At 71.3% G+C, this 115,343-nt stretch carries 86 protein-coding genes (2 of these 86 cut by a window edge); 34 read left to right on the top strand and 52 right to left on the bottom strand.

Features of this window, described 5'->3' with window-relative positions; translation table 11 throughout:
- From speB to fadI, 10 genes are all read right to left on the bottom strand, one after another.
- Nucleotides 1-590: the 5' portion of an agmatinase gene (gene speB, locus WMF31_RS36345; protein ID WP_436606341.1), read on the bottom strand. The gene continues 394 nt to the left of window position 1, outside the view; the window shows 590 of its 984 coding nt (coding positions 1-590); its start codon is at nt 588-590; its stop codon lies beyond the left edge, outside the window.
- Nucleotides 591-598: 8 nt separating this feature from the next.
- Nucleotides 599-1,378: a lysophospholipid acyltransferase family protein gene (locus tag WMF31_RS36340; RefSeq protein WP_129344189.1), complete on the bottom strand. Its 780-nt coding sequence runs from the start codon at nt 1,376-1,378 to the stop codon at nt 599-601.
- Nucleotides 1,379-1,390: 12 nt separating this feature from the next.
- The gene (locus tag WMF31_RS36335) at nt 1,391-1,951 is read right to left on the bottom strand and encodes a GNAT family N-acetyltransferase (RefSeq protein ID WP_129344191.1); all 561 of its coding nucleotides are present in this window, start codon (nt 1,949-1,951) and stop codon (nt 1,391-1,393) included.
- A gap of 161 nt (nt 1,952-2,112) precedes the next feature.
- Nucleotides 2,113-3,093 (bottom strand): SDR family oxidoreductase, encoded by a 981-nt coding sequence (locus tag WMF31_RS36330; RefSeq protein ID WP_436606340.1) that lies wholly within the window; start codon nt 3,091-3,093, stop codon nt 2,113-2,115.
- 252 nt (nt 3,094-3,345) lie between these two features.
- Nucleotides 3,346-4,797 carry a cytochrome P450 gene (locus tag WMF31_RS36325; protein ID WP_436606339.1) on the bottom strand — a complete coding sequence of 484 codons (1,452 nt, stop codon included), beginning with the start codon at nt 4,795-4,797 and terminating at the stop codon, nt 3,346-3,348.
- A 72-nt stretch (nt 4,798-4,869) separates the two neighbouring features.
- Entirely contained in the window at nt 4,870-5,934 is a 1,065-nt protein-coding gene (locus WMF31_RS36320) for a terpene synthase family protein (protein WP_436606338.1), read from the bottom strand.
- Nucleotides 5,935-5,987: 53 nt separating this feature from the next.
- Nucleotides 5,988-7,019, bottom strand: a complete 1,032-nt coding sequence (locus WMF31_RS36315) for a hypothetical protein (protein WP_436606337.1) — start codon at nt 7,017-7,019, stop codon at nt 5,988-5,990.
- 522 nt (nt 7,020-7,541) lie between these two features.
- Nucleotides 7,542-8,507: an STAS domain-containing protein gene (locus WMF31_RS36310; RefSeq protein WP_436606336.1), complete on the bottom strand. Its 966-nt coding sequence runs from the start codon at nt 8,505-8,507 to the stop codon at nt 7,542-7,544.
- Between the two features lie 1,110 nt (nt 8,508-9,617).
- A complete protein-coding gene (fadJ, locus tag WMF31_RS36305; RefSeq protein WP_436606335.1) occupies nt 9,618-11,861 on the bottom strand; it encodes a fatty acid oxidation complex subunit alpha FadJ in 2,244 nt (747 codons plus the stop codon).
- Nucleotides 11,858-13,168, bottom strand: coding sequence for an acetyl-CoA C-acyltransferase FadI (fadI, locus tag WMF31_RS36300; RefSeq protein ID WP_436606334.1), 1,311 nt, complete (start codon nt 13,166-13,168; stop codon nt 11,858-11,860). The genes fadJ and fadI overlap by 4 nt, the downstream gene beginning before the upstream one ends.
- Before the next feature lie 172 nt (nt 13,169-13,340).
- On the opposite strand from fadI, the gene WMF31_RS36295 reads away from it, so the two are divergent.
- Both WMF31_RS36295 and WMF31_RS36290 read left to right on the top strand, forming a co-directional pair.
- On the top strand, nt 13,341-13,580 hold the full coding sequence (locus WMF31_RS36295) for a hypothetical protein (RefSeq protein WP_436606333.1): 240 nt from the start codon (nt 13,341-13,343) through the stop codon (nt 13,578-13,580).
- 51 nt (nt 13,581-13,631) lie between these two features.
- A complete protein-coding gene (locus WMF31_RS36290; RefSeq protein WP_436606332.1) occupies nt 13,632-13,838 on the top strand; it encodes a hypothetical protein in 207 nt (68 codons plus the stop codon).
- A gap of 51 nt (nt 13,839-13,889) precedes the next feature.
- Here WMF31_RS36290 and WMF31_RS36285 read toward each other — a convergent pair whose 3' ends face one another.
- The 4 genes from WMF31_RS36285 to WMF31_RS36270 form a co-directional block, all read right to left on the bottom strand.
- A complete protein-coding gene (locus tag WMF31_RS36285; protein WP_436606331.1) occupies nt 13,890-15,848 on the bottom strand; it encodes a CBS domain-containing protein in 1,959 nt (652 codons plus the stop codon).
- Nucleotides 15,849-15,922: 74 nt separating this feature from the next.
- Nucleotides 15,923-16,816 carry a hypothetical protein gene (locus tag WMF31_RS36280; protein ID WP_436606330.1) on the bottom strand — a complete coding sequence of 298 codons (894 nt, stop codon included), beginning with the start codon at nt 16,814-16,816 and terminating at the stop codon, nt 15,923-15,925.
- A gap of 157 nt (nt 16,817-16,973) precedes the next feature.
- Entirely contained in the window at nt 16,974-17,828 is an 855-nt protein-coding gene (locus tag WMF31_RS36275; RefSeq protein ID WP_436606329.1) for a hypothetical protein, read from the bottom strand.
- Between the two features lie 75 nt (nt 17,829-17,903).
- Nucleotides 17,904-19,664, bottom strand: a complete 1,761-nt coding sequence (locus WMF31_RS36270) for a hypothetical protein (RefSeq protein ID WP_436606328.1) — start codon at nt 19,662-19,664, stop codon at nt 17,904-17,906.
- An 81-nt stretch (nt 19,665-19,745) separates the two neighbouring features.
- Here WMF31_RS36270 and WMF31_RS36265 point away from each other — a divergent pair, with 81 nt between their 5' ends.
- The gene (locus tag WMF31_RS36265; RefSeq protein WP_436606327.1) at nt 19,746-21,095 is read left to right on the top strand and encodes a hypothetical protein; all 1,350 of its coding nucleotides are present in this window, start codon (nt 19,746-19,748) and stop codon (nt 21,093-21,095) included.
- A gap of 88 nt (nt 21,096-21,183) precedes the next feature.
- On the opposite strand, the gene WMF31_RS36260 is transcribed toward WMF31_RS36265, so the two are convergent.
- From WMF31_RS36260 to WMF31_RS36235, 6 genes are all read right to left on the bottom strand, one after another.
- Nucleotides 21,184-21,849, bottom strand: a complete 666-nt coding sequence (locus WMF31_RS36260; RefSeq protein ID WP_436606326.1) for a hypothetical protein — start codon at nt 21,847-21,849, stop codon at nt 21,184-21,186.
- A 301-nt stretch (nt 21,850-22,150) separates the two neighbouring features.
- On the bottom strand, nt 22,151-23,827 hold the full coding sequence (locus tag WMF31_RS36255) for an SBBP repeat-containing protein (protein WP_436606325.1): 1,677 nt from the start codon (nt 23,825-23,827) through the stop codon (nt 22,151-22,153).
- Nucleotides 23,827-24,855: a tetratricopeptide repeat protein gene (locus WMF31_RS36250; protein ID WP_436606324.1), complete on the bottom strand. Its 1,029-nt coding sequence runs from the start codon at nt 24,853-24,855 to the stop codon at nt 23,827-23,829. Before WMF31_RS36250 ends, WMF31_RS36255 begins: the two co-directional genes overlap by 1 nt.
- Before the next feature lie 8 nt (nt 24,856-24,863).
- Nucleotides 24,864-26,831, bottom strand: a complete 1,968-nt coding sequence (locus tag WMF31_RS36245; RefSeq protein WP_436606323.1) for a protein kinase domain-containing protein — start codon at nt 26,829-26,831, stop codon at nt 24,864-24,866.
- 281 nt (nt 26,832-27,112) lie between these two features.
- Entirely contained in the window at nt 27,113-28,468 is a 1,356-nt protein-coding gene (locus WMF31_RS36240; RefSeq protein WP_436606322.1) for a cyclic nucleotide-binding domain-containing protein, read from the bottom strand.
- A 138-nt stretch (nt 28,469-28,606) separates the two neighbouring features.
- Nucleotides 28,607-29,347, bottom strand: coding sequence for a dienelactone hydrolase family protein (locus tag WMF31_RS36235; RefSeq protein WP_436606638.1), 741 nt, complete (start codon nt 29,345-29,347; stop codon nt 28,607-28,609).
- 146 nt (nt 29,348-29,493) lie between these two features.
- On the opposite strand from WMF31_RS36235, the gene WMF31_RS36230 reads away from it, so the two are divergent.
- Nucleotides 29,494-30,276: a hypothetical protein gene (locus tag WMF31_RS36230; RefSeq protein ID WP_436606321.1), complete on the top strand. Its 783-nt coding sequence runs from the start codon at nt 29,494-29,496 to the stop codon at nt 30,274-30,276.
- Between the two features lie 94 nt (nt 30,277-30,370).
- Here WMF31_RS36230 and WMF31_RS36225 read toward each other — a convergent pair whose 3' ends face one another.
- From WMF31_RS36225 to WMF31_RS36215, 3 genes are all read right to left on the bottom strand, one after another.
- Nucleotides 30,371-31,186 carry a hypothetical protein gene (locus WMF31_RS36225; RefSeq protein ID WP_436606320.1) on the bottom strand — a complete coding sequence of 272 codons (816 nt, stop codon included), beginning with the start codon at nt 31,184-31,186 and terminating at the stop codon, nt 30,371-30,373.
- Nucleotides 31,187-31,500: 314 nt separating this feature from the next.
- Nucleotides 31,501-32,685, bottom strand: coding sequence for a PLP-dependent aminotransferase family protein (locus WMF31_RS36220; protein ID WP_436606319.1), 1,185 nt, complete (start codon nt 32,683-32,685; stop codon nt 31,501-31,503).
- Between the two features lie 432 nt (nt 32,686-33,117).
- On the bottom strand, nt 33,118-33,585 hold the full coding sequence (locus tag WMF31_RS36215) for a cellulose binding domain-containing protein (RefSeq protein ID WP_436606318.1): 468 nt from the start codon (nt 33,583-33,585) through the stop codon (nt 33,118-33,120).
- 7 nt (nt 33,586-33,592) lie between these two features.
- Between WMF31_RS36215 and WMF31_RS36210 the strand changes: the two genes are divergently transcribed.
- Both WMF31_RS36210 and WMF31_RS36205 read left to right on the top strand, forming a co-directional pair.
- On the top strand, nt 33,593-34,558 hold the full coding sequence (locus tag WMF31_RS36210) for a hypothetical protein (protein WP_436606317.1): 966 nt from the start codon (nt 33,593-33,595) through the stop codon (nt 34,556-34,558).
- A gap of 329 nt (nt 34,559-34,887) precedes the next feature.
- On the top strand, nt 34,888-35,538 hold the full coding sequence (locus WMF31_RS36205; RefSeq protein ID WP_436606316.1) for an ABC transporter permease subunit: 651 nt from the start codon (nt 34,888-34,890) through the stop codon (nt 35,536-35,538).
- On the opposite strand, the gene WMF31_RS36200 is transcribed toward WMF31_RS36205, so the two are convergent.
- Nucleotides 35,474-35,938, bottom strand: coding sequence for an SRPBCC family protein (locus WMF31_RS36200; protein WP_436606315.1), 465 nt, complete (start codon nt 35,936-35,938; stop codon nt 35,474-35,476). The two genes, WMF31_RS36205 and WMF31_RS36200, sit on opposite strands and share 65 nt — an antisense overlap.
- Before the next feature lie 379 nt (nt 35,939-36,317).
- On the opposite strand from WMF31_RS36200, the gene WMF31_RS36195 reads away from it, so the two are divergent.
- Together WMF31_RS36195 and WMF31_RS36190 are read left to right on the top strand one after the other, a co-directional pair.
- A complete protein-coding gene (locus tag WMF31_RS36195; RefSeq protein WP_436606314.1) occupies nt 36,318-37,949 on the top strand; it encodes an FAD-dependent monooxygenase in 1,632 nt (543 codons plus the stop codon).
- A gap of 14 nt (nt 37,950-37,963) precedes the next feature.
- Complete coding sequence (locus tag WMF31_RS36190) at nt 37,964-38,599, top strand: TetR/AcrR family transcriptional regulator (RefSeq protein ID WP_436606313.1); 636 nt, start codon at nt 37,964-37,966, stop codon at nt 38,597-38,599.
- Nucleotides 38,600-38,660: 61 nt separating this feature from the next.
- Here WMF31_RS36190 and WMF31_RS36185 read toward each other — a convergent pair whose 3' ends face one another.
- From WMF31_RS36185 to WMF31_RS36160, 6 genes are all read right to left on the bottom strand, one after another.
- Entirely contained in the window at nt 38,661-39,524 is an 864-nt protein-coding gene (locus WMF31_RS36185) for an Hsp33 family molecular chaperone HslO (RefSeq protein ID WP_436606312.1), read from the bottom strand.
- 178 nt (nt 39,525-39,702) lie between these two features.
- Complete coding sequence (locus WMF31_RS36180; RefSeq protein ID WP_436606311.1) at nt 39,703-43,974, bottom strand: hypothetical protein; 4,272 nt, start codon at nt 43,972-43,974, stop codon at nt 39,703-39,705.
- 14 nt (nt 43,975-43,988) lie between these two features.
- Nucleotides 43,989-45,809 (bottom strand): OmpA family protein, encoded by a 1,821-nt coding sequence (locus WMF31_RS36175; protein WP_436606310.1) that lies wholly within the window; start codon nt 45,807-45,809, stop codon nt 43,989-43,991.
- A 257-nt stretch (nt 45,810-46,066) separates the two neighbouring features.
- Nucleotides 46,067-47,413, bottom strand: coding sequence for an acetylglutamate kinase (locus tag WMF31_RS36170; protein ID WP_436606309.1), 1,347 nt, complete (start codon nt 47,411-47,413; stop codon nt 46,067-46,069).
- Complete coding sequence (locus WMF31_RS36165) at nt 47,413-48,411, bottom strand: N-acetylornithine carbamoyltransferase (RefSeq protein WP_436606308.1); 999 nt, start codon at nt 48,409-48,411, stop codon at nt 47,413-47,415. The genes WMF31_RS36170 and WMF31_RS36165 overlap by 1 nt, the downstream gene beginning before the upstream one ends.
- Before the next feature lie 209 nt (nt 48,412-48,620).
- Nucleotides 48,621-48,965 carry a peptidyl-tRNA hydrolase gene (locus WMF31_RS36160; protein ID WP_436606307.1) on the bottom strand — a complete coding sequence of 115 codons (345 nt, stop codon included), beginning with the start codon at nt 48,963-48,965 and terminating at the stop codon, nt 48,621-48,623.
- Nucleotides 48,966-49,449: 484 nt separating this feature from the next.
- Here WMF31_RS36160 and WMF31_RS36155 point away from each other — a divergent pair, with 484 nt between their 5' ends.
- Nucleotides 49,450-50,268 (top strand): phosphotransferase, encoded by an 819-nt coding sequence (locus WMF31_RS36155; RefSeq protein ID WP_436606306.1) that lies wholly within the window; start codon nt 49,450-49,452, stop codon nt 50,266-50,268.
- Here WMF31_RS36155 and WMF31_RS36150 read toward each other — a convergent pair.
- The 3 genes from WMF31_RS36150 to WMF31_RS36140 all read right to left on the bottom strand — a co-directional run bounded on the left by WMF31_RS36150 (nt 50,220) and on the right by WMF31_RS36140 (nt 56,704).
- Nucleotides 50,220-51,740: a winged helix DNA-binding domain-containing protein gene (locus WMF31_RS36150; protein WP_436606637.1), complete on the bottom strand. Its 1,521-nt coding sequence runs from the start codon at nt 51,738-51,740 to the stop codon at nt 50,220-50,222. The two genes, WMF31_RS36155 and WMF31_RS36150, sit on opposite strands and share 49 nt — an antisense overlap.
- A 136-nt stretch (nt 51,741-51,876) precedes the next feature.
- Nucleotides 51,877-52,743 carry a hypothetical protein gene (locus WMF31_RS36145; protein WP_436606305.1) on the bottom strand — a complete coding sequence of 289 codons (867 nt, stop codon included), beginning with the start codon at nt 52,741-52,743 and terminating at the stop codon, nt 51,877-51,879.
- A gap of 178 nt (nt 52,744-52,921) precedes the next feature.
- Entirely contained in the window at nt 52,922-56,704 is a 3,783-nt protein-coding gene (locus WMF31_RS36140; RefSeq protein WP_436606304.1) for a UvrD-helicase domain-containing protein, read from the bottom strand.
- A gap of 372 nt (nt 56,705-57,076) precedes the next feature.
- Here WMF31_RS36140 and WMF31_RS36135 point away from each other — a divergent pair, with 372 nt between their 5' ends.
- The 3 genes from WMF31_RS36135 to WMF31_RS36125 are packed head-to-tail and all read left to right on the top strand — an operon-like array spanning nt 57,077 to nt 59,452.
- A complete protein-coding gene (locus WMF31_RS36135; RefSeq protein WP_436606303.1) occupies nt 57,077-57,802 on the top strand; it encodes a ferrochelatase in 726 nt (241 codons plus the stop codon).
- Nucleotides 57,799-58,707, top strand: coding sequence for a prenyltransferase (locus WMF31_RS36130; protein WP_436606302.1), 909 nt, complete (start codon nt 57,799-57,801; stop codon nt 58,705-58,707). Before WMF31_RS36135 ends, WMF31_RS36130 begins: the two co-directional genes overlap by 4 nt.
- A gap of 13 nt (nt 58,708-58,720) precedes the next feature.
- The gene (locus WMF31_RS36125) at nt 58,721-59,452 is read left to right on the top strand and encodes a lycopene cyclase domain-containing protein (RefSeq protein WP_436606301.1); all 732 of its coding nucleotides are present in this window, start codon (nt 58,721-58,723) and stop codon (nt 59,450-59,452) included.
- A gap of 65 nt (nt 59,453-59,517) precedes the next feature.
- Here WMF31_RS36125 and WMF31_RS36120 read toward each other — a convergent pair whose 3' ends face one another.
- Complete coding sequence (locus tag WMF31_RS36120; RefSeq protein WP_436606300.1) at nt 59,518-61,023, bottom strand: hypothetical protein; 1,506 nt, start codon at nt 61,021-61,023, stop codon at nt 59,518-59,520.
- A gap of 689 nt (nt 61,024-61,712) precedes the next feature.
- On the opposite strand from WMF31_RS36120, the gene WMF31_RS36115 reads away from it, so the two are divergent.
- Nucleotides 61,713-63,014 (top strand): cation:proton antiporter, encoded by a 1,302-nt coding sequence (locus WMF31_RS36115; RefSeq protein ID WP_436606299.1) that lies wholly within the window; start codon nt 61,713-61,715, stop codon nt 63,012-63,014.
- Nucleotides 63,015-63,111: 97 nt separating this feature from the next.
- Nucleotides 63,112-63,768 (top strand): ferritin-like domain-containing protein, encoded by a 657-nt coding sequence (locus tag WMF31_RS36110; RefSeq protein WP_436606298.1) that lies wholly within the window; start codon nt 63,112-63,114, stop codon nt 63,766-63,768.
- A 57-nt stretch (nt 63,769-63,825) separates the two neighbouring features.
- Here the strand turns inward: WMF31_RS36110 and WMF31_RS36105 are convergent, their stop codons facing one another.
- The 3 genes from WMF31_RS36105 to WMF31_RS36095 form a co-directional block, all read right to left on the bottom strand.
- A complete protein-coding gene (locus WMF31_RS36105) occupies nt 63,826-64,419 on the bottom strand; it encodes a Uma2 family endonuclease (protein ID WP_436606297.1) in 594 nt (197 codons plus the stop codon).
- 121 nt (nt 64,420-64,540) lie between these two features.
- Nucleotides 64,541-65,554, bottom strand: a complete 1,014-nt coding sequence (locus WMF31_RS36100) for a hypothetical protein (RefSeq protein WP_436606296.1) — start codon at nt 65,552-65,554, stop codon at nt 64,541-64,543.
- A gap of 14 nt (nt 65,555-65,568) precedes the next feature.
- Nucleotides 65,569-65,760: a hypothetical protein gene (locus WMF31_RS36095; protein WP_436606295.1), complete on the bottom strand. Its 192-nt coding sequence runs from the start codon at nt 65,758-65,760 to the stop codon at nt 65,569-65,571.
- Between the two features lie 367 nt (nt 65,761-66,127).
- On the opposite strand from WMF31_RS36095, the gene WMF31_RS36090 reads away from it, so the two are divergent.
- On the top strand, nt 66,128-66,979 hold the full coding sequence (locus tag WMF31_RS36090; RefSeq protein ID WP_436606294.1) for a ketopantoate reductase family protein: 852 nt from the start codon (nt 66,128-66,130) through the stop codon (nt 66,977-66,979).
- 56 nt (nt 66,980-67,035) lie between these two features.
- Here the strand turns inward: WMF31_RS36090 and WMF31_RS36085 are convergent, their stop codons facing one another.
- Together WMF31_RS36085 and WMF31_RS36080 are read right to left on the bottom strand one after the other, a co-directional pair.
- Complete coding sequence (locus tag WMF31_RS36085) at nt 67,036-67,188, bottom strand: hypothetical protein (RefSeq protein ID WP_436606293.1); 153 nt, start codon at nt 67,186-67,188, stop codon at nt 67,036-67,038.
- Between the two features lie 96 nt (nt 67,189-67,284).
- Nucleotides 67,285-67,545, bottom strand: coding sequence for a hypothetical protein (locus tag WMF31_RS36080; protein WP_436606292.1), 261 nt, complete (start codon nt 67,543-67,545; stop codon nt 67,285-67,287).
- Between the two features lie 724 nt (nt 67,546-68,269).
- Between WMF31_RS36080 and WMF31_RS36075 the strand changes: the two genes are divergently transcribed.
- From WMF31_RS36075 to WMF31_RS36055, 5 genes are all read left to right on the top strand, one after another.
- The gene (locus tag WMF31_RS36075) at nt 68,270-70,051 is read left to right on the top strand and encodes an ABC-three component system protein (RefSeq protein ID WP_436606291.1); all 1,782 of its coding nucleotides are present in this window, start codon (nt 68,270-68,272) and stop codon (nt 70,049-70,051) included.
- Nucleotides 70,048-70,827 (top strand): hypothetical protein, encoded by a 780-nt coding sequence (locus WMF31_RS36070; protein WP_436606290.1) that lies wholly within the window; start codon nt 70,048-70,050, stop codon nt 70,825-70,827. The genes WMF31_RS36075 and WMF31_RS36070 overlap by 4 nt, the downstream gene beginning before the upstream one ends.
- Nucleotides 70,827-73,778 carry an AAA family ATPase gene (locus WMF31_RS36065; protein WP_436606289.1) on the top strand — a complete coding sequence of 984 codons (2,952 nt, stop codon included), beginning with the start codon at nt 70,827-70,829 and terminating at the stop codon, nt 73,776-73,778. Before WMF31_RS36070 ends, WMF31_RS36065 begins: the two co-directional genes overlap by 1 nt.
- A 92-nt stretch (nt 73,779-73,870) precedes the next feature.
- Nucleotides 73,871-75,004 (top strand): metallophosphoesterase family protein, encoded by a 1,134-nt coding sequence (locus WMF31_RS36060; RefSeq protein WP_436606288.1) that lies wholly within the window; start codon nt 73,871-73,873, stop codon nt 75,002-75,004.
- Entirely contained in the window at nt 75,001-78,762 is a 3,762-nt protein-coding gene (locus WMF31_RS36055; RefSeq protein WP_436606287.1) for an AAA family ATPase, read from the top strand. The genes WMF31_RS36060 and WMF31_RS36055 overlap by 4 nt, the downstream gene beginning before the upstream one ends.
- Before the next feature lie 172 nt (nt 78,763-78,934).
- Here WMF31_RS36055 and WMF31_RS36050 read toward each other — a convergent pair whose 3' ends face one another.
- Nucleotides 78,935-79,861, bottom strand: coding sequence for a hypothetical protein (locus tag WMF31_RS36050; protein ID WP_436606286.1), 927 nt, complete (start codon nt 79,859-79,861; stop codon nt 78,935-78,937).
- Nucleotides 79,862-80,171: 310 nt separating this feature from the next.
- Between WMF31_RS36050 and xseA the strand changes: the two genes are divergently transcribed.
- The 5 genes from xseA (at nt 80,172) to WMF31_RS36025 (ending at nt 86,007) form a co-directional block, all read left to right on the top strand.
- Nucleotides 80,172-81,815: an exodeoxyribonuclease VII large subunit gene (xseA, locus tag WMF31_RS36045; protein ID WP_436606285.1), complete on the top strand. Its 1,644-nt coding sequence runs from the start codon at nt 80,172-80,174 to the stop codon at nt 81,813-81,815.
- Nucleotides 81,816-81,819: 4 nt separating this feature from the next.
- Nucleotides 81,820-82,131 carry an exodeoxyribonuclease VII small subunit gene (gene xseB / locus WMF31_RS36040; RefSeq protein ID WP_436606284.1) on the top strand — a complete coding sequence of 104 codons (312 nt, stop codon included), beginning with the start codon at nt 81,820-81,822 and terminating at the stop codon, nt 82,129-82,131.
- A 1,066-nt stretch (nt 82,132-83,197) separates the two neighbouring features.
- Complete coding sequence (locus tag WMF31_RS36035; protein ID WP_436606283.1) at nt 83,198-84,022, top strand: SGNH/GDSL hydrolase family protein; 825 nt, start codon at nt 83,198-83,200, stop codon at nt 84,020-84,022.
- 156 nt (nt 84,023-84,178) lie between these two features.
- Nucleotides 84,179-85,336 carry an alpha/beta hydrolase family protein gene (locus WMF31_RS36030; RefSeq protein WP_436606282.1) on the top strand — a complete coding sequence of 386 codons (1,158 nt, stop codon included), beginning with the start codon at nt 84,179-84,181 and terminating at the stop codon, nt 85,334-85,336.
- Between the two features lie 98 nt (nt 85,337-85,434).
- Entirely contained in the window at nt 85,435-86,007 is a 573-nt protein-coding gene (locus tag WMF31_RS36025; RefSeq protein ID WP_436606281.1) for a hypothetical protein, read from the top strand.
- 145 nt (nt 86,008-86,152) lie between these two features.
- Here the strand turns inward: WMF31_RS36025 and WMF31_RS36020 are convergent, their stop codons facing one another.
- Nucleotides 86,153-87,601 carry a cytochrome P450 gene (locus WMF31_RS36020; RefSeq protein ID WP_436606280.1) on the bottom strand — a complete coding sequence of 483 codons (1,449 nt, stop codon included), beginning with the start codon at nt 87,599-87,601 and terminating at the stop codon, nt 86,153-86,155.
- A 360-nt stretch (nt 87,602-87,961) separates the two neighbouring features.
- Here WMF31_RS36020 and WMF31_RS36015 point away from each other — a divergent pair, with 360 nt between their 5' ends.
- On the top strand, nt 87,962-88,462 hold the full coding sequence (locus WMF31_RS36015) for a hypothetical protein (protein ID WP_129344283.1): 501 nt from the start codon (nt 87,962-87,964) through the stop codon (nt 88,460-88,462).
- 10 nt (nt 88,463-88,472) lie between these two features.
- Here WMF31_RS36015 and WMF31_RS36010 read toward each other — a convergent pair whose 3' ends face one another.
- The gene (locus WMF31_RS36010; RefSeq protein ID WP_436606279.1) at nt 88,473-89,954 is read right to left on the bottom strand and encodes a protein adenylyltransferase SelO; all 1,482 of its coding nucleotides are present in this window, start codon (nt 89,952-89,954) and stop codon (nt 88,473-88,475) included.
- 304 nt (nt 89,955-90,258) lie between these two features.
- Here WMF31_RS36010 and WMF31_RS36005 point away from each other — a divergent pair, with 304 nt between their 5' ends.
- Nucleotides 90,259-91,194 (top strand): YkgJ family cysteine cluster protein, encoded by a 936-nt coding sequence (locus tag WMF31_RS36005; protein ID WP_129344287.1) that lies wholly within the window; start codon nt 90,259-90,261, stop codon nt 91,192-91,194.
- A gap of 3 nt (nt 91,195-91,197) precedes the next feature.
- On the opposite strand, the gene WMF31_RS36000 is transcribed toward WMF31_RS36005, so the two are convergent.
- A complete protein-coding gene (locus WMF31_RS36000) occupies nt 91,198-92,703 on the bottom strand; it encodes a DUF1552 domain-containing protein (RefSeq protein ID WP_129344289.1) in 1,506 nt (501 codons plus the stop codon).
- A 4-nt stretch (nt 92,704-92,707) separates the two neighbouring features.
- Nucleotides 92,708-94,444 (bottom strand): DUF1592 domain-containing protein, encoded by a 1,737-nt coding sequence (locus WMF31_RS35995; RefSeq protein WP_436606278.1) that lies wholly within the window; start codon nt 94,442-94,444, stop codon nt 92,708-92,710.
- A 938-nt stretch (nt 94,445-95,382) separates the two neighbouring features.
- Between WMF31_RS35995 and WMF31_RS35990 the strand changes: the two genes are divergently transcribed.
- On the top strand, nt 95,383-96,912 hold the full coding sequence (locus WMF31_RS35990) for a DUF1592 domain-containing protein (protein ID WP_436606277.1): 1,530 nt from the start codon (nt 95,383-95,385) through the stop codon (nt 96,910-96,912).
- Nucleotides 96,913-96,917: 5 nt separating this feature from the next.
- A complete protein-coding gene (locus WMF31_RS35985) occupies nt 96,918-98,297 on the top strand; it encodes a DUF1552 domain-containing protein (protein ID WP_436606276.1) in 1,380 nt (459 codons plus the stop codon).
- Between the two features lie 491 nt (nt 98,298-98,788).
- Here the strand turns inward: WMF31_RS35985 and WMF31_RS35980 are convergent, their stop codons facing one another.
- Both WMF31_RS35980 and WMF31_RS35975 read right to left on the bottom strand, forming a co-directional pair.
- On the bottom strand, nt 98,789-99,889 hold the full coding sequence (locus tag WMF31_RS35980) for a hypothetical protein (protein WP_436606275.1): 1,101 nt from the start codon (nt 99,887-99,889) through the stop codon (nt 98,789-98,791).
- A 19-nt stretch (nt 99,890-99,908) separates the two neighbouring features.
- The gene (locus tag WMF31_RS35975; RefSeq protein WP_436606274.1) at nt 99,909-101,033 is read right to left on the bottom strand and encodes a glucuronyl esterase domain-containing protein; all 1,125 of its coding nucleotides are present in this window, start codon (nt 101,031-101,033) and stop codon (nt 99,909-99,911) included.
- A gap of 835 nt (nt 101,034-101,868) precedes the next feature.
- Here WMF31_RS35975 and WMF31_RS35970 point away from each other — a divergent pair.
- Nucleotides 101,869-102,045 carry a hypothetical protein gene (locus WMF31_RS35970; RefSeq protein WP_436606273.1) on the top strand — a complete coding sequence of 59 codons (177 nt, stop codon included), beginning with the start codon at nt 101,869-101,871 and terminating at the stop codon, nt 102,043-102,045.
- Between the two features lie 14 nt (nt 102,046-102,059).
- Here WMF31_RS35970 and WMF31_RS35965 read toward each other — a convergent pair whose 3' ends face one another.
- Nucleotides 102,060-103,625, bottom strand: a complete 1,566-nt coding sequence (locus WMF31_RS35965; protein ID WP_436606272.1) for a hypothetical protein — start codon at nt 103,623-103,625, stop codon at nt 102,060-102,062.
- A 265-nt stretch (nt 103,626-103,890) separates the two neighbouring features.
- Between WMF31_RS35965 and WMF31_RS35960 the strand changes: the two genes are divergently transcribed.
- From WMF31_RS35960 to WMF31_RS35950, 3 genes are all read left to right on the top strand, one after another.
- A complete protein-coding gene (locus WMF31_RS35960; protein ID WP_436606271.1) occupies nt 103,891-104,880 on the top strand; it encodes a VOC family protein in 990 nt (329 codons plus the stop codon).
- Nucleotides 104,881-105,172: 292 nt separating this feature from the next.
- Nucleotides 105,173-105,439, top strand: a complete 267-nt coding sequence (locus WMF31_RS35955) for a hypothetical protein (protein WP_436606270.1) — start codon at nt 105,173-105,175, stop codon at nt 105,437-105,439.
- Nucleotides 105,436-106,002 carry a hypothetical protein gene (locus tag WMF31_RS35950; protein WP_436606269.1) on the top strand — a complete coding sequence of 189 codons (567 nt, stop codon included), beginning with the start codon at nt 105,436-105,438 and terminating at the stop codon, nt 106,000-106,002. Before WMF31_RS35955 ends, WMF31_RS35950 begins: the two co-directional genes overlap by 4 nt.
- 65 nt (nt 106,003-106,067) lie before the next feature.
- Here WMF31_RS35950 and WMF31_RS35945 read toward each other — a convergent pair whose 3' ends face one another.
- The 5 genes from WMF31_RS35945 to leuC all read right to left on the bottom strand — a co-directional run bounded on the left by WMF31_RS35945 (nt 106,068) and on the right by leuC (nt 114,853).
- The gene (locus tag WMF31_RS35945) at nt 106,068-108,335 is read right to left on the bottom strand and encodes a Kelch repeat-containing protein (RefSeq protein WP_436606268.1); all 2,268 of its coding nucleotides are present in this window, start codon (nt 108,333-108,335) and stop codon (nt 106,068-106,070) included.
- Complete coding sequence (locus WMF31_RS35940) at nt 108,335-110,674, bottom strand: Kelch repeat-containing protein (protein ID WP_436606267.1); 2,340 nt, start codon at nt 110,672-110,674, stop codon at nt 108,335-108,337. Before WMF31_RS35940 ends, WMF31_RS35945 begins: the two co-directional genes overlap by 1 nt.
- A 76-nt stretch (nt 110,675-110,750) precedes the next feature.
- Nucleotides 110,751-112,619, bottom strand: coding sequence for a D-arabinono-1,4-lactone oxidase (locus WMF31_RS35935; protein ID WP_436606266.1), 1,869 nt, complete (start codon nt 112,617-112,619; stop codon nt 110,751-110,753).
- 186 nt (nt 112,620-112,805) lie between these two features.
- Complete coding sequence (leuD, locus tag WMF31_RS35930) at nt 112,806-113,417, bottom strand: 3-isopropylmalate dehydratase small subunit (protein WP_436606265.1); 612 nt, start codon at nt 113,415-113,417, stop codon at nt 112,806-112,808.
- Nucleotides 113,418-113,443: 26 nt separating this feature from the next.
- Complete coding sequence (gene leuC / locus WMF31_RS35925) at nt 113,444-114,853, bottom strand: 3-isopropylmalate dehydratase large subunit (protein WP_436606264.1); 1,410 nt, start codon at nt 114,851-114,853, stop codon at nt 113,444-113,446.
- Between the two features lie 204 nt (nt 114,854-115,057).
- Between leuC and WMF31_RS35920 the strand changes: the two genes are divergently transcribed.
- Nucleotides 115,058-115,343: the 5' end (the start) of a LysR family transcriptional regulator gene (locus WMF31_RS35920; protein ID WP_436606263.1), read on the top strand. Its footprint extends 626 nt past the window's final position; 286 of the gene's 912 nt are visible here — the first part of the coding sequence; the start codon lies at nt 115,058-115,060; its stop codon lies beyond the right edge, outside the window.

Below are 115,343 nucleotides of genomic sequence, written 5' to 3'. Positions count from 1 at the left end.
GGGTGGCCCCACGTCGCGCGGATGCCGATCTGGTGCAGCGCGTCCCGCGCGATGAGCCCCTCCTCGACGGCGTTGCGGAACGGCGTGCCGTGGTGGAACGGCTCGCCCCACACGTCCGAGGTGCTGGTGTCGAGGTGGGCGTCCACGTGGACGACGGCGACGGGGCCGTGGCGCCGCGCGAGCGCGCGGAGCACGGGGAGCGCGATCGCGTGGTCGCCGCCGACGACGAACGGGACCGCCCCGGCCGACAGCACCTCGTCGACCGCGGCCTGGATCAGCTCGCGCACGGAGTCGGCGTGAAAGGGAGGAAAGGCCACGTTGCCGCCGTCGAGCACGCGGAGCGCGCGGAACACATCGAGGTCGTGGCCGGGGTGATAGGACTGCACGAGCGCGCTCACGCGGCGCAGCTCGTAGGGCGCGAACCGGGCGCCCGGGCGGTACGTGACGCTGCCGTCCCACGGCACGCCGAGGAGCACGGCGTCGGCGCCGGCGTAGGCCGAGGCGCCGGCCCCGTCGAAGTCGGCGGTCGGGAGGCGGAAGAAGGGAGTCTGCCCGTGCCGCAGGTAGGCGGCTGCGCGTTGCTGGGACATGCGATCTCCTAGAGGCTCAAGAGGTCCACGATCACGGCGCGGGCGCGCTCCGCGAGCTCGGCCGCGCCGCCGTGGTCGCCGAGGGGCGGGCCGAGGGTGATGGAGGCGCCCGACGCGCGGCGGCTGGAGAAGCGAAGGAAGTGGGGAAGGAAGGTGTCGTCGCCGGCCCAGCAGAGCTCCTGGGCGTCGTAGGTGATGGCCGCGGGCACGATGGGGACGCCCGCGATCCGGGCGACGCCGAAGATGCCTTTCCGGAACGGGAGGACCCGCTCTCCGCGCGTGGTGGAGCCCTCCGGGAAATTCAGCACCGGGACGCCGTGGCGCAGGGCGCGGAGCGCGCACCGGAGCACGCGCGCCCCGCTCTCCGGGCGCTGCCTGTCGACGAGCAGCACGCCGAGCTCGCGCGCGCGCCCGCCGAGCACAGGCCAGCCGCCGATCTCCTGCTTCGCGATGGCGGTGCAGGGGGTGAGCGAGGCGATGAGGATCGGGTCGATGTAACTCACGTGGTTCGCCACGACCACGAACGGCGGCGCGGGCAGCGAGCCGGTCACGCGGACGCGCAACGTGTGCAGCGCGCAGAGATCCCGCGCGGTCCGGTGCAGGAGGCGCGCCCTCTCGCGGTGGCGCAGGGCGGGCAGCTCGGGCAGGAAGCTCGTCCGGATCAGGGTGTCGAGCGCGAGGCCCATCACGCCCGAGACCCGGCTGGCGACGAAGCGCGCCTCGGTCCATGGCGCATCGCCCGCCGCGCCGAGGCGGCGGCCGTCGTCCAGCGGAGCGGTGGTCGTCATGGTCGGTCCGCCTCAGGCCACCGCGGCCATGCCGCCGCCGTCCGAAGGCCGCGTCGCCGCCGCGTCGGCCGGACGGTCGACGAGCCCCACCCGCTCGAAGCGGGCCCGGAGCGAGAGGAACGCGTCGCGATCGATGCGCGAGATGATGCGCGGGTGCCCGGTGCCGTAGAAATCGGGGCGGACCTCGATCTCCTTCGCGCCGAGCATGGCGTGGAGCGCCCGGGCGGCGTGGTTGTCCTCCTCGACGGTGAACCAGCACGACTCCGCCCATCCGAGGATCGACCCGACGAACGCCCGGAGCAGCGTGTGCGTCGCCCGGGACCCCTGATACGCCGGCAGGACGGCGAGCGTCGTGCAGTAGACCTCCTTGCCGCGCGCGAAGGAGAGCAGGTATCCCGCCGGCTTGCCCGCGGCCTCGACGAGGAAGCAGGAGTCCTTGAAGAAGTCGCAGCAGAGACGGATGTAATACCGTCCGAGCTCCCCTTCTCCGGCGTTCCCGAAGAGCGCCGCCTCCATTTCCATCAGAGTCGAAAAGTCGTCGCTCCGGAGCGTGCGCGCCACATAACGGCTCATCGATGCGCCTCCTTGCCGTGATTGATCTGTTTCCGGCGCGGAGCATGCCGGTGATGGGTGGAGAACAGGTCACAGAATCCCCGAGGTTGGGAGACAACCTGGGGGCGGCGGCGCGTCAGGACGGCGGGTGTCCTGCGTACGGGAGGCGCCTGGCTATCGGGTCATCGTGGCCAGAGGCGCGCCGCGGCCGCGGCGGGGACGCCGAGCGCGAACCGGGCGGCTGCCCGCGCCCGGTCGAGGAGCGCCGTGAGCTCGGAGGTCGTTTGCCACCCGCCTGTCACGCCGGTCCAGATCTTCATGGGGACGAAGAGGTTTCCGTCGGTGTGCGGCGCGGCGCGGTCGAGGAAGCCTGTCGCCATGACGTACGCCGCGATCCACCGCTCCGTGAGGCCCGGCGCGACGGCGAGCGCCGCGGCGGCGACGCGGCCTGCGGCGCCGACGTACACCTCGCGCCTGGGGCGCTCGGCCAGGGAGATCATCGCCGCCGCGACGCGCCCGGGGGAGAGCACCGGCCGGAGCGGCTGGACCGCGCGGCCTGTGAAATTGCCGGCGTGCTGGTAGATCGGGGTATCGATGGCCGACGGCAGGATGTTGCAGACGTGGATATCCGGCGTGCTGGAGAGCTCCTGTCGCAGGCAGAAAGCGAGCCCCATGATCCCGAATTTGGAGATCACGTAGGCGCTCATCGTCGGCGCGCCGAGCTTGCCGAGGGCAGAGACGTTGTTGATGAGCACACCGGAGCCCTGCGTGCGGAAATAGGGCAGGACGGCCCGCGCCCCGTGCACATAGCCGAACAGGTTGGCCTCGATGACCTGGCGGTACGCGTCGTAGGGCGCCTCGTCCGCGCGCGCGTAGAGGAACACCGCGGCGTTGTTCACCCAGACGTCGATCCTTCCGAACGCCGCGATCGCGGCGCGGGCGAGGCCCCGGACGGCGCACTCGTCCCGCACGTCGGTGGGGACGGCGAGCGCCTGGGCGCCGACGCTGGCGCACTCCGCGGCGACCTCCTCGAGCGCCCGCTCGTTCCGCGCGGCCAGCACCACCCGGGCGCCCCGCCGCGCGAACGCGATCGCCGCTGCCCTGCCGATCCCCGAGGACGCCCCGGTGATGACGACCACCGCATCGCGAACACATCTCCGCATGACTGGCCCCCTCCCGCGCGGTCTGCCCCTCGCCAGGAGGAGAGCAACCCGCGCGCCACGCTGGCCCGGGTCGCGTCCAGGGAATCCGAGGCTGCCCCGCTCTTTCGTCCTCCATCTCGCGTCTTCCATCCCTGGAGCGCGTGGCCAGATCCACCCGCTCCTCCAGGGGACGCCTGGCCTCTCTCCCCGAGGCGTGTCCTCGGTGAGCACGCCGTGACCCGTGGAGCTCTCGGGACGGGCTGAGGAGATGGATCAGACTCCCGGCCGCGCCCCCTCTCGGCCCGGGCCGCGCCGCTTCACCCGGAACGACATCTCTTTCTTCATACGCAGCGTCATCGACAGGGAAGGCACGGCAGGGCGGTCCGGCTGGGCGGCGGCGAGCGTGTAGCGCTGGACGAGGCGCGCCAGGACGAGCTGCCCTTCCACCAGCGCGAAATCTCTGCCGATGCACTGGCGCTGGCCGGTCCCGAACGGAATCCAGGCCAGCTTGTGACGCGACGCCGTGCGCTCCGGCGTGAAGCGCCCCGGATCGAAGCGCTCGGGATCTTCCCAGAACTCCGGATGACGATGGATGGCGTACGTCGCGGCGAGGACGAAGGTGCCCGCCGGGATATGAAACCCGTCGATCTCGTCATCGACGAGGGCGACCCGCGCCAGCCACCAGATCGGCGGGTACATGCGCAACGCCTCCTGGAATACCATGCGGGTATAGTGCAGCTGGTAGAGGTGGGAGGCGTTCGGCCGGCTCCCGCCGATCACGGCGTCGACCTCGGCGCGTAGCTCCGCGAGCGCGGCGGGCTCGCGCAACAGGAGCTGCAGGCTCCACGAGAGAGCGAGCGCGCTCGACTCGTAACCAGCCAAGAGCAAGGTCAAGGCCTCGTCGCGGAGCTGGCCAGCGGTCATCCGCTGGCCGGTCTCGGGATCGACCGTGCCGATCAGGCTCGCGAGCAGGCTCTTGCTCGCTCCGGCGGGCTGGGGGTGTCGCTGGCCGCGCTCGATGATCTTGAACAGCACCGCATCCATGTCGCGGAGCGCGCGCTGGTAGCGACGCCCCCCGGGGACAGGAACCCAGGCAGGCAGCCCCTGCGCGATGATGCCGCGGAAGACGTGGCCGAACGCGAACGTCCCGCTGGCGGCGATGACCTCGACCTCCTCGCGGCAGATGTCGCCTCCGAACAGCGCCCTCACGATCATCTTCATCACGACCGGGCTGAAGGCGCGCATCGCGCTGAGCGGCGATCCCGCCTCCGCGGCGGCGTCCCAGACCGCGAGCTCTTCATCGATGGCATCGACCATGAGGGAGACGAGCTCGTCGATCTGCTCCCGGTGAAAGTGCCGCTGCATCATGCGGCGCTGGCGTAGCCAGTAGTCCCCTTCGCTCACGCCGAGGCCGTTGCCCAGCAGGGTCCTGACCGAGTCCCACAGGGCGCCGCCTTTCCCGTACTTGGCGCTGGAGTCCCGGAAGACATGCTGGACATGCCTCGGGTGATTCACGACGGTCACGCTCACGGGACCGAGCCGCATCCTGTACACATCCCCGTATCGCGCGCGGGCCCTCAGAAAGAGCTCGGCTTGCTGGCTGAGCAGCGCCGGGAGCGACCCGAGCAGCGGGAGCCCGCCCCCCACGAGGGGCGGCGTGCGCGGGAGACCGGGCGCTTGGCTGGCCGAAGATGACGCGGAATCGAGCACGGTGTTCAACTCCACCTTCCCCTCCTCCTCTTCACTTGCCCTCTCCCTCGCCGGGGTCCTGACGGCGGCGGAGGGCGGACGTGCGTGTCACATCGAGAAATATCTCTCGTCGTAGTACCGGCGGGTGATCATGCACCAATCGAAGACGCCGCGGATGAGCGAGTACCCCGTGCGGACGTACCGCGTGATCGCCTCCGCCTTCCCCTCGTAACCGTCGATGAGCGCGGGCAGATCCCTCTCCATCTGGACCATCGACTTCACCATGTCATCGGCGAGCTTGCCCGCCAGATCGCAGGCGCTCTGCAGCCCGATGCCGTGCTCGCGCCGAAGGAGCCCGATCAGGTTGGCCTCGCCGCTCCTCATGTCCTTGTAGAGGCCGAGGAGCTCGTTGTGGATCACGATGACGAGGGCCACGAGATCGGTGATGCACTTGATGTATTGCTCCTCCAGCACCTCCTGCATGCTCAGCCCGTGCTCGCGCTCCAGGAAGATCGCCGCGAGCGGCATGAAGTAGCTGCTGCCGGTGTTGTCCCGCCTCCGCATCAGGTGGGTCGTGGGCGACAGGACGGCGCTCTGGTCCTTCAGCGTCTGGGCTTTCAGCGCCCCGAGGTGGAACCGCAGCGCCGCGGTGAACGCCTTGAAGACCGGCGGCGAGGCGAACGCCTCGAGCTCCTCGAACCACCGGCGCCATGCCCTCACGATGTGATCGTCCTGCGCCGTCGGCGGGTCTCCGCTGGCGATCTGCCCGACCCTCCTGATGTAGGCGAGCTTCTTCGATGGGTCGGCGTTCACGTCGTCGACGACGTCGTCGATCGCGAAGAACAAGGCCAGCGATATCGCCCCATACAGGACGAGCTCCCTGGGGTGGTCCGGATAGATCAGCGCAGAGCAGTCGTCCAGCTTCATGCGCATCAGGACGTCATGGCCGCGCGTCCCTGGCTCGACGAGCCTCGCGCTCACGACCCAGTCGATGTACGGAGACCGTATCTGCTCCAGATGCTCGCTGACCCTGTGCTCCACCGGCAGCAGGAGGTCCGGGATCCTGACCCTCTCGAACCCCGGAAAGTCGAGATCGATGCCCCTCAGGCGCTCGCCGAAGCCCTCGACCCTCCCCGACCTCTGGATCGCCCCGAAGCCCACTCGCTCGTTCATCTCGCTCTCCCCTTCACGACGCTCCGTCGAGCCCGCCGGCCGCGTGACCCTGTTCACTGGTCGTCCAGCGCTCTCAGCGCAAAGGCGGTGACCAGCGCCTCCGAGCCGACGTAGACGTCGGAGCGGCCCAGCTTGTACATGGGTGAGGCCGGCCATGAGCCGTCGGCGTTTTGTGCCGCTCGCAGCGCCTCTCGCTCGGACGTGTCGTCGATGCGCAGGCGGTTGGCCGCGATGACCCTGTACGCGAGCTCCAGGGGGACATCGCTGCTCCCGATGCGCGCCCTCAGCACGTCCTCGATGAGGTGCGCATACCTCTGCCTGAACGTCTCGAACTCCAGCAACCTCGACGCCCAGTAGAGGAGCCCGTCCGGCGTCAGGTAGTAGTAGTAGGCGCTCGGACGCGCGGCGTTCTCCGGGCTCAGAGAGCCGATCAGGTACTCCTCCGTGGGCCGCGCCTCGCCCTCCCTCCCCAAGAGGTAGGCCAGGTACAGCGCGTTGGCGCAGGGGACCGGGTCGATCCTGTAGCGCCCCTCCCGCTCGCCCCTCGGGGGCAAGTAGACGTGAATGACCCCGGTGTCGTTCACGTTCTGCAGCACCTTCGAGGCTGCCGAGTGCGCGACGTCCATGGGAACGACGCCGAGCTTGATCAGGACCGACAGCGCGAGCCCCGTGACGTCCACGTCGCGCGGGAGCAGGCTCGTGTCCATGAAGTACGAGAAGACGCCGTGCTCGTGGTACTCGCCGAGGTACTCCGTGATCCGGCTCTTTATCCTCGAGCTCAGCCTGCTGGCCATCAAGAGGTCCAAGATGATCGCGGAGCTGAAGGCCTCCTCCGGCATCTCGGTGCGCGACATGAAATCCGGTGTCCGGCTCAGCGTGGCCTGGTAGCAGCGGTCGATGTCGAAGGCGCGACGGAGGTATCGATAGCCCCTGTCGATGGGGCTTTCGTCGCGTAGGTTCGGCGCGCGCAGCCGCCCCAGTATTCCAGTCTCGCCCTCGCGAAGGCTGAATACGTCATGCTGTGCCGGGGGCTTGCCAGTGTTTGACTGTCCGTTGACGTCATCGACTACGCCATCTCTGAGCATAGAGCATCCTCGCCTGGCGGGCTCTGAAGGTTGCGGATTCGATGCGGTTCGCCCTGGACGATCGTGGGTCCACGGATCAATGTCAATACACATGCAACGACTCGCCCGGGAGTCGACGATGGTGTCACTGTTGTTCACTCTCATGGGAATGCGCGCTCAGGCTCAATTGAGGTCCAGGACGTCATGATGTTCTGAACTCAATGGTGTCCTGGTCTGGACGATCGATGCGCTCCTGGAGCACCGAACACGTTGAAAGTTCTCAGGAATCGCCTGATGAGAGAGGATCGCAAGGGCGTGAGGAGCGCGGGGGAGAGGGGAACAGACCTCTCTCCCCTGCGCCCCTTGCGGTCTCTCTCCCGCGCTTTTCCCGCGACCGTACGCTCTCGGCTCGCTCCGCGACGGCTCTGGCGGGGGGTACAAGCTGTTGAATCTGGACGAGTTTCAGCCTGCTCTGCGTCCTGGGCGCGCGTCGCCCTCCCGGCGCGGCACGCGGAGCTGAACTGGCGTGGCGCGGCGGCGGCGTCAGCGCCGGGCGGCGGCCTCGGGCCGCGACGCCATGACCCGGGTCATGTCGAACTCCGTCTGGATCAGGCGCAGGCAGGTCTGCAGGCCGTGCCTGAGGTTGCGGAGCGTGAGCATGGGGCCGAGATCCACGCGCAGCGCGGTGAGCGTCTGCGCCACGGCAGGCTGGACCCCGGTCAACATGCACCGGGCGCCGAGCAGCTCCACGGCGCTCACCAGCTTGAGGAGCTGGTCTGCCGTCGAGGAGTCCACGATCTCGACGCCCGTCACGTCGACGATGACGAAGCGACACTGCTTCCGCGCGATCTCGTCGAGCAGCTGCTCCGTCATCTCGCCGCTGCGCCGGGAATCGAGGATGCCGATGATGGGCAGGACGAGGACCTCATCCCAGATCTCGAGGATCGGCGTCGAGAGCTGCTGCACGGTGAGCCGTAGGCGCTCGAGCGTGTCGTTTCTCTCCTTCTCACGGGCGAGCTGCTGCTCTAATTCCTTCTCCCACCGCTTGCGATCGCTGACATCACGGAACACGCCCACGGCGCCGAAGAACGTGCCGTCGTCGGAGATGACCGGGCGCGCGCTCGCGACCAGCCAGCCGCCCGTCGGGTTGTTGCCGTGCCGGAAGAACATCTCCTGCGCGACGACGACCTCGCCCTGGAGGGCGCGCGCGACAGGCAGCTCGTGCGGCGGAAACGGCGTCTGCTCATCGGCGCGATAGAGCCCGTATCGCTGGCTCCACTCGTCAGGTGAGGCGTCGGCGATCGTGAGCTTGAGGAGCGCCTCGGCCGCCGGGTTGGAATAGATGATCTTCCCGTGCCGATCGCTGACCACCACGCCGTCGACGATGTTGTCCAGGATCGTCTGCTGCGCCCGCATCCGGCTCTCCAGCGCCTTGAGCGTACCGCCACGCCCCGCCGGCGAGGCGCGCCCGCCCCCGCCAGCGCTGCGGCGGCCTGTCTTCGCCTTCACGCTGACGTGCTCCTGCTTCTTGCCCTGATCCGACGGGAGGGAAGGTTTTGTGGAGCGAGTTTTTCCTTCGTTTCGACGGGCCGGTTTCATCTCAACTTCTCCTGCTGGCTGCGGCACGAAGCATCGGGCGATTGCCCGGGGCGGCGCTGTCTACCGGGGTGATGCAATCCAGATGCATGACGACCAAGAGCGCTGTCCTCCCTGGCCATGTCCGCAGTTCTCGTGACTTTGTATTTCAGGGCCTTCCAATGCTACGCCCGTGCTGCCTATCGGTGAATGGGTGAATGACGTTAAACCAGCGACGGAAAATGAGCAATGGTTCATCTTACAAAGTTCATGTGTGGAACTCGGCTCCGCCGGCGGCTTCATGACCACATCTCGATCTCGGTGGGAACCTCGTTCGAGGTGTCGTGACGGGCGTCGCCGGGAGGCGCAGCCCGTCGAGCGAGGCGCGGTGGTGCGGGGTCCTCACCCCGCGTGTGAGCCTTGGCGCCGAGCTCGCGCGTCACGGCGAACATGGTTACGAGGCCCGGCGACCCGTCGATGCGTCACCTGTCGGACCCCGGGGTCGCTGCGCCGACACCGGCGTCCTGCGCCGCCCCGCTGGCCGCACTCTGCACGAACGGCGAGGCGCTCGACTCCCGGTCGAGGTGAAGTGCCGGTTGGCGGCGACGCGCGAGCTTGTCGCCCTCTCCCCACGTGAAGGAGCCCGCCGGCTCGCCGCCTGACGTGCGGTCGTGAGCCTCACGGCGTTCAACGAGCATGTTGCGGCAGATCACGGGCTCGATCCCGACGGCGTTGAACGGCGCGCCGCTCGGCGGAGGCCTGGTGTTCGCCGTGGGGTTGAGCACGCACCGCTTCGCCTCCACGTCGCCGAGGGACAGGCGGAGCGCACCGGCCGCGACGGTCTGCGCGGGGCGAGGCGCGAGGGGGGAGCGCCGTCCACCGTCGAAGCGGGCAGCGGCGAGGCCACCTCTGCGCCGAGTCTCCGTGTCCTGTCCAGCGACGGAGGGGATTCAGCCCGGAGCAGGGGCCCGCTTCAGCGCGGTCCCCGTCGAGCGACGGACCTGAGCGACTGCCTCCCGGCGTCGCCGCCGGGGCCAGGGCCCGTCAGGCGTGGAACGGCTTGCCCGTCCTCGCCGCCTCGACCAGCGCCGGCGCGGGCGTCCAGCGCTTGCCGAAGCGCCGCTCGTACACCTCGATGCGCCGGAGCACGTCCGCCGCGCCGAGCGTGTCGACGTAGCGGAACGGCCCGCCCCGGAACGGCGGGAACCCGAGCCCGAAGATCGCGCCGATGTCGCCGTCGCGCGGGCTCCGCAGGATGCCCTCGCCCAGGCAGTGGAGCGCCTCGTTCACGAGCTGGAGCGAGCACCGCATCTGGATCTCCTCCACCGGCACCGGCGGCTTGTCCTTCGCGCTCGGCACCGGCAGCCCGAGCACCGCGTAGACGCTCTCGTCGGCGTGCTTGCCCTTGCCCTTCTTCTTCGCCGCCGCGCCGTACAGGTACATGCCCCGCTCGTTCTTGCGGCCCTTGCGGCCGTCCGCGACCAGCTTGGCCATCGTGGGCGGCGGGGCCATGCGGTCGCCGAACGCCTCGAGCATGATCGGGCCCACGTGCGCGGCCACGTCGATGCCCACCTCGTCGAGCAGGGCGAGCGGGCCGACAGGCCAGCCCCACGCGACGAGCGCCCGGTCGATCTGCTCGACGGCCACCCCCTCGGCGAGCAGCCAGCTCGCCTCGTTCATGTACGGCCCGAGGACGCGGCTCGTGTAGAAGCCCACGCCGTCGTTCACGACGATCACCGTCTTGCCCTGCCGCTTGCCGACCGCCACCGCGGTCGCGACCACCTCGGGCGACGTCTTCTCCGTCCGGATGACCTCGAGCAGCGGCATCTTGTGCACCGGGCTGAAGTAGTGCATCCCGACGACGTTCTCCGGCCGCCGCGACGCGGCCGCGATCCGGGCGATCGGGATCGAGGACGTGTTCGACGCGAAGATCACGCCCTGCTTGCCGTTCGCCTCGACGTCGCGCACGACCTCGTGCTTCACCGCGAGGTCCTCGAACACGGCCTCGATCACGAGGTCGGCGCCCTTCAGGCCGGAGCCGTCGGTGGTCGCCGTGAGCAGCGCGAGCTTCTGATCGCGCTCGATCGGGGTGAGCTGCTTCTTCTTCACCCGCTCTCCCAGGATGTCGGCCACGTACCGGAGCCCGCGGCCGAGGGACGCGTCGTCGCGGTCCCGGAGGCGCACCGGGATGCCCGCGTTCAGGCTGACGTAGGCGATGCCGGCGCCCATCAGGCCGGCGCCGATCATCGCGATCTTCTCGACCTTCCTCGGCTGCACGGCGGGGTCGTCCACGCCGGTGTCCTTCTTCATCGCGGTCGTCGCGAAGAAGATCTCCATCAGCCGGTGCGCCGTGCTCGAGACGACCAGCTCGCCGAAGGCGCGCGCCTCGACCTCCCTCGACGCCTCGAAGCCCTTCTCGGCGTAGGTCCTCAGCACGTCGAGGATCCGCTCGGGCGCCGGGTAGTGCCCGCCGGTCTTCTCCCGGGTCTGCTTCGCCGCCTGCTTGAACAGGAGGGCCCGGCCGACCGGGGTCCGCTCGAGCGCCGCGCTGGCGAGCGCGGAGGTGTCGAGCCGCGGCGCCTTCTTCTTGCCGCCCGCGGCGCGGCCGGGCCCGAGGGGCGGGCCGGCGTCGACGAGCGCGAGCGAGCGCGCGAGCGCGGCGGCCGTCTCGACGAGGATGGGGGCGGGCACCACGTCGTCGGCGACGCCGAGCTTCCGCGCCTTCGAGGGGCGCATGTTCTTGCCGGTGAGGCCGTGATCGAGCGCCGCCTTGAGCCCGGCGCGCTCGGCCAGCCGCTGCAGGCCGTTCAGGCCCGGGAGCAGGCCGAGCTGCACCTCGGGCAGGCCGAGCACCGTCTTCCTGTCGTCGCTGAGCACCCGGCCGTGGCAGGCGAGCGCCACCTCGAACCCGCCGCCGAGCGCGGCGCCGTGGATCGCGGCCACGATCGGCTTGGGCGAGCCCACGATCCGCTGCACGGCCGCGTGGCCGGCCCGGCACATCGCCTCGGCCTGGGCCGCGGTCGTGACGCTCTTCAGCATGTCGATGTCGGCGCCCGCGATCCACGTGTCGGCCTTGCCGGACACGAGGATGGCCGCCTTGATGGCCGGATTCGCCGCGATCTCGTCCAGGATCCGCGCGATGTCGCCGGCGAACGAGGGCTTGAGCGTGTTCACCGCCTCGCCCGGGACGTCGTACGTCACGACGGCCACGCCGTCGGGGCGCACCGAGAGGGAGAGCGGGCCCGCCTGCGCGGGGGCCTGGGTCACGGGATCGAGCGTCGTCGTCATGCTGCCTCCAGGACCACGGCGGCGCCGAGCCCGCCCGCCGCGCACACGGTGAGGAGCGCGTGCTTTCCGCCGCGCTTCTTGAGCTCGCGGAGCGTGGAGAGCACCATGCGCCCTCCCGTGGCCGCGAAGGGGTGGCCGAGCGCGATCGAGCCGCCGTTCACGTTGAGCCGGTCGGGGTCGATCTCGCCGACCGCGGTGGACCGGCCGAGCTTCTCCCTGGCGAACGCCGGCGAGGCGAGCGCCTTCAGGTTGGACGCGACCTGGGCGGCGAAGGCCTCGTGCATGTCGACGAGATCCATGTCGCGCAGCGAGAGGCCGGCGCGCTCGAGCGCCCGCGGCGCGGCGAGCACCGGGGCCATGAGGAGCTGCCAGCCCGGGTCGACCGCCGCGTAGGACCACGATTTCACGTACCCGAGCGGCTGGTGGCCGAGCGCCTTGGCCCTGGACTCGCGCATCAAAAGGAGCGCGCTCGCGCCGTCGGTGAGCGGCGACGCGTTGCCCGCGGTGATGGTGCCGTGGCGCCGGTCGAAGACCGGCGGCAGCCTGGCGTAGGCCTCCAGGGTCGAGTCGTCGCGGACCACGTTGTCGCGCTCGACCGGCGCGTCGTAGGGCGGGGGGATCACGTGCATGACCTCGGCCGCGTACGTGCCGTCGCGCCAGGCGCGCGCGGCGTTCGTGTGCGACCGGTGGGCGATCGCGTCCTGCTCCTCGCGCGAGATGCCGTTCTCCTTCGCCATCTTCTCGGCCGCCTCGCCCATCTGCTCGCCCGTGGTCGGCTCGCGGGAGAAGCCGGGGACCGGCGGCACGACGTCCTTCAGCGAGAGGCGCGAGAGGATCCCCAGCCGCGCGCCGAGCGTCTTCGCCTTCTGGAGGTCGGTCAGCGCGGCGGCGAGCTTCCGGGAAACGCCGAGCGGGACGTCGCTCATGCTGTCGGCGCCGCCGACGAGGGCGACGTCGTGCTGGCCAGCGAGCATCGCCTCGGCGGCGCTCGTCATGGCCTGGAGCGACGTCGCGCAGGCGCGCGAGACGCTGAAGGCGTCGATGTCCTTGGGCAGGCCGGCGCGCAGCACGACCTCGCGCGCGATGTTGAGCCAGTCGAGCGTCGGCACCACCTGGCCGTAGACGACCAGCGTGATGTCGCGCGGGCGCACCTCGCTCCTTTGGATGAGCTCCTTGACCACCGTGGTGGCGAGATCGACCGTGCGCAGCGCCCTCTGCGCGGTCCCCGCCTTGGTGAACGGCGTGCGCAGCCCGGCGACGACCGCCACCCGGTCCTTGTTGCCCTTCCCATGCTTGCCTGAAGCCATGTCGACTCCTCCGCCGCCGGAGCCCCGCGCGGGCCCGCCCCGCGCGCTCCGCGCAGCCCCCCCGGATCCGGCACGCCAGAGCACGCCGGCTGGGTGGGGCTCTCTTAGGTGGGCTGACGCGACGTGTCAACCGTGCTCGGGCCGGGGTGCGCGCCGGTGGAGGGCGCCCTCCATGAAGCAGGGGAGGAAGAAGCTGGACCACGCGACCGCTGTCGCGAATTTGGCCCATAGCGATCACCTCGATAACGTGACCGGTCATGCGGAGACCAATTCAATTCATCGCATTGCTGTGCGGCGCCTCGGCGCTCATGGGGTGCGCGACGTGGGCTACGAGCTCTGCACCGGCAGGGCCGGGCTATGTGTATGTGACCGGGCACAAGAACAACATGCCTGCCATCTGGATGTGCCCTGATCAGCCGGGGAAGGCGGAGTGCACCCAGGTCGAGATCACGGAGGAGAGCGAATGAAACGTACTTGGATTCTCGGGCTCGTGCTCGCGAGCCTCGGCGCCGTGGGCTGCCAGGGGAGCTACACGAGCATCCGGCAGATCGACGGGACGCGGTACCATATCACGCGTTCGAAGCAGGGCTTCTTCAACACGTATGGCACCGTGCTCGACTGTCAGGCCCGCGGCGACGAGATGACCTGCACCGAGATCAGCGATCTGTGAGCGCCGCGCGGGGCCGTCGCCCCGCGCCCCTCGCCAGCGGCCGTCGGCCGCTCACCCCTCGCGCAGGAACGCCTCGAGCAGGCTCGCGGAGACGTCGATGAGGTCGTGCTCCGTCACGATGCCGACGAGCCGGCCGCCCGCGACCACCGGCAGGCAGCCGACGCGCTGCTCGCGCATGATCCGCATCGCCTCGAGCGTGGGCGTCTCCGGCGTGACCGTCACGGGATCGGGCCGCATGATGGACGCGACCGCGGGCGGCGCGCCCGCGGGCGCGGCCCCGCCCGGCGCCGCCGCGGTGCCGCGCGCGAGCAGCCGGAGCAGCGCGCGGTGCGAGACGACGCCGACCAGGCGGCCCTGCTCGTCCTCGACCGGCACGTGGCGCACGTGGCGCCAGTCCATGACGCTCGCGGCGAGGTCGACGATGTCGGTGGGCCGCACCGTGAACAGATCGGTCGACATGAACTGCCCCACCGTCCGGTAGCTGTCGCGCAGGCTCTCCCGGTCGGGCTCCAGCGCGGCGGGCTCCCACGTGTGCACCGGGCGCCCGGCCCCGGCGCCCCGGGCCTCTTCCCGCTGGCGCGCGAGCATCGCGGCGCACAGCGCGCGGTGGTGCATCTCCGGGGTGCCCTGCCCGGCCATGGCCGAGAGCGAGCCGAGCGCCCACTGGGCGCCGGTCTGCCCGCGGCGCACCCGCTCCTCCACCACGCCGAGGTAGCGATCGATGTCCGCGGCGTCGATGCCCGCGGCCGACAGGCCCTCGCGAGCGGCCGGGAGGAGGCGCGAGAGGATGAGCTCCGCGGCGGGGTAGCTCCGCCCGCCGAGCCACGTGAGCTGCGCCTTGAGCCCGTGGCGCGCCGCCGCGAAGAAGTTCGCCTTGGCGTCCTCGAACGGCATCTCGAGGTCGATGCGCGGGTGCTCGCCCGAGAGGCCCGCGACCAGGCCGAAGAAGAAGGCGGCGTTGGCGACCTCGTCGAGGATCGTGGGCCCCGCCGGCAGCGCGCGGCTCTCGATGCGCAGGTGCGCGACCCCGCCGGCCACGCCGTAGCAGGGGCGGTTCCAGCGGTAGACGGTGCCGTTGTGGACGCGCAGGGCCTTGAGGTCCGGCACCTCGCCGCGCGCGAGCACGGCGGCGGGGGGCTCGCCGGTCTCGGCGGTGATGAGCACGCGGAACCGCGCGATGTCCTCGCGGAACAGGTCGAGCGCGCCGCCCTGCACCCAGCCGTCGCCGAAGTGCACGCGGGGCCTGTGCTGCCGCGCCTCGCGGGCGGCCGGGCGGGTGTCCACCGAGCTCTCGAACAGGGCGATCCGCGTCTCGTGCCAGAGCTTGTTCCCGAGCAGGAGCGGCGAGTTGACCGCGGCGGCGAGGACGGGCGCCGTCACCGCCTGCGCGAGGTTGTAGAGCGGCGCGAACTCCCGAGGGCCGACCTGGAGGTGGACCTGGAAGCTCGTGTTGCACGACTCGAGCAGGATGTTGCCGTGCGTCATCTCGAGCTCGTCGATCCCGTGGATGGACACGCGGAAATCGCCCTGGCGGAGCGCGAGGAGCGCGCGGTTGAGCGCGTGGTAGCGGGGCTTCGGCGTGAGGTTCTCCAGGCCGAGATCGCCGGCGCGCAGGGTGGGGAGGATGCCCGTGAGCAGCACCTCGGCGCCGAGGGCGCGCGCCGCCTCGGCGGCCCGGCCGACCACCTCGAAGAGCTCGGCCTCCAGCCGCCTGAGGCAGTCGCCGCCGAACGGCAGCGGGCAGAGGTTCGCCTCCAGGTTGAAGCGCGCGAGCTCGGTCGTGAGCCGCCCGTCGGCGGCCCGCTCGAGCACCTCCAGGGCGAGCGGCGCGGGCCGGAGCGCGCGGTCGACCAGGAACATCTCCTGCTCCGCGCCGATCCGGCGCACGCCCGACTCGATGCGGTCTTCCTGGAGGAGGCGCTCGAGCGCCGCCACATCGTCGAGCAGCGCTCGCATGAAGGCCTGATGCTGCTCCTCGTTCACCTGCTCGGAGACGTGCTGCTCGCCCATCGCTCCCCTCCGGACCTCCCCGCCCGCGTCGGTCCCGGTCCACCAGAGCCTACGATGCGCGGCGGCGCAGATCCTCAGAACCTGTGGCCGATCGCGAGCCTGAGCGTCGTGACCTTGTCGTCCGCGAGGCCGAACCCGAGCGGCGCGTCGAGCGCCACGAGCAGCCCCGCCCGCCCGTGGAAGGCGGATTTGGCCGGCTCGTAGCTGACGAACGGCTCCAGCGCGAGCTGCGCCATGTCGTCGCGCGTGAGCGTCAGCGCCGCCTGGAGGCGGAGCCCGCCGCCGAGCGCGCCCTTGCCGCGCAGCTCGAGCTCGCTGCCCTGCTCCACGAGCAGCTCGGCCCCGCCCCCGGCCGTGGGGAGGGCGAGCGTCACCGCGGTGTCGGCGCGGTAGAACAGCCGCGCGCCGACCTTCGCCTCGACGCCGCCGCGGACCCTCAGCGGAAAGTGCTCGGGGATGAGCCGGTGGAGGTCGAAGAAGGCGCGCGCCGGGGTCGTCGCCTGCAGCGCGGCGCGCGCGTTCTCGTCGGGATCGTCGAGGACCGGGATCGAGAACGCGCCCCCGAAGAACACGGCGAAGCGGCGGTAGAACGTGCGGGCGTAGTGGGCGCCGAGCGTGGGGTTGCCGAAGAGGAAGCTGCTCGCGCTGCTGCTCTCGTCGACGCCGAGCCGCTCCGACCGGTACGAGGCCGAGAGGCTACCGTAGGCGAGCGGGAGCTCGGCGTCGAGGTAGAGCCGGTCGCGCCACCGGAGCTGGCCGACGAGGGCGAAGCTCAGGCCGAAGGTGCTCACCTCGGAGGTGACGTCGTCCTCGGTCCAGTCCGCCGACTTGCTCAGCACGTCGAGCTCGAGCCCGACGCGGTGGCCCTGGGTGCGGATCCATCGGTTCTTGTCCGCCAGCGCGGGAGAAGGCGCCGCGAGCCAGAGGCCAAGGAGTACGGCGGCGGAGAGCAGCGGTTTCGCGTTCAACAGGCCCAGGATTGCTACCTAACATGGTCAGGCGCGGCTTTGGTCCGCGAATGAAGGCCAGAGGCGGCGTCACGGCCAGTTGTCGGCCGCGACTCGGGGCGATGTCACGGCGCGCCGCCAGGCTGTGATGCCTGCGGAAAGCTCACACGATGGGCGCCTAGGACCGGCGCGAGGCAGCCCGCGCTGCGGGGGCGGACGCCGCCTGCCTCTCGGCCCCGGAGTCCGGCGCCGCCTCGTCGTCCTCGTCGTCGCCCTCTTCCGTGTCGTCGTCTTCGTCGTCGTCCTCGTCGCCTTCGTCGTCGCCCTCGTCCTCGTCGACGAAGAGCAGGGGCGGAGCGTCCTCCCCGCCGCGCTCCGCGAAGATCGCGTCGGCGATCGCCACGAGATCCTGCAGGCGCTCCGCGTCGACCGGGCCGTAGGCCACGAGCGCCATGACGCGGTCCCGCACGAAGAGCCACGCGTCGGGGAAGTCGCGCAGCGCGTCGCGGACCGGCCTCGAGAGCCACCGGCCGATGGCCTTCGCGTTCGGCCCGTCGACCAGGAACTGCGCCGTGAAGTCCGGGTCCTTCTTGAACTGCACGCCGTTGTTCGGGACGGGCTGGCCGTCGAGGATCGGCAGCGGGCACACCGTGACCTCGGGCCCGGCCTCGGGCAGCTTCACGAGGACGACCTGGTACTCGCTGCCGTTCTTCGCGTCCGGCCCGACGATCGCGACGTAGGCGAGCTTCGGGACGAGCTCGTAACGGGCGATGACCTCGCCGCCGCCGGTCTCCGCGAGCATCTGCCGGAGGCTGGACGGCAGCCCGCGCACCGGACGCGGGCCGGTGTCCTCGGCGGTGGCCTTCCGGCTGCCGCGGCGCCCCTCGGACGGGCGCGGGGCCGTCCCGGGGAGCATCAGCGCGCGCCAGCGCGCGATCTCTCTGTCCCGCCGCGCCTCGTGCCGCGTGCGCAGGCCAGTCAGGAACCAGACGACGAGCACCGCGAGGGGACCTGCGTACCAGAGCCAGAGCATGGGGCGGCGATGCTAGCAAAACTCGCGGCGGTGGGGGCGCGCGGCGGCCCCTTCGCGCGCCTCGAGCGGGGCGGGCTACTGCGCCTTGCCCGGCGCGGGCTGCGGAGGCGCCGCCGCGGGCGATGGCGGCGCGCCCGGCGCGGCCGCCGCGCGCCCCTCTGCCGCCGCGTCCTTGCGCTCGAAGATGCACCAGTAGCCGCCCTTGCTGTGCCGGACCTTCCCGGCGACGTGGTAGACGCCGCGGAAGCGCCGGTCCCTGCGGAGCTTCTCCTGGGACGGGAACGGCAGCTTGTCGCACGAGTCGGCGCTGCCGATGAACACGAAATAGCGCGGGGATTTGTCGAACACGCGCTTGACGTAGCCGGGCCCCGTCTTGCGCGTGTAGCCGCCCGGGAGCTTCGAGATGACCGGGTCGACGAGCCCGAGCAGATCGAGCACCGGGTAGTCGGTCGCGTACCCGATGTACCCGATGTCGCCGACCCCGATCTCGCCGGGCTGGCCGTGCGCCAGGAACCACGCGGCCGTGCCGCCGGCGGCGCTGTCCCAGAACCGCTTGTCGTCGTGGAGGATGTGGCGCTGCGCGCGATCGATCCGCTGCGCCCGGAAGGCGCCCATCGCCGCGAGGCAGCCCACGGCGAGCAGCCCGGCGCCCGCGGCGAGGGCGATCGCGCCCCGCGCGCGCACCTCCGCGGCGCGGGCCGCCAGCGTGGTGAGCAGCGGCTCGAGCAGCGCCCGCGCGCCGAGGCCCGCGAGGAGGAAGCAGAACGGCTCGAACGGGCTCATGAACCGGTAGAACGGCATCCAGTCGCCGCCCACGAGCAGCACGTAGCCGGTCACCGCGAGCGCGAGCGCCGCGACGCACAGCGCGTCGCGGTGCCGCCAGACGATCGCGACGCACAGGCCGAAGAGCGCGAGCAGCAGCGCCGGCCACGTGTGCTCCGCGTACTCCAGGAGATAGCGCTTCCCGCCGGCGAGCTGATCCGACAGGCTCCCGGTCTTGGCGCTCAGCGTGTTCGGCAGCCACGTGCCGTAGTAGCTGCGCCGCCACAGCATGTGGCACGCGATGGGCGCGGCGAAGACCACGCCGCGGAGCAGGTTCTGCCGCCCGAAGAAGCGCAGGCCGAGGAACAGCATCGGGATGCCGATGAACATCGGCGCCTCGGGGCGGGTCAGGCCGGCGAGCCCGAAGGCGAGGCCCGAGTAGGGGAAGCCGGTCCCCCGGTCGCGCTCCCGGAACATCATCTCTGTCCCGGCGAGGACGAGCAGGATGAAGAGCGGCGTCTCCAGGCCGAAGACGGCGTAGCCGCTCTGCACGATGGAGCTCGCGAACAGCCACGTGGCGACGCACGGGATCACGCCGAGCGGGCGCAGCCGGTTCGACAGGACGTAGAGCGCGCCGAGCGAGCCGCAGGCGGCGAGCCCGCCGAGGACCTTGGCCACGGCGTCGGGGTCGAGGCCGAGCTTGATGCCGCCCGCGAGCAGCACGGTCCAGAGGAAGTTCGTGTACCCCTCGATGCGCTCGCCGGCGTTGTAAACGAGCCCCATGCCGCGGGCGAAATTGCGCGCATAGCGGTAGGAGATGTACGCGTCGTCGATCGTGAACGACCGCACCCGCGCCATGTTCACGATGAGGAGGATGGCCGGCAGCACGAGGCCGAACGCGAGGTGCAGCGGGCGGGAGAGCGGCGCGCCGCGCAGCCAGTCGCGCAGGCTCCGGGCTGGAGGCGCCGCTTCCTCGGCGGCGCCCGCCGCCTCCTCGCCCTCGTCGAAGGCCTCCTCTCCCGGAGGAGCGACCCCGGCGCGCCCGCGCTCTTCGTTCAGTTCCAGGGAAGCCATGTGATGCGTATCCCTAGCATGGGATAGACGATGTCGGGGTCGTTTCTTGGTCGGCGCGCGCGCGCCAGCTATCCTTGAAACATGCGTGCAGCCATTGTCGCTCTTGCCGCCTCCTCCGCGCTCACCCTCGCGTCGCCCGCCCAGGCGGCAGAGGGCGTGCGGTGCGGCTTCTATGGCGTCGATCCGGGGGCGCCCGTCGACGCAGGGGAGGTGATCCTCGACGCCCAGCACGCCGAAGCGCTCGCGCGCTCGGGCGCCGGCGCGGCGCGCGTCGAGTTCCGGCTCGACGGCGCCGAGGCGTGGGACGAAGAGAAGCGCGCCGAGTACGATGCCATCGTCGACGCCGTGATCGCCGCGGGCCTCGAGCCGGTCGGGCTGCTCTCCCACCGCGCCGCGCGAGGAGGGCAGTCCCGCTGGAACGACGATCCGGACGGGGACGGCGACAATGCCTATGTCGAGGAGTTCGTCGGCGCGGCGGAGGTCCTCATGTCGCGGTTCGCCGGGCGCGTGCACCGCTGGGAGATCTGGAGTCAGCCGAACTGCTTCGAGGACCCGGACCACGCGCTCGACCCCATGAACGCGGGCTGCACGTACATCCTGCCGCGCGTGCTCGCGCAGATCCTCGGCCAGATCCGCGCCCGCAACGAGGGGCTCTTCAACGTCGACGCGCTCTCGCTCATCACGGGCGGCCTGCTCGTCGCGGAGGACCTCGCGGCGCCGATCTCGGGGGCCGATTACCTGCGCGAGCTCTACGATCAGCCGGTATGGGACGCGCTCGAGGCGCGCTACGGCCGGCGTTATCCGTGGTCTCACCTGGGCTACCAGATGTTCATTCAGCAGCTGGGCGAGGTCGACGCGGTGGCGATCGCCGGCGCCCTCGACGAGGTGCGCGCCATTGCGGAGCAGCACGGAGACTCGAGCGAGCTCTTCATCACGGGGATGGCGTGGGCGGCGAACGTCGTGGGCGAGGAGCTCCAGGCGGAGAACCTCCGCACCTCCTTCGAGTTCCTCGCGACCCGGCGGGATGTCGCCGGGGCGATCTGGGCCAGCTATCGAGACGCGCCGCTCGCCGATCTGTCCTACGGCCTTGTCGGGCAGAACGACGCCCCCAGGCTCGCGCTCGCGGCGCTCCGCGACGCGGCCGCCGGCTGCGAGCGCGAGGACGGCGGCGGGGCGGGGAGCGGCCCCGGAGGGAGCGGATCGAGCGGCGGCTCGATAGGCACCTCGGCGCCTCCCGTCGGCGACGGGCTCAGCGGGCGACCCATCGATGGAAAGCGGCGGGAGAGCTCCTGCAGCCATGCCGCGGGCGCACCTCGGGGCGGAGGCGGCGCTCGGCCGGATGCGGGGTGGCTCGCGTTGCTCGTCGTGGTCGGCGCGGGCGCGGTCACGCGCTCCCGCGGCAGCGCGCGGCGCTCCCGGCGCGTGATCTGACGCGCGTCACCAGGAGGCAGCGGGCGAGCGATCCGAGCCTCGCCTCCACGGGTGCCATGGCGTGCCCGTCACCGGCCACGCGCGGCGTCTACAGGCAACCGCAGAGCGGATCGCCCTGCTTGCACTCGCACTTCGCGCCCTTCTTCGCCGCCGCCAGCCGGACGCCGCGCGCCGCCTTGCCCGGCGCCGCAGCCCGGCCTCGCCGGGCCGCAGCCGCCTTGGGCGAGCCCTTCGCGCTCCTCGCGCCGGCCGCCGTTCCGTCCTCGTCCTCCTCTGCTGCCGCCAGGGCCGCCTCCGCGGCCTTGTACGCGAGGACGATCTTTTGCGCCTTCTCGGCGTCGCTCCTGGCCGCCTCGAGCTCGGAGGTCAGGGCGGCGATCTTCCTGTCGCGATCTTCGAGCTGGAGGTTGAGCTGCGCGATCCTGTCCTGCTCGGCAATGCGGGCGGCCACCGCCTCGGCCTGGCCCGCCTCCGCCTCCTGGACCTTGCCGGCGAAGACGGTGACCGCGCCCGCCATCAGGGCCGCCGCGACCAGGCTGACCCCGACGACGAGCCGATTCCGCCGCTTCTGTCGCACGTTCTGGGCGAGCGCCGCGAGCTCGCGGTCCAGGTCCCCTGCGCTCGCCGCGGGCGGCACGCTGGCCGCCATGGGCGCGATGCTGGAAGGCGCCGCGACCGGCGCGATCGGCCGCCCGTGGAGGCCAGCAGCAGGTTGAAAGGAGAGCGCTCCCGGACTGTCTTGACGGTTGCTCATCGCGCGAGATCTCCTCTTCCGTGAGGGCGATTGATCACAGCAACTGTGGTGCCAGGTGTGAGGTGCCTGCCCACTGGGCGTGTATATCTCCGAACGAGCCTTCGCGGAACAGGGGATCGCATGGATCCTCGGGAGCGCCTGCGGGTTCTCCCTGGTGGATCGTTCGCTCTGGTGCGCGGGGTGCTCACGGACCTCCGCACGTTCTCCTGGTCCAATCGATGTCCTGACCTGGAGTGGACCGCTGCACGTCCTCCTGGTCCAGCAGATGTTTTGACCTGGAGTGGACCTCTCCACGTCCTCCTCAGGGGCGCAGCTTGGCGACGAACACGTCGCGGCCGCCGGCGCTCGTCAAGTCGCCCGTCCCGAAATCGATGCTGCCGGCGAAATCGCCGGTCAGCAGGATGGTCCCCAGCGCATCCACCGCGACGGCCGACGCGCTCTGCTCCTGGCCATCGCCGAATCTTCGCATCCAGATCGGCTTCCCGTCCGGATCGAGCTTCGCCAGGAACGCGTCGTTCGCGCCGCTGGACGTGATGCTGTCCGCGCCGAAATTCATGGAGCCCTTGAATCTGCCGGCCACGAGGACGTTGCCCGCCGGGTCGATCGCCACATCCAGCGCCGCCTGATCGGCCGCGTCCCCGTAGCTACGGCTCCAGACGTGCGCGCCGTCAGGGGCCAGGCGGGCGACGATCGCGTTGGTCCCGCCCAGGCTGTGCACGGGCGGGCTGCCGAACTCGATCTCTCCAGCGGTGCTCCCCGCGACGAAGATGTCCCCCGCGGCGTCCACCGCGACGCCCGTGAGCTCCTGGTTCATGTGATCGCCATAGATCCTGGCCCAGTCGGTCGAGCCGTCCGGGTGGAGCTTCGCCACGAAGGCGTCGACGCCCCGCGTGGGGAGGTTTCCCTTGCCGAAGTCCACCGTGCCCTCGGCGCGGCCGACCAGGACCACGCCGTCGTCCGGCGTCACGGCCAGATCGAGGGCCGCCTGGGCGCCCGTACCACCGAATCGCTTGCTCCAGACGTGCTTCCCATCCGCGCTGATCTTGGCGACAAAGATGTCCTCCCAGTCGGCTTTCGGCAGCTCCGCCTCATCCAGCACGTTGGCCACATCGGCGTAGTGGCCAGCGACGAGGATGTTGTTCTGGGAATCGACCGCGAGCCCGTGGAGGCCATCGACGCCCGTGCCGCCGATGCGCTCGGCCCAGTCCGGGGCGCCGCCCCTCTCCGCCGACAGCTTCGCCACGAAGACATCGGCGGCGCCGTTGCTGTCGAGCGTCACCCCGCCGAAATCGATGGGGCTCTCCAGGGTTCCGGCAAGGATCACGTCGTTGTTCGCGTCGCGCGTCACGCGGCGCAGGTGCTCCCAGCCGCTCGATCCGAACCCTTGTCCCCACGTCCGGACCCCGTCGCGATCGAGCGTGGCGGCGAAGGCGTCCGTGGTATTCGCGGTGTGGTTGCCGTGAAAGCCGATCGACCCGTCGAGGCTCCCCGCGACCAGCACGCTCCCTTCGCTGTCGACGCTGACATCACGACCGTACTGATCTCCGTCCCCCCCGAGCTTCACGCTCCACACCGCGGCTCCGGTGCAGATGGCCTCGTCGTCGCAGCTCTCGTCGACGTCCTTCGTCGTGCAGCGCTCGACGGAGGGGAGCACCTGACCAACACACGCGCCGCCCTGTTCACAGCCGCCCTTGCACACGCCGCGGCCCTCGGTCATGGGGGGGCCCTCATAGCAGACCACGCAGGGCCCGTTGCCACCGGCGGAGGTGGTCGTCTCCCGCGGATCGTCGATGCCGCCCGAGCCGCCCAGGCCGCCGGAGCCGCCGGAGCCGCCAGAGCCGCCGGAGCCGCCGGAGCCGCCCTGCGCGGTGCCGCTGCCGCTCGCGGTCGCCAGGAGCACGCCCTCCGGGAAGCATCCGGCCAGCGCGCCGGCCACGCCGAGCGCGGCCACCAAGGCAGAGAAGCCGATGAATCGCATCAAAAGACCCCCACGATCCCCGCGCCCCACGGCGATATCCAAGGACGCGCCGTCGCGCCCCTGGACTTCGGCGCCGACGGCGCGGTGAAGAGCAGCGCGACGCCGCCTGCGGCGAGCACCCCGCCCGCGATGAACGCCGGCGCGGGGACGAGGCGCACCGTGTTGTACGTGCCCAGCTTGTCGCGCGTCGCTGGCGTGTCCGGGCACTCGACCGCCTCGGTGCACCCGAGGCGCACCAGGTCGCTCCGCAGTGCGCTGGCGACGCCGAACGTGATGCCCCCGACGACGAGCCCTGCCGCGCCCGTGCCGACCGCGGTCCAGCCGAGCGCGCGCCGCGTGACGTCCGGCGTGCCGCCGGCGGCGGGCGGGGGGCGGGGAGCGACCGGGGCGCCGGCGGCGGGCGGGGGGTGGGGAGCGACCGGGGCGCCGGCGGCGGCGAAATCGAGCGCGATGGTCGCTTCGTTCCGCTCCGGTAACGAGACCTCTCGCCGGATCACGCGGCCTGCCCATGCGCCTTCGACGACGTGCTCGCCAGGATCGACAGGCTGGCTGACCCCCACGAGCGCAGGCGGCACGGGCTTGCCGTCGATGGTGATCTGCACCTCGCGCTCCGGGGCGCGGAGCACCGTGACAGCGAGCCTCGGGACTCGCGCCCTGAGATCCTTGTAGGCCTTTCCGGCGTCGGCGACCGCCGCCTTGAAGACGTCGCTGGCCGAGGCGTCGAGCGGCATGCGGCTCACGTACAGGTAACGCTCGGAGGCCTCGACGAGGCGTCCGAGCTGCTCGAGGCAGCGCGCCGCGTAGAGGCCGACCGTGGGGGCGTCGATCAGCTCGTCGGCGCGATCGAGCTTGTCGAGCGCCGCCGCATACTGGCCCCTGTCGAACAGGTCGAGGCCCTCTTCCGCGAGGGCGCGGGCGGCGCTCACGGTGGCGGGATCGACGTCGGCGGCCCGCGCCGGTGTCGCGAGCGCGAGCGCGAGCGCGGTCGTGATGGCTGCAATCCGGAGGGGCCTCGATCGAGCGTTCATGCGCCTCCTCAGAAGCCGAGGCGATCGAGCTTGGATCGCGTCGCGCTGGAGGCGGCGGGCGAGGCCGAGGAGGCAGGCGGAGCCTTCGCCCGCGCCGCGGGCGAGGTCGACGACGCAGGCGGAGCCTTCGCCCGCACCGCGGGCGAGACCGCTTTGCTCGGGCGAGCGATCGCGGTCGTGTCGGAGCGCGCATGCCGCGCCGAGGAGGAGGCCGCCCTGGCGGGGGGCTGGTGGGGCCGCGCGGAGCCCGCGCCGCTCGCAGGCGTCGAGGTCGCCGCGGCGGTCGAAGCCAGGGAGGGCGTGATGGAGGGCGTCTCCGCGGCCGGCGCTGCCATGGCCGGCGCTGCCATGGCCGGCGCTGCCATGCCCGGCTCTGTCTCTGCCGCAGGCACCTCCGCCGCAGCGCCTGCCGGTGCCTCTGCCTCGGTCGCCGTGGGCGACGCTGCATGGGACAGCAGCGCGGGCGTGGTCGGCCCGTCGTGCAGCGCGCGCCAGCCCACGAACGCCCCGACGAGGATCAGCGCCGCGAGGCCGAGCACGGTGGCCGGCCGGGCACGACGCGGCCTCCAGTCGACCGTCTCCTCGCCGTCTGGGGTCGAGCCTCGCGGCGCGACAGCCGCTGCGAGCTCCGACTCCGGGGCCGCATCATCACCCGTCGGGGACGCCTCATCCGCCGGCAGGGCCGCGCGGTCGCTCCGCGGGGCCGCCTCGCCGCTGCGCGGGGCCGGGTCGTCGCCTGTCAGGACCGCGCCGCCGCTGCGCGGGGCCACGTCGTCGCCCGTCAGGACCGCGCCGCCGCTGCGCGGGGCCACGTCGTCGCCCGTCAGGACCGCGCCGCCGCTGCGCGGGGCCGGGTCGTCGCCCGTCAGGACCGCGCCGCCGCTGCGCGGGGCCGGGTCGTCGCCCGTCAGGACCGCGCCGCCGCTGCGCGGGGCCACGTCGTCGCCCGTCAGGACCGCACCGCCGCTGCGCGGGGCCGGGTCGTCGTTCCGCTGGGCCGCACCGCCGCTGCGCGGGGCCGGGTCGTCTCCCAGCGGGGCGCTCCGGGAGCGCGGCGCGGAGAAGGAGACGCTCGGCACGGCGTCCTGCGAGGCGCGCTCGGTCTCCGACGGCTCGCCCGCCGGCAGCAGCGCGGCGCGCAGCGCCTCGGCCATCGCCGTCGCCGAGGAGAACCGCTCGCTCGGCTCGCGGCTGCACGCCTTCATGAACCAGTCGTCGAACGCCGGCGGCACGGGGACGGACGCGACCTGCGAGGGGACGGGCAGATCCCCGCCGCAGATCTCGAGGATCATCGCGCCGGGCGCCTCGGCCGAGATCGCCGCCCGGCCACACACGCACTCGAAGGCGATGACCCCGAGCGCCCACAGGTCCGACCGGTAATCGACGGTCGCGCCCCGCGCCTGCTCCGGGCTCATGTACGGCAGTGTGCCGATGAGCGCGCCCGCCTGGGTCCCCATGCCCTCGCCGAACAGCGGCGTCCTCGCGACGCCGAAATCGAGGACCTTGGCCACCTCGCGGTCGTCGTCGCGCGCGAGGAAGATGTTGTCGGGCTTGAGGTCGCGGTGGACGATGCCGGCGTCGTGGGCCTTGCGGACGGCGCGCGCGACGTCCGCGAAGATGCGCGTGATCTCGGCCGGGGGGAGCGCGCCCACGCGCTGGAGCCGCGCCGCGAGATCTTCCCCCTCGAGGAGCTCCATCGCGATGAAGGGGACGTCGTTGTCCACGCCGTGATCGAGGATCTGCACGACGTTCGGGCTGCGGAGCGCCGCCGCGGCGTGCGCCTCCTGATAGAAGCGCGCGCGGACGATGTCGTCCTTCACGTACAGCGGACTGAGCATCTTGACCGCGACGGGCGAGCCGAGCGTGAGATCGTCCGCGCACCAGACGGTCCCCATGCTGCCCGAGCTGAGACGACGGACCAGTCGGTACCGGCCAACCAGCACCTGTCCCTCCAGCCCGAACGCGTTCGTCGTCATTGTCGCAGGACCTGTGGTGCGCGCGTGGCCTTCCCTACGCTGGTAATTGTACCGTGTTGATGAGCCGAAACAACGTGACGGACGAAAGTTTACGGTCCGTGGCGCGAAGCGTCAATCTGCCGGCCGCGCCTCGGCTCGCGACCAGCGGCGTGAACGTTGAGCAGATTGAGTTGCCGCGAGAGAGAGAGAGCGAGTTTGAACCACAGAGACACAGAGAGAACAACCAAAAAGCTCTGCGGCTCGAGGGGGCCACTCCCTCGGGGTTTCAGCCGATTGGTGTGCTAGATCAGCACGAAATCCTCGGCCACGGAGACCTCCTCGGCGATGATGCTCGTGGTCTCCTCGTCGCGCTGGACGGCGAGCTTGTAGAGTTGCGCCAGCACCGCCGGGTGATCCTCGACCAGACCCATGAACTCGGTGGCTGGCAGGTACAGCGCCACGGTGGGGTGGGTGGCGATGACGTCGGCGTTCGCGGGGCGGCGCAGGACCATCGCGATCTCGCCGGCGACGTCGCCCGGGCCGAGCGTCGAGAGCACGAGCGGCTCGCCGCGGGGGTCGTCCGCGGCGTCGCGCCGGACCACGGCGACCTCGCCCGACGCGATGAGGAAGAGGCCGGCCGGCCGCTCATCCTGGACGAGCAGGCGCTCGTTCTTCTCGAACGTCCGCGTGCGGAACCGCTTCACGAGCGCGGGCCTGTCCGCCTCGGGGACGACGCGGAGCACGTCGCTCATCCGGACGAGGTTCTCCATCATGCGATCGCGGCAGTAGGCCGCGAGCTCCGCGCCCACCTCGGGCTCGCGCTGCGCGAGCTGGTCGACCGCGTCGCGCTTGACCTCGAGCACGATCGAGGGGCGCGTGGCGACGACGCTGCCGGTGCGCGGCGCGCGCGAGAGCAGCGCCATCTCGCCGAACATGGCGCCGTTCGTGAGCCGCGCGAGCACGATCTCCTCGTCGCCGCGCCGGCGCCGCGCCTCGAGCTCCCCGCGCGCCACGAAGTACGCCGCGCTGCGCGCCGCGCCCTGCTCGATGACGGTCGCCCCCGCCGCGATCCAGACCGGCGTGAACGTCGCGCACAGGGCCCGGAGCGCGTCGCGCCCGACCGCGGAGAAGACCGGCTGCGGCGCGATCCCGGGGTGGTCGGTCTGGGCGGCCAGCCTGCGCGTGGCGTCGTGGATGATCTCCGTCGCCTTGTTGAGCAGGAGCGCCCCGGTGAGCACGGAGGCGAGCGGCTGGAACGCCTCCGCCGTGGGCAGGGGGGGCGGCGGCGGCGCGCCCTCGCCGAGCCGCGGCGAGCCCTTGCAGAACGACGCCGCGATCAGGTCGAGCTGGGGCCCGGGGTTGCCGCCGAAGCGCTCGAGCTCGCGCGCGGCCGCGACGGCGAGCGGCAGGTTCTCCAGGTCGATCGCGCGGACGATGGCGTTGGAGCACGCCTCGCGCGCGGCCTCGTGCCGGTTGAGCTCGCCGAGGAGGCGCCCGCAGAGGCAGAGCGCCGAGGGCATGGTCGGGTCGTGCCGGACGAGCGCCGCGGCCCAGCGGAGCGCAGCGTCGCGCTCCCCGGCGAGCGCGAGCGAGAGCGCCCGGTCGATCGGCGACTCCGCCTGGTGGGTCGAGCCCGGGAGGACCGGGGGGAGGGCCATGCGCGCGTGTATATCAGGGTTCGTCGCGCGACGGCAAAGAAGGCAGGCGGGCATGGAGGGGGGGAGGCCGACCCGTCGCGGCGCGCCGGCCGGCGGCCCGCCCTGCGCGGCCTGCCGGAAAGGGGCAGGGCGCTCCGCTCAGCCGAGGTGCTGCCTCAGGAACTCGAGGCTGCGCTCCCACGCGAGCCTGGCCGCGTCGGGGTGATGGACCTCGGGGCGGGTGTCGTTCACGAAGGCGTGGTCGGCGTCGTAGACGTGGAGCTCCATGGACTGGCCGCGCGCGGTGAGCTCCTTCCGGATCGCCTCGGCGGCGGCCGGCGTCGCCCACGCGTCGCGCGCGGCGAAATGGGCGAGGATCGGCGCCTTGACGCGCGAGGTATCGGGCGCAGGGCTCGGGACGCCGTAGAAGGGCACCGCGGCCTTGAGCTCCGGGATGGCCGCCGCGGCGGCGAAGGACAGCGCGCCGCCCATGCAGAACCCCATGACGCCGACCTTGCCGTTCGACCGCGGGTGCGCCGCGAGGAAGCTCACCGCGCCGGCGATCTCATCGAGGGCGCGCTGCTTGTCGAGCTCGTTCATGAGGCGCCCGGCCTCGCCCGCGTCCCTGGTCGTCTTGCCGTGGTAGAGGTCGGGCGCGAGGGCGACGAACCCGGCGGCGCCGAGCCGGTCGAGCAGCGAGCGGATGTGGTCGTTCAGGCCCCACCATTCCTGGATCAGCACGACCGCGGGCGACGGGCCGTCCTGCTTCGGCAAGACGATCTCGCCGGTCGCCGGGGATCCGTTCTTCGCGGGGAATGAAACCTTCTCGGACATGCGACTCCTCCCTTCCAGGGTGGGGCCGGCGCTCGCCGCCCCCATGTCGGCGTTCGGTTCAGGGATCGGCGTGCGCCGTGCCCTCGTGGACTGACGGGGATCGGCGTGCGCCGCCCCCGCTGGCCGCGCAGGATACTCACCGGGGCGGTCGCGCGCATCGCGAACTGCCGGCCGCGCTCCACGCGGGCGCGCCGGCGTTGTAAATTGACGGCGTGGATCCGCTGGCAGCGCGGTGGAGGCGGGCCGTCTCGTCCCTGAAGGAGCTCCGGCTGCGGGCCGCGTTCCTGCGCAGCGAGCTGCTGCGCGCCGAGCCCTCCTCCGTGGCCCGCGCGCTCGACGAGCTCTGTCGCGACGCCGAGCAGGCGAGCCCCCTCGCGCGCGACGTGCTCGGCGCCGTGGTGCCGGTCCTCGCGGATCCGGAGCTCGCCGAGCGCGTCGAGGAGCTCCGCCGGATCGCCGCCGAGGGCTCCCTCCTGTCGCTCTCGCGGCTCCTGCGCCGCAAGGCGCGGCGACAGGCGGCGCGGCCGCCCTCGCCGGCGATCGACGAGCGCCGCCTCGCCACCTCGAGCGCCGGCCGCGCGCTCACGCTCGGCGAGCGGCGCGCGCTCGCGCGGCGGCCGACGCGGGCCGCCTTCGAGGCGCTGCTCCGGGACCCGCACCCGCTCGTCATCCGCAACCTGCTCGCGAACCCGCGCATGACCGAGGACGACGTGATCCGCCTCGCGGCGCGGCGCCCTGCGAGCCCGGAGGTCATGACCGAGATCGCGCGGCACCCCGCGTGGTCCCAGCGCGCCCGGGTGCGCATGGCGATCGTGCAGAACCCGGGCGCGCCCCAGGAGATCGCGGTGCCGATGGTGCGCCTGCTGCTGCGGCCGGAGCTCACGCAGGTCGTGGCGGCGGCGGACGTGCCCGGGGTCGTCCGCGCGGCGGCGCGGGAGCTGCTCGAGCGCCGCCCACCCGTCCCGCGCGGGCCGGGCGGGGCGATCGAGCAATGAGCCGCGTCGCGGCGGCGCCGGCGCGACCGCGTCATCGCGGCGGCGCCGGCGCGACCGCGTCATCGCGGCGTCGCGGCGGCGCCGGCGCGGCCCGTCATCTCCGCGGCGCCCGGCGGCGTCGCAGGCGCCGCGCCGCCCGCGCGGCGAGCCCCGCCGCGGCGAGCCCCGCCGCCGCGGCAGGCAGCGCGCCGCCCGCAGGTCCGGCCGCGTGGGCGCAGGCCGCGGCCGAGGGGGCGCGCCCCGGGGGCCGCGCGGGCGCGCAGGGCGCGCTGAGGTCCGGCGCGGTCCAGGGCTGGTGGAACGCCGTCGCGCGCTCCTCGGGATCGTCCACGTTGCTGATCTCCTCGGTCTCCTCCTCGCCGAGCGCGATCCAGAGCCGCACCCGGCGCTTTTCCGGGCTCCACGCGACCAGGTAGTAGCTCCCGGTCGCCGGCAGCACGATCCGTCGTTCGAGCAGGAGCCACGAGCGGGCCGCGGCGACGGGGCCTCGGACCACCCTCGGCTCGCGCACGCCGCCGGTCGCGAAGACCTGCGCGCCGAGCCCCGCGGGCACCTCGAAGGGCAGCCTCCCCGGCCGCGGCAGGCCCGGGCCGACCAGCGCCAGCGAGGGGCGCACCCGGCGGAGCGCCTCGATGAGCGGCATGCCGAGCTGCACGAACAGCGCCTCTCCCTCCGTGGCCACGAGCTTCAGCCACACCGGGTCGCTCGGGCAGCCGAGCTCGGAGTACACGATCCGGGCGAGCGCGATATCGACCAGCTCGAGCGCGTCGTCGGCGCCCGTGTGGCTGCCGTAATCAAAGAAGATCTCGCGCGCGCGCGCGCGGGACGCGGAGGCGAGGAGCGCCGCCAGCGTCATGGCGAGCGGGGCGAGGCGAAGGAGGAGCGCCGTGCGGCGGCGTGCGTTGACCATGTCCCTGGAGGATCTCTGGTGCAGAAGCGCGCGCTGTCGACTCCGGCCGCCTCGCGCCGCGGGCGGAAAACGCCGTTCCCCGGGAGCCGGAAACCCTCATGGTCTGAACAGGAAGGGAACGAGGGGGAGGTGGGGCGCCGGCGCATTCCGCGGAGCCACGATCTCGCGACCGGCGAGCACCCGGAAGGGCCAAGGCCGCTGTCCGGTGCTGCCCGGGCAGGTGTCGTCCGATGCCTGGGCAGGTGTCGTCCGATGCCCGGGCAGGTGTCGTCCGATGCCCGGGCAGGTGTCGTCCGATGCCTGGACAGGTGTCGTCAGGTGACGTCGGCCCAGCAGCTGGCCAGGCGGCGCACGCCCTCGTCCAGCTCCTCGTCGCACGACACGGACGAGAAGCAGAGGCGGAGGGCGAACGGGCGGATGGCGCCGCTCGCGCGGAACGGCGAGCCCGGGTCGAAGGCCACGCCGTGCTCGATGGCGGCCGCCAGGAAGAACGCCTCGTTCGGCTCGCCGTCGGGCTCGACCCAGATCGCGAAGCCCCCGGCCGGAGGCTCGACCCTCCAGCCCGGCAGGTGCCGGCGGAGCGCCTGCTCCATGCGGGCGGCGCGCCGGGCGTAGAACTCCCGGAGGCGCACGAGCCGCTGATCGAAGTCCTCGTTGCGGAGGTAATCCTCCAGGATGGCTTGCGGCAGGCTGGCGGCCTGCAGATCGGCGGCCTGCTTCAGCTTGAGGACGTCGTTCCGGAGGGAGCGCGGCGGCACCAGCCAGCCGACCCGCAGGCCGGGGCACAGCGTCTTCGAGAAGGTGCCGACGTGGAACACGCGGTCGGGCGCCTCGGCCAGGAGCGGCCGCGGAGCGACGCTGTCGAAGCAGAGATCGGCATAGGCGTCGTCCTCGATGATGGGACGGAGCGTCGAGAGGACCCTCGATCGCCCGTGAGGCGATAACCTGCGTCCACGCGGGTTGGACACCGCGGGCATGAGGTAATGGGCGTCCGCGTGGCCGCCGTCGTCGACGACGGTCGTGCCGAGCGCCCGGAACAGGTCGAGCGCGCCGGGGTAGGTCTCGGGCTCGATCCCGAGGGTCGCGCCCGCCCCGCCCACGACCTGCGTCGCGAGGGAGATGGCCTGCTGCGCGCCGCTCGTCACGATGATGTCGTCGCGGGCGACCTGGGCTCCTCGCCGGCGGAGTCGCCCGGCGATCCAGGAGCGCAGGTCCTCGTCGCCCTCGGGCCAGCCGTACTGGAGCGCCGGGCAGCTCGGCGCTTGCAGGGCGCGGACGAACGCGGCGGAGAGCTTGGCGCGCGGGAACTCGCCGGGCGCGGGCAGCCCACCGGCGAAGCTGATGAGGCCGGGGGTGCGCGCGGCGCGCCGCTTCAGCTCCTCGAACCGGCCGAGGCCGAGCCGCAGACCGCTTCGTGGCGGGTCGTTGGCTGTCGGGGCCTGGAGCGGCCAGTCCTCGGACGAGGGGAGGGCGTACCGGTCGAGCGCGGTGGCTTCCATGGTGTCGAGACCCGGGCTCATCCCATTCAAGGATGATGCCGTCCTCGCCGCGCGGTTCTCGACGGAACGGACGCCCTCAGGCGGCAGCGCAGGACGTATTTCCCAGCGGAATTCGTCGCAGCGCTTCCGCTGGAACGGGCGGACACGTGGTCGCGACTGTGGCGTGATTGCGCGGCGTGCCAGGTTATCTCAGTGCGCGCTCGTGCAGTGAAATCTTTGCCAGTCGCCAGAGGATGGAAAGACGACGATTATGTATTGTATCACGCGACACGCCAGGGTTTCTCGTCTGCTGTCTCCAGAGATCCGGCGCTGGTTGCTCGGGGGCGTGGGGGCTGGCGGTCGCGCCTCGGTGCCCTGACGCTACTGCGGAAAATCGGGCAGAGGGGCGAACCGCCATGACGCCAAGGGCGCCAAGAAACCAGGGAGTAAGAACTAAGGCTCTTCGCCCCAGGCAAGCGCTCCGTCGTGGTACACGGTGATCCGCGGCCAGAGGGTCAAGGCATTTTCGGTGGTGTCGAAGGAGTAATCGTTGGTCTGGTCCTGGGTGCTGTAGTTCTCGGTATAAAGGCGGCCCTCGATGATCCTGTCAGCGCCCGCGGGGAGGGGACCTGCGCCCGCGGTGAAGCCGAGCTCGAGGTAATGATCGGCGTACATGCCCGACGTCTCCTCGAATGCCCACTCGATCTCGTCGCACCCCCCCCCGATCGATGAGTGGTCGCAATCGAACTCGAGCGGCGCCATGGAGGCATTCTCGGCGGTGAACCAGTACCGAACGGTCAGGTCGCTGAACGCCAGGCTGGAAGATCCGGTGTTCCTGAGCAGGATCCTGAAGTTGATCTCAGCGGAGGCATTTCGGCGCTCCTTCGCCAGGTAGAGCAGCTCGAGGGGCGGCGCGGTCACCCCGCCCGTGGCGGAGGTGCTCGTGGTCGCGGAGGTGCTCGTGGTCGCGGAGGTGCTCGTGGTCGCGGAGGTGCTCGTGGTCGCGGAGGTGCTCGTGGTCGCGGAGGTGCTCGAGATGCTGCTCGTGGTCGCGGAGGTGCTCGAGGTGCTGCTGGTCGTCGTGCTCGTCGCGGGGTCGCCGCCAGCGCCCCCGGCGCCGCCAGCGCCCCCGGCGCCGCCTGCCCCGCTGGTGCTCGCCGAGGTGCTGGCCGTCGTGCTCGTCATGGGGGCGCCGCCCGCGCCGCCCGCGCCCGTCGTGCTGCTCGCCGCGGTGTCAGTGGACCCGCCGCTCGCGGAGCTCGTCGCGGTGCTCCCCGAGCTGCTCGTCGTGGGTCCTGTCGAGCCGCCCGTCGTGGCGCTCGTCGTGGTGCTCGTGAGCCCCGAGCTGGACGAGGTCGCCCCGCTCGTGGTGGATGCGACGCTGTCGGCGCCTCCCGTGTTCTCGTCGTCGAGGCTGTGCCCCTGGGCGCACGCCGCGAGCCCCATCAGGGAGGCGGCGAGCAACGCCGTCGTCCCCTTCGGCCGAGACCCAGGCTGTTCACCCCGCCCGCAACTGCCACCCTCGGACAGCGCTCCCAACCGGGCTGAGCGCTTCCGCGGCTCTCCCGGGAGGCAAGCTGCGCTGGAAGTAGCAGGCCCGAGCCGGGGCGCATACCTTGTCAGCAGTCGCATCTTCATTACTCCCGGGGCACCACGGCCGAAGGTCAGACGGAAGAAAGTCGAGACCGACTCGAGTATATGGATTCGCCAGGTGCCAGCAAGTAGCTTGCCATGGCAACTTTCTGCTGATGTTATAATCGAGTGCGGTGCTGGCCCGGGCAGAGCCTCGCCCGCGCGGCCGTCACGCAGCGTATTTCATGGCTTCATGGCCACGGCGGCTGAGCTGAGCGACCTCATGCGTCTTCCAGGGGAGGCGGCGCATGGAGCCAGTTGAGCTCGGAGTCCTCCATGAACCGCGTCTGCCACTGGCCTGTCCCAGTCGCGAAACGAGAGCACCGCCCCGCAGAGCGCGTCGGCCGCGCGCTTGCACGGCGCCTCGATCAGCGCGTCGGCGAGGCGCAGGAGGTCCGCGGGCCTGTCGGGCGCGTCCGTCACGAGGGTCCTCACCCACTTGGGGTAGGGGTACAAGATGCGGTTGTGCGCCAGGAACAGCCGGCATCCGAAGAGCGCCGCGCGACGCGGTCCAGGTCATCAGATATCGATTGCCGTGCTGCTCCCCGGACTCGATTGTTACGTGTCGTTCGACGACGAACGAACGAGTCGGTGGGCAGGCTCCAGGGCGAGTCGCTCCTCAAGGCGCTTGGCGCGCTGGGCGTCGGAACGGCGATCGGCGGTCAGGTGGTGGTCGCGTGGCGCCGGGCCAGGGCGGGACTCCCGCCGGCCTCCAGGGGCGCCATGATCGCGCGCATGGCCGCGGTGCTCGTCCTGGTGCCGGCCGTGGTCGCGCGGCTCAGCGCCGATCGAGGGGTTCCGCTCGCGCTCCTCCTGCTGCTCGGGTTCGTGAGCGGCTTCGATTTCCTGGTCCGGCGGACCCGGCTGGGGCGTCACCTCCTCGCGGTGGGCGGCAACGCGGAGGCGGCGCGGCGGGCCAGCATCCGGGTGGACGCGATCCGCGTGGACGTCTTCGCGATGTGCGGGGCGCTCGCGGCCTCGGGGGGCATCCTGGCCACCTCGCGCCTCCTCGCCGTGAACCAGTCGTCCGGCGGCGGGGACGTGCTCCTCGGTGAAGTTCATGGTGACCGGCGCGGCGCTCCTCGTGGCCGTGACCGTCGATGCGGTCGCGAGGCCCGGCCGGCAGCCGGCCGGCCGCCCCTGACCCCGCCCGGCGACCTCCGGGGCGTCGGGCGCGTCACGCCGCGCGGGCGTCGGGCGCGGCCTCGAGGCGTCGCTTTGCGGCGATCAGCATCTCGGTGAACGCCGCGGTGAACATGCGCCTGGCGAGCGGGCCGAGCAGGTTTCCCACGAGCGGCACCGGGACCTCGAAGCGCGAGGTCCAGTGGACCTCCGTACCCTCGCCGCGCGGGGTGAAGCGGAGGGTCGAGCCGTGATGCCGGAGAGGCTGGGTGCTCTCACGGATCTGGTATTCGAACGAGGTGGGGCGCTCGAAGGCGGTGATCTCCTCGACGTAGCGGATCCGCTTCCCGACCCGGACCTCGCGCAGGGCGCCGAGCCCGTTGCGCTCGGTGAACCCTGGGCGGATGAGCGTCGTGTGGGTGCGGTCTCCGGAGCGAAGGAAGCTTTCGTGATCGGCCACCGCGTCGAAGACTTGGTCGATCGGGGCGTGGATGTAGACGTTCACGTGGAGCTCTTCCATGCCGCGACCATCGCATGGATCCCGGGGAGCGAGCACGCGGTCGATCACCCCAACCTTGGTCACCCCAACCTGGGTCGGCCCGTCCTCAACGTGGGTCGGTCCCAGCCCCAACCTGGGTCGGCCCCAGCCCCAACCTGGGTCGGCCCCAGCCCAACCTGGTCGGCCCGGCCCCAGCCCAACCTGGGTCGGCCAGCCCCAACCTGGGTCGGCCCGTCCTCAACGTGGGTCGGCCCGTCCCCAACCTGGGTCGGTCCCAGCCCCAACCTGGGTCGGCCAGCCCCAACCTGGGTCGGTTCCGGCCGCCATCGCCTTGCCAACCCCCATCCCGTCGCCCTACTGTGAGTGAGTACTCACTCACACTGCTTGGTGGAGGTGAACGATGGCGCGATCGTTGGATGCGCTGGTGGTCGGCGCGGGGCCGACCGGGCTGACCCTGGCCGGAGAGCTCGCTCGGCGAGGGCTCACGGTGCGGATCGTGGACAAGGCGCTGGAGCCGCCGTCCGATCACTCCCGAGCGCTCGCCGTGCAGGCCCGGACGCTGGAGCTCTTCGGCATGATGGGGATCGCCGACGCAGCGATGGAGCACGGCGCGCGCGTGACGGGCCTCAACGTCCTGCTCCCGAGCGGACGGCGCGCGCGGCTGCCGATCTTCTCCTTCCCGGAGCTGTCCACGCCCATTTCGGGCCTCTTCGTCATCCAGCAGCTCGACACCGAGGAGGTCCTCGCCTCGCGCCTGCCCCCGCTCGGCGTGACGCTCGAGCGGGGCGTCGAGCTCGCCTCCTATTCGCAGGACAGCGCCGGCGTCACGTGCACGCTCCGCCACGCCGACGGGAAGCTGGAAGAGGTCCGCTCGTCCTGGCTCCTCGGGTGCGACGGCGCGCACAGCGCCGTGCGCAAGGGCGCCGGCATCCCCTTCGAGGGGGACACCTACGACGACCACTGCATGCTCGGCGACCTCCTCGTCGACTGGCAGCTGCCCGACGGCGAGATCTACATCAGCCCTTCGCCCCGGGGCATGGCGGCCGCCTTTCCCGTGCCCGGCCGCCGCCGGTTCCGGGTCGTCCTCATCCTGCCCGAAGCGCCCCCGGTCCGGAATGCGGCGGTGTCGCTCGCGGAGTTCGAAAGCACGATGCGCGCCATCATCCCGGTGCCCTTCCAGATCGAGCAGGCGATCGTCCTCTCTCGCTACCGCCTGCACCACCGCGTGGCCGCGCGCCTCCGCAGCGGGCGCGTGCTCCTCGCCGGGGACGCGGCGCACATCCACAGCCCGGCCGGCGGACAGGGCATGAACACCGGGATCCAGGACGCCTTCAACCTGGCCTGGAAGCTCGCGGCCGTGCAGCAGGGCCGGATGCCAGCGTGGCTGCTGGACACCTACGAGCAGGAGCGCCTGCCCGTGGCACGCCGGCTGGTCGACTTCACCGATCGCCTCTTCGGCTTCCTGGCCGGCCACGGCCCGCTCAGTCACACCCTGCGCGCGCTCGCGCCGCACCTCGCGATCCGCGCCTTCGGCCTGTCGCCCGTGCAGCGCCGGATCCTGGGGTTCGTCTCGCAGCTCAAGATCCGTTACCGGAAGAGCCCGCTGTCCGTTCAGCTCGGGACCCCGCCGGCGCGCGGCCCCCGCGCCGGCGACCGCGCCCCGGACGTCGCGCTCCGCAGCGGGGCGGGCGAGGAGGTCCACCTCTTCGAGCTGCTGCGCGACCCCGAGCCCGTGCTGCTGCTCTTCGCCGGTCCGCGGGCCGACGGCGCGTCGGGCGAGCGCGCCCGGAGGCTCGCCGCCCGGCTCGCCGGGCCCGACCTCAAGGTCGTGGTCCTCGGCGCAACCGAGGCCGGTGGGTACGCCGACCCCGACGGGCGCGCCCACGCGACGTACGGCGTCGAGACCACGGCCGCCGTCCTCGTCCGGCCGGACGGCTACATCGGCGTGCGCAGCGACCCGATCGACGAGGGCGAGCTCGGGCGGGCGCTCGACCGGCTCTTCACGCGGCGGACCGGCGCTGCCCGGACATGACGGAGAGGACCCCGATGACCCGCCGCTCCCGCTCGAACGACGCGCCGACCGAGGCGCAGCGCAAGATCGTCGAGGCCGCGGTGAGCGCCTTCGCCGAGCACGGCTTCCACGGGACCGCGACCCGGGACATCGCCCGGCGCGCAGGGGTCGCCGAGGCGACGATCTTCAAGTACTTCCCGAGCAAGCGAGACCTCCTGCTCGGCGTGCTCGGCCCCGCCCTCGAGCAGCTCGTGGGCTCCGCGCTGGCGCGCTCGATGGAGCCGCTCTTCAGCGTCACCTACCCGAGCTTCGAGGCGTTCCTGCGCGCGCTCCTGGCCGAGCGCGTCGCGTTCGTGCGCGCCCACCCCCGGCTCGTGCGCATCCTCGCGCAGGAGCTGCCGTTCGACGCGGAGCTGCGGGCCGGCATCGTCAGCCGGGTGATCGCGCCGTTCCTCACGAAGGGGCTGGCGCAGATCGAGCAGTTCCAGCGCGAAGGGCAGATCGTCGGCTGGCCGCCGCCCCTCGTCCTGCGCTGCATCATGTCGACGTTCGCGGGGTACATCCTCCACCGCGTGTTCATCGCCCCGGACGAGGCGTGGCCGGACGAGGCCGAGGTCGAGCGGGTCATCACCTTCCTGGTCCGCGGCCTCTCGCCCGAGCGGCCGGCGTGAGGCGCACGGCGCCCCACCCCCCGCCGGCGCGACCGGCCGCGCGCCGCGGCCGCCCGCAGGATCAGCTCGTCGTCAGCAGCGAGCGGAGCTGCGCCGGCGCGACCTGGTAGTCCTTGCCGCAGTAATCGCAGCGGATGTCGAGGACCTTCCCGTCGTCGACCATCTCCTCGATGTCGCTGCGCGGCAGGCTCGCCAGCGTCGCCATGACCCGGAGCTCGCTGCAGCGGCAGCTGAAGCTGAGCGGCGAGTCGTCGAGCCGCGAGAACGGCATGCCGTAGAGCAGCTCCTCGAGCAGCACGTCCGCCGAGGCCCCCTCGTGCGCGAGCACCTCGTCGAGGCGCTCGAAGTCCTTCAGCCGCTCGGTCATCACCATGAGCGGGCCGCGCTCGACCTCCGGGAGCAGCTGGACCAGGTACCCGCCCGAGGCGCCGACGCCGCCCTCGTCGAGCAGCGTCGCCACCGCGATCATCGAGACCACCTGCTCCGACTCCTGCATGTACGTCATCAGGCCGCCGGAGATGCCGCCCGAGGCCGGGACCTCCACGACCCCCTGGTGCAGCATGCCGTTCGGCAGCGTGCGCATGACCTGCAGCAGCGACCCTCCCCCGATCTCCACGGCGCTGCCCTCGGCGCCCTTGCCCAGGTTCACCAGGCCGCGGCTCGTGCCGTCGGGGTGCGCGTCCGCCACCAGGGTCCCGCGCCCGCTCGCCTCCTTGACGATCGCCTGCACGCGCAGCTTCGGCGCCATCGCCTCGCGCACGAGGATCGCTCCGGTGATCAGCTCTCCCAGCCGCTGCGCGGTCGCGCCGGTGGCCGACTGCACCGCGGCGGCGCCCCGCACGGTCTCGGTGGTCAGCGCCGTGATGACGCGGAATGCGCCATCCATCGTGATGGCGCGAACGACGGAATCAGAAGGTCGGAGCAAGAGTCCCTCTCCCGTGGAATCGATATCGTTAGGCCACGGACGGCCGATGGCAACCCGAGGCGTACCGGGCCCCGGCCCGGCCCGGTCCGCCGACGCGGCTCACGGTCCACCGGGCGGAGGCGCCCGCGAGCGGCCGACATCATAGCAACCCTGGATTCTCGACGCGCCGGCGCGCGCTCTAGCTGCGCCGGCGGCGCCGGTGCAGCGCGGCCGCGCAGGCGCCGGCCGCGAGCAGGGCCCACGGCGCCGAGCGGCCGCTGTCGCCGCTCGCGCCCACCGCGCAGGCGCAGCCGCCGCCTTGCACCACGACCCCGGCGCCGGGCACCTCCTCCTCCTCCTCCGTGGGGCACTCGCCGATGGAGCCGTCCGGATTGCGGCAACCGGGGACGCATTGCCTCGTCTCCGGGTCGCACACCCTCCCGCTGCCGCACTGGCTGTCCTGCTCGCAGCCCGTCGGCTCGCTGTCGTCCGCCGGGTCGTTCGGATCGCGCTCGCCCTCGTCGATCACGCCGTCGTGGTCCGCGTCCTCCTCGCCGTCGATCACGCCGCCGCCGTCGGTGTCGCGGCTCGTCGGATCGGTCGTCGTCTCCCCGCTGTCCCCGTCGGCGATGCACGTCTCCGCGGCGGGGTTGGTGTCCGGGTGGGAGCAGTCCTTGCCGAGCTCGGTCCCGTCGAAGAGCCCGTCGTCGTCGCTGTCCGGGTCGAGCGCGTTGATCTTCCCGTCCTCGTCCGTGTCCTCGCCGGCCGCGACCTCCTCGCCGTCGAGCACGCCGTCGTCGTCGCTGTCCGCGTCGTCCGGATCCGTGCCGAGCGCCGTCTCCTCGCTGTTCGAGAGGCCGTCGCCGTCGCGATCGCCCGCGTCGTCCCCGGCGTTGTTCGGATCGGTCTCCCCCTCGTCGACCCTCCCGTCGTGGTTCAGGTCCTCCTCGCCGTCGCTGATGCCGCCGCGGTCCGTGTCGGGATCCACCACGCTCGTCGTCGAGAGCCCGCCGTCGGCGTCCGGCGTGCAGCGCTCGGCGCCGGCGTCGGTGTCCGCGTGGGAGCAGTCCTTCCCCGCCTCGGTGCCGTCGAAGAGCCCGTCGCCGTCGCTGTCCGGGTCCAGCACGCCCGGCAGATCGTCGCCGTCGCCGTCGTCGCTCGGGTTCGGCTCGTCGCCGTCGAGCAGGCCGTCGTCGTCGGAGTCCGCGTCGCCGGGGTCCGACCCGAGGAAGACCTCGAGGTCGTCGCTCAGCCCGTCGCCGTCGCTGTCCGGGTTCGTGGCGTCGTCGTCCGCGTGCCCGGCCGTCGGGTCGGTCTCGCCCGCGTCGACCGCGCCGTTCAGGTCGGCGTCCTCGGAGCCGTCGGTCGCGCCGCCCCGATCGCTGTCGCGGTGGACCGGCGAGGTCGTCGTGGCCGCGTCGGCGTCCGGCGTGCAGTGCCCCGCGTCCACGTCGGTGCCCGGATCGTCGCAGCCGAGGCCGAGCTCGGTGCCGTCGAAGAGCCCGTCGTCGTCGCTGTCCACGTCGCGCACGTTGATGAGCCCGTCGCCGTCCGTGTCGTCGCTCGGGTTCGGCTCGCGGCCGTCGCGCACCCCGTCGTCGTCGGTGTCGCTGTCGCCCGGGTCCGTGCCGAGGTGCCTCTCGAGGGCGTCGCTCAGCCCGTCGGCGTCCCGGTCGGGGTTCCCCCCGTCGTCGTCGCCGTGACCGCGGGTCGGGTCGGTCTCGCCGTTGTCCGCGACGCCGTTCAGGTTGGCGTCCTCGGAGCCGTCGCGCACGCCGCCCCGGTCCGTGTCCGCCGAGACGGGCGACGTCCTCGTGAGGCCGGCGTCGGCGTCGGCGACGCAGCGCCCCGCGTCCACGTCGGTGCCCGGATCGCTGCAGCCGAGGCCGAGCTCGGTGCCGTCGAAGAGCCCGTCGTTGTCGCTGTCGACGTCGAGCGCGTTGATGAGCCCATCGCCGTCGGTGTCGTGGGCCGGGTTCGGCTCGGCGCCGTCGAGCACGCCGTCGTCGTCGGAGTCGCCGTCGTCCGGGTCCGTGCCGAGGCGCTCCTCGAGGAGGTCGCCCAGCCCGTCGGCGTCGCGGTCCTGGGTGCCCGAGTCGTCGCCTCCGTGGCCGGCCCCGGGGTCCGTCTCGCTCGCGTCGACCACGCCGTCGAGATCCCAGTCCTCGGATCCGTCGGAGATCCCGCCGCGGTCGGTGTCGGCGTCGAGCGGCGAGGTCCTCGTGGCGCCGGCGTCGCCGTCGGGGGTGCAGTTGCCCGCCGCCGCGTCGGTGCCCGGCCCGCTGCAGCCGAGGCCGAGCTCGGTGCCGTCGAAGAGGCCGTCGTCGTCGCTGTCGACGTCGAGCGCGTTGATGAGCCCGTCACCGTCGTGATCGTCCGTCGGGTTCGGCTCGTTGCCGTCCTGCACGCCGTCGTCGTCGGAGTCGGCGTCGTCCGGGTCCGTGCCGATGTGCTGCTCGAGGCGGTCGCTCAGCCCGTCGCCGTCCGTATCGACGCCGGCATCGTCGTCGGCGCCGCGCCCGGCGGTCGGGTCCGTCTCGCCCGCGTCGAGCACCCCGTTCAGGTTCGCGTCCTCGGAGCCGTCGGGCACGCCGCCGTTGTCGGTGTCCGCGTCGAGCGGGTCGGTCGTCGTCGCGCCGGCGTCGCCGTCGGGCACGCAGTGCCCCGCGAGCGCGTCCGTCCCCGGGCCGTTGCAGTCCGTCAGGCCGACCTCGGTCCCGTCGAACAGCCCGTCGTTGTCGCTGTCGACGTCGAGCGCGTTGATGAGCCCGTCGCGGTCGGTGTCGCGATCCCAGAGCTCCTCGTCGCTGTCGCGGATGCCGTCGTCGTCCGAGTCCGCGTCGTTCGGGTCGGTGCCGGCGGCGATCTCGTCGCCGTCGCTCAGCCCGTCGCCGTCGCTGTCGACGAGGATGTCGGTCGGCGGCGCGCCCGGATCCATGCCGTTGCCGTCCGTCGGGTACTCGTAGACCGTGTCCCCCTCCGGGCTCTTCGCCGTGATGATGGCCTGGTTCGAGATCAGGCCGCCGGTGGTCTCGTCGATCCGGACCCGGAACCGCACCGTCGTGGTCTCGTCGACGCCGAGCGACCCGCCGCCCGCGCCGCTCGCCCCATGGCCGAGCCGGACGCGGATCTCCCTGGTGTTCTCGAGGTACTCGCCCTGGTCGCCGTCGCCCTCGTCGGTCAGGCTCCCCGGGGCCGGACCCGTCGTGATCTCCAGCGAGCCGGGCACGTAGGTCACCCCGGCGGGCAGCGGATCGGTCAGCACGACCTCCGCGGCCTCGTCGTTCCCGGAGTTCGTGACGACGATCGTGTATTCGAGCGTGTCGCCCGGCTTGACGCCGCCGCCGTCGAGGTCGAAGACCGCCTTGCTCGACGTGGAGAGATCCGGCAGGAGCGTCGGCACCGACGTGACGATGCCGCCGAGAAGGTAGGTATCGAGGCCGCCGGAGACGACCGGCCTGATGACGGCCTCCCTCGTGCTGGGCGTGAGCAGGTGGGTCGGGACGTAGACGACGTCGAGATCGATGCCGCTCATGCTGTACTTCACGCCGGTGAGCTGCGGCAGGTCGCCCGGCACGGACACCGGCGCGCCGAGGTACGAGCGGGTGCTGTTGAAGAAGTCGTTCGCCGGGTTCTGCGCGTCCGACAGCGCGGTCCCGTTCCACAGGATCGCGTCGCCGGTCGTGTTGTCGCCGTCGTAGCCGATGACGCCGAGCTTCGCCTGGCCCGCGTCCGGGGGGACGGCGAACCCGGAGACCCTCCACTCCACCATCGTGGTGCTGAGCACGGAGTCCAGGTCGTCGAGGAGGGCGAGGTGCCGGGCGGGCGCGCTCGGGAGCTCGTAGAACACGACCATCCACCAGCCCGCGAACGCGAACGCCTGGTTCTCGCCCCGGAGGTCGGCCGCATTGAGGATGCCGCCCAGCTGATAGGCCCCCTCGCCGCGCGCTCGAACGAGCGAGGTGACGTCGGCGACCACCTGGGAATGGGTGAGGGCGGCCGGCACCTCGCCCGAGAGGATGCCGGTCACCGTCGTCTCGAAGCCGCCGGCGCCGGACCGGGCGAGGGTCGCGCTGAGCTGGGCCGAGCCCGACGTGCGGCTCACCGCCCAGTAGAGGTACGCGTGGGTCACCCGCGCGCCGTCGGGCAGGTCGAGGACCGCGGTGCTCCGGGCCCTCGAGGGCAATACCGTGGTGCTCGCCTCCGCCTGCCCGGCGAAGGGGCTGTCGGCCCGCCAGTAGACGTCGGGCGCCGAGTCGCTGGTCTCGGCGCCGCAATTGCCCAGGTCGCCCACGACGGGGGCCGGCGTACCGGTGAAGCAGTCGTGCGCGAGCGTGTTGCCGATGAGGACGAAATCGCCCCGCTGCTTCACCTGGGCCCGCGGGGACGACGGGGCCGCGCCCGCGATCCCCGAGAGCGCCCCGAGCAGCGCGGCGCCGGTGAGCCCCGTGATTGCCAATCGCTTTGCCATCGAAGCCTCCAGCCCTACGGCTGCTTCTTTGCCTTCTCCGTGATGTTGAACTGGACGCGCCGGTTCTGCTGGCGCCCGGCCTCGGTCTTGTTGTCCGCGAGCGGCACGTCCGGGCCGTAGCCCTTCGCCACCATGCGCTCGGGCGCGATCCCGCGCGCGACGAGCGCCTTGACCACCGACTCGGCGCGGGCCTGGCTCAGCCTCGTGTTGAACTGCCGCGTGCCGCGGTTGTCGGTGTGGCCCTGGACCTCGACCTGGAGGATCTCCGGGTGGTCGTTGAGCACGCCGGCGACCTCGTCGAGCAGCTCGTCGCTCTCCTTCTTGATGGTCGCCTTGCCGAAGGCGAACTGCACCTGCTGGAGGATGACGATCTCGGTCTCGGTCACCCGGACCGCCACCGGGCAGCCGTTCTGCTTCGGATCCGCGTTCGGCTTGCCCTTCTCGTTCGGGCACGCGTCCTGATCGTCGCGGAGGCCGTCGCCGTCGGTGTCGCCCGGGCAGCCGTTCGTGGCCGGCTCGGTCGTGACGAGCCCGGGGATATCGGGGCACGCGTCCTCGGCGTCGGGGACCTTGTCGCCGTCGCGGTCGGGCGGCGGGCAGCCGTTCTGCTTGGGATCCGGGGCGGCGACGCCGGGCACGTCGGGGCAGGCGTCGACCGGATCGACGATGCCGTCGCCGTCGGAGTCCCCGGGCGGCGGGCAGCCGTTCTTCCTGGGATCGGGGTCGGCGACGCCGGGCACGTCGGGGCAGGCGTCGACCGGGTCGGCGAAGCCGTCGCGGTCCGCGTCCTTGGGCGGCGGCGGGCAGCCGTTCTGCCGCGGATCCGCGCTCCCGACGCCCGGGACCCCCGGGCAAGCGTCCACCTCGTCGGCGATGCCGTCGCCGTCCCGGTCCTTCACGGGCGGCTTCACCTCGGGCGTGTAGGCGAGCATCGCCACGGCGCGGAACGAGGGCGTGCCGATCCCGGAGGTGAAGCCGGGGCCCACGCCGAGGCCGGCCTCGAAATCGCTGGCGACGCGGTAGCGCCCGCCGAGCAGGGCCTCGAGGTTCGTCGTGCGCTGCTGGAGGTCGGAGACCGTGATCGCGCCCGTGATCTCGGGGCCGAGCTGGAGCCGCCGCTCGTCGTCGAGCAGCAGCCCGAGGCCGGCGCCCCACTGCACCATCATGCCGCTCTCGACGTTGGCGAACGGCTTCTTGGCCCGGAACTCCGGCCCCGCGGAGAACGACCACACCGCGCGGCCCAGGTGGCCGCCGAGGACGAGCTGCGGCGCCCCGCGCACCGCGCCGTCGCCGGAGTACGCCTCGGGGTCGCCGGTCGGCAGCCACACGTAGCCGGCGACGGCGAGCTGGAACGGGTCGTGGTAGCCGCCGTAGAGCGTCGCGCGCGCGCCGAGGCGGAGATCCCCGAGCGCGCTCGTGGTGGGCGGCGCGAGCTGGGCGCCGGAGGCCGCCCCGCCGTCGCCGGACTGGAGCGCGAGCGGCAGATCGGCGCTCACCGTGAGGCGATTCCAGAGGGCGAGCGAGGCGCCGAGGTGCAGGAGGAGCTGGTTGCCGACGACCGCGCCGCGATCCTCGTTGCCCGACCGGGTCCGCAACACGAGCGGATCCTGGGCGTAGTCGCCGAGGAGCATGATGTGGGGAGATGCCTCTCCGGCCGTGTAGGCGGACTGGACTCCGAACATCCTGTCGCCGGCGGGCGCTGGCTGGAATCTGTCGAGCGCGAACCCCTCGGGGGCCGCAGCTTCCTGCGCCTGGGCGCGGGCGGCTGCGCCGACGAGGCACAGCGTCGCCGCGAGCACGGCGGTCGGATAGGTCCCAAGTCTACGAGCCTGCATGAACGGGGTCGCCTCCTTGCCGGAAGGAACAGCAAGCGCCGCGAGTATCGACCGAAACGGTCGCGCCGTTCAACGTTTCACGAGGTCTTCAGCGGCCCGCGCCGCGCGTGCCGGCCCTGGCGGAGGGGCGCTGGGGCCGCGGTCGGTGGATGGGCCGGCGCGTCCGGCCTGCACAGGGGGACCGTGAGCCGGTATACGAAGCACGCCTGACCGAGGACCGGTCTGCTGGGGCGCGGGCCGAGCGGGTGACCGCCGCGCTAGGCGGTGCCGTGCTGGCGCAGCGTCGCCGGCAGCGAGAGCGCGTGATCGATGCAGGCGTGGATCTCGTCGAAGCCGGAGAGACCGTACCAGAACACCGTCCACGTGTCGTTTCGGTAGCTGCCCTCGGCCTGCTGGAAATACCAGGGGTTGACCTCGTTGCCGTTCCGGGCACGCCAGAACAGCGCCGGGTTCTCGTTCTTCATCCGCGTCCAGAGCGAGCCGCCGATCCCCACGCCCTGCGCCTCGTTCGTCACCGCGAACTTGTCGAGGTACGGGATCGACGGCCCCTTCCCGCTCGAGTCGAGCGTCAGGATCGCGGTCGCCCGGTACGAGTCGGACAGGTAGATGCGATAAAACCGCTTCTTCTCGAAGTAGTTCTCGTCGAGCGCCCGCTGGAAGCACGCCTCGAGCAGATCGCGGAGCCGGCCGCGGTCGATGCCGTCGAGCGTGTCGTGCCGCAGGATCCGCTCGCCGCGCCGGATGAGCGTGCCAGAGCCCGTGTGCGTGAAGAGCTCCTTCGCGAGGTGATCGGGCGAGGTGATCGAGACCGAGGACGTCGCCGGCAGGCCGTCGAGCAGGAGCTTGATCTCCTGCAGCTTGAGCCGCATGCCGCCGCTCATCCAGGGCTGCGAGACCAGGCCCGCGAAGTCCTCCTCGAGGTTGATGGCCGAGATGATGCGCCCGTGCTCGTCGAGCAGGCCGCCCGCGCTCGTGAGGAAGATCATCTTGAACGGCTGCGTCGCGAGCGCGAGCTCGCGCGCGGCCACGTCCGCGTTGATGTTGACGATCTGCCCGCCCGGCGTCTCGCCGAGGCAGGCGAGGATCGGCAGGTGGCCGGCGCGGATGCTGGACCGCACCGCGTCGAGGTGCACGCGCTGGATCCGGCCGACCAGGCCGAGGCGCTCCTCGTCGACCAGCGACGCCTCGAACACGCCCGCCGTGATCGGCCGCGTGCGCGTGCCCATCTCCTCGAGCGCCTCGACGAGCCGCAGGTTCTCGCGGAGGAAGACGCGCCGCGCGACCTCCAGGATGCGCGGCGTCGTGACGCGCAGCCCGTTGATCCGCTCGCTCGGGATCCCCGACTCGGCGAGGGCCCGATCGAGCTGCGGCCCGGCGCCGTGGATGACGATGGGGTAGAGGCCGACCTGGTTCAGGAACACGAGCGAGGTCGCGAGCGCCTCGAGATCCTCGTCGAGGATGGCGCCGCCCACCTTGATGACGGCGAACTTCTGCTGGTCGACGGCCGCGTACTGCTTCAGGTACTGCTCGACCTCCTTGCGGCTGCCGAGGTTCCTGAGCAGGCGGACGATGACGTCTTGCGTCGAGCTGCTCATCGCGCTCATCACCCGTTGACCAGCATGTCCATGATGGCCTTCTGGACATGCAGCCGGTTCTCCGCCTCGTCGATGACCATGGAGCGGGGCGAGTCGATCACGGCGTCCGTGACCTTCACGTTGCGCCGGACCGGGAGGCAGTGGGAGAAGAGCGCCCCGGGGGTGAGCGCCATCTTCTGCTCGTCGACGATGAAGTGCTTGTACCTGTCGCGGAGCGGCTTCTCCTGCTCCCAGCGGCCGAAGTAGGGGATCGCTCCCCAGCTCTTCGCGTACACGACGTCGGCGCCGCGGTAGGCGGACTCGATGTCATAGGTGATGGAGAACCTCCGCCCGTTCTCGGCCGTGCTCTTCCTGGCGGCGTCGAGGTAGCGGTCGTCGAGGTGATATTCCTCGCTGGGGCAGAGCAGGGTGACGTCCATGCCGAGCTTGGAGGCGATGAGGACGGCCGAGTTGGCGACCGCGGTGTTGAGCGGGCGCGGGTGGTACGTCCACGTGAGGAGGAGCTTTTTGCCGTCGAGGCGGCCGAGGCGCTCCTTCATGGTGAGCGCGAGCGCGAGCTCCTGGCAGGGGTGGGTGATGGTCTCGAGGTTGATGACGGGCACGGTCGCGTGGCGGGCGAACGCGTTCAGCACCTTGTCCTGCCGGTCCTCCTCCCAGCGCTGAAATTTGGGGAACGCGCGCACGCCGATGAGGTCGGCGTAGCGGGAGAGGACGCGGGCGGCCTCCTGGACGTGCTCCTCGGGCTCGCCGTCCATGACCGCGCCGTCCTCGAACTCGATCGGCCAGGCGCTCCGGCCGGGCTCCAGGGCGATCGCATGACCGCCGAGCTCCCGGATGCCGATATCGAAGGACGTGCGCGTCCGCAGCGAGGGGTTGAAGAAGACGAGCGCGAGGGTGCGATCCTTGAGGCGCGGCTCGATCGGCCGCCGCTTGAAGCGCTGCGCGCGCTCGAGCAGGTCCTCGAGCTCGGCGCGCGTGTAGTCCATCGTGGTCAGAAAGTGCCGCATCGAACACCTCCTCGTTGTGAGCGAGCCCGGAGCGGGAACGCGCATTGGAGCAATCCTGCCGGCGATGTCAACGAGACGCGCGGGCGGGTGCGGTGGTGATGGGGCATCGCTGGTGGCGGCGGTGCGGGGGGCAGGGGCGGAGCGGGGAAGGGGAGCAGGCGCGCTGCCCGGCCCGGGTGGGGGGTGTTCGCGACGCCCGGGGGACGAGGTCACCTGAACAACGGGAGCCGACCGAGGACGGGGGCCACGGTCGACTTGGGCAGCGGCGCGACGCCAATCGCGGTCGCCTTGCCCTGGAGCCGGCTCTCCTCGAGCAGCTTGTGGGCGATCCCGGCGGAGGCGAGCTGCGCGCTTACTGCGCGGAGCGCGGCTTCATCGTCCGCGGCCAGGAGGATCTTGGTGAAGGTGCCGCCGGCCCAGGCCCGGGCCGGGTCGCTGCCCGCGGCGATGAGGTAGCCGGCGACGGCGGCGTGCGCCGCCTGGGCTGCGAGGACACCGTGGCCGAGGGCCAGGAGCTCTCGGCTGATGATGAGATACTGGACGATCGGATCCATCCGCGGGCTCCTGGAGGGGGTCGTGCAGAGCCCTGGCGCTGCTCGCCGAGAGCAGCATGGTCCACGTCTGGATGTCAATCCTCCGCGAGGCTCGGTCATGTTTCGAGCGGCCGGTCACCGTGGGCGAAGCAGAGAAGATCCTTGTGGCAGGAGCTGGCCGTGAGCCGGTTTGAAAGTTTGAAACATACTGCCTACCTCTACTGCGGGAAGTCGGCACGGAAAGCGAACCGCCAAGCCGCCAAGGGCGCCAAGAAATAAGGGGAACAGGAGGGGGAAATGCTGGGCCGGCCCTCCCCCTCTCCTCTTGGCGGCCTTGGCGCCATGGCGGTTCTTCTGCCGATCCGGGGCAACGTCCCGCGGTAGTGCTACGGCGTTTCCGTGGCCTGGGTCATGGAAAGTCGTCGTGTCGGCGCTCGCGTTCGCTATGGTGAATGCTGCGGTATCGGGGGCGACCGCTCATCGCAAGAGGACAGGAGCATTTCAGATGGCCATAGCAGATCCCCCCGCCGAACGGGGGAGCGCGGACGGGCGCGAAGAGGTGCTGGAGGGCGGCGGGACGACCGTCGTCACCCGGGTGGGGCAGACCGTGCGCCGGCCGTTGCGCCCGTGGAGCGCGGCGGTGCACCGGTTGCTTGAGCACCTGCGCGCCGCCGGGTTCGCCGGGGCGCCGCGAATTCTCGGCACCGACGGGGGGCGGGAGATCCTGGACTACATCGAGGGCGAGGTCGGCAATTATCCGCTGCCAGAGCAGGCGCGAGGGGAGAGGGCGCTGGCGTCGGCGGCGCGGCTCCTGCGCTCCTATCACGACGCGACGGTGGCGCTGGCCGATCAGCGACCGGACGGGTGGCAGCTCCCCGCGATCGAGCCGGTCGAGGTGGTCTGTCACGGCGACTTCGCGCCGTACAACTGCGTCTTCGCCGGCGGGCAGGCGATCGCCATGATCGACTTCGACGCCGCCCGGCTGGGGCCGCGGGCCTGGGACCTGGCCTACGCCCTCTACCGCTTCAGCCCGCTGACGGACCCCACCAACCCGGACGGGTTCGTCACCTCACCCCGTGCGCAGGCCGAGCGGGCGCGGAGGTTCCTGGACGCCTACGGATGCTCCCGTGAGGAGCGCGCAGGCGTGGTCGGCACCCTCGACGCCCGCCTGCGCGCGCTCGTGACCTTCCTGCGGGAGGCCGCCGTCGCCGGGGATCGGAGCTTCCAGCGGCACATCGCGGAGGGCCACGTCGACCTCTACCTCCGCGACCTGGATCACATGGCGCGCAACACCCCGACCTGGCAGCAGGTGATCGTCGGCTGATGGGCCGCAGCCGCGGCCCGCTTCAGGCGATGCCACCCGTCTCCGCGCGGGTCGAGCATCCCGGAGGCCTCGGCGGCGGGGCGTGGGGGTAGGGTCGAGCATCCCGGAGGCCTCGGCGGCGGGGCGTGGGGGTAGGGTCGAGCATCCCGGAGGCCTCGGCGGCGGGGCGTGGGGTAGGGTCGAGCATCCCGGAGGCCTCGGCGGCGGGGCGTGGGGGTAGGGTCGAGCATCCCGGAGGCCTCGGCGGCGGGGCGTGGGGGTAGGGTCGAGCATCCCGGAGGCCTCGGCGGCGGGTGTACGAGCGGCGATCGGCGCCCAGCGGCAGGCCGGAGCCCGGCAGAACGACGGAGCGCAGAGGCGCTGCTCCAAGAGGGGGTATTTCGATAGCGTCGAGCCACGCGCCGAGGACCCCCGGGATGCCAGGGTTGCAATCTGGAACGTGCAGGACTGAAAGGAGCGGAGCGTTTCCTCGGAGAGAACCTGCGAAAACAAGTCGGACAGACATTGGCTCGCATCCTGCTATCCGTACAGGGCAGAGCGCCCGTGACGGTTCCCCCCCCACCGTCGAATGGGCGCTCTGTTTTTTTGTCCTCCTGCTTTGATGCCGGGGAGCGACACGTCCGCCAGCGTCGTCGTGCCTCATCGCCTGGCCCTGGCGGCCTTTCCGCCGCTGGCCCGCGCCGCGGATGCCTTCGTGGCCTTCTCGCCGCTGGCCTGCGCCGCAAGTGCCTTGGCGGTCCCCCCACCGTTGGCCCGCGCCGCAAGTGCCTTGGCAGATCGAAGAGCTCCCGGCCTCGCTCGTCGCGGAACGTGCAGAGCTGCTCCCGCAGCGACTGGAGCACGTCCTTGACCCCGGTCAGGCCGGACCACGTCCGCACGTCGGCCGCGGTCGCCGGGCCGAACGACGCGAGATAACGGAGCACGAGCGCCTCGGGCGCGTCGCCCTCGCAGAGCGGTTGGCCCAGCCAGGACGCGGCCGGGGCGAAATCCGCCGTTCCCGGGTATCCCCACGGGGTCTCGGTGGGCACCTGGACGACCGGCAGACGCATGCGAACCGCGAGGGCCATGGCCCGCACGTCGCCCTCGGGGTGGATCTCGGCCAGGTGAGCGCGCAGCTCCTCCATGGTCCGCGGCTCCTCGTCGAAGTACGCGCGCGCCTCGGCGACCAGCCGGTCGACGTCGAGGGCCTCCGCGCGCGCGCCGAGGGTCGAGCGCATCGCCGCGTGGAGCACCGGCGCGATGACCGGGCGCAGGGCCAGGTAATCCTTCGCGCTCACGAGGTGCAGCGTGCCGCGCAGGAACGGCGCCCGGACGACCTCGCGGCGCAGGGCCCGCTGGACGAGCTCCTCGCGCCGAAACCCCACGAGCCGCGACCAGAGCCCGAGGAAGGGCGGCCGCGCGAGCTGGGCCTGGAGGGCGATCAGCCGCTCGATGCCGCGGACGGCCGTGGTCCGCTCCCGCGAGAGCAGCATCTGTCGCGCGAGCGTGGCCCGGTTGAGCTCTCGCCGTGTCAGCGTCGTGGTGGGCATGCCGGCCGGCGAGCTTATCGGAAACGAGGTTCACCGCCACGGGGCCGCTGCGCGCGTCTCCCGGGCTTCGATCTCGGCCTCAGTCCACGAGGAACTGATCCGCGATCCAGGCCTCCCAGCCCGGCGGCATGCGCGTGGCCTCGAGGTAGCGGCGAAGCTGCTGGGCGTCGTCGAAGGCCGCCATGCCCCACAGGCGAAACGCGTCGACGTAGCCCATGTCGTTGTCGAAGGAGTCGGCGAAGTCGGCGAGATCGAGGCCGAGCTGCCAGGGCGCCTTCACGTGCCCGGCGCAGAGCAGCCGGGCGAGCGAGAGGAGCCCGAGGCGCGGATCGACGGGGCCTGCGTCGCCGCTCTCGAGCGCGTGGGCGCAGGCGCGCCAGGCGTCCGGCACGGCGGGAGGCGTCCATCCGCCGCCCTTGCGGAGCTCGGCGACCTGCCGCGACCAGAACCAGAGCGCGCGGGTACTGTAGCGGGCCGCGTCCTCGGGCGTCGGGTCGTCTTCCCACGGCCAGCGCACGCCGTTCTGCTGGCCGAGCCACGTGGTGAACGCGACGTCCGACGCGATGAGGCCCTGCTCCAGCAGCGCGGCGCGGCGCTGGGCCGCCACCGCCGGGTCGACCTCGACGAGGTCGTCCTCGTCAGGGTCGTCCTCCTCGTCGCGACCGCCGTCCCCTCGCTCCGCGGGAACCAGGACGTCGTGAACGGCGTCTGCCCAGCAGATCGGGGCGGGAGGGTGGCGCCGCAGGTAGGCGATGCGGGTCTCCGGATCCGGGGAGAGCTGGTCGAGAAAGACGCTCCACAGCCCCATCCAGTCTTCGCCGGCGCCCATTCGCCAGCCGAGGGTGTGGCGCTCGTAGTCGGGGAATCGCTCCCAGGGAGGCACGATGTCGCCGTGCGGGTCGAGGTGCTCCCGGAGGCGGGCGCGATAGCTCTCCTTCCAGTCCATGACGGCAGCGTACAGCACACCACGGGTGTGGTCGTGGGCAATCCCCAGAACCCGCTTGGCGGTGATCCGAAGCGCTCTCGCGGCCAGCTCACGTCGCTCCTCGACGCCTGCGATCCCAGCGCCGCGCGCGGGCGTGTGGCCGAGCTCCCGGGAGCGCAGCCCCGCGCGACAGCAGCGCTCACACCCGGAGCACCACGCCTCTCGCCCGCTCCCCCGTCGCCGCCGCGATCGCCTCCACGTAGAGCCGCACCTGCGTCTCCTGCGCCGCGCGCGCCACCGCCCCTGTGTCGGCGCCGGTCTTGAAATCGACCACGGTCCAGATCCCCACGTCGCCCACGCGCTCGCGGAACGAGAGGTCCACGACGCCCTCGGCGATCGTCCCGTCCGGGAGCCGCAGGAGCAGCGGCGTCTCCCGCTCGCACGCGCCCTGGGCCGCGCTCTCCGCCGCGCGCCGGAGCAGCGGGTGCTCGAGCGCCGCGAGCGCCGCGACCACCGCCGCGTCGATCTCCTCGGCCGGCGCCCCGAGCAGCCGCGCCTGCGCCGTGGCCACCGCCCTCACCTCGTCCTCGCCCGCCCGGAGATCCACCTCGGCCAGCACCGCGTGCACCAGCGTGCCGAACCGCCTGCCATACGGCCGGCCCTCGCGCGCGACCGCCGTCTGCTCGAACGCGATCACCGGCAGCGCGTCCGGCCGCTCGCCCCGCGCCGCCCCGCCCTCACGGCGCCCCGGCCCCGCGACGGCCCCTGCGGCCCCCGGCGCCCCCGGCGCCCCCGCGACGGCCCCTGCGGCCCCCGGCGCCCCCGCCGCGGCCGCCTCTGCCGCGGCCGCCTCTGCCGCCGCCTCGTGGCTGAGCTCCGTCGCCGTCTTCACCCGGAACGCCGCCACCGACCCGCTCCGGATCGCCTGCTGCCGCGCCTCCCGCCACGCCTCGTGCCCGCGCTGCCCGTCGTGCCCGCGCTGCCCGTCGTGCCCGCGCTCGCCCGCGGCCGCCGCGGCGCCGCCCGCGTCCGCCTGCAGGATCCGCTGCTGCCGCAGCCCCGCCTCCGGCTCGCGATCCAGCTCGAGCGCGCCCGGATCCCACCACACCACGCGGTGCGTCCCCGCCATCGGCGCGTGCTCCCCGGGCGCCACCGCGTCCCGCTCGTCCGCCTCGCACCGCGCCGGGCGCTCCAGCACCGTGTCGGTCCCGAACCGCGGACAGCCGAGGTGCTCCGCGCTCCGCGCGCTCCGCCGCGCCCCCTGCGCCGGGTAGAGCACCGGGTGCAGCACGTCGAGCCAGCCGTCGCTCGAGCCGTCCCCCGGCCGCGCGTCGCCCACCGCCGGCACCACCAGCAGCTCGCGCGCGCGCGTCGCCGCCACGTACGCGAGCCGCACCGCCTCCTCGCGATCGCGCCGCAGCACCTCGTCGCGCCGCTCGACGAGCTCCGCGGGCACGCAGCCGGCGAGCGGCTCCGCCCACAGGTTGAGCTCCGGATCCACGTGCCGCGACGGGTGCTGGTGCACCGCGGGCGACGCCGGATCCGCCAGGATCACCACCGGGAACTCGAGCCCCTTCGCCCGGTGCACCGTCATGATCCGCACCCCCTCCGTCCCCTCCTCGACGACCGGCGCCTCCGCCACCTCGCCCCGCTCGGCGTCCACCTCCAGCCGCTCCACGAACGCCCGGAACGACGTCGCCCCGCCCGCCTCGAAGCGCCGCCCGAGGTCCATCACCCGCAGCACGTTCGCGAGCGCCTGCTCCCCCGTGGGCCAGATCGCGATGCCCGCGTGCGCGCGCGTCTCGTCGAGCAACGCGCCGATCGTGTCCGCGATCGGCCGCCGGTTCCGCTCGCGGTGCAGCCGCCCGAGCACCGCGAGCGCCTCCGCCACCTCCCGCAGCGGCCGCGCCCCGCCCTCCACCGCGAGATCGAGCGCCCCGTCGTCCGCCGGCTGGACGAGCGGGTGCAGGCGCTGGAACCGGTCGCGGTACAGGAGGAGCACGTCGTCGGTCAGCGCGAACAGCGGCCCGCGCAGCGCGGCGTAGACGCTGAGCTCGTCGTCCGGCCACTCGATCGCGAGCAGCGCGCTCCGCACCGCCATCACCTCCTCGCGATCGTGGAACGACCGCCCGCCCACGAGCACGTGCGGGATCCGCCGCGCCTCCAGCGCCCGCACGTACGGGCGGGTCGCGTCCTCGCCGAACGTCTGGAAGCGCTTGAACAGCAGGCAGATGTGCCGCGCCTCGAGCGGCGCCCGCTGGTCCGGGCGCTCGCGCTCGGTCACCCTCCAGCGCCGCCCCGGGAGGCCGCCCCGGCCCGCGTGGATGAGGTGGTGGACGAAGGCGCCCACCGCGTCCGGGATCGATTGCCGCACGCGGAAATCGGAGATCTTGCCGTAATCGGCGTAGGGCCGGGGCACCGGGAGCGCGATCACCGTCGGCTGATCCGCGGGCTCGTCCCGGAACGGCTCCAGCGCGACGTAGCGCGCCTGGCTCGCCGCGCGCGCAACCTCGCCGGCCCGCGCGCCCTCGGCGCCGCCCCCCTGCATGAGCGGCGCGAACGCGGCGTTGACGGCCGCCTGGATCGACGGGGCGCTGCGGAAGCTCGTCGACAGGTACAGCACGCTCGCGCCGTGCGCGACGAGCCGCGCCTTCGTCGCCTCGTAGAGCGCGACCTCGGCGCGCCGGAAGCGGTAGATCGACTGCTTCGGATCGCCGACCACGAACAGCTTGCCCGGGACCGGGCGCGCCCGCGTCCAGTCGGTCTCGGCCGGGTCGTCGGCCGCGAGCAGGAGCAGGATCTCCGCCTGGAGCGGGTCGGTGTCCTGGAACTCGTCGACGAACAGGTGCGAGAAGCGGCGGCAGAGCTCCTCGCGGACGCCGCGGCTCGAGCGGAGCAGGTCCCTGGCGCAGAGGAGCAGGTCGAGGAAGTCGAGCTTGCCGGCGCGCGCCTTGAGCGCGTCGTACGCCTCGATCGGCGGCCTGAGCTCGCGCGACAGGCACGCCGCGAGATCGGCGTTCGCGGCCGTGAGGACGGCGTCGAGCTCGGCCTTCACCCTGTCGCGTTGCGCGAGCACCTCGGCGCGCGAGAGGTCCGCGCCGAACGCCTTGCCAGCGCCCCTCCAGCGCCACTCCTTCCAGCGCGCGACGTCGCAGAGCTCGGCCTCGAGCCCGTCGTGATCGCGCCCGCCCGTCACCTCCTCGCGGCGGCGGAGCTCCGCGAGGTAGCGGTCGAGGTTCCTGAGGCTCTGCGCGAGGTAGTCGCCCTCGCGATCGGCCTCGGCGCCGAGCTCGGCCAGCGCGGCGAGGCGATCGAGGATCTCGTCGAGGGCGCGCTCGCGGTCGAACGGATCGCGGCGCCACGGGCGCGTGAAGTCGCGGTGCTCGGCGAGCCGGTACGCGGCGCCCCGGAGCAGGTCGCGCGGGCCCTGCGCGCCGTCGCGCGGGCGCCGGCGCAGGAGGCGGCGCACGCCCTCGGGCGGGTCGTTCAGCGTGCGCTGGAACCACGCGTCGAACGCCTGGTCGAAGAGCGCCTCGGCCTGCTCCGCGGCCGCGACCTGGAAGAGCGGGTCCACCCGCGCCTCGACCGGCCACTCGCGCAGGAGATCGGCGCAGAACGAGTGGATCGTGCCGATGCGGGCCGCCTCCAGGTGCGCGAGCGCCTCGTCGAGCCGCGCGCGCTCGGCCGGGCCGGACCCGGGATCGCTGCGCGCCCGCTCGATCTCGGCCCGGAGGCGCAGCTTCATCTCGCCGGCGGCCTTCTCCGTGAAGGTCACGGCGACGATCCGGTCGAGCGTGCCGCCGCCCTCCTCGGGCGCCTTGCGCAGCACGGCGACGATGCGCGACACGAGCGCGGTCGTCTTGCCCGTGCCCGCGGCGGCCTCGACGATGAGCGTCGTCCGGAGATCCTCGCGGATGCGGCGGCGCGCGGGCTCGTCCGCGAGCTCCCTGCCGCCGCGCGTCCGGGCCGTATCCGCGCTCATGCGCGTGTCCTCGACGGCCGGCGGCGCGGCGCGAGATCGCGCGGATCGGGCGCGCCGGCGAGGTGCGGGGAGGGGAAGCGGGCGTACAGCACGAGGTGAAGGGTCGGGGCCGTCGAGGCGGTAAGGTGGCTCAGATCGGCGGCGAAGGAAACGCTGCGCAGGCGGCGACCTCAGGTGGCCGCGGTGGCCCCGGGGGTGCAGGGCTTCCTGTGCTAGAGCACCGATCGCACTGGAATTCCGCAGGAATCGGCTGATGACGGAGAGAGCCGCAAGGGCGCAAGGGCGCAAGGGACACAGGGGAGAGGGAAAGGCGGTCTCTTCCCGCTGGGCCCCTTGCCCCGTCGCCGGGCGCCTCCACCGCGGGGGGGCGCGGTGACCGGGATCCCGGACGACGAGCGCGCCGCGCTCGCGCGCCTCGCACCCCTGCTGGGCGCGCGCGCCTCGGTCGCCCCGGGCCGGCCGCAGGCGCCCACCCCCCTCGAGCTGGTCGAGCAGGTCGCGGGCGACAGCGAGGACGAAGCGCGCGGCCGCGCCTTCGCCCGGGCGCTCGGCGACATGATCCTCGCGGTCCTGGACAACTTCCCCGACAACATCTTCTGGGACCTCGACTACCTGGCCTGCTGCCTCTGGCAGGCCGGATCCGCGCCCGCCATCCGCGACCTCGCGCGCCGGGTGGTGTCGCTCTGCCAGGGCTTCGGCAACAAGTCGACGCTGCGCTTCCGCTACGCGCACGACTTCCTCTACGGCTACGACTGGGCGCGCTGGGTGACGCGCAAGCCGGAGGAGCGCGCGGGCGTCGGGCCGTTCGACCCCGCGTTCCTCGACCACCTCGACAGACGGCAGGCGGCGCTGCTCGAGCTCGTGGCCAGGAACGACCGCAAGTACGCGCCGCTGAGCGACCGGGAGTTCCGCAACCCGTTCACCTTCACCCGCGAGCCGCGCGAGGAGACGCAGCTCCACCACCTGCTCGCCCAGGTCGATCTCATCCCGCTCAAGGCCTGGCGCCTCGACGGCGAGCGCCGCTGGGACCTGCCGTTCACCGACCTGCGCGCCCAGCTCGCCGAGCGGCTCGGCCTGTCGCGGGGCGAGGGGCGATGAGGCGCGCGCCGGGGGGGCTCCGGGCCTGGATCCAGGCCTCGCGGCTGCCCTCGCAAGCGTACATCGCGCCCCCGCTGCTGCTCGGGCAGCTCGCCTTCGCGCGGACCTCGGGGCGGGCGCTCGACCTCGGGGCGCTCGCGGCGGTCCAGCTCTTCGGCGTGCTCGACCAGCTCTTCATCGTCTACGCCAACGACGTCGCCGACCAGGAGACCGACCGCCGGAACCGGACGGCCACGCTCTTCTCGGGCGGCTCGCGCGTGCTGGTCGAGCGGCGCCTGTCGCCCCGCGCGCTCTCTGCCGCGGCCCTCGCCTGCGCCGCGGGGCTCGTCGCCGTCTCGGCGGGGCTCGCGGCGGCGCGGGGGGCGCCGCTGCTCGTGGTCCTCGCGCTCGCGGCGATCCTGCTCCTCGCGGCGTACAGCCATCCGCCGCTCCGCCTCTCGTACCGGGGCGGGGGCGAGCTGCTCCAGATGGTCGGCGTCGGCGCGGTCCTGCCGCTCTACGGCTACCTCGCGCAGGGGGGCGCCATCGAGCGCTTTCCCTGGGCGCTGCTCGCGTTCCTGCTGCCGACCCACCTGGGCTGCGCCATCGCCACCGCGCTCCCCGACGAGCCCTCCGATCGCGCGAGCCAGAAGCGCACGCTGCCGGTGCGCGTGGGGGGAGAGCGGGCCGCGTGGTGCGTGGCCCTGCTGAACGGGCTCTCGCTCCTGCTCGCGCCCGCCGGCCTCGGCGCGCTCGGCCTGCGCCCTGGCCCGGGCCTGCTCGTGACGGCGGCCGCGGCGCTGGTCGTGCTGCTGGCCCGCCCGGCGCCGCCCGGCTCGCGCCGGATGCTGATCCGGGTCGGGGCCGCGGTCACCGCCACGCTCGCGCTGGTCGGCTCCACCGCCCTCGACCTCGCCGCGCGCTGAGCAGGGCGGCCCGATGACGCACGCGTTCCTGCTGCTGTCGGTCCTGTTCCTCGTGCCAGGGGCGGTGATCTGGCGCGCGCGCCCCGATCTGCGCCCGCTGATGAGGCGGATGGCGGTCGTGTCGCTGCCGTTCGCGGCGACCGAGCGGCTGTTCTATCCGAGGTACTGGACCCCGAAGTTCCTGTTCGATCTCGCCGATCACATCGGGTTCGGCGTGGAGGACGTGCTGTTCCTCGTCGGGCTCAGCGCCTTTTCCTCCACCGCGTATGCCGTGGTGTTCCGCCGCGCGCCGGTGCCCTGCGCCGGGCCGCGCGCGCGGCCGTGGCTGCGTGCGGCGGCGGGGGTCGCGCTCGCGCTGCTCGCGGCCGGGGCGCTGCTCGCGGCCGGGGTGCCCGTCCTCTACGCCTCGGCCGCGGCCATGGTGGCGATCGCCGCGGCGCTCGTCGTGGCGCGCCCGGACCTGCTCGTGCCGGGCCTGCTCGGGGCGCTCCTGTCCGCGGCGCTGTATCTGTGCCTGTTCCTCGTGTTCGCGGCGCTCGTGCCCGGCGTGTTCGAGCGCACCTGGCGGCCCAGCGTGCTGCTGCCGGGCAGGACGCTCCTCGGCGTCCCGCTCGACGAGATCCTGTACGGGCTCGGCGCGGGCTTCGCGGCCACGGTGTTCCCGGCGTGGGCCTTCGGGTTCCGGTTCGAGGAGGCGCCCCGGGTCGGGCGGCCCCGCGGAGGAGCGCCTCGCGGGACCGGGTGAGGGCGCAGGCCGGGTCGCCCGGGGGACTCGGCGCCAGGCCGGCGTCGCCCGGGCGACCTCCTGGGTCACGGCAGCATCAGGACGCACTCGGTCCAGCAGGCCATCTCGGTGCCGCCATCCGAGGTGTTCCTTTCCTCGCAGATGCGCCGCTCGATCAGGTCCGGCGGGCACTCGTCCGCCACCGGCACGCACTCGCTCTGGCAGTACGGATACTCCGGGAACGGCATGCCCCCGACGCCGGTGCCGGTGCTGGTCGTGGTGCCTTCGTAGCAGACGACCTGCTCGGTCGTTCCCCGCGGGCACTCGAGGCTGATGGGCACGCAGTCGGTCCAGCAATACGGATCGTCCGGGAAGTACCCGCCGCTGCCGCCCGAGCCGACGCCGCCGCCCTCGCACTGGGTTTGCGGGATCGTGTCCGGCGGGCAGTAGGGCTCCACGGGCACGCACTCGGTCCAGCAGCCGCCGCCGGGATACGCGCCGCCTGCGCCGCCGTAGCCGGTGCCGGTGGAGACGGCGCTGCCGTCCTCGCAGACGCTCTGCGGCTCGGTGCCCGGCGGGCAGTGGGGCTCCACGGGCACGCACTCGGTCCAGCAGCCGTCGCCGGGATACGCGCCGCCTGCGCCGCCGTAGTAGCCGGTGCTGCTGCTGGTGGAGCCGTAGTAGCCGGTGCTGCTGCTGGAGCCGTAGTAGCCGGTGCCGCTCGAGCTGACGCTGCCGCCCTCGCAGACGCTCCGCGGCTCGGTGCCCGGCGGGCAGTAGGGCCCCACGGGCACGCACTCGGTCCAGCAACCGTCGACGATGGGCGTGGGGCCGGCGCCGCCGTAGCCACCGCCCGCGCCGGCGGCGCCGCCCTGGCCCCAGTCGCCGGGACCGGGATCCCAGCCGCCCGTGGTGGTGCCGGCGACGGCGGTGGTGGCGACGCTGGTGACGCCGGTGCCGCAGACGGTCTGGGGCTCGGTGCCCGGCGGGCAGGAGGGCCCCACGGGCACGCACTCGTTCCAGCAATCGCCGGGATAGGGCATCGCACCGCCGCCGGCGCCGCCCTCGCCCCAGCCGCCCACGGTGACGACACTGCCGCTGGTGTCGGCCGGACCCCAGCCGCCCGTCCCGGCGACCGCGGTGACGACGCTGCTCGTGCCCCCGCAGAAGGTCTGCAGCTCGGTGCCCGACGGGCAGACCGGGGGGGGCGGGACGCACTCGCTCCGGCATCCCGGAGGCACCGGGAGCGGCCCTCCGGGGCCGCTCGCGCCCATGCCGCCCACGGCCGCGGTGGTGCTGCCGCTGGTGCCGTCGCAGGAGATGTACTGGGACCATCCGGAAGGACATGCGTGGTCAGGCACACATTGCTCTTCGCACATCACGCCGACCTCGCACGGCGAGCAGACTTTTTCCCAGTGATAGCCTGGTCCGCAGTCGGGCTCGGGCGGCGGTGGCGGCTCCACCACGGTTCCGCAGCCCTGCCCCTTGGCGCCGGTGAGCACCACGAGCGCGGAGAGCGCGAGGAACCCCTGGAGGGAGGCGCGAGCGGCCGACGAGCGAGAGACAAGGGACGAGAAGAGCGTGAATCGCATGGGGGGGACTCCATCCTGCGTGCCTGTGGCAGGCACACGAGCAAGGAACGACGGCTCTGCGCCGCGCCGCGGGGAGCAGGGCGGCTCGGCGGCTATTCCGCGCCGCGCGGAGAGCTTGCTCCGCCAGGAAGCACCCGATATGCCAGGCCCGTCCGCCTGCTCGGCGGCGCGGCGCCGAGGCTCGAGGCGCCGCGTTCTTGCGCGATTTCGTCGCCGTCCTCGAGGTGCGCGGCCGCCGCGGGGTGCGCCGCCGTGGTTGTGCCACGACGAGGGCGCTGGAATTGTGCCACCTTGGGTCAGCGGGGCCGCGAGAAGTTGCGCCGGTCTGCGCAGGCGGGCTGGGGGAGGGGGGGAGGGGCGCACCCAGGTTGAGGAGGAGGCGCACCCAGGTTGAGGCGGAGGCGCACCCAGGTTGAGGCGGAGGCGCACCCAGGTTGAGGCGGAGGCGCACCCAGGTTGAGGCGGAGGCGCACTCAGGTTGAGGCGGAGGCGCACTCAGGTTGAGGCGGAGGCGGCGCACGCGGGTTGAGGAGGGCGATGATGCCTGGCGGCGCCATGGCGGAGTTGCGGGCGCCTACCCCTTCCGGGTTTCCTTCTCTCCGAGAGAAGGTTGCACGTCCAATTTTTCCCCCGGACGCCGCCGGATCTCGCTTGAGCCGGCGCACGCCGGTCCTGTAATCCTGGCGTGCATGGATCTGTTCCAGGTCTCGGCCGCGCTGCTCTCGCTCGCCGCTGTCTTCAGCTATTTCAACCATCGATTCCTCAAGTTGCCGACCACGATCGGGTTGATGCTGATAGCGATGACGACGTCCCTCGCCATGGTGGCCGTCGGAGAGCTGTTCCCGACCGTGGAGGCGGAGGCGAAGGAGCACCTCTCGGGCATCGACTTCAACAAGACGTTGATGCAAGGGATGCTCGGCTTCCTGCTGTTCGCCGCCGCATTGCACGTCAACCTGGCAGATCTCAAGAAGCAGCGGCTCGTGATCGGCGTCCTGGCCACCGGGGGCGTGCTCATGTCCACCGCGCTCGTGGGCGGCATGACCTACGCCGTCATGACGCTGATGGGCGTGGAGATCCGGCCGATCTACTGCATGCTCTTCGGCGCGCTGATCTCCCCCACCGATCCCATCGCGGTGCTCGGCATCCTCAAGCACGTGGGGGCGCCCAAGGAGCTCGAGATGAAGATCGCCGGGGAGTCGCTCTTCAACGACGGTGTGGCCGTCGTGGCGTTCCTCGGGCTCCTGGAGCTCGCCTCGGGGACGGCCGGCTTCGACATCCAGCGGCTGTCGCTGCTGTTCGTCCAGGAGGCCATCGGCGGCGCCGTGTTCGGCTTTGCGCTCGGGTTCGTGGCGCTCGCCATGCTGCGGAAGGTCGACGATTACAAGGTCGAGGTCCTGATCTCGCTGGCGACCGCGGCGGGCGGCTACGCCCTGGCGTACGCGATCCACGTCTCCGGCCCCATCGCCATGGTGGTGGCCGGGCTCTTCATCGGCAACGAGGCGCGCGCCGGCGCCATGAGCGAGAAGACCCGCGAGCACCTGGACGACTTCTGGGAGCTGATGGACGAGATCCTGAACGCGGTGCTGTTCGTCCTGATCGGCCTCGAGCTCCTGATCATCTCCTTCAGCGGCCAGTCCGTGCTCGCGGGGCTGCTCGCGTTCCCGGTCGTGCTCCTGGCGCGGTTCGTCGCGGTCGCGCTGCCGGTGAGCCTCATGAAGCGGCGCAGGGTCTTCACCCCGGGCGCGATCCGCATCCTCACCTGGGGCGGCCTGCGCGGTGGCGTCTCGGTGGCCCTCGCGCTCTCCCTCCCGGCAAAGCTCGCGGACGGCACGCTCGTCCCCGAGCGCGAGATCGTGCTGAGTATCACCTATGTCGTGGTGGTCGTCTCCATCGTGCTGCAGGGCCTGACGATCGGCCCCTTGCTGCGCCGGACGATCGCCGCCGCCGTCGCCCCCGAGCCGGAGGACCAGCTCCCCGCGGGCGCCGCCTGATCGGGCCGTATCCCGCGCGCGACACGAGGGGGCCGGCGGCAGGGACGGGGGCCGCCTATTGACCCGCCGCCTGGGGCGCACCCATCATGCCCCTCCCATGAATGCAGAGGAATTCCTCGACGAGCTCGACCGCAGGGTCGGCGAGCGCCTCGCGCGCATCGGGGCCGCGGCCGGCGCGGCGGAGCCCCGGGGCGGCGTCGGCATCCCGGAGCTGCTCTCGACCGCGCTCAAGAAGGAGCTCGAGGCGACCGAGGAGGCCGCGCTCTGGCTCACCACCGAGACCGACGTCGAGGTGAAGCTCGCCCTCGCCCGCCAGTGCGGCGACGAGGCGCGGCACTACCGGCTCATCGCCGAGCGCCTCCGCGCGCTCGGCGTCGATCCGGCGGCGATCCCGGCCAGGTTCGGGCCCCCCACGCCGATGTTCGGGTACCTGAAGGGGCTCGGCTCCACGGTCGAGCGCGTCGCGGCGGGCCAGTTCACGCGGGAGGCGCTCGCGAAGGTGCACAACCAGGCCTTCATCGAGTACTGCGAGGCGCAGGGCGACGCCGAGACCGCGCGGCTCTACCGCGACGTGATCCAGCCCGACGAGGGCCACCATCACGAAATGGGCCGACGGCTCCTCGCGCGCCTCGCGATCACCGAGGAGGCCCAGGCGCTCGCCCGCGCCGCCGCGATGCGCACGCTCGAGATCGCCGAGGAGCTCCAGGAGATCGCGCGCATCAAGATGGGGGTCTGCCGCGCGCCCGGGTGCTAGCCAGTCGCGCTGTCGCCGAGGGATGCACCGCCGCGCGGAGGTCCGGGGCGCCCGCCGTCACTCGTCTTCTCGCTCGTCGCCGAAGAGCACGCCCACCTGAAGCTCGATGGCGTCGAAGGGCTCGGCCCTGACGCGCTCGCCTCGCTCCGCGCGGAGCGCCACGAGATATCCTTCCGGGGTCCACCGGTGCACGGTCAGCGTCTCCTCCCTGGGATCGACGATCCAGTAGTGTGGGAGCCGACAGCGATGGTGAACGCGCATCTTCTTGACCGTGTCGTTGCGCGCGTTGTCCGGGGACAGCACCTCGCATACCCAGTCGGGCCGGAGCCGGACAGGGCTTCCGCTGGGGCGCTCCGGCGAGCGTTCGCGGCGCCAGCCGACCACGTCGGGCCGGTACACCTGGTCTGGCATGAGCTCGACCTCGACCTCGGTGGCGAACCACCATCCACCGGGCCAGCGGCCCCCGGGGCGCCGCTGGAACGGGATCTTCACATGCGCAACGATGGCGGACTGCGCATCGCCGTGCTCGAACGAGGGCACGGCCTTCTGCACGAGCGCGCCGTCCACGATCTCGTGAAAGCGCTGCTCCTCGGGGATGGCCAGGAGATCCGCGGCGGTGGCTGGGCTCGGCTTCTGCGCAGCGGTGGGCACGCGTCGAGCATAGCGTCCCCGCGCGGAGCGTCGCCAACCTTCGATTGGTTCAGCAGTTTCTGACACTTGAGAGTCGCCCGCGGGCAGGCTGGCTCGGCGGCGCTCACCCCGCCGGCGGCGCTCACCCCGCCGGCGGCCCCCAGCCCGCCGGCGCCCCCCAGCCCGCCGGCGCTGGCGGCGCGACCTGGCCGAGCACCTCCATCCAGGCCGTGCTCTCCACCCACGCTGCCAGGTAAGGCGCGTTCGCCGCGCGGCGCTGCAGCAGCACCAGGAACGGCTCCGTCACGAGGAACGAGCGGCGCGGCGGCGGCCCGTACGAGCCCATGACCGCCTCGGCGCTCGCCCCGGCGCCCCCCTCGTTCAGGTGGAATCGCACCCGCTGCTTCGCCTCGTCGAAGCGCTTTCCCCGGACGCGCTCGCCGAGCAGAGGCCGCCCCACGAGCTCGCCGAAGCGCCCTTCCAGGTCGAGCCCGAGCCTCGGTATCAGGAGCGCCTCGTCCGGCGCGAGCCGCCGCGCGGCCCCGTCGAGCCGGTCGAGCCGGCCCAGCGCGCGCTCGACCGCGGCGGCCAGCGTCTCCGCGGGCGGGATCTGCGCGACGAGGACGCGGCTGTCCGGATCGTCCGCGAGGAGCTCCAGCACGAAGTCCTGCGGCGCCGTCCAGTCGTGCACGACGACCTGCGCCCGGCGCGCCGGGTCCGCGCCGAACGGGTTGCCGTCGAGGCCGAAGGCGCGGACCCGCGCGCCCTTGAAGGTCCCCTCCCGCGCCGCGAACGTCGTCTCGAACTTCAGGACCTTGTCCAGGAATCCGTAGGCCAGGAGCGCGTCGGGCGGCACCGCCTCGGGCAGGTACTCGGGCCGCGCGTCGGGGATCTTCGCGAGGAGCTCGGCGCGCAGGGCCTCCACGATGCCCTCGCCCCCGAACCCCGCGCCCGCGACGCTCCACGCCGGGTCCACCACCTCGGCGCCGAGCGCCGTCGCGTTCAGCGCGTCGGCGAGCGCCGGCTGAGGATCCATGCGGATCGGGCCGAACCGCGCGCGCAGCCGCTCCCAGGCGAGCGCGAAGGCGGCGCAGAACACGAGATCTTCCCGGGGCGACAGGAGCGGCGTGGACAGGCTCGCGCAGACCGATGGCATGGGACCTTCAGGGCTCAGGGGCGGCGGGTGAACGGCTGCATCGTGCCGGCAGGGCCGGCGATCGTGACGCCCGGGATCGTGGGGTGGTCGTACATGCTATCGCCGACGCAGGCCACCGTGGTCGCGCCGGTCGCGTTCGCCACCGCCTGCGCGGTCGAGCCGCCCGGCTGGCCCGGCGGGTCGGTGCCGCCGTGGCAGACCGTCATGTGGATGTGCGCGGCCCCCGCGCGTCGTAGCCGAAGCGATAGCGGCTGCCGTCGGGCTTGGACCTCTTCCACGACGAACGACACGCGTGGCCGCGCGATGGTCGCACGCCCGGCGCGACAGAGGAAAAGCCCGTCCGGGCGCTCCGGGGCCGCCGCGCGCCCGTGCGAGAGGTAAGGCAGCCCGGAACGAGGTCCCGGGCCGTCGTGGTCCGTCGTTCCGGGCGACTGCCGTCATCGGGCGCGGCAGCCAGTCTGGCGGGGGCCACGATTTCGCCCTTGGGGGCGTTCGTGTTTGGACATCGACGCCGAACGCGTCGATAACATCGGCGCCCGGGTGACGGTCTCGACGCGTGCTATCGTGCGCCGCATGAAGATTGCTGTCGTCGGTCCTGGCAGGATTGGCAGCACGTTCGCGTTTCAGCTCGCGCGGGCGGGGCACGAGGTCACGGTGGTCGCTCGAGGACAGCGGCTCGAGCAGCTGCGGCGGGACGGGGCGATCGTGAGCGCTGCGGGGACGCGCGCTGCGGTGCGCGTGAGCGCGGCGCTCGACGCGGCGACGGCGTGGGACCTGGTGCTCGTGACGGTGCTCGAGCCGCAGGTGGACGCGGTGCTGCCAGCGCTGACCGCGAGCGCGGCGAAGACGGTGATGTTCATGTTCAACACCTTCGGGCCCCTGGGCCGTCTTCGAGACGCGGTGGGCTCGGCGCGCTTCGCCTTCGGCTTCCCCGCGATCGTGGCGAGCCTCGACGACGGCAAGCTGACGTCGACGATCGTCACGCGAGGGCTGCTCACCACGGTGACGGACGGGACCTGGGCGAAGGTCTTCTCGGACGCAGGCATTCCCGCGGTCGTGCATCCGGACATGGAGAGCTGGCTGCGCACGCATGCGGCGCTCGTCGTGCCGGTGATGGTGGTCGGCGTCATGGCCCACGCGCGCCAGGCAGGCGTGTCGTGGACCGAGGCGATGACCCTGGCACGCGCGATGGAGGAAGGGTTTCGCCTGGTGCGCCAGCTCGGCAACACCATCACCCCGGAGCCGGTCGCGGCGCTGAGCCGCGTGCCCACGCCGGGGGTGGCCACGTTCCTGTGGACGCTGAGCAGGGTCGCGGCCATCCGCAAGGCGGGCGCCGCGGGGCCCGGCGAGCTGCGCGCGCTGATCGACGCGATGGCCGCCGCGGCGCCCGGCGAGACGCCGACGCTGCTGGCCATCAGGCCCTGAAGAAGCCGGGGAGAGCAGCGCTCGATGGGGCCAGCGGACCCCCTGGCCGGCCTCGCTCAGCTCAGCCCGTCGAGCACCTCGGCGAGCGACGCGGCGACGATGGCCCGTTCATGCCACCGTTCCAGCGTCTCCGGATCCTTCTCGGCCAGGATGCGCTCCCGCGCGACGTCCGGCACGGCGATGCCGCGAACCCGGAGCGCGGTCAGCACGGCACGCGCCGCCTCCTCGGCGCGCCCCTCGTTGCGGCCTTCCCTGCGGCCTTCCGTCCGCTCCTCGGCCCGAAGCTTCCGCTCGTACTCCTCGAATCATGCCCGGATCTCTGCGCTCACCTCGTCCTCCTCGTCGATCGTCGGCTCCTGGCTCGAGAGCCGGAAGTGTACCAGCAACGGCTTGGCGACGCCCTTCTCCCAGGCCTCGTCCGGCAGCGCCGCCAGATCGGCGAGCGCCTCGCGCAGGAGGCGGCCTGAGCCGAGCAGCCGCAGCAGCACGTCGACGAGCGTGGCCACCAGGGCGGCCGGCACGTCGACGAGCGTGGCGGCGGGAAGGTCATCGGATGTGTCGCTCATGGCGCCGGCGCCCCCTTGGCGGCATCGATTCGCGGCGAGTCGAGGGACACGGGGAGGGCCGCCGAGCGGCTTCGCGTGAGCGCTCTGCTCGGCGCGGCTCATGGCGGCCAAATCCGTCGGCGGGTGAGGGCACGGGCGAAGAGACGCCAGGCGATGGCGGAGACGAGGCGCGCCTCCAGAGAGGGGGGCGAACGTGGAGGGGCGGTGAGGGTCGAGCGGGCGCTCCGTGGCGGCGGTACGCCTTGCGCGGTCGTTTCATGTCTGTCGTGAGGCGATACCGGCGAGCCAGATGCGGAGGGCGTCGGCGGGAGGAAAGCGGGGGATGGGCGGAGGCGGCCGGAGCGGGAGCGCAGGCTGCAAGAGATGCCGAGGAGGGAGGCCTGCGTGAGGTCGTCGAGTTCCGCCGGGAGGGCGCCGCGGGCACGAAGGGGCGGCGGATGAAGGGGGTTGAGCGAAAATCGCGGTGGCTTCGAGGTGGACGGCGGGGGGAGGGGAGTGGTGACCAGTCCTGGGCGGTCGGGCGAGCCGGAGGTAAGTAGCGGGGCGGGGATGGCGCGCCGTGATGGGCGGGCGGTACTTCTGCAAGGGCAGAGGGGCATCTGCTCCGCAGAGGCCCACGTGAGCAGCTAGCCCGCGCCAGCCCTGGTCGTTTACGCGGACCACACGAGAGCGGGGACGCGAGAGACTCGACGAAGCCCGGATGATGAGTGTACCATCGGATTCGATGAGTCTGTCGAGCCCGCATCTTATTGGCGGTCCCCTGGCCGGAACGATTGGATCTGCAACAGCTCCGCCGGGCTTTGAGCCTTCACCTGATACGGATGACGCTTGGCGGGCGCTCGTTGACGAGTGGACCACGATCTGGGGAAGCCTGTCTCCCGACAAGAAGCCGAAGCCGAACGAGGCCGAGGTATCCAAGAAGCTGGTGTCTCGACTGCTCAGGTGTCTCGGCTGGCCCCAGGACCAATGGTTCGTGGAGGCAGAGCTGAAGATTCAATTTGGATCGAAGGAGCACTCGGTTCAGCCGGATTACGTTCTTGCGCCCAGCCGCGATGTTGCCAATAAGCCAGGAAAATCCTATGCTGTCATTGAGGTGAAACGTGTTCTTCCAAGGCAAGACGCGCTCAGGGCAGCGCTGCAGCAAGCTCGCACTTATGCAGACTATTTGCGCGTCCCATTCTACATTGTCGCCGATGGGTTGCGCATTAGGATCTTAGAGCGGCGCCTGTACGAAGACGATAAGATGATTCTGGATCTGGAATACAAAGATCTTATAGGGCGACGCAAAGATATTGAGTGTCTTATCGGTTTCAACTCTCTGCCACGTATAGTGGCGGGGCTGCGAGCCGACCGAAAGCTCAGCGTAGCCGAGGTGCTCCAGCAGCCCAGAGCCTGCGATGGATACGTGTTCCTGCGCATCCGCAATGGACAAATCTGCGCCACATCGGATGAGCCCGACGGTCAATACACTGATGCCACGTTCTGGTGGGGAGCGCTCGACAATCCCGCGGGCAAACGACGGATGATCGCCATAGACTGGGATCGCTCCCTTGATACTTCACCAGACTTCGTCGATCTGATCTGCCGCCTTCTTCTCCATGATGGCGTCGGCACGCTGCACGTATCGGACCAGAACGAGTGGCAGCGTGCGCTCGAGAACCGCCCCCTTCTCATTACTGAATCCCAACGGACTGTTACCAACGACCTTCCTAACAAAATCCAACCAAGTCGAGGCGAGGTGCCCGATCCTGGCGACACCTGGTCGGGCGGCGCGTCGCTCGAAGCGTGGACTCACACACTTTCGGCGTCTCTCGACGAATGGATGGTCAAGCGAGCCAAGGCCGATCTTGATTCCCTCTTTCAACAAGGAGAGATACGTGGGCTCGAGCTTCCACTGTGGACAGGGGCCGAAGGAGTGCTCGATTGGTTAAAGGAGCACTACGACCACGCTCGGATCAACGCCCATCTGCTCCGCGCGGTGGTACATGCTCGGACGGGCCACAATGTGAATCGCCGCGCGCATCTCGCTCGCGTGCGCCTGGGGCCCGCGTCGCGTCGCACCCTGCTTGAAGGACTATTGTTCGGCCTGGCCCTTTCGGCGACCTTCGAGTCCGTTGAGCTCTTCGCCGATGAGTCGGCCGTAGATCTGAATGTGAGATATCATCAAGAGGGACAAGGTGTCGTGTTTGGTCTAGATGGACTCACGGAGCATGGAGACCTGCCCATCACGAACGAGTGGGAACGTTCCTTCTGCAGCGCGAATCTTCTGGGCTTGACCCGGCTGAGTCGTGACCGGATCGAACTCGCAAGGGCGCGCACACTCGGCAGCCCTCGCCTCTTCATGCGGGGGCTCGCCTCGACGATGGGAGAGAAGCACCAGCTCGGAATCGTTTTTACTCTCGACGATGACACCAGAAAGCAGGCCGCAAACGGCTGGAAAGCGCTCCGTGCTGCGCTGATCCGGCAGTACGAAATTCAGATCTCTACATCTGGAATGACCCCATGAGCAGCGTGTCGAGATCTATGCCATTTCAACGACTGATCGAATTTCTTGACAGCAAGATCGCTGCCACGTCGGGGCTGCAGTGCATGGGCTCCGAACAGGTACGACGGTTAACTCCGCGCGATGCGTTGGGGGCGTCACCTTCCTTCCAGACCGTCACGGTCATGCGGCTACGGCAGGGCAGCAGCCCCGTTCCGACGGTCCTTGTGCTGGTCGATCTGGGCGGGCAAGGTCCTGCAGCGCTGGGCTCACCCGATGACTATGATGTGAAAAAGCTAGTAAGCGATCTCGAGACCGCAAGCCTCGTCGTCCGCACGCAGCTCAAGAAAATCGAAGAAGCCGATGAATTGGTTCTCTGGTTCATCGCTCCCGCGGGCGCTGGCACGCATCCCGGTTGGAAAGCGCTCCGCCAGGAGGCACTGCGCGACACGTCTGTATGCCCCAAGAACGGCTGGCTTCCCGCGCGAGATCCACAACGGTGGGATGATGAGCTCACGGCGTTTTTCGATGAGACCTTTCTCGGTACGCCATGGAATTTCGAGTCTGATGCTGGCACCGACGGCATCGGCGAGGTCGATCTCGTCACGGCAGCCAAGATCGATCACCGAGATTTCGAAACCTTCCGAGCCGCGCTCTTTGGCGATGGTACGAACCGGAAGCGCTTCGAGGGGACCGTGTCAGATCTCACAGGACCGCCCGAAGTCCCTCTCGCCGATCCGGTCGATGCGCTCTGGGTCTGGGCAGCTACCAACACCTCAGCGCAGAAGGACGGCCGGTGATGGTGGAGCACAGGCCGAATCTTTATCTGGACGCCATTGAGGTTTCCGGCCTGCGGGGGATCGACAGCGGCGACGCCACGGGGAACGGACCTGCCCTTGCGCTGGGAGCTCTCGAGCAGGTTACCATCATCGCGGCACCGAACGGGCTCGGGAAGACGAGCCTCGTCGATGGCCTCCGCCTTTGCCTCACCGGCGAACTCCAGCGCCATGGGAGACCGCTCTCCTTCGATGAGCTCCGACACCGCCCCCTCGAACCACGCAGTGTGAAATCACCGGTTCGGCTCCGAGCCTGCTTCAAAGAGAGCTTCGCTCGCCAAGAGCAAAATCTGGCGTCAACGAACCTTGACCTGCTTCTAGAGGCACACTCGAATTCGACGTTCGAGTCCGGTAGGGAGCGGGCAGCGTCATCTGCCCGCGACTTGCTCGCCCGCGATCAAGCGCTCTCCCCCGCATCCGTGAAAGCGCTCTTCAATATCGCCCATTTTCTGCCACAGGGTTGGGGCGACCGGCTTATCGACATGGATCCGAAAGATGGGATGAGTACTCTGACGCAAGCGCTGGGGCTCGCTACGCTCAATAAGGCGCTAGAGGAGATTAAAGGAACAACGCTGTTCGGCAGAGCCATCGCCGATCGGGTCAAACGGCTGAAGGACGAGCTGACCAGAGCAAATGCGGAACAGCAGGAGTGGAACGAGCGAGTTCGAGCGTGGAACGAGGCTCGAAAGCAAGCTGAAATCGCGGGCACCGAAGATGCGCGCACCCTGCAGGCCGACCTGATGGTCCTGGCGGAGGAGATGGGGGTTCCGCGCGAGGCGTGGCCTACCGCGCTGGCCGTCGTTACGGCCCTGGAGTCCGCGCTCGCGAGACGAGTGCAGGAAATCGAGACCCTGGAGGCGCGCCGTGCGGTCGCCGCGGACCTCGTGGACTGCTGGAACTCCGCCAAGGAGACAGAGCGGAAGCAGAGCAGCGCCGCGACGGAGGCGGCCCGTGATCTCGCCCAGGCCCGCGACGCACTTAAGGGAGCAGAGGAAGACGTCCGTCGCGCCGAGCGCAGCCAGGCCCGGGCCGTCCTCCCTCGGCTTCGCTACGCCGCTGACACGGCGTCTGCGCGCCTGACAGAGGCTACCACCCATGCACGGTACCTTGAGGATGCAGCGCGTCGTGCGGCGCTGGAAGCACTGGCACACCAGGCGGACGCCGCCGCAGCAGCGATCGCCGAAGTCGACCAAGCTCGCGCTGGCAGTCACATCGAAATCCTCAGCAAAGCGTCGTGCGACGCGGACGCAGAGATCCTGCGCGCACAGGATGTATTGAACGCCGCTACAGCCCTCCGCGACGAGCGGGTGCGCGAAGCTGGCACGCTGCTGGACCTGCTCAGGTCGATCAGAAGCCACCTGACTGCGCACGCCTTCGATGCGCTGCAGGCCACCGAATGTCCCGTGTGCAATTCCTCATTCTCAGGCGCTGCGCTGCTTGCTCGGCTCGATCGAGCGATCCTCGCGCAGTCAACACCTGATCTGGAGCCACTGGATCGTGAAGTCACGACGGCGGAACGTTGCGTCGATGAGGCGATGCGTCAAAGGGATTCCGCTCGTGCGGCGCTTCGTGCGGCACAAGGGCGCCTGGCGGACCTCGACAGAACGGTCGACGAGGCGCAACAGACGCTGGTCGGAGTACGGCGGCAGGTGGGGCTTTTCGTCGAAGAGCCCATTGCGCTCTCCTCCGAAATCCGGAGCCTGGCGAGATCGCTCCCCGATCCCGCGGAGCTTGGAGGCTCCACGGCCCTCGCGCTTCGTCGTTCGGAAGCCGAAGTCGCCGTATCTGCTGCCGGTGCAGCGCTCGATACGGCCCGCGCCCTGCTAGACGAGGCGATCTCGAAGACCGGAGCACCCCAGAATCCTGCGGAGTCGGAGGTTCCTGCTCCGAGCGAAGCGACCGCCGATGAAGCGCTGGCCCAGGCGCGGGCGATCCGCGAAGCCGCCGCGCGGCGCGCCGCTGATGCCGAGTCGAACTACACCACCCAGCAGGCTGCGTTGATACGGCTGCAGCGCACCCTTGATGACGTCGGGGCCCGCTGGCGGATGCAAAAGCTCCCTGGCGAGCCGTGCGCGGACGCCGTCGAGGCGCTCGAGCAGCGCGTCACGGTAGCGCGAGCACGGCTCGACACGCACCGGGCCGCGCTCGCAGCCACCAAGCCGCGAATCGACGCGTTCGGCGCGGGGACGGAGCTCGCCCGAGCCGAGCGTGAACTGCGAACTGCCCGGGCGGTGCGCGCCGAGGGAGCCCCGCCGCGCGGTGCGGGCCCCGATCCTGGTAGCTTCTCGACTTGGGTCGAGCGAATGACCGGGTGGCTGTCTGAACGGGCGGAGGCCGCCCATGAGGCGCACCAAGAGGGGGAGAGACGGGAGAAAGCCATTTCCACTATGCGAGCCAACCTCGCCGGGGGAATCCGATCACTGCACGACGGATTATTGCCGCGGATCGAACGGCCCAGGGACGCGTTTCTGAAGGCGCTGGCGCCCGGACTGCCCTGGCGTCCGTCCGCGCAGCGCAACCGACAGGGATTGACTCACGGCATCCACTACGGAGCAATGGAGGTCACCGACGGGCCTTCCCCGCTCGCCACGGCCCTGTCCGAAGGGGAGCAGAACGCCGTGGCGCTGGCTTACCTGTTCGCGCTGCACGTCACTCTCGGCGGCTGGAGCCGCTGGCCGGGGCTGGTGCTGGATGACCCGTTCCAGTCCGCGGATGTCGTGCGGGTTGCAGCGTTGCTCGACGTCCTGCGCGGCTTGGTCCTGCATCGCGGCACTCAGGTCGTGCTCACAACCCACAATCTCGATAAGGCAGACTGGTGTGCGCGCCGGATGCGCAACGCGGGCATCGGTACCGCCCTGTTCCACCTTCACCGAGGCGTGACCGGCGTGAGGGCTGAGCGTCGGCGCCTAGGGTAGGGCCACCTCAGCGCGCCAGTGGGGTCCAGAGGCCGTTATCTGGGCTGCGGCGCGCTATCCCAGCAACCTCATCCGGAAACCTCGATCAACCTATGCTCTCCTCCACCCGCTTCCTACATACCGCCGACTGGCAGCTCGGTCTCCGCGTCAACTATATTTCTGGCGACGCTGGCGCCGTTGTGCGCAACGAGCGCTTTGCCACGCTCCGTCGTATTGGGGCGGTCGCGCACGAATCGCAAGCCGAATTTGTCATCGTAGCCGGCGACGTTTTCGAGCACCACGGCCTCCGCCCGGAGACCCTGCGTCGCTCATTCGATGCGATGGCCGAGATCCCAGTACCGGTTTATCTGCTTCCCGGGAACCACGATCCCCTCACCCCAGACGCGCTCTACCGCAGCGAGCTCTGGGCTCGCGAATGCCCGCGAAACGTTCACGTCCTCGATTCCAAGAATCCGGTGGTCGTTCGTCAAGGCGTCGTGCTCCTCGGCTGCCCGCTCCTCGAGCGGCACACGCTCGGCGATACGACCGAACACCTTACGCCCGAGCTTGGCCCCACCGATCACGTCCGCATCGGCGTCGCCCATGGCGGGATCAAGGAGTTCCTTGAGCAACTCGTCGATCCGGACGAGCCCATTCGCAATGCCATCCCTGTCGATCGGGCGGCTCGTGGACGCCTGGACTACCTTGCCCTCGGCGACTGGCACGGTGTGTTGCCTATCGATGAACGTACCTGGTATTCTGGTACGCCCGAGGCGACGCGCTTCAAGGAGAAAGATCCAGGCAAGGTGCTCGTCGTGGAGATCGATGGGCCCGGCGCGGTGCCGAGGGTCACGCCGCGCGTGGTGGCCGGCCTCGAATGGAAGAAGGCCGAGTTCACTCTCGATGGGGAGGCAGACCTCGCCGGGCTCCAGCTTTTCGTCGAAGGGTTGTCGCGTAAGGACACAACGCTGCTCGAGCTGACCCTGGTGGGAACGCTCGATGCTGCGACCCGGGCCCGGCTGGAGGCCGAGATCCTCGATAAGGCCCGGGATCGCTTCCGCTTTGTGCGGGTGCGCGACGAGAAGCTCTACACATTCCTCGGCGCCGAGGATCTGGCGAGCCTACCCACCGATGGATGGCTCGGACAGGCAGTGACACGGCTCACCGGGGAGATCGAGGGGAGCTCGGCGGAGGAGCGCGCCCGAGCGCTCCGCCTCTTGTATCGATTTCACAAGGAGGCGTCATGAACCACGGAGTCAAGCTGATCCGTCTGTCGGTGCAGGACGTCGGTCCGCTCACCGGTCGAATCGATCTCGGCCCGTTCTCCAGCGGGCTGAACGTGATAAGCGGCCGTAACGAGGTAGGGAAATCTACTCTCGTCGAGGCGCTGCGTTCTGCGTTGTTCGAGCGGCACGACGTGAGGCACCAGAAGATCAAGGCGCTACAGACGCATGGAACGCGCAACGCGCCCGAGATGTGGGTCGAGCTGGATATCGGTGGAGAGCGGATCATGGTGCACAAGCGCTTCCTCGAAAAGCCGCTGATCGAGGTGCACCTGCCGGGGGGCGGCGCGCCGCACCTGGGTAACGAGGCGGAGGATCTGTTGCTGGCACGGCTCGAGGGGCGCCGCGCCGGTCGCCACGGGGGAACGAAGCACGACATGGGGTTGTGGGGCCTGCTGTGGGTAACGCAGGACGAGACGGCCCACTCCGACCCCGGAGAGAGGCTGGATGACGGCGTACGCGGGGCGCTCTCGGACATGGTCGGCCGCCAGGTCGGGCAGGTGCTGGGGGGACGGCGCAGCGAGCGGGTGCGGACGCAGGTGATCGAGCACGCCAGCCAGTTCTTCTCGCGACGGAACAACAACACCAGGACCGGAAAGTACAAGGAAGCCGAGGAGCGGCGTGCAGCGGCCGAGGCGCGGGTGAAGAAGATCGAGCGGGCGGTTGCTGAGGTCGAGGACCTGGCGGCGCAGCACTCTGCGCTGGCGGAGCAGCTGCTAGAGAAGAACCGTCTCCTTCCGGGCCTCGAGGCGGAGCACGAAGCCGCGCTTACTGCGGAGCGCCAGGTGCAACAGCTCGCGGGCGTGGCGCGAGAGGCGGAGTCTCGGCTTGCGAGGGCGGAGGCAGAGCTCGACGCGGTGCAGAAGGACGTCGCCACGCGCGCAAGCCTGGCGGACGAGGCCGCGAAGCTCGATGGCGAGATCAAGCAGAGTGACGAGGCCATCGCGGAACTGGAGAACACCCTAGAGGACCTGACAACGGTGGCGCGGAACGCGCGTGAGCGGGCCACCGAGGAGCGGACTGCGGCAATCTCCGCTCGCGAGGCCTTCGATGCCGAGGCCGCTCGGCTCGACCAGGCCCGTCGACACATGGCGGCCATCCGACTCTGCCGGGCGTTGGCCAGGGCCGAGGAGGCTGCCGGCGAGCTCGACCAGGCGGTGCGGCAGAAGGCCGCCGAGACTCTTGACGAGCGCTTGTTCGAGCAGCTCGAGAGCCTGGCCGGGAAGGCCGCCAGCCTGCGCGCGCAGCGCGATGCGGAGGGCACTCGGGTCATCGTGTATCCACCGGAGGGGGATCCGATCGTCAGATCCGTGTCTAGTGCTTCGACGATCGTCGTCCCGGGGCTCGGTGTCCTGGAGATCGAGCCCGCGCGGCCCGGGCTCGCGCAGGCGGTGGTCGACGCGGGGAAGAAGCGGGCCAAGATCGAGGAGGCTCTAACGTCACTCGGCGTCGCCGACGTGCAAGCAGCCCGAGACCGCTACGCGGCGCGCGCCGAGGCCGAGAACGAAGCGCAGACGCTCAGCGCGCGGAAGCAGGAGCTGGCGCCCAAGGGGCTGGAAGCGCTCGAGCAGAAGGTGCTCGCGATCCAGGCCGAGCGAATGCGCCTCGAGGCCGCGCTCGACGAGGCCGCCAAAGCGGACCAAGTGCGCGAACAGTGCGAGCGCGAGCTCGCCTCCAATCGCGTGAATGAGGAGGTGATCCAGGGGTTGCGGGACAAGGAGCAGGAGGTGGCAGTCCTACGCGCGACCAGCGATGCCATGGGCACGCAGATAGAGATTGTGGCGCTCACGGACCTGCGGCTTCGTGTCGGAGGCGCAACAGGGCCTGAGGCCGTGGTCGCGGGGCAGAACGTGCCGCTCACCGTAACGCAGGCAACGAGGGTCCTCGTTGAGGGGGTCGCCGAGCTCAGATTCGAGCCGCGTGGGGAGGACCTCGCGAAATCGCGCGCCAAGCTCGCACGAGCCGAGGGCGAGCTCGAAGCATCCCTCGCGGCGCTCGGGCTTCGTACCATGAAGGAAGCGGCGGAGGCGGCGCGCGGGTGGGCGCGCATCGACGAGGAGCGAAAGCGGGCCGATGACCGTCTGAAAGAAATCGCGCCTCAAGGGGTTTCGGCACTTCGTGCCGATGTGGAGAAGGTCCGTAAGCGGAGCCGCGCGCTGGAAGAGTCCCTTGCAGAGGCGAAGAGGGCGTTCGCGCGTCACGCGCGGATCGAGGTCGCGCTCGCGCAGGAGTGCGTCACCAAGGAGGCGCTCACTCGACTCAAAAGGAGCGAGCGGGAGCTCCGGGACTGTGAGGCCGAGGTCGGGAGATTGCGTGCCCGGGTGCGTGCAGTCGAGGGGCCGGTCGCCGCGGGGACAGTACGGGAGTGGGCGGTGTCCGAAGCGACCCGTCCCGAGGCGGTCGCCGGAATCGTCTGGGAGATCCTCCCCGGCGAACTCGGCGGTGGGCTCGACGTCGAGGGGGTCGAGCAACGCTTCCGCGATTTGCTGGCCAGCGTGGGCGCCGCCGACCTGGATGCCGCGAAGAAGCGCTACAAGGCCGGCCTGAAGCTGAGCGAGCAAATTGCGGCACGCGGAAGGCATCTGCGGAGCTTGGCGCCTGACGGGATCGATGCGCTGCGGGCGCAGGTCGCGGCGCTCGGTGGCGTCGTGGAGCCGGGCTCCGCCGAGCGCAGCGAAATGGAGGGAGACGAAGCGATAGCCGGGCTCGAGGCGGCCGTGAAGCGGCGCGACGTGCAGTCTCGGGCAGCGCAAGCGAGCGCCGAGGCGGCGGCTGATGCCGCCGACCAGGCGGAACGTGCGCGCGATGCCCATCTCGGGTCGCTCCGCGAGGCGCGCGGCGAGCGCAAGACCAGGGTGGAGCGGAGTGAGGCGATCGCCGAAAAGCTCGCCGCGGGACGTGAAATCGAGACAGACACAGATCTTTCGACCCGCCATGCGGACGCCCTCTTCGCGAGAGATAACGCGCGGGAAAGCGCTCGGAAGGCGACTGCCGACCTGAACGAAGCAACGCCGAAGCTGCTTGAAGGCGAGGTCGTGCGCGCCGCGGGCGCGCTCGCTTCCTGGCGGAAGAGCGTGGCCCAGCTCAACGATGAGTCGCTGCGGCTCAAGACACTGCTCAATAAGGCTGCCGTTGAGGGGCGGTTTGAGGAGCTCGCGGAGGCGCGGGCGGAGCAGGCCGAGGCCGCCGAAGCGCTTGCGCGGATTGAGCGGGAGGCCGGCGCAGCACGACTTCTGGCCCAGGTCGTTGAGGAAGCGTACGCGGACTCGCAGCGGCTCTTCCTCGCGCCCGTCTTGAAGGAAGCGGCGCCGTACCTCACCAAACTGCGCCCCGGGACGGAGATCCGGATGACGCGCGAGCTCAGGCTCGACAAAGTCGTGCGTCGCGGCGCAGAGGAGAACTTCGAACAGCTCTCCGGTGGCACCCGCGAGCAACTCTCGGTGATCGTGCGACTGGCCCTCGCGCGGGTGATGGCCACGGACAACAGGCCTCTCCCGCTCATTCTCGATGATACAATGGGATGGACCGATGACCGGCGTTTCTTGTCGATGGTGCAGATCCTCCGGGACGCATCGAGCGAGCTACAGATTATCCTGCTGACGTGCCATCCTTCGAGGTTCGAGCGGTTCCAGGCGGAGTATTCGGTGGACCTCGATCGGTTGAGGCAGGCGCGTCCGCCGACGGTCGACGTCGACGCGCTCGCCGGTCAAAGCGTGACCTGATCCTGCGGAATGCACTGCTTCACACAGCGGGTGGTTCGAGCCGTACATGGTCGAGGCGCCTCGAGCGGCGTTACGAGGTGACGGGCAGAAAGCTGCGGATCGGGGTGGCTATTAACAGCCTCCAACCCAGGATAGGTGGCACCCATCTCCGCCCGTTTTCGGCCGGCCCCGCTCAGCTCAGCCCGTCGAGCACCTCGGCGAGCGACGCGGCGACGATGGCTCGTTCATGCCACCGTTCCAGCATCTCCGGATCCTTCTCGGCCAGGATGCGCTCCCGCGCGACGTCCGGCACGGCGATGCCGCGAACCCGGAGCGCGGTCAGCACGGCACGCGCCGCCTCCTCATTACGGCCTTCCCTGCGGCCTTCCGTCCGCTCCTCGGCCCGAAGCTTCCGCTCGTACTCCTCGAACCATGCCCGGATCTCTGCGCTCACCTCGTCCTCCTCGTCGATCGTCGGCTCCTGGCTCGTGAGCCGGAAGTGTACCAGCAACGGCTGGGCGATGCCCTTCTCCCAGGCCTCGTCCGGCAGCGCCGCCAGATCGGCGAGCGCCTCGCGCAGGAGGCGGCCTGAGCCGAGCAGCCGCAGCAGCAGGGTCGCGTGCGTCCGGGGCAGCTCGGCGAGCACCACCACGCGCATCGCCAGGCCCGGCACGGCCTGGTAGACGCCAGCCTGCTCCGGCTCGCACCGGTAGGCGTCGAGCACCGTCTCGGGACGCCCCGGGCCGATGACGACCAGGGCAGGGAAGTCCACCGCCGGCTGCGGCGCCCTGTCGGCGTCCTCGTCCGGCGCCATCGTGCCGGCGGCAGCCCGGGCGCGGCGCTCGAGCTCGTGATGCCAGGTGAGCTGCTTGCGCAGACACCGCCGGACGTGCCGGAGGCTTGGTGTGTTGCGGAACGGCTCGAACAGGCTCGGCGCTGTCGAGAGCTCGCCGAGCAGGCCCATCCCGCGACGCTGGGCCTCCCGTGCCGGATCAGGCACGCTGTAGACATCGATCTTCTGCGTCGCTGCCAGCACCTCGACCTCGGTCTCCGCCGCCGAGACGAGGCTCAGCCCGTCGCGCAGCAAGCTCTTCGCGAACTGGTCAGAGCGGTTGTGCATCGGTGGGCAACGCTAATCCATCATCGCAGCATGGGCCACCATTTCTCGGCGCGAAGGTGCGATTCGTAGAACCAATGAAAGGGGCCACGATCGTCGATCTGTATCCGTAATGCCACATCGATCGACAAGCACTTACGGGTAGCTGGATCAGATGGTGTGAAATCGTTGTCGGTCGCGTGAGATCCTTGGTCGCCTGGGGAGTGAGCCGATGCCGGCCCACGCCGCTCGCCCGCGATGCCGGCCCACGTCGCTCGCCCGCGATCCCCGCCCGCGCTTCCGCCCGCGATGCCCGCGATGATAGAGTGGCGCGATGAGCCGCCGGGTCACCCGCGACGGGATCGGGACCCTCCAGATCCATTTCGCCTTCGAGCGCAGGCTGGTGGAGGTCGTGAAAACGCTCCCGGCCCGCCGCTGGAATCCCGAGCAGAAGGCCTGGTGGGTCCCGGAGGCGCACGTCGTCGCGGTGGTGGACAGGCTGCACCCCGAGGGGTTCGGCTTCTGCGAGGCGACGCTGCGCCTCTACCGGGAGCGCGGCGGCGCCCTCGCCCTCGACGAAGCGCGCGCCACGCCGGCCCGCGCCGTCGAGCCCCTCCGATTCGAGGCTCCGCGCGATCGTGACACGCGGCCGAGCCCGGCGGCGGCCGCGTCCGACCTCACGGTCTCGCAGCTCAACGGGCAGGTTCGCGCCGCGATCGAGGCCGCGTTTCCTGCCTCGATCTGGCTGGTGGGGGAGGTCTGCGGGTACAACCGGGCCGCCCACAGGAGCACCGTCGGCTTCGAGCTCGTCGAGCGCGACGCGCAGGGGAAGGCGATCGCCGAGATCAAGGCGACCCTCTTCGAGCGCGCGCGCGATGAGATCGAGCGGCGGCTCGCCGCGGCGGGCAACCCGTTCCGGCTCGAGGACGAGATCCAGGTCCGCGTGCGCGGGCGCGTGGAGCTGTACGTCCCGTGGGGCTCGTACCGCTTCCTGATCGAGGATCTCGACGTCGGCTACACGCTCGGCGAGGCCGCCCGGCGCAGGGAGGAGATCCGCCGCCGGCTCGCCGAGGAAGGGCTCCTCGACCGGAACCGCTCGCTGCCCTTCCCCGCGCTGCCCCTCCGCGTGGGCCTGGTGACCAGCCTGGGCTCGGACGCCTACAACGACGTGCTCAGCACGTTCAAGGAGTCAGGCTTCGCGTTCCGCGTCGTGGCGCACGGCGTGCGTGTCCAGGGGCGGCAGACGGAGCCGTCGGTCCTGAACGCCCTCGACTGGTTCCGCGCGCATGCCGCGGAGCTCGACGTGCTGCTGATCTGCCGCGGCGGCGGCTCACGCACCGACCTCGCCTGGCTCGACTCGGAGCCGATCGCCCGGGCCGTCGCCACCTTCCCGCTCCCCGTGGTGGTCGGGATCGGCCACGAGCGGGACATCTCCGCGCTCGACTTCGTGGGCTGGCGCGAAAAGACCCCGACCGCCGCGGCCGCGTCCCTCGTCCAGCGGGTCTCGGACGCGCGGGATGCGGTCGAATCGTCCCTCCGGAGGATCCTCGACCAGGGCCAGCGGATCCTCCGGACCGCCTCGTCCGATCTCACCCGCCGTGCGGCCCGGGTCCCGCGCGCCGCGTCGCTGCTCGTCGCGCGCCGAGCGGGCCAGCTCAAGGAAGCCGTCCGCCAGCTTCGCCAGGGAGCGCGCCGCGATCTCGACGCCGCCTCGCATCACGTCGACGAGATGGCCTCGCTCCTCGGCCCGCGCTCCTCCCGGAGGCTCGCGCTCGAGTCCGAGCGCGTCGCGTCGCGCGAGCGGCGCCTGCGCCTCCTCGACCCGCGGCGCGTGGTGGAGCGGGGCTACGCGATCCTGCGCACGGAGGCAGGCGCGGTGCTCACCGATGCGGCCCGCGCGCCCCGGGGGACGACGCTCACGGCCGAGCTGAAGCGGGGCGTGCTGCGCCTCCGCTCGGACGGGTCAGAGGGGAAATAGAGCCATGGCAAGACCGAAGCGCGCGACGGAGGAGCTGTCCGACCGGGGCAAGGCGAGGCCCGAGCGCGCCACGAAGGAGCTCTCGTATGGCGAGGCCTCGTCGCGCCTCGAGGAGATCTTGCAGGCCATCGAGGAAGGCCAGGTGGACATCGATGAGCTCTCCGCGCTCGTGAAGGAGGCCGCGGATCTGGTGATGCTTTGCCGCCAGAAGATTCATGCCGCGGAGGTCCAGGTGAAGACCATCACCGAGCAGCTCGAGCGCGAGGCCCCGGACACCGCGGGAGGCGACGAAGAGGAAGAGGACGAGGACGAGTAGACGGGCGCGCAGGGGATCCCGCGGTGGCTTCCGCGACGACGTCGTGCCGGCAGCTCAAGGCGGATGTGCAACCCAGTTGTGAACGTACACACGCGTCGACGACCACATCGCCTCCGCGTCAGTCGCGCGGGCCGGCGAGGATCGCGATCCTGCGCCCACCCCTCTGAACGCGGCGCTTCGAGCGAACCCGCGATCGACGCGGCGCGCCGAAGGAGACCCGCCAGCCTCGTCCTCTCTCTCGGGCACCAGCACAGCCGCGGGCCGGTCGATTGGAATTGACATCCGGAATGTGAGCGCTCACATTGACCTGAAGGGGCATCCTTCTGCTTCGGCGATCGACGGAGATCGACGGCGATCGACGGCGTGCCGCCGGGGTCCGTGGGCGCCTGAAGACCCGTGTCCATGTGCCCCGTCAGCACCACGGGAGGATGGCAAGATTGGATAAATATCGAGTGTTCCATGACACCGAATCGATGGCGTCGATAGCGTGCACGACCTTTGCCTGCCGTTCGCGGGAAATCGGTCCGAGCGGCTGTTGAAGCTGGACCATCTTCCTTTCGAGTGAGGGCTGGCACCGTCGCACGTCGGGCTCGGCCAGTACGTTGTCACCCAAGCTCGTCCCGGGGTCATCGCCCACGGGGCCTGCGCTCCGGCGGGACCCTTCTGTGGCCGCATGCGCTCCGGCCCCTCCGCGATGACCCCGGGATGAGCCTGGGGGACGCAGTGATCGGGCCTCGTGCTGCTCGTGACCACAGGGAGCGCGATGAAATTGGCTCAAACAGTTTTTTCGTGGCGAATGTCGCATCGACGGCGGGGTACGGAGCTCTGCGGTCCGCGGAGCTCGGCGTGGGCTGTGCTGGGGGTGGCCGTCTCCCTGGTGGCGCTGGTCAGCGGATGCGCCGACGAGCCGGGAGGCGCTGGGCCGACCAACCCTGGGGCGGGCGGGGGTGCCGCGTCGGGCGTGACGAGCGGCGGTGACGCAGCCGGGGGCACGACGAGCGGCGGCGCGACGGGCGGGGGTGCGACAACCGGGGTCGCGACGGGCGGAGACGCGGCGGGCGGGGGGATGACGACCGGCGTCGCGACGGGCGGGAGCGGCGGAGGCGGCGCCACGACGGGCGAGCCCACGGGCTCGGGCGGGGGCGACGGCGGCGGCAGCGCCGGCGCCGGTGGGCACGGCGGCGACGGCGGTGGCTCTTCCGGCGCAGGTGGGCAGGGCGGCGACGGCGCGGGAGGAGCGGGGGGCGCCGGCGGGTTCACGCCGTGTCCGACGAACGGGGAACCTTGCAAGATCCTGCCGCTCGGCGACTCCATCACCGACGGGGTCGGGGTGCAGGGGGGTGGCGGTTACCGGATCGATCTGTTCAAGAAGGCGCGGGCCGCGGGCCAGAACATCACGTTCGTTGGATCTCTCCTGAACGGGCCGGCGATGGTCGACGGCGTCGCGTTCCCGCGGAATCATGAGGGGCACAGCGGGTGGAGGATCAATCAGATCGCGGGGCTGGTGCCGAACCCTGCATTGCAGAGCGGCGCGCACATCGTTCTGCTGATGGCGGGGACCAATGATGTGATCCAGAACGATGACCTCGCCACGGCGCCGCAGCGGCTGGGAGCGCTCCTGGACAAGCTCGTCGCGGCGGCCCCTGACGCGCTCGTCGTCGTGGCGAAGCTCATCCCGGTCAGCTTCTCCGACGCGGCGGTGATCAGGTACAACGACGCGCTGGATGCGGTCGTCGAGGCCCGGGCGTCGGCGGGACATCACGTGATGCTGGTGGACATGCACACCGGGTTCCCGACGTCGGAGCTCCCGGACGGGGTGCACCCGAACCAGGCCGGCTTCGCGCGCATGGCGAACGTCTGGTACGCCGCGATCGGCGATCTGCTTCGATGAAGCTCGCAGGCAACCCTGCGCTCGCGCCGCGTCGTGATGGCGCGGCGCGACCTCGCCGGGGCAGCGCCGGGCCGGACGCTGCCGCATCCGAGTCGCAATCGAGATTCGTCGTGCGAACAGAGTCACTTTCTTCGCTCATTCTATTATGGAGTCGATATGAGAGGTAAATCAACTTGGGCGTTCACCTGGGCCGCCCTGGGCATGATCATCGGCGCTTGCAGCGGCTCGAACGACGGCGACCTCGGGGGGAGCGGCGGAGCCCCGGCGGACGCGGCAGGGAGCGTGAGCGGAGCGGGCGGCGAGCAGGCGGGCGCTACCACCGGAGGGCCGCTGCCCACGGGCTCGGGGAGCTCACAGAGCACGACCGGAGGGGCTGAGCCCTCCGGCTCGGGCGGCGGCGCGAGCGGAGGAGCGCCTGCCGGCGGCGGCGGTGGCGGCGGCGGGGAAATGGCGGACGGGAGCGGAGGCTCGGGCGGCGACGGCGGCGGCTTTACCGGCACGTGCACCGAGTCACGACCGGCTGGTCGAACCGTGTCGGGGAGCGGCCCTCATGAGGTCGTCGTCGAGACGAACTCAGACCCGGGCATCAACCAGGGCACCATCTTTCGTCCGGCGGATCTCGGCGGGGGCGCCAAGTATCCGATCTTCGTCTGGGGGCAGGGCGGATGCTCGCGAGACGGGCTCGCGAATGAAGCGGCCATGGCCGAGATTGCCTCGCATGGCTACTTCGTGGTGGCGGACGGGACACCGGAGAGCAAGGAGCCCAACCGCGAGCTCGGCGGCGGAGGCGACGTGCTGCTCGCCTACGTCGACTGGGTGATCGCCGAGAACGAGAAGCCTTGCAGCGCCTACTACCAGAGCATCGAGACCACGAAGGTCGCCGCGAACGGCTTCTCCTGCGGCGGCTTGATGGCGGCGGGGACCGCCGCGGATCCCAGGATGACGACCTGGGGACACACGAGCAGCGGCACCTTCTCGCCGGATCAGGCCTTCTACGACTCGATCCACACACCCGTATTGATCGTCACCGGCACCGCGGACAGCCTGGGCGCGCACGAGAACGGCGCGAGAGACTTCGAGCACATCGCCGCCCTGGGGGATATCCCGGTCATGATGTTCGCCAAGGTCGGCGCGGACCATGGGGGCGATCTGTGGGCTCGGAACGGCGGCGAGTTCACCAAGGTCAACCTGGCGTGGCTCAACTGGTGGCTCAAGGGCGACGAATCGGCCACCGGCAAGGGCATGCTCGTCGGCGCGAGCTGCCCCTTCTGCAGCGACAGGACCTGGGAGGTCTCTTCTGCCAATCTGCCCTAGCGATGCCCCCGCGAAGGGTGCGCCGCGCGTCGTGCGCGCCGTAACCTGGGCCTCGAGGAGCTGGCCCGCCCGGGGGAGCGGCACCTTCACTTCGAGCCATGCGTACCGTACCCGACCACCTTCGCCCCATGATCGGCCGCGTGCGCGCTGCGCCGGCGCAGGATCCGCCCGTCCCCTGGCATCGGCGTGCTGCGTACGCGGTCGGCGGCCTCACCGACGTGGGCTTCGGCCGCGGGTCGGATCTCTTGCTCGTCGTCTCGCACGCCGGTCGCGGGGTCTTCGACTGCCTCACCGGGCAGCGCGTCGCCCGCGATGCCTCCGTGCCCGAGCCTGGTGAGGACGACTGGCAGAACACGCAGGAGCTCGAGGCGGAAGGGATCGGTCCGCTGGCGGGCCAGGCCGTGCGCACCTCCGGCCTCGCCGGCGGTGGGCTCGCGCTCTGGACGCCGGACGGCTGGAAGGCCGAACGCCTCGCGCTGGACTGGCCCGAGGAGTCGCTCCTGCTCGTGTCGCCAGGGTCGTGGATCTACGAGACGCGCGCCGGTCGGTCTGTCGAGTTCACGAAGGTCGCCGCGGCGCGCGAGGTTCGCGCGTGGGGGTTCTCACCGACCGGCGAGAGCTTGATCCTCGCCACGAGCAGCGATGTGACGATCTTCAGTCGGAGGATCTGAGCGCCATGGCAGCGGTCGCCCGAAGCGAGGAGGGCGGCGCCCTCCTCGACCTCGCGTCGAGGGCCGTCGTCCAGACGTCCTCTCCCCGCGGTGCCCTCTAGCGCCTCCCGGCGGCCCGGCCGCCTCGTGGGCGGCGCGCGGCACGTCACCGGCGCCGGGGCGAGAACCGGACGACCAGCCCTTCCGGCTTCATGGTGAATCCGAACAGCTCCTTCACGGGCCGCCCCGGGTCGGCGAGCGACACGTCGAAGTCGCGCGCGACCATGGCGCCCACCATGGCGCTCTCGATCAGCGACAGCGCGCGGCCGGGGCAGACGCGCGGGCCGCTGCCGAAGGCGAGCGCCGCGCGCGGGTCGTGCTTGCCGGCGCCCGCCGGCCGTGGGGTCAGCCACCGCTCGGGCACGAAGGACGCCGCGTCGTGGAAGCTCTCCTCCTTGAGGCCGACCTGCCGCATGAGCACGATCATGCGCGCCCCCGCGGCGAGCCGCACCGGGCCGAGCGTCGTGTCCGCGCACGCCTCGAGGAACAGGACCGGCGCGGCGGACTTCAGGCGGAGCGTCTCGTGCGCGACCGCCCCGAGATACCGCAGCCGCTGCGCGTGCTCCGGGCCCTCGGGCAGGTCCGCGTCGCCGAGCTCGGCGTCGACCTCGGCCCGCATCCGCGCCTGCACGTCCGGGCGCAGGGCCATGAAGTGGAGCATCCACGCCATCGTGTCGGCCGTCGTGTCCTCCCCGGCGAACAGCAGCGTGAGCACGTTGCCGAGCACCTCCTGGTCCGACAGCCGCGCCTTCGGGTCCTCCGCGTCGCGCGCCACGAGCATCGCCTCCAGCAGCGAGCGGGGCGCCGTGGCCCGCGCAGGGTCCCTGTCGAGCTCCGCGCGGGCCGTCCGGATGATGTCCAGCATCCGCCCGCGCACCTCCGAGAGCGCCTGCTCCGCGGCCCGGTCGGCGGGCAGCTTGAGATGCCGCCAGTAAGGAAAAGGCGCGGAGGCGCGGCGGCTGACCGTCGCGAAGATCGTCTCGATCTGGTGCGATAACGGGTCCACGCCGCGCTCGATGAGGTTCATGTCCATGCCGAACGCCACCGCGGTGGTGACATCCACCGTGTAATGGGTCAGGTCTCGCCGCGCGTCGACCGGCTCTCCCCGCGCGGCCGCCGCGCGCCAGCGTTCCCGGAGCCGGCGGGTGATCGTCGAGATCACGCCGTGGCTCTCGCGAAGCTGCCCGGGGGTGAACGCGCTCATGACGAGCCGCCGCTGCCGCGTCCACTGGTCCCCCTCGGCGGAGAAGACGCCGCCAAAGCCCATCTCCTCGATGACCTCCTGCAGCGTGCTCCAGCGCCGGAACTCCTTTGGCCGCTCGCGGAGGACGCGCTGGACGAGCTCGACGTTGCTGACGACGAGGATCGGCCTGCGACCGAGCCAGAACGTGTAGAGATCTCCATACGTGCGGCTCCAGCCTTCGAGCGTGAGGTGGAGCTGGGTCGGGCGGATCTCGAGCAGGTTGCCGAGGAAGGGCAGCCTCCGCGGCCCTGGCAGCGTCGAGAGATCGCGCGCGCTCGCTGCGGGGATGACCTCTGCTCCAACGTTGACCATGGTCTCCTTTCCACAGGGCGAGAGCGCCCCGCGCCGGCGCCGCCGCCGGGGTGAACGTGAACCATAGCTCGCCTTGACGGGCCGCGATCCAACGAAGCGCGCTTCGCGAGACGGTCGCGGCCTGGCGGCGCGTCCCGGTGGCGCTGCTGCTGCCGCGCGCGGCCGCGGCGCACGCGGCCGCCTCACCCGCGAGGCGCGGCTCTCCGCCGCCGCGAGCGACGCGCGCGCCCCGGTCCTCTTCGAGGTTGGCACCGAGGGCAGGGGGTGGCTCATGATGGCGCAACCGCGACGCTGCCCTGCCGCCGCGGGAGCCCGGAGATCGATCGACCTGCCAGGCACGAGTTATGCTTTACTCCTGGCATGGCACACCAACTCTCATCGAAATTCGTTGCGTCATGGTGCTTCGCGATCCTCTCCAGCGCGGGCTGCACGTCCGAGGTACCGCAGGATCCCGATCTGGGTGCATTGGGTAGCGACGTTTCGGAGGAATCGCAGCCAGACCAATCGTTGACGCTGGAAGAGTGTGCAGAGCTCGGAGGGGCGCCTGTTGGCCTCGTGGGGACCCCACGACGGCTCGGCGATCCGAACGTGGATCTGTCACGCGACGATGAATGTCCGGGCAGTCGTGCTCTGAAAGGCACGCTCGAGGCCGAAGGCGACGCCAACGGGGGCATTTGCTGCGAGATCCCGCCGTCGCTCACCTTCGCAGAGTGCACCGAGGCCGGCGGACAGAGGCTGCTGGACCGCGGTGACGGATCCCTCTACGTCGCAGGCTGCGAGCAGGGGTCGAGCCTGATCGGCTGGCTCACGGCGTGCGACGGGGCGCTCTGCGGCGAGGGGGGCATCTGCTGCCGGCCGTGAAGGGCGGCCCTCACGTCCCGCAGAACGTGGCTTGCACGCGCTCGTCCGGCAGCGGGGGCTCGCTCAGGTGCGCGAGCTCCGGCTGATCGTCGTACGGCCGCTCGAGCGCCCGCACGAACGTCTCGAAGGGCGCGAAGTCCTCACGGAGGACGGCCGCCTGGATGAGCGCCTCGATCCGGTGGTTGCGCGGGATGAACGCCGGGTTGACGAGCCGCATCGCGCGCGCGCGCGTCCCGTCGTCGCCGCGCGCGGCGTCCTCCCTGGCGAGCCGCCGGCGCCACGCCTCGGCCCAGTCGCGGTAGGCGCCGGGCTCCGCGAACAGGGAGGCCACGTCCGCGTCCGCGACCGGGTCGGCCGCGGCGGCGCAGAGCCGGCGAAAGAAGACCGTGTAATCGACGCCGTTCGACGCGAGGCGCTCCAGCAGATCGGCGGCGAGCGCGAGGTCTCCCTCCTCCTCGCGCTCGAGCCCCAGCTTGGCCCGCAGCACGCGCCCGTGCGCCGCCACGAACAGGGGGGCGAAGCCCTGCACGCGCTCGGTCGCCAGGCGGACGGCCTCCTGCTCGTCGTCGGCCAGGAGGGGCAAGAGCGCCTCGGCCAGCCGCGCCATGTTCCACTGGGCGATGCGCGGCTGGTTCCCGAAGGCGTAGCGGCCGCCCCGATCGATCGAGCTGAACTTCTTCGCGGGATCGTACTCGTCGAGGAACGCGCACGGCCCGTAGTCGAGGGTCTCGCCGGAGATCGATGTGTTGTCGGTGTTCATCACGCCGTGCACGAAGCCGACGCCGAGCCAGCGCGCGACGAGGCTCGCCTGCGCCTCGATGACGCGATCGAGCAGCGCCAGCGCGTCGTTGCCGCTGCCCATCGCCTCGGGGTAGTGCCGGGAGAGCGCGTACGACGCGAGGGTGGAGAGCGCCTCGCGGTCGTCCCGCGCGGCGAAGAACTGGAACGTGCCCACGCGGAGGTGGCTCGCGGCCACGCGCGTGAGCACCGCGCCGGGGAGCACCTCCTCGCGATAGACCGGCTCGCCCGTCGTCACGGCGGCGAGCGCGCGCGTCGTCGGCACGCCCAGCGCCGCCATGGCCTCGCTCACGACGTACTCGCGCAGCACGGGCCCGAGCGCGGCGCGCCCGTCCCCGCCGCGCGAGAACGGCGTCCGCCCGGCGCCCTTGAGCTGGATGTCGCGTCGCCTGCCGTCCTTGCCGACGACCTCGCCGAGCAGGATGGCCCGGCCGTCCCCGAGCTGACCCACGAAGCTGCCGAACTGGTGGCCCGCGTACGCGAGCGCGATCGGCTCGGCGCCCTCGGGCAGCGCGTTGCCCGCGAGCACCTCCGCCCCCTCCGCGGAGGCGAGCTGGTCCGCGTCGAGCCCGAGCTCCGCTGCGAGCGCGCGGTTGACCTTCACGACGCGCGGCGCGCGGACCCGGGCGGGGGAGACGCGCGCGTAGAAGCGGTCCGGAAGGCGGGCGTAGGTGTTGTCGAACGCGAGCTTCATCGGCGGACCTCGTGGCGCGTGAGAACCCGTAGCGCCATCCGGGCCGGCATTCTACAGGAATCCACGGCGAACCGCGCGCCCGCGCCGCTCAGCGATCGATCGCGCGCAGCAGCTCCCGCCCGAGGCCGATGCGCTGGACCGCGCGTGTGCCCTGGTGAGCTCGGTGCGCGAGCGATCAGGTGTTCGCGCGAAGAACCTTGGTCGCTCTCGGCGCCCCGGATGTCTCGCGGACGGCTGGATCGAGTGATAATCTGTTGCCTCGTCGACCGCTCGGGCAGCAGCCACGTTCCAGAAACCGGCGACCATGAACCAGAGGAACCCGAAGACGCGCCCGGCTCGCCCCGCGGCCGGGAAGAAGGGGCGACGCGTCCACAAGGACGCCGCGGGTCGCGTGCATCTCACGGTCCTTCGCGATCCCGCGAGCGGGAACGAGCGCGTGGCGCTCAGGAGCCCGGTGTTCCGGGAGGCGTGGCAGAACGACGTCGCGACGGCCGCGGCCAACACGGCCTACGCCGTCCTGCGCGGCGAGCCGAGCGTGGATGGCGCGATCGAGCTGGCGCGGAACGCGATGGCGGCCACGTCGCGGCTCGCCGAGGGGCTCCTGGCGCGCGCGCCCAGGGGCGCCGTGGCGTGCAGGGCGGGCTGTGACCATTGTTGCCATCAGGCGGTTGGGCTCACGCCGCCGGAGGCGCTCGCGATCGTCGACCACCTGAAGACGACCTTGTCGGGCGCCGAGCTCGCGCGCGTGGCCCATCATGTGTCCGCGTGCCACGAGAGGACGCGAGCTCTGCCATCGGCGGAGCGGTTCTCACCGGACCTCCCGTGCCCTTTCCTGGCGTCGGGGCGATGCTCGATCTACGAGGTTCGACCGCTGTCCTGTCGAGGAATGAACTCGCTCGATGCGGCAGAGTGCGAGACCAGGCTGCGGGACCCCGAGGCGCGCGCCGCGTACCTGGCGCGCGGCCTGGGGGGGCGCTCGTTCATGGAGCCCATCCGCGCGTTCCACGCCATCAGCGCCGGTCTGCAGCTCAGCCTGTCCGAGCTCTTCCGCCTCGACATGCGCCCCCTCGAGCTGACGGCGGCCGTGCACCTGCTCCTCTCGGGGCCGGAATCGCTCGCCGACGCGTGGATCCGCGGGCAACAGCCGTTCGCATCGGCGCGCGGCGCCGACGAGGGGAGGGATCCCGGCCCGGGCGAGCCCATCGAGGCGCTGGATCTCGCGCCCGGCCGGGATCCGTGAGGCTCACGCCTTGAGATCGGTCAGCTCGCCCGGCTTGGTGATGCCGGCGTCCGCGTTCCTGCTGTCGAACTGACCCCACGCCTCGACGGGCCCACCGCCCGGCGTCGTGCACCCGACGGCGTTCATCAGCGTCACATAGAGCTTGTTGATCGGGACGTTGCCGGTGTTCGAGCCCGTGCCGAAGCCGACGCTGGTGTCGCCGCCCGTGCAGTCCGCCTCGCTGTTGCCGGTGCCGAGCTTCCCGCCCTCGAGGTTCACGACCTGGCCCTGCTTGAGGTAACCCCCCGCGCTGCCCGCGATCACGATCGGCAGGTTGTTCGTGTTGTGGGCGTTGCCGTCGGCCAGCTCCGGGAGCCACATCGTGGCGGTGTTGTCGAGCAGCTTGCGATCGCCCTCCACGATGCTGTCGAGCAGCGCGACGAACCGCACGTACTTGCTCGCGTACCATGCGTCGATCTCGGCGATCATGTCGAGCACGCCGTTCTTGCAGGTCCCGCCCACCTCGAACGACCCATTCCGGTGCGAGAGGCCGTGGTGGTCGGCGTCGTGGTCGATGCCGTCCCAACCGAACGTCACGTAGCCGGGGTATGCGAAGACGATCGATCGGTTCATGTCGCAGATCATGCTCAGCGCGATGAGGTTCATCATCATGTCCCCGCCGGTCGTGAACGAGGTCGCGAGGCCACCGCCGAACCCGCCGCCCGAGCTGGCGGCGTCGACCGCGCTGGCCGTGACGCCGTTCGCGACCGCGCTCGCGTCGTTGCAGGCTGCCGGGGCGAGCTTCTGCTCCGTGCTGCGGAGCAGGTCGAGCCAGTCGCCGACCCGGCGCTGATCCGCCTGGCTCATGTTGAGCCGCTGGTAGCTCTGGAGGTCGTCCCTGACGAGATCGATGGCGCTCTGTCCGCGCCGGACGCGGTAGTCGCCCTCGGTCATCGCCCCGCCCCCGAACAGCCCGGTGAGCTGGGTGTACAGCGTCTTGGGGTTGACCACGGCCGGAAAGGCGGTGTTCGGCGCCGAGAAGGACAGCACCTCCTTGATGCTGGTGCTCGACGAGCCGACCGAGAGCACCAGCGGGCTCGCCCCGCCGGGGTTGATCTGCTTGGCGATCTCGTGGTCGAGCGAGTGGGACGTCGCGTACCGTGTCTTGTCGTCGTTGATCAACGCGCAGGTGAGCTTCGAGCCCATCGCCTGATCGTGCGGGTCGATGGTCTGGATCTCCGCGTAGGAGTTGAACATCTTCAGTCCACGCGGGAACAGCAGCTTCGACACGAACGGCGTCAGCCCCGCCAGCGTGGTGCCCGCGAGGTGCTCGGCCGTGAGCGGGCCGTTCTCGATGGTCGGGAACCAGCGGTTGGTGAGGCACCCGTTGTGCGTGTAGAAGATCACCAGGCGTCTGGGCAGCGACGGCGTGGCGGACTGCGCCTTGACCTCCCGCTCGTAGACGGAGCTCAAGAATGGAGCCGCGAGCGCGGCGCCTGCAACACCCTTCAGAAAGACCCTGCGCTTCATTGGCCTACTCCAGTGCTACGGCTCGGATCCGGAACGACTCGGACTGCGTGAGGTCCGTGATGAGATCGAGGACCGTGTACCCTCCCGCGGTGATCTTCGTCGCCAGGTCGTCCACCGTGCACGAGTCCAGCGGGTGACCATCGCGCTCGTAGGCATACGAGACCCACTTCTGCGCGTACTGGCGCTGCGCGTTCGGGGAGGCCGCGAGCCTCGCCATCAGATCGACCGGGCCCGTGACCCGCACGGGCTCCCCGTCGATGCGCACGTCCGCGACCGTGTTGATGGGCGCGCCGGTGGACGCTTCCTGCGTCTGCCACGTCCCCACGGCGTCGTACGCCTCCATCACGAAGCCCGGCGGGTTGATGTAGTTGTGGTGGCACCCGGCGCAGGCGGCGCCCGCCGTCTGCGCGTCCACGCGCTTGCGGTTCGTGTCGAGATCGGCCCCTTCCGGCAGCGGGGTCTCGAGCGCGCCAGGAGGTGGGGTGCCCGGGTCGATGCCGAGCACGTCCTTGGTGATGAACACGCCGCGAAGGATCGGTGAGGTGCGGTTGTACGACGAGTACGCGTTGAGGAAGCCCACCCGCGTCAGGAACCCCGGCCGCTGCGACGCGTCGAGCGTGATTTCCTCGAGCTCGGACCCGAACCGAGCGGGGTCGAGCCCGTAGAGCGGCGCCGTCGCCGCGTTCACGAAGGCGATCGGGCTGAGGAAGAACTCCTGGAACGTGCCGCCGAGCGTGAAGACCACATGATCGAAGAACCGCTCGGTCTCTTCCGCCATGATCGGAATGAGCGAGCGATCGAACACCGGGAACAGCGTCGTGTCCCGCTGCGCCGAGTCCCACCGGGTGTTCGCTCCCAGCTCCAGGTAGTCACGATGGAAGCCGGCTACCATCTGCCGGGCCCTGGGGTCTTGCAGCATCCGCCGGGCCTGCGCCCGAATCTGCTCCGAGGTCGAGAGCTGCCCCTGATCGGCGGCCTGGTTCAGCGCCTCGTCCGGGATCGTCCCCCAGAGCATGTACGAGAGACGCGACGCGACCTCGTGATTCGAGAGGGCGAAGCGCCCGGCTCCGTCCGGCGTCTCCGAGATCTCCGCGCGCTGGATGAACGACGGGGAGATCAGGAACATGTACAGCAGCACCTCCGCGACCTCCTCCGGAGCTCCGCTTGCGGTGATCTCGGGGCCCTTGGCCACGATCGCGTCGAACCTCGCCACCTCCGCGTCCGTCAGCGGCCGGCGGAAGGCGCGCCGCCCGAACTCGATGACCGTATCGTGCAGGCACGCGGCGCCGTCTCCCGTGGGCGTGCACTTCAGGAAGTTGCTCCTGAGCGCGGGGTCCGACATCACCTGCGCGGCGATCATCTCGGCCACGGACGTGTAGGCGCTCCAGCCCAGATCCGTGAGGCCGCCTGCCTGGTCCGTTGCCAGCAGCGTCGAAGGCGCCACATTGCCAGAGGCTGTCAGCGCCGTGATGCCCAGGAGATCGCGGACCGTCCTGTCGTACTGCGCATTCGTCAGGCGCGGGATCTGAGAGGTCGCCGCGATCCCGGGCGTGCACTCGCCTGGAGAGCCCGGCGTCCCCGGACCCGCGCCGGTCCCGGGAACGCCGGCGCCCGAGCCCGTCCCTGCTCCGGTGGGGTTATCCCCACCCGGCCCCGAGTCGGCCGGATCGTCTCCGATGGAGCCCATACAGCCAGCCGACAACGCCACGGCGGCGAGCATGCCGCTCCTCCAGGTGTACATCACGCTCACCTCAGGTAGTGTGTTCCCGCTCGAAGGACGCAGGCAGAAGCCGCGAGGTGGTTATGTTCTAACCAGCGCGCAGCGCGCGAAGGCCGATAAAGAGTTCCGCCTTGCGTCGAGGATTGTCGCACGTGGGCATGACCCACGGCAATGCGGTCCCCGGGGGCTCTCATAATTTCCCGATTGCTGCTCCAATTTTCCATTGGAGATGCCGGGTGGACCCGATGCCGTTCAGCCTCGTCGAGGCGAGCCCTCGGCGTCCGTGCAGCGCCGCCGCCGTGGGCGCTCTCGCAGGCGAACCGAACCGTGGCTCGACGCTCTTCAACGAGGCATGTCCCCCGAGGAGGCGTGTTCAGATCCAGGACCCCCGAGACCAACGGTCCGGGACAGACGCCTGCCCAGGATGGCTGGACCTGGCCTTGAACACCGTATCATCGAGACGCAGCGCGTCGACCGCCATGCGGTATCCATCCACCGCCGCACCCGCGATCTCCAAGGGCACCGCGCCACCCGGACGAGCCCCGCTGGGCCGTGGAGCGATGGGCACCCCTTTGACGCGTGGATGAATTGTCGAATTGGCGGCACTTTCCCACGAGATTGGATCGCGTGAGGATTCATGGTGGGTCCACGCGATACGATCCTCTGGTCATTTGAGAAAGGCAGATGTCTAATGACGGCGCGTCAGCGTGCCCGTCGGCGGGCAAGGAGCGGCAACGATGTCCAGGTCATCACGTCACGAGCCTGCGGGGCCGCGTGGAGGCTCTCGGTGGGCAATTCCGATAGCACTGGTCTTGGCCAGCGGCTGTACGGGGAACGTGGGCGAGCCTTCTGCCATGGATTCCGGCTCGTCCGGCCCCGGGAGCTCCGGTGCGGGCACGCCCGGTAGCGCGGATTCGGGCGGCGGCGGCACCAGCGGGGCCGCTTGCCTGGACGGCCGCGTGCATCCCGGGCGAGCGCCGCTGCGGCGTCTGACACGGTTCGAGTACAACAACACCGTTCGCGACCTCCTGGGCGACACGACCCAGCCGGCGTTCTCGCTGCCGAGCGAGGATCTCGGGAACGGCTTCGGCAACGACGCGGACACGCAGTCGGTCTCGAGCCTGCTGGCCGAGCAGCTCGGCACCGTGGCGGAGGGCGTCGCCCAGCGCGCGACGGTGACCCCGGAGGCGCTGGCGAGGCTCGCCCCGTGCGCGAGCGACGTGACGGCGGCGAACGAGGAAGCGTGCGCGCGCACGATCATCGAGCGGCTCGCCCCGCGCGCCTACCGCAGGCCGCTCGCCGCCGGCGAGGCGGACGAGCTCCTCGCCCTGTACACGGCGGGGCGCGCGGACGCGACGTTCGCCGTCGGCGTCGCGACGGTGATCGAGGCGCTGCTCCAGTCGCCGGATTTTCTCTACCGCGTCGAGTGGGGCACGCCCGATCCCGAGCGCCCCGAGCTCCGCCGGCCGACGGGCGACGAGATGGCGACGCGGCTCTCGTACCTGCTCTGGGGGACGATGCCCGACGAGGAGCTGCGCATGGCCGCGCAGGCCGGCGAGCTGTCGACGAAGGAGGGCGTGCGCGCGCACGCCGAGCGCATGCTCGCGGATCCCCGGGCGCGGCGCGTCATCCGGTTCTTCTTCGACAACCTGCTCCCCATCAGCAACCTCGCGGATCTCGAGCGGGACGCGGAGACCTTCCCGACCTTCTCGCGCGCGATCGGCTCGCTGATGCGCGAGGAGACCCAGCGGTTCCTCGAGCACGAGATCTTCGAGGGGACCGGCACCTGGCCGTCCATCCTGACGGCCCCGTACACGTTCGTGAACGGGCCGCTCGCGGAGTTCTACGGCATCTCCGGCGTGACGGGCGACGCGTTCCAGAAGGTGCCGCTCGACACGACCCAGCGCCTCGGGCTCCTCACCCAGGCGGGGGTGATGGCCGGGACGACGCACTCGAACCTGACGAACCCGGTGGTCCGCGGCTCGTTCGTGGTCCAGAAGCTGATGTGCCGCGTGATCCCGCTCCCCACCGGCGAGATCCTGGAGCAAGTGAAGCCGCCGGAGCCGTACACCGGCGCGACGGCGCGGGAGCGCTACAGCAAGCACAGCCAGGATCCGGTCTGCGCCGGGTGCCACAAGTTCATGGATCCGATCGGGTTCTCGTTCGAGAACTACGATGCGGTCGGCCTGTTCCGCACGACGGAGAACGACGTCACCATCGATGCGAGCGGCTCGGTCCCGGGCACGGAGGGCACGGTGAACGGGCCGATCGAGCTGGTGCGGAAGCTCGCGGAGACCGAGGAGGCGCAGCGCTGCTTCGCGGCGCACTGGGTCGAGTTCGCCTACGGCCTCACCCTGCGCGCCGAGGACACGTGTACCCGGGAGGCTGTCACGGCCGCGTTCGAGGCGTCCGGGTACAACGTGCAAAAGCTCCTGATCGATCTCACGCAGACAGACGCCTTTCATTACATGGTTTCCGGAGGGGAGTGATGGTCATGTCGCAATTCCGCCTGAGCCGACGTGCCGTGCTGCGAGGGGCCGGCGCCATTGCCATTGCGCTCCCCTGGCTGGAGATCATGGGCACGGAGCGCGCGGCGCACGCGCAAGCCGCCCCCGCCAAACGCTTCCTCGCCGTCTACACGCCGGGGGGGACCGTATTGGACCGCTGGCGGCCGACCGGCACCGAGACGAAATTCACCCTGAGCCCCATCCTGGAGCCGCTCGCGCCGGTGCAGGACCGGCTGCTCGTCGTCGACGGCCTCGACATGAAGAGCGGGCTCGGCGAGCAGCACCAGGCCGGGATCATCGCCTGGCTCACGGGCACGCCCCAGGCCGGCGCCGCCGGGCGGGCTTACGGGAGCGGGCCGTCCGTCGATCAGGTGATCGCCGACCGGATCTCGGCCGGTCAGAAGGCGAAGGCGAGCCTGCAGCTCGCGGTGCGCTGGGCGACGGGCAAGTCCCACGGCCTCCTGTCGCCGATGAACGTCGCCAATTTCGAGAGCAGCGCGCCCTACAACCCGATCCCGCCGCGGCTCGATCCGGTGGAGATCTTCACCGATCTCTTTGGCACGCTGAACCCCGGCGCCGGCAACGACGCCGCGCTCCGCCTCGCGCGAAAGCGGTCAATCCTCGACTTCCTCGACCGGCGCTACGCTTCGCTGTCGGCGCGGCTCGGGGCCGCCGACCGGCAGAAGATCGACCAGCACCTGACGAAGATCCGCGAGATCGAGCAGGGCCTCAGCAGCGCGCCGACGGCGACGGGCGCCTGCCGGGCGCCGACGCTGGTCGACACGTCCGACTACAACCCGCGGACGGGGCTCAACTCCGCGGACAACGGCTCGATCAAGGACACCTCGACCGACGCGGCGATCCCCAAGGTGGGCAAGCTCATGATGGACATGCTGGTGATGGCGCTCGCCTGCGACATCACCGCGGTCGGCACCCTGCAGTGGAGCGACACCGAGGCGAAGCACACCTTCCCCTGGCTGAACCTGAGCGAGCACCACCATTTCTACCAGCACGACGGCGGCTTCAAGCCGGCCGAGTGCGAGCGCATCTGCAACTGGTACTCGAAGCAGCACCTCTATCTCCTGCAGGAGATGGAGAAGGTGGACATGGGCGGCGGTCGCTCGCTGCTCGACGAGAGCGTCGTCTTCTTCGGTACGGAGATCTCGGATCCGCCGAGCCACAAGAAGAACAATATGCCGTTTTTGCTGGCCGGCGGCGGCGGAGGCCTGCGCACCGGGCGCTGGGTCCGGTACCAGAACCTACCGCACAACAACCTGCTCGTCTCGATCTTGAACCTGTTCGGCGACACCCGGACCACGTTCGGCGACCCGGAGTACTGCACGGGGCCGCTCACGAACCTGACGTAGCCACCCGACCGAGGAGCGGGCCAGGGTGAGCGCCTGCGGTGGCGAGGAGGTTGTGGGCCGCCTCGGCTCCGGTCCCTGCGCCACGAACCAGGGACGAGCTTGGGCATCGTCGCTCGTGCGGAGGAGCGGACGACGAAAAGCGCAACGATCTCAATAGTTTTACGGGGACAGGGAGGGCTGGGTCGTCATTCCATTGGGGCCAACGCGGGCTCAACGGGTCGTCTTCAGAAGCTTCAGCATCCACCACGGCGGGAGCGGCAGCGTCGTCCCGGGCCAGCGCCTGAGGCGGCGGCGAGTCGATGGTAACGGCGAAGCGCCGCTCGTCGCAGGCGACGGAACCCTCTTCTACGCGATCCGGCAGGCCCTCCACGCCCGAAACGCCCGCGATTTCCGCGACGTAGCGCCAAGCGGAGGGCGTCCTGCCGTATCGCTGTACCCTGCTGAGCGTCAACTGGGCGTCGGTTCGACGCGAGCGGCGAGGGAGGTCGCCTTCACTCCCAGCCGGACATGCCGTTCGTGTCGCGCAGGATGGCGTGGACGGCGTGCACCTCACCGCCGGACATCTTGATCATGTGCATGTCCAGATGCCCGTCCGTCATGAAGTCGAAGATGGTGAAACCGACGGCGATGCCGCGCACCTCGTCGGCCAGGATGACGCGCGGGATGAAGGTGCCGCCGGACCCAGGAGCGCCGGCGCTGCAGGATGCCCCGGTGCTGCAAGAGAAGTTGCCGCCCCCGTTCTCCAGGCGCCTGCAGGCCCCCGTGACGTCGCAGACGCCGGAGGGGAACGCGCGGAAGTACTTGTCGATCCAGTCCGTCAGCTCTTCCCGGGTGGCCCGCTCGGCCTCCGGGACCTCGTTGTGCCAACCGATGTCGTCCGAGATGGCGATGATCGCGGCGGGATCCGAATCGACCGCGAAGGACGCCGTGTAGTCGCCCGGGCGCACGACGATCGTCTCGATCTCCGTCATCTCCGAGCCCTCCACCTTGATGCGGAGGGCGACGGGAAGATCCCTCCCGCCTTCCGGAATCACCGCCTGAGCGGCGGCGCTGCACGCCTCGGTATCCAGGGCACGCTGCGAATGCTTCACCTCGCCGGCGTTCTTCCAGAACTCTGTCGTACCGATCTCGGCCTGTACGGCGTTCTCGGTGAACTTCACGCCTCCGGCCAGGGGCAGGCTGGAAGGATCCCCGGCGGCGAGGGCGGCGAAGTAGTCGTCCAGGAGGCCATCCAGGAGCTCGCGCGTGCACGCGCCACCCGGAGCGCCGCCCGACCCCGACGCTCCGCCGGTGGCCGCTCCGGGGCCATCGCCGCCGCCGGAGGTGCTGCCGGTCGGCCCCGCCCCACCGGTCGACCCTGCCCCGCCGGTCGGCGTCGCGCCGCCGCCGGCGCCGCCCGAGGAGGCGCTGCCGGTCTCTTGCGGCGCGCCGCCGGCGCCTCCCGTGGGGCTCTGGCCGCCCGAGCCCACCGCGGCGCCCGAGGCGCCACCCCCTCCGGTGCCGCCCGTGGCGTCACCGTCCTGGCCAGGGCCGCAAGCGCCCAGCATCAGCGCCAGGGCGACCCCGAGACAGCGGAACGAGTTCTGATTCACGCGCTACCTCCGCTCTGGATCAAAGCTCGCCGGTGAGCGTCGGCGGTGTCCAGTCGATGTGGTCCAGGTGGTTGGGCCGGCTGGGCAGGTCCGTGGCGAAATTGCCCGTCGTCGCAGCGTCGTTGCCCTTCAGGAACTTGTCGACCATGGCGTTGAGGGACGCCGTGTACTGCGAGCGCCAGCTGCAGTGGCTCCCCCCTGCGCCCGTGTAGGCCATGTGGTCTCCGACGCCGAGCGCCTCGAAGATCATCTTGCCGACGTTGGCGGTGACCCACGCCGAGTTCCGATCGAGCCCGTTGTACATGGTGCTCGGGTTGTCCACGATGTAGAGGCCGCGTGGCGCGATGAGGCCCATCATCTCGTGCATGTCGACGGGCAGCTTGTTCGTGTTGTCGGCCCCGGCGTTGTTGCCCGTGGTGAACTGACCGAGCGCCACCTCCGAGAGCCAGCGGACATAGCTGATGCCGTGATAGGGCCACTCGGAGCCGCTGTAGCTATCGAGCACCTCGACGAGGCGCAGGCCAACCGTGCCCCCGAGACCCGACTCCACCGGGATGGTCAAGGCGATGCGGTTGTCCAGCACGCCGGCGACGAAGGCGCCCTTGCCCCAGCGTGAGCAGCCCGTCACACCCACCCGGTACGGATTGATGACGTCGGGGTTCTGCTCCAGGACGTCGAGGACGCGGCTGATCTGCCAGGCCTGTGCCGCGAGGTAACCCGCGGGATGGTCCGAACCGTACACGTCGTAGAACGGCCCTCTCTTCGCGCCGCTGCCGCCCGTCGACTCGATCGCGCTGAAGGTGATCGTCGCGACGCCGCTCGGAACTGGCATGCCGCTCAGGCCGCCGTAGCCGATGATGGCCGGGGCGGGCGCCGTCGCGCCGTTCATGTTCACGGTCACGTTGAACGAGGTGCTGCCGCCACCATCGTTGACCTCGACCGTGATCCTGCTGGTGCTCACGGTACCGGACACCGATCCCTTTGCCGGGACGGGCTTGTCGCCGTAGATGAACTCGTAGGCTTGCTGGAGGATCTCTTCGCGCCGGCAGGCCCACTCGCTCTTGTCGGTGATGCGGGTGCCGTCCATCTTCTTGAAGGGGTCCGGCAGCTTCGAGTTCGCCGTGAGCGAACCGACGCTCGGCATCGGTCCCACGGTGCACCCGGCTCCAGGATTTTCCACCTCGCCCCACTTGGGGCTCACGGCATTGCCGCCGCCGCCGCCGCTGCCATCCGCGCCACCGGTCCCCGGCGCCCCGCCCGTTCCGGCCGGGTCCCCACCACTGGTGCTGGCGCCGCCCGTGCCGCTCGGCGCGCCGCCCGTCCCGCTCGGGGCACCGCTCGAAGAGGACGCTCCACCAGTGCCCGCCGGCTCGCCTCCGGAGCTGCTGACGCTGCCGCTGCCGCCGCCCCCCGTGCCGGCTGCAAGGCTTCCTCCTGAACCGTCAGGACCCGAGCCATCCTCGGAGACGCAGGCAGCGAGCGCCCAGGGCAGCGCTGCGAACAAGGCCAAAGGGATCGTGAGACGTGCAGTGCGCAGGCGCATGTCGAGCGCTCCTCGTGAGGGGGTCGTGAAGCAGGCTCCCGCCGGGGTCGGGCGATGGGATGGCGGACGAGGGCCCGACCCGCGGTTGCATCCGAGGTTATTCCCCACTTTGCCGGTCGTCTTCAAGTCATTTCGTGCTATTTCGCGGCGTCCGCGCGCTGGCTGTACCGCTTAAGTGGACTTTTTGGGTCTTGCGAAATCTCGACTCTTGCGGCATGCGCCGGGCGCGCATGCCGGTGCGCTGCTTCGACGACCGGCCACCGAGCGAGCTCTTCATTTCTCCGTGCGACCGAACGCGGAATGCCCACGTTCCCCCTGCGGCGAAGCCGCCGGACATGACGGACTTCGCCTCCGTCAATCGCAGGATATCCGAGGAGGGATCGTTCGACACCTCTGGAAGGTTGCGCAGGTTTCTCCGCGCTGCAAGCACGCATTGTTGGATCGCCGCCTCGTCGCGCGGCGGTCAACCACCCCACGTGGAGAAGCCGCGGGGAGGCCGTTCGACAACGGGCTGTTCGAGCTCGCGCTGGAGGATCTCGACGGCCCCGATCCCGGGCTCGATGCCCCGGAGCGGCTGGTCCAGCTCACGCGCAAGCCGCGGCCACGCGCCTGAACCGGTTTGGCTTCCTACGCGCAGGGCAGGATGCGCAGCACCTTGATCCTGGTGCTCGCGCTGCCGGGCGCGACGAAGGCCGCGCTCCCGTCGGGGAACGCGACGAGGTCCTGATACCGGTTGCCGAGCACGTCGACCTCCAGCGGCTCGCCATCGGCCTCGCCGGTCGCGCGATCGCGCGTCTGCACGTACAGCGTGCGCGCCGGGTCGTTGCGCGCGATGTCGCCGGCCTTCGTGGTGGTCTCCCAGGCCGCGAGCATGCGGGAGTCGCCGTAGGCGGCCAGGTGCGGCGCGCGATGGTTCAGGCCGGGGTCGCTGGCGACCGTGATGTCCTGATCGGCGGCGCCGCCCGTGAAGTGGAGCAACCGCACCTCGGCGAGCCCGTTCGCGCCCGCCGGCTGGCCCGGGCGGATGTTGCTGGTCGTGAGCCAGTAGCCGCCGCCGGACGCGGTCACGAGGTTTCCCAGGTTCGAGTAGGCGAGATCGACCGGATAGATGGTCGTGTAGCTGGGCGCGATCGCGATGCGGTCGTTGTTGTCGGTCTTGCACACCGTCACGAAGCGGTTCACCCGGTCGTCCCAGAGGATGCGCTCGTAGCCGCTGTGGCTGCACCCCCAGTCGAATCCGGCTCTCTGCAGCGCGCCGCTCGCGTCGACCACCTTCATGCGATCGCCCTGGTGGATGTTGATGCACCCCCCTTGCGAGACGCTGATCGCGGCGCCGAAATAGCCCGCGTAGCGCGCGCCGTCGAAGGCGATGCGGCCATGATGCGCGTACCACCAGATCATGGTCACGTCGGGCCCCGTGGGGCCGGTGGAGTAGGGCGGCAGCGCCGCGCTCGAGCTGGTGAGCTTGGTCGCCCAGGTCTCGCTCGCGCCGTCGAAGCGCACCATGTACATGTCGTGACAGGGGATCGGCGGGCTCGGAGGCGTGCCGCACAGGTTCGCCGGCGCGCCGCAATTCAGCGTTCCGCCTCCCTCGGCGTCCCGGGTGAGCAAGAGGACGCCGCCGGTGTCGTCGGCGTGCAGATCGGAGAAGTCGTTCGCCGGCAAGCCGAAGGGGCGGCCCGCGACCTGATCGCGGGTGTCGAGCTGGGCGATGTGGACCTGGCCGTCGTTGCCCATCCAGGCGAGGCGCGAGCCGCCGGACGGCATCGGCGAGATGACGAGCGGCTTCAGCGCGGCCTCGTCCTCGTTGTTGATCACGGGGATCCCGACGTCGATCTCGGTGATGCGGACGCGGTCCCGGGTCATCCCGCACGAGGCCGCGCCGGGATCGCCGCCCGCGCCGCCGCTGGAAGCGCTGCTCGCCCCGCCGGCAGCGCCGCTGGAGGCGCCGCCCGCGCCGCCGGCGGTGGCGCTGGAGGGGCCGCCCGCGCCGCCGGCAACGCCGCTGGAGGCGCCGCCCGCGCCGCCGGCAGCGCCGCTGGAGGCGCTGCTCGCCCCGCCGGCGGTGGCGCTGGACGCGCCACCCCCGCCGCCCGCGGTGCCGCCCGCTGTCGAGGCCGACTCGTCCATACAGGCCGCTGGCCAGGTGACAAGGAGCAGAGACCAGACGACTCGCAGGGAGGGTATCGACATGACATCAGGCTATCGCTCGAGTCCCTCGCATCACAAGCATTCCATGAAGAGCAGAATTGATCACGGGAATGCCGAGCTCGCCGCGGCGCGATCCGTTGCCGTGGCTTGACATCCCCACATCGAATGCTTTCCCTGTCCCGGTGGTCGAGAGCCCGATCGCTGCACGTCGGTGTGCGCGCCTGTCGTATTCGACCCGTGGACGCACCGCCGGCGCCTCCTGCGGCGGTCTCGACGTCGTGCGCTCCGGGAGGCGGAGAGGACTGCCATGGGTCGTGATGTCGAATCCCTGCACCACGTCGGCCATGTCGTGAGCGACATGGCGGAAGGACTCGAGCTCTATCGACGGCTCGGATTTCACCTGTCGCCGCCCGCCTATCCCATGCTGTCGCCCAGGGAGGGCGAGGCCCCCCGGCCGTTCGGCGCGGGGAACAGCCACGCCAACTTCCCGCGCAGCTTCATCGAGCTCGTGAGCTGCGTCAGGGACGACGATCCCGACCGGCTCCCGGCCGGCGCGAAGCGCATCCCCCTCCGCGCGCCCCCCGAGCATCTGCCGCGGATCACCGCATCCATCCGCAGCACCGTCGCCAAGATCGCCTCGTGCCTCTCCCGCTTTCAGGGCTTGCACATCCTCGTGTTCAAGACGCCCGATGCGCACGCCGCCGCCGGCCGCCTGAGCTCGGAGGGCGTCCCTCACGGGGGCGTCAACACCGTTCCCGTCCCGGTGGACACCGCGCAGGGGACGCGGGTGGCGCCGCTCGGCCTCCTCGAGATCGACAGCGAGGATCCGGAGTCGGCCGGGTCAGGCCGCGTGCCCGAGGGGAGGATCGCCATGGCCGAGAGCCCGGGGACGGAGGTGCTCGACGCGCAGCTCTACATGGATCACCCGAACGGCGCTGTCGGTCTGGTGGAGTCCGTGCTCTGCGTCGCCCAGGCCGCTTTGCCCGAGGTCGAGCGCCGCTACGCGCGCTACCTCGGCCGCCCCGCCCGCGCCGACGGCCCGGCGCGCGCCTTCGATCTCGAAGGCTCCCGGGTCACCCTCGTCGCCGACGCCGATCTGGAGGCGATGCTTCCAGGCGAGCGGGCCCCCGCGCTCCCGGCCTTCGTCGCCTACGCGGTCGCGGTGCGCGACGCGGGCGCCGCGCGGAGGCTGCTGGAAGAGAACGGGTTCCCGCTGCGGGTGTCGGCCTCCGGCGACCTCTTCGTTCCAGCCGCCGCCGCGCTCGGGGTCGCGATCCTCTTCCGACAGGCGGCCTGAGCACGCCGGGCGAGCGCGGCGGGCTCACCTCGAGCGCGAGGTCAGCCGCATCCCGGCACGGGGTGGATCGGGGAGCCTCGGCGCGCTCTCTCCTGTTCCGGAGGTGACCGTGTGCCTCCAGCGCCGAGGCAGCTCACCATGGCCCATGCGCCGCGCCTTGCGCCAAGAATCCGGGCGCCGCGGTGGACGGGGCTTGCGCGGGAGACGTGACGTTTGTCACCATCGGCCTGTGCGAAGCGCGTTGTTCCTTGCCGCCCTGGTGGGCGGTGTGGGTGCGTGTTCAACGGCCAACATGGCGCCTGGTTTGCTGAGGCTCGTCGGTCCTGTCGTCTGTCCCTCCGGGACCGCACGGACCGAGGTCGTGGCCTTCTGGACCGGGACGGCGCGCAACGGCCAGACGTTGCGGTGGGAGGTCTACTGCCTGAGCCCGGACGGCTTCGGCGTCCCGCCCGACGACCTCCGCCTGTTCGTGACGTGGTTTGCGATCTGGTTCCTCGCCGTGGTGCTGTTCCTCCCGGCCCATCGCCTCTTCACGGGGCTCCTGCGGAGGCGGGCGTGAAGCGGAGATGGTTCATCATGGCGCTGGCGCTCGCGTCGCTCGGCGCCTGCACCGCCGGCACGCACACGCGCGAGGAGTTCGATGAGGCGTTCCCCTTCGGTCGCATGTCAGGACTCCGCCCCGAGGTCTTCGCGGAGTTCAAGGCCGAGCTGGAGGGCGCGCTGGGGCGCGGGCTGCGCGTGCGTCGGGTCGGCTTCGGTGCGGACATCGTGCAGGCCGACGTGCAAGACCCGAAGCGGCGCACGCATCTCGACAGGTACGTCTACCGTGACCGGGAGCTGAGCGACCCGTCGCCGGTCTCGCTCAGCAACACCGAGGAGGCGACGCTCGACGGCGCGCTCTTCGAGCTGGGCAGCGTTCCCGTGCAGATCCTGCGGCGGCTCGCGCGCGAGGCGCACCGGGAGCTCGGCATCGAGCAGTCCTGGGTCGAGCACGTCAGCGTCAGCCGCGCGGGCGATGGCAGCCCGGCGCTCTGGATCCACGTCGGCGTGCGCAGCCCCCGGAAGTCGGGCAGCGCCATGTTCGATGGAGAGGGCCGGCTCGTGCGCGCTCAGCGGCACTGAAGCGCTCACCGACGTTGAAGAGCGCACCGACGCCGAGGGCCGCCGGCGCACCGACGTTGAAGCGCTCAGCGCTGCGGGACGCGGTGGCGCGCGCCCGCTCCCGGGCGCCGCCGCCTGCGCGCGGCGCAGAGCGCGACGAGCAGCGCGCCGAGGCCGCGCGCCGCGGCGGGGGCAGGGGAGGGGCCGGAGGCGGCGCTGCATCCGCCGTCATCGTCGCGCGGCGCAGCGCCGCCCGGCGCAGCGCTGCCCGGCGCAGCGTCGGCCGGCGCGGCGTCGCCCGGCGCGGGCGGGGGCGGGACGCAGTGGCCTCGCAGGTTGCAGACGAAGCCCGGCGCGCAATCGTCGAGGGAGGCGCAGCTCTGCTTGCAGGCGCCGCTCTCCGGGTCGCATCGATACGCGATGCAGTCGATGGCGACCTGCGCCGGACAGGCGGAGGACGAGAGGGCGCACCGCGCCGGCCCGGCGCTATGGGTCTCGTCGGCGCACCTCGTCGGCGCGCAGATCGTGCCGGCCTTCGCCGGGTCGCCTGCCTCGCTGCAGCGCCCCTCGTCCCCAGGGGCGCTGCAGGTGCCGCAGGGACAGGGCGCCTCGCAGCAGACCCCGTCGATGCAGAGCGCGCCGTACTGGCAGGCGGACGAGGGCGCGCAGGGCTCGCCCAGGGCCATGCCGAACCGCTCTGTCTCCGCGATGAGCGACTCCCCGTCCACGCCACCCGCCACCAGGACCTCGCCGTTCTGCAACAGCGTCGCCGTGTGGAAGATGCGCGCGTGCTTCATCGGGCTCGTGAGCTCCCAGGACCCGGAGTCCGGGTCGTACAGCTCCGGGCTGCGATGAGAGACCCCATCTCCCCGTCCGCCCGCTGCCAGGACCAGACCTCGTGGCAGCAGCGTCATCGTGTGTTCACCGCGCGGGCGCTGCATCGGCGGCGCATAGTCCCAGGTGTCGGTCTCCGGGTCGTACAGCTCCGGGCTCGCCCCGCCGCCCGTCACCAGGACCTTTCCGTTCGGCAACAGCACCGCCTCGTGCCCGAAGCGCTCCTCTTTCATCTCGCCCGTCGGGGTCCAGGTGTCCGTCTCCACATCGTAGAGCTCCGCGCTCTTGCTCGTGGTCACGATGTGCTCCCCGCCGGCCACGAGGACCTTCCCGTTCTGCAGCAGGGTCGCCGAAGCCCCGAAGCGCAGGTATCCCATCGCGCCCGTGGGAGTCCATTCGTTCGTCTCCGGATCGTACAGCTCCGCGACCTCGGGGGTCTTGCCTTCCACGCTGCCGCCCGCCACGAGGACGAGGCCGTTCACCAGCGTCGCCGTGTGGTCGATGCGCGCGGTCCACATCTCGCCCGTGGCGGTCCAGGTGCGAGTCTCCGGGTCATACAGCTCCGCGCGCACGGGCCCGTCGTCGTCGTCGTAAGCGGCCACGACGAGGACCATGCCGTTCGGCAACCGCGTCGCCGTGGGCCGATTCCGCGCGTGCAGCATCTCGCCCGTGAGCGTCCAGGTGTCGGTCGTCGGGTCGTACAGCTCCGCGCTCCTGAGCGGGGTGGGCGCATCGTCGGTGCCCAGCTCGGTGGTGCCGCCGGCCACGAGGACGAGGCCGCTCTCCAGCAACGTCGCGGCGTGCTGGATCCGCGGGACCTGCATCTCGCCGGTCATCAGCACCCACGCCGGGTCGACGAGCACCGCCTCGCCGCCCGCGTCCACCGAGAGCTCGATGCGCGAGCCCCGCGCCCTGAGCGCCATGGCGACGGGCCGCCCCGAGGACGCATACGCCCGAGGCGCCGAGACGCGCAGCACGGCCGACCCCGTCGCCGGCTCGACGACCTCCACGACCTCGCCGCGCGCGCGCAGCGTCGCGCCCTCCACGTGCCATGCCGCCACCGCCTCTCCGCCGCGCGCGACGCCCTCGTCGAGCAGCAGCCACTCCTCGACGCCGTGGTCGGTCGCGGCCCAGAACGACGTCCCGCCGGTCCGCCGGTAAGCCACGGCCTGCCCCACCGGTGTGCCCTCTCCCGAGGCGCCGTGCTCTCGCACCCGCACCTCGACCCCGGCCGGCGTGCGGAACCGGATGGGCTCGCTGCCCTCCCGGGGCAGCACCACGTGAGGCCGCGAGGGCCTCCCGCGCGCCCCGTCCGCGTCGAGGTGAAAGCCGCCGCGGTCGGCGAGGAACGCCTCGCGGGCCTCGAGCACGGCGGCCGACTGGTCCGGGAACCGGAGGCGCAGGGCGGCGGCGGACGCGAGCGGCTCCGGCTCCGCGCTGCAGCCGGAGAGCAAGGCGAAGGCCCAGAGCAGCGGGCCGACGCGAGGCGAGACGCACCTGAGAGAGTCGCACGAGAACATCAGGAGTCCTTCCGTCGTGGTGTGGATTCCCCCCGAGAGACAGGCGCCCTCCTCCGCGTGGCGGCGAGCAGCGCGAGGGCGATCGCGCCGAGGCAGGTCCTCCAAGAGGCCGCCGTCGCGGCGGCCCGGCCGACGCTGCAACCCGCGATCGAGGGGGGCGGAGGGCGCACGCAGTGACCGGAGAGGTTGCATGCGGTGCCCGGCGCGCAGTCGTGCAGCGAGCTGCAGGTGTCCTTGCAGGAGCCGCTGGCCTGATCGCAACGGTAGGGCGCGCAGTCCACGATCTCCCTGGCCTGGCTGTCCGGGCTCGCGCATCGGGCCCCATCGGCGAGGCACACGACGCGCCGCATGCTGTGCGTCTCGTCGCTGCACTGGGCCGGGAGACACGTGTCGCCTCTGGGCACGGCGGAGCACGCGCCGCGCCCGTCGCACGACCCGTCACAGCCCACGCGCGAGCACTCCCCGCGGAGATCCCAGCCCCTCGGCTGGGCGACACAGCGGCCGAGCGACGTGGGGCTGGCGCACGTGTGGCAGGGCTCGGAGCACCGCGACGCGCAGCAGATCCCTTCCACGCAGACGGCGAGCCCGCAATCGGCGTCGGACGCGCACGCGGCGCCGAGGATCGTGTACCGCTCGGCGAAGGGCGACGGGCCGACCAGCAGCACATCGCCGCTCAGCAATTGTGTCGCGGTGTGCTCGTCCTGCAGGGCGTTCGGGGGCGGCGTGAGGGTCCATGTGTTGGCCGCGGGATCGTAAAGCTCCGCGGTGTTGCTGATGACGTCCTCCGCGCAGCCGATGCCCGCGACCAGGACCATGCCGTTATGCAACAGCGTCGCGGTATGCCCGCCGCGCGTGAGGAGCGGATCGCTCGCGGGGGTCCAGGCGCCGGCCGTCGGATCATAGCGTTCCGCGCTCCAGGTGCCCGTCGCCAGGACCTCGCCGTTCAGCAGCCTCGTCAGGGTGATGGGGCAATCGTCGTCGCCCGTGCGCATCGGGCCCGTGGACCTCCAGGAGTCGGCCACGGCGTCGTACACCTCCGCGGTGTCGATGGAGGAGCTCCATGCCCCTCCCGCCACGAGGACCTCGCCGTTCGGCAAGAGCAGCGTCGCGGCGTGGGAGCTCCGCGCGACGCTCATGGATGCCGCGGTGCTCCAGGCGTCGGTCCTCGGGTCGTAGAGCTCCGCGCCGGCCAGCGGCTCTCTGCGCGCGGGATTGCCGGGCGTACGGACCCTGGACACCCCACCCGCCACGAGGACCCTGCCGTCCGACAGGAGCGTCGCGGTGTGGTTCGCGCGCGATGCCTTCATGGGCGCAGCGTGAGTCCAGACGTCGTCTTCCGGATCGTACAGCTCTGCGGTGTCGAGAGAGGCCAGCTCCGCGATCCCGCCCGCGACGAGCACCCTGCCGTCCGGGAGGCGCGTCGCGGTGTGATCGACGCGCGCCGTGATCATGGGCGCCGCGGGAGTCCAGGTGTCGTCCGTCGGGTCGTACAGCTCCGCGGTGCCGAGGAAGGCGCCGTCCGCGGCCCGACCGCCCACGATCAGCACCTTGCCGCTCGGCAAGAGCAAGGTCGCGGTGTGCTCCGTGCGCGCGGCGCTCCGCTCGCCGGTCAGCGCCCACGCCGGATCGACGAGCACCGCCTCGCCGCCCGCGTCCACCACGAGCTCGATGCGCGCGCCGCGCACCCGGAGCGCCGGGGCGACCTCCCGCCCCGAGGCCGCGTGGGCGCGCGGCGCCGTCACGCGCAGCACCGGCGCCCCGCTCTCCTCGTCCAGCAGCTCCACCGCCTCGCCCCGCAGCCGCAGCGCCGCGCCCTCCACGTGCCATGCCGCCACCGCCTCTCCGCCGCGCGCGACGCCCTCGTCGAGCAGCAGCCACTCCTCGACGCCGTGGTCGGTCGCGGTCCAGAACGACGTCCCGCCCGCGCGCCGGTAGCTCACCGCGCGCTCCGCCACCCGCGCCTCGCCCGCGGCGCCGAGCTCCCGCACCCGGATCTCATCGCCGTTGGCGCGACGGAACCGGATCGGCGCGCTGCCCTCGCGGGGCAGCTCCACCTCGAGCCGCGCCGCGCGCACCCATACCCCGCCCGGCTCGGAGCGGGCCAGTCGGAACCCGTCCAGCGCCGGGGCGAACGCGTCGCGCGCGGACAGCACCGTATCCGCCTGCGCCGGGAAGCGCAGCCGCAGCGCGGCGGCCGGGCTGTCCTCGGCCCCGCAGCCGGAGAGGAGCAGCGCCGCCGCGAGCAGGTGGGGAGGCCGCGTCGGGAGCTCTCGTGTCAAGCAAGGTGCGGGCATCGCGGATCTCGCAGCCCAGTAGAGCAGCTCCACGCGAGCTGCCATAGCCGTCCGCATCGATCCGTCGCGCGATCGCCCTCCGCCGGCGGCGGCCGTGTTCCCCCGGCGCGGGCCGAGCCGCTTATCGCTCGGCCCTGGCGGGGATCCCGAGGTTCGCGCGCCAGTAATCGTTGACGAAGATCTGCTGTGGATCGAGCTTCGCGCGCAGGGCGAGGAAATCATCGAAGCGGGGGAGGTTCTGGCGATAATAGGCGACCCAGTCCCCCGAGCTCGGCGGCGGCAAGAACTTGCCCCAGTGCGGGCGGAAGCCGAACGGCTTCAGGACCTCCCAGAAGGGCCCATAGAAAGCGTTCATGTCCTCCCCGTTGAGCGCGAACCAGAACACGTCGACGCGGAACACATCGGCGCCGTAGGAGGGGCTCATCCAGAAATCGCTCTTCCTCGCGGCGTAGAGCTCGCACGAGAACGCGCCGGTGTGCTGGTACGCCGTCGCGGCGTTGCCTCCCCCGTCGTACCACGCCTTCAGCGCCTGCATCACCTCGGCCGTCTTCTCCACCGGGATCCAGAGCTCCGTGAACCACGTGGGCCAGAGCTGGTCATCCATCTGGTTATCCATCGGCAGGCCGCACATCCACGTATCCCAGAACTCTTGCGTCTCGATCGGGACGAACGGGTCGAGGATGTCCTTGATGAGGTACGGCATCTCTGCCTTCAGGAAGTCCGCGAGGACCTGCGCCAGCGGCGCGCTGAGCGTGCCGTCCAGGAGCAGCGCGATGAGCAACGTGAGCGCGTCGGCGATGCCATCCTGGATCGGGCCCCCTGCCTTGCGCTCGACCGCGTCGAGCAGCGCGCGCGTGTGCGCCCGGTCCTGCAGCGACCCGGCCCGCCCGGCGAACGCATCGGCGAGCGCGCCGCGGAGGAAGTCGAGCACCTGCTGCCGCGTGATCTTGCGGGTGTGCGTCCTGTCGGGGGCGGGCCCGCAGCACGCGTTGACGTCGCCGTCGCCCGAGAGCGTGCGGTCGAGGTGGGCGTACCAGTCGGTGAGCTTGCCGGGGACGGCCGAGATGTCGCCGAGGTTGCCGATGATCGTGTAAAAGAGCGAGCCCGCGAGCGCGGTGAGCTGCGGCGCGCGGCCGAGCTCCTCGTAGGGCTTCGGCGTGAAGCCCGGCTCGGGCTCGATCCGCGAGGCCTGCCAGATCTGGACGCGCTCGAAGCCGTGCTGCGGCCACCACATGAGGCGCGTGTACGGCGTCTCGCGCAGGAAGCGCTCCAGGCTGGGCTTCCCGTCCGAGCCGCCCCCGAAGAGATCGACCGGCGCGCCGGCGGTGGGGCTCGTGATCTGCGAACCCTTGATGTTGAACGAGCGCCGGACGCGCAAGCGCACCTTGGAGACGACGCCGAGGAGCCCCATCGACACGCCGGCGGCGAAGAACAGATCGCGCTTCTCCGGGTCGGCGTCGTCGCGGTTCACGACCCAGAGCTTGCCGGTGCCGTCGATGAGGTTGAACCCGACGAGATCGTCGTCGATCGAGTACATGAGCGAGCCGCCGGACGATCCGGTGGAGAGGAAGCCGGAGACGGTCTGGTGCGAGATGCCGCCCAGGTCCTCGAGCGCCCACCCTGCCTGCTGGAGCGCGTAGTTGAGGCTGTTGCGCCACGTCGACGTGCGCGTCGGATCATACGGGTTCTTCCCGAGGTTACACCCCGCCTCCACCTCGACGATCGCGTGATCCGGGTCGCCCTCGACGGGGGTGATCGGCCCGATCGCGCGGTATCTGTCGAGCATCACGTCGATAGCGTCGTTCGGCGGGTCCCCGGCGCCGCAGTGGCCGTCGGTGTAGATCGAGCGGGCGACGGAGTGCGCCGATCCGCGCACGCGGAGCCTCCGTGGTGGTGATGCAGAGATGGCCTCTCGCACGAGCGCCAGGAGCTCCTCCTCGCTCCGCGGGTGGTAATATCCGTCGAGCCCCTGCTTTATTTTCTGTCCCATGAACCCTCCACGGCCAGGACAGCGCAGCCCGTCGTGCCCGTCAAGACGGCCTCGAACGGGCAGCGCCTCGCCGCGGCCCACGGATGCGCGCTGCAGCGCGAAGTCGGCGGGGAGGGGAACCAGGTTGGGAAGGGACGGAAAGCGGCGCGCGCGACAGCGACGCGGCGCCGGCGTCGCCGCGGTCGATTACGCGGGCTGCTGCACGTAGGGCAGCCGCGCGGCCACCTTCTGGACCTCGTCGGCGCCCTCGAGGAGCTGCGCGATCGGATCCCAGGTGCCCCGGAGCAGCGACTCGCGCGCCCCCGGCTTGATGGAGAGCGGCAGCCTCAGATCGCCCCCCGCCCGCACGACCTGCTCCTGCAGATCGACCGTGACCTCGGTCGACGGGTCCGCGCTCACGCGGGCCACGAGCGCGGCGCGGTCCTCCCGGCTCAGCGACACGCACGGGATGCCGAGCGTCGTCGAGTTGCCGAAGAAGATCTCCGCGAAGCTCTCCGCGATGACCGCCCGGAAGCCCGCCTTGGCGATCGACTGCGGCGCGTGCTCTCGCGAGGAGCCGCAGCCGAAGTTCCGGTCGGCGATCAGGAGGGTGGCGCCCGCGAAGCGCGGATCGTTGAGCGGGTGGTCCTTCTTCGAGCCATCCTCATTATACCGCACGTCCCGGAACAGGTGCTCGCCGATGCCGTCGAACGTGACGCACTTCAGGAAGCGCGCGGGGATGATGCGGTCGGTGTCGATGTCGTCCCCCGGGACATGGACGGCGCGACCTTTGACGGACTGAATCAATTCGAGTGCCATGGGATCTACCTCGGGTGCGAGCGTCGTCAGATTCCGAACACGTCACGGGCGTCCGCGATCGCGCCGCGCACGGCGGCGGCGGCGACCATCACGGGGCTCATGAGCACGGTGCGGCCGGTGGGGCTCCCCTGCCTGCCCTTGAAGTTGCGGTTGGACGAGGAGGCGCACAGCTCGTCCCCGATGAGCTTGTCGGGGTTCATCGCCAGGCACATCGAGCAGCCCGGCTCGCGCCACTCGAAGCCGGCCTCGCGGAAGACGCGATCCAGCCCCTCGGCCTCGGCCGCGCGCGCCACCTCCATCGACCCCGGGACCGCCAGCGCGCGCACGTGCGGCGCCACCTTGCGCCCCTTGAGGTGCCGCGCCACCTCCCGGAAATCCGAGAGCCGGCCGTTCGTGCAGCTCCCGATGAAGGCCACATTGATCTTCGTCCCCTCGATCGGCTTGCCGCCCTCGAGGCGCATGTACTCGAGCGCCTCCTGGACCAGCGCCCGCTCGGACTCGCTCGCCACCTCCTCGGCCGCCGGCACCCTCTCCTTGACGGAGATCGCCTGTCCCGGGGTGATGCCCCAGGTGACCGTCGGCGCGATCGCGCTCGCGTCGATGCGGACGACATCGTCGTAGCGCGCGTCCGCGTCCGACGCGATCGAGCGCCAGTACTCGAGCGCCTTGTCCCACGCCTCGCCCTTCGGCGCGTACTGCCGGCCCTTCATGTACTCGAACGTCGTCTGGTCCGGGTTGACGTAGCCGACCCGGGCGCCGCCCTCGATCGACATGTTGCACAGGGTCATCCGCTCTTCCATCGAGAGCCCCTCGATCGTCGAGCCGCCGTACTCGTACGCGTAGCCCGTGCCGCCCGACACGCCGAGCCGGCGGATGATCTCGAGGATGATGTCCTTCGCGTAGACGCCCGGGCCGAGCTTGCCCGTCACCTCGATGCGCCGGACCTTGAGCCGCTGCAGGCTGAGCGTCTGCGTCGCCAGCACGTCGCGCACCTGCGTCGTGCCGATCCCGAACGCGATGGCGCCGAACGCCCCGTGCGTCGACGTGTGCGAGTCGCCGCACGCGATCGTCATCCCGGGCTGGGTGAGGCCGAGCTCGGGGCCGATGATGTGCACGATGCCCTGCTTCCCGGACTCCAGGTCGAAGAACGTGACGCCCTGCTCCGCGCACGCCTTCTTGAGCGCGTCCACCATCCCCTCGGCGAGCGCGTCCTTGAACGGCCGCTTCCGGTTGTCCGTCGGGACGATGTGATCGAGCGTCGCGAACGTCCGCCCGGGCATGCGCACGCGCAGGCCGAGGTCGCGCAGCATCCCGAACGCCTGCGGGCTCGTCACCTCGTGGATCAGGTGAAGGCCGATGAAGAGCTGATCCTCTCCGTTCGGCAGCGTGCGCACTTTGTGGAGGTCCCACACCTTGTCATAGAGACTCTTTCCCATGATGCCCTCTGGATGCGGCTGAAACCGGCTGAAGAAGACGGCGTGCGAGGCGGGCCGGCCCGGGCGCGGGCGCGCCGCGCGCAGGCCGACCCCCCTCGGGAGGCGACCCGGGACGGCCCGGCTCGGGCTGGCGGTGGAGACTATGCCGGCGGGGGAGCGTTAAGTCGAATGAAACTTTCTGCATGGTGAGTTAAGCTGCGCTACATGGATGCGTCGCTCCTCCCAGCGCTCGAGGACGTGCTGCTCGTGGCCCGGTCGGGCTCGGTGAGCGAGGCCGCGCGGCGGCTGCACAAGACGCCGTCGGCGATCAGCCAGCAGGTCCGGCGGGTCGAGGAGCACTTCGGCGTGGCGCTCTTCGAGCGCGACGGGCGCGGGGTGCGGCTGAGCCCGGCGGGCGAGGCGGCGCTCGGCGCGATCACGCGGCTGTTCGACCAGGCGGAGGGGGTGTTCGAGCTGCTCTCGGAGCTCGCGGGGGAGCCGTCGACCACGC

Origin of the sequence: Sorangium sp. So ce1036 (genome assembly GCF_051369805.1) — a bacterium.
GTDB lineage: Bacteria > Myxococcota_A > Polyangia > Polyangiales > Polyangiaceae > Sorangium > Sorangium cellulosum_F.
Note: the sequence above shows the minus strand (reverse complement) of the source record. Positions and strands in the feature narration are given on the sequence as shown.

Excerpts from the sequence above, each read along its gene's own strand:
- WMF31_RS36340 (WP_129344189.1), bottom strand. The coding sequence starts at position 1,378 with ATGACGACCACCGCTCCGCTGGACGACGGCCGCCGCCTCGGCGCGGCG.
- WMF31_RS36335 (WP_129344191.1), bottom strand. The coding sequence starts at position 1,951 with ATGAGCCGTTATGTGGCGCGCACGCTCCGGAGCGACGACTTTTCGACT.
- WMF31_RS36330 (WP_436606340.1), bottom strand. The coding sequence starts at position 3,093 with ATGCGGAGATGTGTTCGCGATGCGGTGGTCGTCATCACCGGGGCGTCC.
- WMF31_RS36320 (WP_436606338.1), bottom strand. The coding sequence starts at position 5,934 with ATGAACGAGCGAGTGGGCTTCGGGGCGATCCAGAGGTCGGGGAGGGTC.
- WMF31_RS36315 (WP_436606337.1), bottom strand. The coding sequence starts at position 7,019 with ATGCTCAGAGATGGCGTAGTCGATGACGTCAACGGACAGTCAAACACT.
- fadJ (WP_436606335.1), bottom strand. The coding sequence starts at position 11,861 with ATGACGACGACGCTCGATCCCGTGACCCAGGCCCCCGCGCAGGCGGGC.
- fadI (WP_436606334.1), bottom strand. The coding sequence starts at position 13,168 with ATGGCTTCAGGCAAGCATGGGAAGGGCAACAAGGACCGGGTGGCGGTC.
- WMF31_RS36295 (WP_436606333.1), top strand. The coding sequence starts at position 13,341 with ATGAAGCAGGGGAGGAAGAAGCTGGACCACGCGACCGCTGTCGCGAAT.
- WMF31_RS36290 (WP_436606332.1), top strand. The coding sequence starts at position 13,632 with ATGAAACGTACTTGGATTCTCGGGCTCGTGCTCGCGAGCCTCGGCGCC.
- WMF31_RS36285 (WP_436606331.1), bottom strand. The coding sequence starts at position 15,848 with ATGGGCGAGCAGCACGTCTCCGAGCAGGTGAACGAGGAGCAGCATCAG.
- WMF31_RS36275 (WP_436606329.1), bottom strand. The coding sequence starts at position 17,828 with ATGCTCTGGCTCTGGTACGCAGGTCCCCTCGCGGTGCTCGTCGTCTGG.
- WMF31_RS36270 (WP_436606328.1), bottom strand. The coding sequence starts at position 19,664 with ATGGCTTCCCTGGAACTGAACGAAGAGCGCGGGCGCGCCGGGGTCGCT.
- WMF31_RS36265 (WP_436606327.1), top strand. The coding sequence starts at position 19,746 with ATGCGTGCAGCCATTGTCGCTCTTGCCGCCTCCTCCGCGCTCACCCTC.
- WMF31_RS36260 (WP_436606326.1), bottom strand. The coding sequence starts at position 21,849 with ATGAGCAACCGTCAAGACAGTCCGGGAGCGCTCTCCTTTCAACCTGCT.
- WMF31_RS36255 (WP_436606325.1), bottom strand. The coding sequence starts at position 23,827 with ATGCGATTCATCGGCTTCTCTGCCTTGGTGGCCGCGCTCGGCGTGGCC.
- WMF31_RS36250 (WP_436606324.1), bottom strand. The coding sequence starts at position 24,855 with ATGAACGCTCGATCGAGGCCCCTCCGGATTGCAGCCATCACGACCGCG.
- WMF31_RS36245 (WP_436606323.1), bottom strand. The coding sequence starts at position 26,831 with ATGACGACGAACGCGTTCGGGCTGGAGGGACAGGTGCTGGTTGGCCGG.
- WMF31_RS36240 (WP_436606322.1), bottom strand. The coding sequence starts at position 28,468 with ATGGCCCTCCCCCCGGTCCTCCCGGGCTCGACCCACCAGGCGGAGTCG.
- WMF31_RS36225 (WP_436606320.1), bottom strand. The coding sequence starts at position 31,186 with ATGGTCAACGCACGCCGCCGCACGGCGCTCCTCCTTCGCCTCGCCCCG.
- WMF31_RS36220 (WP_436606319.1), bottom strand. The coding sequence starts at position 32,685 with ATGGAAGCCACCGCGCTCGACCGGTACGCCCTCCCCTCGTCCGAGGAC.
- WMF31_RS36200 (WP_436606315.1), bottom strand. The coding sequence starts at position 35,938 with ATGGAAGAGCTCCACGTGAACGTCTACATCCACGCCCCGATCGACCAA.
- WMF31_RS36195 (WP_436606314.1), top strand. The coding sequence starts at position 36,318 with ATGGCGCGATCGTTGGATGCGCTGGTGGTCGGCGCGGGGCCGACCGGG.
- WMF31_RS36190 (WP_436606313.1), top strand. The coding sequence starts at position 37,964 with ATGACCCGCCGCTCCCGCTCGAACGACGCGCCGACCGAGGCGCAGCGC.
- WMF31_RS36180 (WP_436606311.1), bottom strand. The coding sequence starts at position 43,974 with ATGGCAAAGCGATTGGCAATCACGGGGCTCACCGGCGCCGCGCTGCTC.
- WMF31_RS36175 (WP_436606310.1), bottom strand. The coding sequence starts at position 45,809 with ATGCAGGCTCGTAGACTTGGGACCTATCCGACCGCCGTGCTCGCGGCG.
- WMF31_RS36170 (WP_436606309.1), bottom strand. The coding sequence starts at position 47,413 with ATGAGCGCGATGAGCAGCTCGACGCAAGACGTCATCGTCCGCCTGCTC.
- WMF31_RS36165 (WP_436606308.1), bottom strand. The coding sequence starts at position 48,411 with ATGCGGCACTTTCTGACCACGATGGACTACACGCGCGCCGAGCTCGAG.
- WMF31_RS36160 (WP_436606307.1), bottom strand. The coding sequence starts at position 48,965 with ATGGATCCGATCGTCCAGTATCTCATCATCAGCCGAGAGCTCCTGGCC.
- WMF31_RS36155 (WP_436606306.1), top strand. The coding sequence starts at position 49,450 with ATGGCCATAGCAGATCCCCCCGCCGAACGGGGGAGCGCGGACGGGCGC.
- WMF31_RS36150 (WP_436606637.1), bottom strand. The coding sequence starts at position 51,740 with ATGCTGCTCTCGCGGGAGCGGACCACGGCCGTCCGCGGCATCGAGCGG.
- WMF31_RS36145 (WP_436606305.1), bottom strand. The coding sequence starts at position 52,743 with ATGGACTGGAAGGAGAGCTATCGCGCCCGCCTCCGGGAGCACCTCGAC.
- WMF31_RS36140 (WP_436606304.1), bottom strand. The coding sequence starts at position 56,704 with ATGAGCGCGGATACGGCCCGGACGCGCGGCGGCAGGGAGCTCGCGGAC.
- WMF31_RS36130 (WP_436606302.1), top strand. The coding sequence starts at position 57,799 with ATGAGGCGCGCGCCGGGGGGGCTCCGGGCCTGGATCCAGGCCTCGCGG.
- WMF31_RS36125 (WP_436606301.1), top strand. The coding sequence starts at position 58,721 with ATGACGCACGCGTTCCTGCTGCTGTCGGTCCTGTTCCTCGTGCCAGGG.
- WMF31_RS36120 (WP_436606300.1), bottom strand. The coding sequence starts at position 61,023 with ATGCGATTCACGCTCTTCTCGTCCCTTGTCTCTCGCTCGTCGGCCGCT.
- WMF31_RS36115 (WP_436606299.1), top strand. The coding sequence starts at position 61,713 with ATGGATCTGTTCCAGGTCTCGGCCGCGCTGCTCTCGCTCGCCGCTGTC.
- WMF31_RS36110 (WP_436606298.1), top strand. The coding sequence starts at position 63,112 with ATGAATGCAGAGGAATTCCTCGACGAGCTCGACCGCAGGGTCGGCGAG.
- WMF31_RS36100 (WP_436606296.1), bottom strand. The coding sequence starts at position 65,554 with ATGCCATCGGTCTGCGCGAGCCTGTCCACGCCGCTCCTGTCGCCCCGG.
- WMF31_RS36095 (WP_436606295.1), bottom strand. The coding sequence starts at position 65,760 with ATGACGGTCTGCCACGGCGGCACCGACCCGCCGGGCCAGCCGGGCGGC.
- WMF31_RS36090 (WP_436606294.1), top strand. The coding sequence starts at position 66,128 with ATGAAGATTGCTGTCGTCGGTCCTGGCAGGATTGGCAGCACGTTCGCG.
- WMF31_RS36080 (WP_436606292.1), bottom strand. The coding sequence starts at position 67,545 with ATGAGCGACACATCCGATGACCTTCCCGCCGCCACGCTCGTCGACGTG.
- WMF31_RS36075 (WP_436606291.1), top strand. The coding sequence starts at position 68,270 with ATGAGTCTGTCGAGCCCGCATCTTATTGGCGGTCCCCTGGCCGGAACG.
- WMF31_RS36070 (WP_436606290.1), top strand. The coding sequence starts at position 70,048 with ATGAGCAGCGTGTCGAGATCTATGCCATTTCAACGACTGATCGAATTT.
- WMF31_RS36065 (WP_436606289.1), top strand. The coding sequence starts at position 70,827 with ATGGTGGAGCACAGGCCGAATCTTTATCTGGACGCCATTGAGGTTTCC.
- WMF31_RS36060 (WP_436606288.1), top strand. The coding sequence starts at position 73,871 with ATGCTCTCCTCCACCCGCTTCCTACATACCGCCGACTGGCAGCTCGGT.
- WMF31_RS36055 (WP_436606287.1), top strand. The coding sequence starts at position 75,001 with ATGAACCACGGAGTCAAGCTGATCCGTCTGTCGGTGCAGGACGTCGGT.
- WMF31_RS36050 (WP_436606286.1), bottom strand. The coding sequence starts at position 79,861 with ATGCACAACCGCTCTGACCAGTTCGCGAAGAGCTTGCTGCGCGACGGG.
- xseA (WP_436606285.1), top strand. The coding sequence starts at position 80,172 with ATGAGCCGCCGGGTCACCCGCGACGGGATCGGGACCCTCCAGATCCAT.
- xseB (WP_436606284.1), top strand. The coding sequence starts at position 81,820 with ATGGCAAGACCGAAGCGCGCGACGGAGGAGCTGTCCGACCGGGGCAAG.
- WMF31_RS36035 (WP_436606283.1), top strand. The coding sequence starts at position 83,198 with ATGACGACCGGCGTCGCGACGGGCGGGAGCGGCGGAGGCGGCGCCACG.
- WMF31_RS36030 (WP_436606282.1), top strand. The coding sequence starts at position 84,179 with ATGAGAGGTAAATCAACTTGGGCGTTCACCTGGGCCGCCCTGGGCATG.
- WMF31_RS36025 (WP_436606281.1), top strand. The coding sequence starts at position 85,435 with ATGCGTACCGTACCCGACCACCTTCGCCCCATGATCGGCCGCGTGCGC.
- WMF31_RS36020 (WP_436606280.1), bottom strand. The coding sequence starts at position 87,601 with ATGGTCAACGTTGGAGCAGAGGTCATCCCCGCAGCGAGCGCGCGCGAT.
- WMF31_RS36015 (WP_129344283.1), top strand. The coding sequence starts at position 87,962 with ATGGCACACCAACTCTCATCGAAATTCGTTGCGTCATGGTGCTTCGCG.
- WMF31_RS36010 (WP_436606279.1), bottom strand. The coding sequence starts at position 89,954 with ATGAAGCTCGCGTTCGACAACACCTACGCCCGCCTTCCGGACCGCTTC.
- WMF31_RS36005 (WP_129344287.1), top strand. The coding sequence starts at position 90,259 with ATGAACCAGAGGAACCCGAAGACGCGCCCGGCTCGCCCCGCGGCCGGG.
- WMF31_RS36000 (WP_129344289.1), bottom strand. The coding sequence starts at position 92,703 with ATGAAGCGCAGGGTCTTTCTGAAGGGTGTTGCAGGCGCCGCGCTCGCG.
- WMF31_RS35995 (WP_436606278.1), bottom strand. The coding sequence starts at position 94,444 with ATGTACACCTGGAGGAGCGGCATGCTCGCCGCCGTGGCGTTGTCGGCT.
- WMF31_RS35985 (WP_436606276.1), top strand. The coding sequence starts at position 96,918 with ATGTCGCAATTCCGCCTGAGCCGACGTGCCGTGCTGCGAGGGGCCGGC.
- WMF31_RS35975 (WP_436606274.1), bottom strand. The coding sequence starts at position 101,033 with ATGCCGAGCGTCGGTTCGCTCACGGCGAACTCGAAGCTGCCGGACCCC.
- WMF31_RS35965 (WP_436606272.1), bottom strand. The coding sequence starts at position 103,625 with ATGTCGATACCCTCCCTGCGAGTCGTCTGGTCTCTGCTCCTTGTCACC.
- WMF31_RS35960 (WP_436606271.1), top strand. The coding sequence starts at position 103,891 with ATGGGTCGTGATGTCGAATCCCTGCACCACGTCGGCCATGTCGTGAGC.
- WMF31_RS35955 (WP_436606270.1), top strand. The coding sequence starts at position 105,173 with ATGGCGCCTGGTTTGCTGAGGCTCGTCGGTCCTGTCGTCTGTCCCTCC.
- WMF31_RS35945 (WP_436606268.1), bottom strand. The coding sequence starts at position 108,335 with ATGTTCTCGTGCGACTCTCTCAGGTGCGTCTCGCCTCGCGTCGGCCCG.
- WMF31_RS35940 (WP_436606267.1), bottom strand. The coding sequence starts at position 110,674 with ATGGCAGCTCGCGTGGAGCTGCTCTACTGGGCTGCGAGATCCGCGATG.
- WMF31_RS35935 (WP_436606266.1), bottom strand. The coding sequence starts at position 112,619 with ATGGGACAGAAAATAAAGCAGGGGCTCGACGGATATTACCACCCGCGG.
- leuD (WP_436606265.1), bottom strand. The coding sequence starts at position 113,417 with ATGGCACTCGAATTGATTCAGTCCGTCAAAGGTCGCGCCGTCCATGTC.
- leuC (WP_436606264.1), bottom strand. The coding sequence starts at position 114,853 with ATGGGAAAGAGTCTCTATGACAAGGTGTGGGACCTCCACAAAGTGCGC.